The sequence below is a fragment of the Rhizobium sp. O111 genome, assembly GCF_055616315.1.
In genome coordinates this window covers 335297-445830 of the sequence record NZ_JBSHXL010000001.1, presented here as the reverse complement: position 1 = coordinate 445830, position 110534 = coordinate 335297, and the positions used below count along the sequence as shown (strand labels likewise).

General features: G+C 62.6%; 110 protein-coding genes, 2 tRNA genes and 1 pseudogene (2 of these 113 running past the window's edge). 53 read left to right on the top strand and 60 right to left on the bottom strand.

The genetic code is table 11. The annotated features are described in order from the left end of the window. From lpxK to ACVTFQ_RS02190, 6 genes are all read right to left on the bottom strand, one after another. Positions 1–973 carry the 5' portion of a tetraacyldisaccharide 4'-kinase gene (gene lpxK / locus ACVTFQ_RS02215; RefSeq protein WP_111561817.1) on the bottom strand. 68 nt of this gene lie to the left of the window's left edge, so only the first 973 of its 1041 coding nucleotides appear in the window; its start codon is at positions 971–973; its stop codon lies beyond the left edge, outside the window. Between the two features lie 106 nt (positions 974–1079). Continuing rightward, a complete protein-coding gene (locus ACVTFQ_RS02210; RefSeq protein ID WP_111561816.1) occupies positions 1080–1793 on the bottom strand; it encodes an HAD family hydrolase in 714 nt (237 codons plus the stop codon). Between the two features lie 120 nt (positions 1794–1913). Next, the gene (gene waaA / locus ACVTFQ_RS02205) at positions 1914–3233 is read right to left on the bottom strand and encodes a lipid IV(A) 3-deoxy-D-manno-octulosonic acid transferase (RefSeq protein ID WP_047508127.1); all 1320 of its coding nucleotides are present in this window, start codon (positions 3231–3233) and stop codon (positions 1914–1916) included. Between the two features lie 157 nt (positions 3234–3390). Next, a complete protein-coding gene (locus ACVTFQ_RS02200; RefSeq protein WP_026283020.1) occupies positions 3391–3636 on the bottom strand; it encodes a DUF4170 domain-containing protein in 246 nt (81 codons plus the stop codon). Positions 3637–3704: 68 nt separating this feature from the next. After that, the gene (locus ACVTFQ_RS02195) at positions 3705–4499 is read right to left on the bottom strand and encodes a 3'(2'),5'-bisphosphate nucleotidase CysQ (RefSeq protein ID WP_111561815.1); all 795 of its coding nucleotides are present in this window, start codon (positions 4497–4499) and stop codon (positions 3705–3707) included. 138 nt (positions 4500–4637) lie between these two features. Continuing rightward, positions 4638–5984 (bottom strand): TldD/PmbA family protein, encoded by a 1347-nt coding sequence (locus tag ACVTFQ_RS02190; protein WP_111561814.1) that lies wholly within the window; start codon positions 5982–5984, stop codon positions 4638–4640. Between the two features lie 118 nt (positions 5985–6102). Between ACVTFQ_RS02190 and ACVTFQ_RS02185 the strand changes: the two genes are divergently transcribed. After that, the gene (locus ACVTFQ_RS02185) at positions 6103–7911 is read left to right on the top strand and encodes a monovalent cation:proton antiporter-2 (CPA2) family protein (RefSeq protein ID WP_112435970.1); all 1809 of its coding nucleotides are present in this window, start codon (positions 6103–6105) and stop codon (positions 7909–7911) included. 33 nt (positions 7912–7944) lie between these two features. Further along, a complete protein-coding gene (locus ACVTFQ_RS02180; RefSeq protein ID WP_111561812.1) occupies positions 7945–8250 on the top strand; it encodes a hypothetical protein in 306 nt (101 codons plus the stop codon). A gap of 39 nt (positions 8251–8289) precedes the next feature. On the opposite strand, the gene ACVTFQ_RS02175 is transcribed toward ACVTFQ_RS02180, so the two are convergent. Genes ACVTFQ_RS02175 through ACVTFQ_RS02165 form a run of 3 tightly spaced genes read right to left on the bottom strand, consistent with a single transcriptional unit; the run spans position 8290 to position 11763 of the window. After that, complete coding sequence (locus ACVTFQ_RS02175; RefSeq protein WP_111561811.1) at positions 8290–9189, bottom strand: patatin-like phospholipase family protein; 900 nt, start codon at positions 9187–9189, stop codon at positions 8290–8292. A 23-nt stretch (positions 9190–9212) separates the two neighbouring features. Next, positions 9213–9773, bottom strand: a complete 561-nt coding sequence (gene rsmD / locus ACVTFQ_RS02170; RefSeq protein WP_470423663.1) for a 16S rRNA (guanine(966)-N(2))-methyltransferase RsmD — start codon at positions 9771–9773, stop codon at positions 9213–9215. Then, complete coding sequence (locus ACVTFQ_RS02165) at positions 9754–11763, bottom strand: pseudouridine synthase (RefSeq protein WP_112435971.1); 2010 nt, start codon at positions 11761–11763, stop codon at positions 9754–9756. Before ACVTFQ_RS02165 ends, rsmD begins: the two co-directional genes overlap by 20 nt. Before the next feature lie 89 nt (positions 11764–11852). Here ACVTFQ_RS02165 and ACVTFQ_RS02160 point away from each other — a divergent pair, with 89 nt between their 5' ends. The 3 genes from ACVTFQ_RS02160 (at position 11853) to ACVTFQ_RS02150 (ending at position 13194) form a co-directional block, all read left to right on the top strand. Continuing rightward, the gene (locus ACVTFQ_RS02160) at positions 11853–12284 is read left to right on the top strand and encodes a nucleoside deaminase (protein ID WP_112435972.1); all 432 of its coding nucleotides are present in this window, start codon (positions 11853–11855) and stop codon (positions 12282–12284) included. 87 nt (positions 12285–12371) lie between these two features. Continuing rightward, positions 12372–12692, top strand: coding sequence for a nucleotidyltransferase domain-containing protein (locus ACVTFQ_RS02155; protein ID WP_111561809.1), 321 nt, complete (start codon positions 12372–12374; stop codon positions 12690–12692). Next, the gene (locus tag ACVTFQ_RS02150; RefSeq protein WP_313759990.1) at positions 12679–13194 is read left to right on the top strand and encodes a ribonuclease toxin HepT-like protein; all 516 of its coding nucleotides are present in this window, start codon (positions 12679–12681) and stop codon (positions 13192–13194) included. Before ACVTFQ_RS02155 ends, ACVTFQ_RS02150 begins: the two co-directional genes overlap by 14 nt. Positions 13195–13248: 54 nt before the next feature. On the opposite strand, the gene ACVTFQ_RS02145 is transcribed toward ACVTFQ_RS02150, so the two are convergent. Both ACVTFQ_RS02145 and ileS read right to left on the bottom strand, forming a co-directional pair. Then, a complete protein-coding gene (locus tag ACVTFQ_RS02145) occupies positions 13249–13878 on the bottom strand; it encodes a hypothetical protein (RefSeq protein ID WP_111561808.1) in 630 nt (209 codons plus the stop codon). Positions 13879–14015: 137 nt separating this feature from the next. Then, positions 14016–16916, bottom strand: a complete 2901-nt coding sequence (ileS, locus tag ACVTFQ_RS02140) for an isoleucine--tRNA ligase (RefSeq protein ID WP_112435973.1) — start codon at positions 16914–16916, stop codon at positions 14016–14018. A 342-nt stretch (positions 16917–17258) separates the two neighbouring features. Between ileS and ACVTFQ_RS02135 the strand changes: the two genes are divergently transcribed. Further along, on the top strand, positions 17259–17543 hold the full coding sequence (locus ACVTFQ_RS02135) for a type II toxin-antitoxin system Phd/YefM family antitoxin (protein ID WP_111561806.1): 285 nt from the start codon (positions 17259–17261) through the stop codon (positions 17541–17543). Further along, the gene (locus ACVTFQ_RS02130) at positions 17540–17998 is read left to right on the top strand and encodes a type II toxin-antitoxin system VapC family toxin (protein WP_111561805.1); all 459 of its coding nucleotides are present in this window, start codon (positions 17540–17542) and stop codon (positions 17996–17998) included. The genes ACVTFQ_RS02135 and ACVTFQ_RS02130 overlap by 4 nt, the downstream gene beginning before the upstream one ends. Positions 17999–18041: 43 nt before the next feature. Here ACVTFQ_RS02130 and mctP read toward each other — a convergent pair whose 3' ends face one another. Both mctP and ACVTFQ_RS02120 read right to left on the bottom strand, forming a co-directional pair. Continuing rightward, entirely contained in the window at positions 18042–19517 is a 1476-nt protein-coding gene (gene mctP, locus ACVTFQ_RS02125; RefSeq protein WP_037186719.1) for a monocarboxylate uptake permease MctP, read from the bottom strand. Further along, positions 19507–19704: a DUF3311 domain-containing protein gene (locus tag ACVTFQ_RS02120; RefSeq protein ID WP_037186723.1), complete on the bottom strand. Its 198-nt coding sequence runs from the start codon at positions 19702–19704 to the stop codon at positions 19507–19509. Before ACVTFQ_RS02120 ends, mctP begins: the two co-directional genes overlap by 11 nt. 307 nt (positions 19705–20011) lie before the next feature. Here ACVTFQ_RS02120 and ACVTFQ_RS02115 point away from each other — a divergent pair, with 307 nt between their 5' ends. From ACVTFQ_RS02115 to ACVTFQ_RS02105, 3 genes are all read left to right on the top strand, one after another. Further along, positions 20012–21019, top strand: a complete 1008-nt coding sequence (locus ACVTFQ_RS02115; RefSeq protein ID WP_111561804.1) for a helix-turn-helix domain-containing protein — start codon at positions 20012–20014, stop codon at positions 21017–21019. Between the two features lie 170 nt (positions 21020–21189). Further along, on the top strand, positions 21190–21834 hold the full coding sequence (locus tag ACVTFQ_RS02110; protein ID WP_162718076.1) for a LysE/ArgO family amino acid transporter: 645 nt from the start codon (positions 21190–21192) through the stop codon (positions 21832–21834). Between the two features lie 6 nt (positions 21835–21840). Then, on the top strand, positions 21841–22743 hold the full coding sequence (locus ACVTFQ_RS02105; RefSeq protein ID WP_111561802.1) for a DMT family transporter: 903 nt from the start codon (positions 21841–21843) through the stop codon (positions 22741–22743). Positions 22744–22746: 3 nt separating this feature from the next. Here the strand turns inward: ACVTFQ_RS02105 and ACVTFQ_RS02100 are convergent, their stop codons facing one another. The 3 genes from ACVTFQ_RS02100 to chrA form a co-directional block, all read right to left on the bottom strand. Next, a complete protein-coding gene (locus ACVTFQ_RS02100) occupies positions 22747–23733 on the bottom strand; it encodes a bifunctional riboflavin kinase/FAD synthetase (protein ID WP_111561801.1) in 987 nt (328 codons plus the stop codon). A gap of 58 nt (positions 23734–23791) precedes the next feature. Then, positions 23792–24640, bottom strand: a complete 849-nt coding sequence (locus ACVTFQ_RS02095) for a TIGR01459 family HAD-type hydrolase (RefSeq protein WP_111561800.1) — start codon at positions 24638–24640, stop codon at positions 23792–23794. 118 nt (positions 24641–24758) lie between these two features. After that, positions 24759–26186, bottom strand: a complete 1428-nt coding sequence (chrA, locus tag ACVTFQ_RS02090) for a chromate efflux transporter (RefSeq protein ID WP_111561799.1) — start codon at positions 26184–26186, stop codon at positions 24759–24761. 434 nt (positions 26187–26620) lie between these two features. Between chrA and groES the strand changes: the two genes are divergently transcribed. From groES to ACVTFQ_RS02075, 3 genes are all read left to right on the top strand, one after another. Continuing rightward, positions 26621–26917 carry a co-chaperone GroES gene (gene groES, locus ACVTFQ_RS02085; protein ID WP_018898571.1) on the top strand — a complete coding sequence of 99 codons (297 nt, stop codon included), beginning with the start codon at positions 26621–26623 and terminating at the stop codon, positions 26915–26917. Positions 26918–26975: 58 nt separating this feature from the next. Beyond that, the gene (gene groL / locus ACVTFQ_RS02080; protein ID WP_018898570.1) at positions 26976–28616 is read left to right on the top strand and encodes a chaperonin GroEL; all 1641 of its coding nucleotides are present in this window, start codon (positions 26976–26978) and stop codon (positions 28614–28616) included. 677 nt (positions 28617–29293) lie between these two features. Further along, on the top strand, positions 29294–29740 hold the full coding sequence (locus ACVTFQ_RS02075; protein ID WP_181459216.1) for a hypothetical protein: 447 nt from the start codon (positions 29294–29296) through the stop codon (positions 29738–29740). 80 nt (positions 29741–29820) lie between these two features. Here ACVTFQ_RS02075 and ACVTFQ_RS02070 read toward each other — a convergent pair whose 3' ends face one another. Beyond that, on the bottom strand, positions 29821–30531 hold the full coding sequence (locus ACVTFQ_RS02070) for a glutathione binding-like protein (RefSeq protein WP_111561796.1): 711 nt from the start codon (positions 30529–30531) through the stop codon (positions 29821–29823). Positions 30532–30752: 221 nt separating this feature from the next. Here ACVTFQ_RS02070 and ACVTFQ_RS02065 point away from each other — a divergent pair, with 221 nt between their 5' ends. Next, a complete protein-coding gene (locus ACVTFQ_RS02065; RefSeq protein WP_111561795.1) occupies positions 30753–31199 on the top strand; it encodes a DoxX family protein in 447 nt (148 codons plus the stop codon). An 87-nt stretch (positions 31200–31286) separates the two neighbouring features. Here ACVTFQ_RS02065 and hisG read toward each other — a convergent pair whose 3' ends face one another. The 3 genes from hisG to hisS all read right to left on the bottom strand — a co-directional run bounded on the left by hisG (position 31287) and on the right by hisS (position 34801). Next, positions 31287–31982 (bottom strand): ATP phosphoribosyltransferase, encoded by a 696-nt coding sequence (gene hisG, locus ACVTFQ_RS02060; RefSeq protein ID WP_111561794.1) that lies wholly within the window; start codon positions 31980–31982, stop codon positions 31287–31289. Further along, positions 31982–33100 carry an ATP phosphoribosyltransferase regulatory subunit gene (locus tag ACVTFQ_RS02055; protein WP_111561942.1) on the bottom strand — a complete coding sequence of 373 codons (1119 nt, stop codon included), beginning with the start codon at positions 33098–33100 and terminating at the stop codon, positions 31982–31984. Before ACVTFQ_RS02055 ends, hisG begins: the two co-directional genes overlap by 1 nt. Before the next feature lie 180 nt (positions 33101–33280). Further along, a complete protein-coding gene (hisS, locus tag ACVTFQ_RS02050) occupies positions 33281–34801 on the bottom strand; it encodes a histidine--tRNA ligase (RefSeq protein WP_111561793.1) in 1521 nt (506 codons plus the stop codon). A gap of 137 nt (positions 34802–34938) precedes the next feature. Here hisS and ACVTFQ_RS02045 point away from each other — a divergent pair, with 137 nt between their 5' ends. The 5 genes from ACVTFQ_RS02045 to copM all read left to right on the top strand — a co-directional run bounded on the left by ACVTFQ_RS02045 (position 34939) and on the right by copM (position 37185). Continuing rightward, entirely contained in the window at positions 34939–35694 is a 756-nt protein-coding gene (locus ACVTFQ_RS02045) for a hypothetical protein (protein ID WP_111561792.1), read from the top strand. A gap of 65 nt (positions 35695–35759) precedes the next feature. After that, positions 35760–36038: a BrnT family toxin gene (locus ACVTFQ_RS02040; RefSeq protein WP_111561791.1), complete on the top strand. Its 279-nt coding sequence runs from the start codon at positions 35760–35762 to the stop codon at positions 36036–36038. Next, complete coding sequence (locus ACVTFQ_RS02035) at positions 36001–36315, top strand: BrnA antitoxin family protein (protein ID WP_111561790.1); 315 nt, start codon at positions 36001–36003, stop codon at positions 36313–36315. The genes ACVTFQ_RS02040 and ACVTFQ_RS02035 overlap by 38 nt, the downstream gene beginning before the upstream one ends. Before the next feature lie 139 nt (positions 36316–36454). Continuing rightward, positions 36455–36733, top strand: coding sequence for a hypothetical protein (locus ACVTFQ_RS02030; protein ID WP_313759988.1), 279 nt, complete (start codon positions 36455–36457; stop codon positions 36731–36733). Between the two features lie 74 nt (positions 36734–36807). Beyond that, entirely contained in the window at positions 36808–37185 is a 378-nt protein-coding gene (gene copM, locus ACVTFQ_RS02025) for a CopM family metallochaperone (protein ID WP_111561788.1), read from the top strand. A 62-nt stretch (positions 37186–37247) separates the two neighbouring features. Here copM and ACVTFQ_RS02020 read toward each other — a convergent pair whose 3' ends face one another. Further along, positions 37248–38297, bottom strand: a complete 1050-nt coding sequence (locus ACVTFQ_RS02020; protein ID WP_111561787.1) for an aldo/keto reductase — start codon at positions 38295–38297, stop codon at positions 37248–37250. A gap of 321 nt (positions 38298–38618) precedes the next feature. Between ACVTFQ_RS02020 and ACVTFQ_RS02015 the strand changes: the two genes are divergently transcribed. From ACVTFQ_RS02015 to ACVTFQ_RS02000, 4 genes are all read left to right on the top strand, one after another. Beyond that, the gene (locus tag ACVTFQ_RS02015) at positions 38619–39962 is read left to right on the top strand and encodes a pilus assembly protein TadG-related protein (RefSeq protein ID WP_111561786.1); all 1344 of its coding nucleotides are present in this window, start codon (positions 38619–38621) and stop codon (positions 39960–39962) included. Between the two features lie 5 nt (positions 39963–39967). After that, a complete protein-coding gene (locus ACVTFQ_RS02010) occupies positions 39968–40492 on the top strand; it encodes a TadE/TadG family type IV pilus assembly protein (protein ID WP_162718077.1) in 525 nt (174 codons plus the stop codon). After that, complete coding sequence (locus tag ACVTFQ_RS02005) at positions 40492–41019, top strand: TadE/TadG family type IV pilus assembly protein (RefSeq protein ID WP_111561784.1); 528 nt, start codon at positions 40492–40494, stop codon at positions 41017–41019. The genes ACVTFQ_RS02010 and ACVTFQ_RS02005 overlap by 1 nt, the downstream gene beginning before the upstream one ends. Positions 41020–41084: 65 nt before the next feature. Next, entirely contained in the window at positions 41085–41789 is a 705-nt protein-coding gene (locus ACVTFQ_RS02000; RefSeq protein WP_111561783.1) for an HAD family hydrolase, read from the top strand. Between the two features lie 12 nt (positions 41790–41801). Here the strand turns inward: ACVTFQ_RS02000 and ACVTFQ_RS01995 are convergent, their stop codons facing one another. Further along, positions 41802–42302, bottom strand: a complete 501-nt coding sequence (locus ACVTFQ_RS01995; protein WP_181459215.1) for a hypothetical protein — start codon at positions 42300–42302, stop codon at positions 41802–41804. Beyond that, a complete protein-coding gene (locus ACVTFQ_RS01990; RefSeq protein ID WP_018898551.1) occupies positions 42299–42928 on the bottom strand; it encodes a DNA-3-methyladenine glycosylase I in 630 nt (209 codons plus the stop codon). Before ACVTFQ_RS01990 ends, ACVTFQ_RS01995 begins: the two co-directional genes overlap by 4 nt. A gap of 212 nt (positions 42929–43140) precedes the next feature. Between ACVTFQ_RS01990 and ACVTFQ_RS01985 the strand changes: the two genes are divergently transcribed. Together ACVTFQ_RS01985 and ACVTFQ_RS01980 are read left to right on the top strand one after the other, a co-directional pair. Next, the gene (locus ACVTFQ_RS01985; RefSeq protein ID WP_111561782.1) at positions 43141–43884 is read left to right on the top strand and encodes a L,D-transpeptidase; all 744 of its coding nucleotides are present in this window, start codon (positions 43141–43143) and stop codon (positions 43882–43884) included. A gap of 123 nt (positions 43885–44007) precedes the next feature. Next, complete coding sequence (locus tag ACVTFQ_RS01980; protein WP_112435974.1) at positions 44008–44679, top strand: L,D-transpeptidase; 672 nt, start codon at positions 44008–44010, stop codon at positions 44677–44679. A 103-nt stretch (positions 44680–44782) separates the two neighbouring features. Here the strand turns inward: ACVTFQ_RS01980 and ACVTFQ_RS01975 are convergent, their stop codons facing one another. The 4 genes from ACVTFQ_RS01975 to ACVTFQ_RS01960 form a co-directional block, all read right to left on the bottom strand. Continuing rightward, on the bottom strand, positions 44783–45220 hold the full coding sequence (locus tag ACVTFQ_RS01975; protein WP_111561780.1) for a hypothetical protein: 438 nt from the start codon (positions 45218–45220) through the stop codon (positions 44783–44785). A gap of 56 nt (positions 45221–45276) precedes the next feature. Beyond that, on the bottom strand, positions 45277–46590 hold the full coding sequence (gene glcF / locus ACVTFQ_RS01970; protein WP_111561779.1) for a glycolate oxidase subunit GlcF: 1314 nt from the start codon (positions 46588–46590) through the stop codon (positions 45277–45279). A 216-nt stretch (positions 46591–46806) separates the two neighbouring features. Further along, positions 46807–48006 (bottom strand): FAD-binding protein, encoded by a 1200-nt coding sequence (locus ACVTFQ_RS01965; protein WP_111561778.1) that lies wholly within the window; start codon positions 48004–48006, stop codon positions 46807–46809. Continuing rightward, on the bottom strand, positions 48003–49442 hold the full coding sequence (locus tag ACVTFQ_RS01960) for an FAD-binding oxidoreductase (protein WP_111561777.1): 1440 nt from the start codon (positions 49440–49442) through the stop codon (positions 48003–48005). The genes ACVTFQ_RS01965 and ACVTFQ_RS01960 overlap by 4 nt, the downstream gene beginning before the upstream one ends. Before the next feature lie 134 nt (positions 49443–49576). Between ACVTFQ_RS01960 and ACVTFQ_RS01955 the strand changes: the two genes are divergently transcribed. Next, positions 49577–50473 carry a LysR family transcriptional regulator gene (locus ACVTFQ_RS01955; protein WP_112435975.1) on the top strand — a complete coding sequence of 299 codons (897 nt, stop codon included), beginning with the start codon at positions 49577–49579 and terminating at the stop codon, positions 50471–50473. Positions 50474–50476: 3 nt separating this feature from the next. Here ACVTFQ_RS01955 and ACVTFQ_RS01950 read toward each other — a convergent pair whose 3' ends face one another. Continuing rightward, a complete protein-coding gene (locus ACVTFQ_RS01950) occupies positions 50477–51328 on the bottom strand; it encodes a LysR family transcriptional regulator (protein WP_111561775.1) in 852 nt (283 codons plus the stop codon). Between the two features lie 101 nt (positions 51329–51429). On the opposite strand from ACVTFQ_RS01950, the gene ACVTFQ_RS01945 reads away from it, so the two are divergent. Both ACVTFQ_RS01945 and ACVTFQ_RS01940 read left to right on the top strand, forming a co-directional pair. Further along, positions 51430–52428 carry a zinc-dependent alcohol dehydrogenase family protein gene (locus ACVTFQ_RS01945; RefSeq protein WP_111561774.1) on the top strand — a complete coding sequence of 333 codons (999 nt, stop codon included), beginning with the start codon at positions 51430–51432 and terminating at the stop codon, positions 52426–52428. Positions 52429–52520: 92 nt separating this feature from the next. Then, positions 52521–53432 carry an agmatinase gene (locus ACVTFQ_RS01940; protein ID WP_111561773.1) on the top strand — a complete coding sequence of 304 codons (912 nt, stop codon included), beginning with the start codon at positions 52521–52523 and terminating at the stop codon, positions 53430–53432. Positions 53433–53445: 13 nt separating this feature from the next. On the opposite strand, the gene ACVTFQ_RS01935 is transcribed toward ACVTFQ_RS01940, so the two are convergent. Then, positions 53446–54603 (bottom strand): adenosylhomocysteinase, encoded by a 1158-nt coding sequence (locus ACVTFQ_RS01935; protein WP_111561772.1) that lies wholly within the window; start codon positions 54601–54603, stop codon positions 53446–53448. Positions 54604–55052: 449 nt separating this feature from the next. Between ACVTFQ_RS01935 and ACVTFQ_RS01930 the strand changes: the two genes are divergently transcribed. From ACVTFQ_RS01930 to ACVTFQ_RS01910, 5 genes are all read left to right on the top strand, one after another. Beyond that, positions 55053–55565, top strand: coding sequence for an NUDIX hydrolase (locus ACVTFQ_RS01930; protein ID WP_111561771.1), 513 nt, complete (start codon positions 55053–55055; stop codon positions 55563–55565). Between the two features lie 64 nt (positions 55566–55629). Continuing rightward, a complete protein-coding gene (locus tag ACVTFQ_RS01925; RefSeq protein ID WP_111561770.1) occupies positions 55630–57129 on the top strand; it encodes an inorganic phosphate transporter in 1500 nt (499 codons plus the stop codon). A 13-nt stretch (positions 57130–57142) separates the two neighbouring features. Continuing rightward, the gene (locus ACVTFQ_RS01920) at positions 57143–57883 is read left to right on the top strand and encodes a 16S rRNA (uracil(1498)-N(3))-methyltransferase (protein WP_111561769.1); all 741 of its coding nucleotides are present in this window, start codon (positions 57143–57145) and stop codon (positions 57881–57883) included. A gap of 146 nt (positions 57884–58029) precedes the next feature. Further along, the gene (locus ACVTFQ_RS01915) at positions 58030–59403 is read left to right on the top strand and encodes a glutamate--cysteine ligase (RefSeq protein WP_111561768.1); all 1374 of its coding nucleotides are present in this window, start codon (positions 58030–58032) and stop codon (positions 59401–59403) included. Between the two features lie 99 nt (positions 59404–59502). After that, positions 59503–60378: a DUF937 domain-containing protein gene (locus tag ACVTFQ_RS01910; protein WP_111561767.1), complete on the top strand. Its 876-nt coding sequence runs from the start codon at positions 59503–59505 to the stop codon at positions 60376–60378. A gap of 97 nt (positions 60379–60475) precedes the next feature. On the opposite strand, the gene ACVTFQ_RS01905 is transcribed toward ACVTFQ_RS01910, so the two are convergent. Beyond that, complete coding sequence (locus ACVTFQ_RS01905) at positions 60476–60775, bottom strand: DUF1127 domain-containing protein (RefSeq protein WP_111561766.1); 300 nt, start codon at positions 60773–60775, stop codon at positions 60476–60478. Positions 60776–60978: 203 nt separating this feature from the next. Here ACVTFQ_RS01905 and ACVTFQ_RS01900 point away from each other — a divergent pair, with 203 nt between their 5' ends. Next, the gene (locus ACVTFQ_RS01900; protein WP_018898533.1) at positions 60979–61935 is read left to right on the top strand and encodes a LysR substrate-binding domain-containing protein; all 957 of its coding nucleotides are present in this window, start codon (positions 60979–60981) and stop codon (positions 61933–61935) included. 26 nt (positions 61936–61961) lie between these two features. Here the strand turns inward: ACVTFQ_RS01900 and ACVTFQ_RS01895 are convergent, their stop codons facing one another. From ACVTFQ_RS01895 to ACVTFQ_RS01875, 5 genes are all read right to left on the bottom strand, one after another. Then, on the bottom strand, positions 61962–62606 hold the full coding sequence (locus tag ACVTFQ_RS01895) for a TetR/AcrR family transcriptional regulator (protein WP_047508486.1): 645 nt from the start codon (positions 62604–62606) through the stop codon (positions 61962–61964). 288 nt (positions 62607–62894) lie between these two features. After that, positions 62895–63317, bottom strand: coding sequence for an MAPEG family protein (locus ACVTFQ_RS01890; RefSeq protein ID WP_111561940.1), 423 nt, complete (start codon positions 63315–63317; stop codon positions 62895–62897). A gap of 97 nt (positions 63318–63414) precedes the next feature. Beyond that, positions 63415–63972 carry a hypothetical protein gene (locus tag ACVTFQ_RS01885; protein WP_111561765.1) on the bottom strand — a complete coding sequence of 186 codons (558 nt, stop codon included), beginning with the start codon at positions 63970–63972 and terminating at the stop codon, positions 63415–63417. Continuing rightward, on the bottom strand, positions 63972–65456 hold the full coding sequence (gene guaB / locus ACVTFQ_RS01880; RefSeq protein WP_111561764.1) for an IMP dehydrogenase: 1485 nt from the start codon (positions 65454–65456) through the stop codon (positions 63972–63974). Before guaB ends, ACVTFQ_RS01885 begins: the two co-directional genes overlap by 1 nt. Before the next feature lie 453 nt (positions 65457–65909). Then, entirely contained in the window at positions 65910–66902 is a 993-nt protein-coding gene (locus ACVTFQ_RS01875; protein WP_111561939.1) for an MBL fold metallo-hydrolase, read from the bottom strand. Between the two features lie 254 nt (positions 66903–67156). On the opposite strand from ACVTFQ_RS01875, the gene ACVTFQ_RS01870 reads away from it, so the two are divergent. Beyond that, the gene (locus ACVTFQ_RS01870) at positions 67157–68581 is read left to right on the top strand and encodes a DHA2 family efflux MFS transporter permease subunit (RefSeq protein ID WP_111561763.1); all 1425 of its coding nucleotides are present in this window, start codon (positions 67157–67159) and stop codon (positions 68579–68581) included. Positions 68582–68594: 13 nt separating this feature from the next. On the opposite strand, the gene ACVTFQ_RS01865 is transcribed toward ACVTFQ_RS01870, so the two are convergent. The 3 genes from ACVTFQ_RS01865 to ACVTFQ_RS01855 form a co-directional block, all read right to left on the bottom strand. Next, on the bottom strand, positions 68595–68990 hold the full coding sequence (locus tag ACVTFQ_RS01865; RefSeq protein ID WP_111561762.1) for a VOC family protein: 396 nt from the start codon (positions 68988–68990) through the stop codon (positions 68595–68597). A gap of 81 nt (positions 68991–69071) precedes the next feature. Further along, positions 69072–69791, bottom strand: coding sequence for an RlmE family RNA methyltransferase (locus tag ACVTFQ_RS01860; protein WP_047508489.1), 720 nt, complete (start codon positions 69789–69791; stop codon positions 69072–69074). Positions 69792–69814: 23 nt separating this feature from the next. After that, complete coding sequence (locus tag ACVTFQ_RS01855; protein WP_112435977.1) at positions 69815–71377, bottom strand: Ppx/GppA phosphatase family protein; 1563 nt, start codon at positions 71375–71377, stop codon at positions 69815–69817. Positions 71378–71636: 259 nt separating this feature from the next. Here ACVTFQ_RS01855 and ACVTFQ_RS01850 point away from each other — a divergent pair. Both ACVTFQ_RS01850 and ACVTFQ_RS01845 read left to right on the top strand, forming a co-directional pair. Further along, a tRNA-Gln gene (locus ACVTFQ_RS01850) sits at positions 71637–71710 on the top strand. 350 nt (positions 71711–72060) lie between these two features. Beyond that, positions 72061–73305: a DUF5677 domain-containing protein gene (locus ACVTFQ_RS01845; protein WP_111561760.1), complete on the top strand. Its 1245-nt coding sequence runs from the start codon at positions 72061–72063 to the stop codon at positions 73303–73305. A gap of 136 nt (positions 73306–73441) precedes the next feature. Here ACVTFQ_RS01845 and ACVTFQ_RS01840 read toward each other — a convergent pair whose 3' ends face one another. From ACVTFQ_RS01840 to ACVTFQ_RS01825, 4 genes are all read right to left on the bottom strand, one after another. After that, positions 73442–74176: a class I SAM-dependent methyltransferase gene (locus ACVTFQ_RS01840; RefSeq protein ID WP_162718078.1), complete on the bottom strand. Its 735-nt coding sequence runs from the start codon at positions 74174–74176 to the stop codon at positions 73442–73444. 78 nt (positions 74177–74254) lie between these two features. After that, positions 74255–74920: an NTP transferase domain-containing protein gene (locus ACVTFQ_RS01835; protein ID WP_111561758.1), complete on the bottom strand. Its 666-nt coding sequence runs from the start codon at positions 74918–74920 to the stop codon at positions 74255–74257. After that, entirely contained in the window at positions 74896–75567 is a 672-nt protein-coding gene (locus ACVTFQ_RS01830) for an HAD-IB family phosphatase (RefSeq protein ID WP_111561757.1), read from the bottom strand. The genes ACVTFQ_RS01835 and ACVTFQ_RS01830 overlap by 25 nt, the downstream gene beginning before the upstream one ends. A 2-nt stretch (positions 75568–75569) precedes the next feature. Beyond that, a complete protein-coding gene (locus tag ACVTFQ_RS01825) occupies positions 75570–77090 on the bottom strand; it encodes a CDP-glycerol glycerophosphotransferase family protein (RefSeq protein ID WP_111561756.1) in 1521 nt (506 codons plus the stop codon). 418 nt (positions 77091–77508) lie between these two features. Between ACVTFQ_RS01825 and ACVTFQ_RS01820 the strand changes: the two genes are divergently transcribed. From ACVTFQ_RS01820 to pepT, 9 genes and pseudogenes are all read left to right on the top strand, one after another. Further along, positions 77509–77598, top strand: coding sequence for a K(+)-transporting ATPase subunit F (locus tag ACVTFQ_RS01820; protein WP_111561755.1), 90 nt, complete (start codon positions 77509–77511; stop codon positions 77596–77598). Positions 77599–77633: 35 nt separating this feature from the next. Then, on the top strand, positions 77634–79337 hold the full coding sequence (gene kdpA, locus ACVTFQ_RS01815) for a potassium-transporting ATPase subunit KdpA (RefSeq protein ID WP_111561754.1): 1704 nt from the start codon (positions 77634–77636) through the stop codon (positions 79335–79337). A 4-nt stretch (positions 79338–79341) separates the two neighbouring features. Further along, positions 79342–79515 carry a hypothetical protein gene (locus ACVTFQ_RS01810; RefSeq protein WP_162718075.1) on the top strand — a complete coding sequence of 58 codons (174 nt, stop codon included), beginning with the start codon at positions 79342–79344 and terminating at the stop codon, positions 79513–79515. A gap of 48 nt (positions 79516–79563) precedes the next feature. After that, entirely contained in the window at positions 79564–81651 is a 2088-nt protein-coding gene (gene kdpB, locus ACVTFQ_RS01805) for a potassium-transporting ATPase subunit KdpB (RefSeq protein WP_111561753.1), read from the top strand. 12 nt (positions 81652–81663) lie between these two features. After that, a complete protein-coding gene (kdpC, locus tag ACVTFQ_RS01800) occupies positions 81664–82233 on the top strand; it encodes a potassium-transporting ATPase subunit KdpC (RefSeq protein ID WP_111561752.1) in 570 nt (189 codons plus the stop codon). 12 nt (positions 82234–82245) lie between these two features. Beyond that, positions 82246–82351 (top strand): annotated as a pseudogene (locus tag ACVTFQ_RS01795) (endonuclease domain-containing protein); the annotation flags it as partial. Between the two features lie 80 nt (positions 82352–82431). After that, positions 82432–85152 (top strand): sensor histidine kinase, encoded by a 2721-nt coding sequence (locus ACVTFQ_RS01790; protein WP_112950036.1) that lies wholly within the window; start codon positions 82432–82434, stop codon positions 85150–85152. After that, positions 85149–85877 carry a response regulator transcription factor gene (locus ACVTFQ_RS01785; RefSeq protein ID WP_111561750.1) on the top strand — a complete coding sequence of 243 codons (729 nt, stop codon included), beginning with the start codon at positions 85149–85151 and terminating at the stop codon, positions 85875–85877. The genes ACVTFQ_RS01790 and ACVTFQ_RS01785 overlap by 4 nt, the downstream gene beginning before the upstream one ends. A 44-nt stretch (positions 85878–85921) precedes the next feature. Continuing rightward, a complete protein-coding gene (gene pepT / locus ACVTFQ_RS01780) occupies positions 85922–87154 on the top strand; it encodes a peptidase T (RefSeq protein ID WP_470423662.1) in 1233 nt (410 codons plus the stop codon). Between the two features lie 60 nt (positions 87155–87214). Here the strand turns inward: pepT and ACVTFQ_RS01775 are convergent, their stop codons facing one another. Further along, positions 87215–88837 (bottom strand): ABC-F family ATP-binding cassette domain-containing protein, encoded by a 1623-nt coding sequence (locus ACVTFQ_RS01775; RefSeq protein WP_018898513.1) that lies wholly within the window; start codon positions 88835–88837, stop codon positions 87215–87217. Between the two features lie 217 nt (positions 88838–89054). On the opposite strand from ACVTFQ_RS01775, the gene ACVTFQ_RS01770 reads away from it, so the two are divergent. Then, entirely contained in the window at positions 89055–91124 is a 2070-nt protein-coding gene (locus ACVTFQ_RS01770) for an ATP-dependent helicase (protein ID WP_111561749.1), read from the top strand. Between the two features lie 431 nt (positions 91125–91555). On the opposite strand, the gene ACVTFQ_RS01765 is transcribed toward ACVTFQ_RS01770, so the two are convergent. From ACVTFQ_RS01765 to ACVTFQ_RS01755, 3 genes are all read right to left on the bottom strand, one after another. After that, positions 91556–92344, bottom strand: coding sequence for an anti-sigma factor family protein (locus ACVTFQ_RS01765; protein ID WP_111561746.1), 789 nt, complete (start codon positions 92342–92344; stop codon positions 91556–91558). After that, entirely contained in the window at positions 92341–92946 is a 606-nt protein-coding gene (locus ACVTFQ_RS01760) for an RNA polymerase sigma factor (protein ID WP_111561745.1), read from the bottom strand. Before ACVTFQ_RS01760 ends, ACVTFQ_RS01765 begins: the two co-directional genes overlap by 4 nt. A gap of 143 nt (positions 92947–93089) precedes the next feature. After that, positions 93090–93635 (bottom strand): tetratricopeptide repeat protein, encoded by a 546-nt coding sequence (locus ACVTFQ_RS01755; protein ID WP_047508277.1) that lies wholly within the window; start codon positions 93633–93635, stop codon positions 93090–93092. Positions 93636–93827: 192 nt separating this feature from the next. On the opposite strand from ACVTFQ_RS01755, the gene ACVTFQ_RS01750 reads away from it, so the two are divergent. The 3 genes from ACVTFQ_RS01750 (at position 93828) to ACVTFQ_RS01740 (ending at position 96704) form a co-directional block, all read left to right on the top strand. Continuing rightward, positions 93828–94877: a type III polyketide synthase gene (locus tag ACVTFQ_RS01750; RefSeq protein WP_111561744.1), complete on the top strand. Its 1050-nt coding sequence runs from the start codon at positions 93828–93830 to the stop codon at positions 94875–94877. Positions 94878–94879: 2 nt separating this feature from the next. Beyond that, entirely contained in the window at positions 94880–95380 is a 501-nt protein-coding gene (locus tag ACVTFQ_RS01745) for an isoprenylcysteine carboxyl methyltransferase family protein (protein ID WP_112435979.1), read from the top strand. 76 nt (positions 95381–95456) lie between these two features. Then, positions 95457–96704: an NAD(P)/FAD-dependent oxidoreductase gene (locus ACVTFQ_RS01740; RefSeq protein WP_111561742.1), complete on the top strand. Its 1248-nt coding sequence runs from the start codon at positions 95457–95459 to the stop codon at positions 96702–96704. A 9-nt stretch (positions 96705–96713) separates the two neighbouring features. Here the strand turns inward: ACVTFQ_RS01740 and ACVTFQ_RS01735 are convergent, their stop codons facing one another. The 8 genes from ACVTFQ_RS01735 to ACVTFQ_RS01700 form a co-directional block, all read right to left on the bottom strand. After that, on the bottom strand, positions 96714–97247 hold the full coding sequence (locus ACVTFQ_RS01735; RefSeq protein ID WP_111561741.1) for a gluconokinase: 534 nt from the start codon (positions 97245–97247) through the stop codon (positions 96714–96716). A 52-nt stretch (positions 97248–97299) separates the two neighbouring features. Beyond that, complete coding sequence (locus ACVTFQ_RS01730) at positions 97300–98136, bottom strand: dipeptide ABC transporter ATP-binding protein (RefSeq protein WP_018898504.1); 837 nt, start codon at positions 98134–98136, stop codon at positions 97300–97302. Next, a complete protein-coding gene (locus tag ACVTFQ_RS01725; RefSeq protein WP_081931800.1) occupies positions 98133–98981 on the bottom strand; it encodes an ABC transporter ATP-binding protein in 849 nt (282 codons plus the stop codon). The genes ACVTFQ_RS01730 and ACVTFQ_RS01725 overlap by 4 nt, the downstream gene beginning before the upstream one ends. Before the next feature lies 1 nt (position 98982). Then, entirely contained in the window at positions 98983–99870 is an 888-nt protein-coding gene (locus ACVTFQ_RS01720) for an ABC transporter permease subunit (RefSeq protein ID WP_018898502.1), read from the bottom strand. A 9-nt stretch (positions 99871–99879) separates the two neighbouring features. Beyond that, positions 99880–100884, bottom strand: coding sequence for an ABC transporter permease subunit (locus ACVTFQ_RS01715; protein WP_018898501.1), 1005 nt, complete (start codon positions 100882–100884; stop codon positions 99880–99882). A gap of 89 nt (positions 100885–100973) precedes the next feature. Beyond that, on the bottom strand, positions 100974–102569 hold the full coding sequence (locus tag ACVTFQ_RS01710; protein ID WP_047508290.1) for an ABC transporter substrate-binding protein: 1596 nt from the start codon (positions 102567–102569) through the stop codon (positions 100974–100976). 338 nt (positions 102570–102907) lie between these two features. Beyond that, the gene (gene rirA, locus ACVTFQ_RS01705) at positions 102908–103387 is read right to left on the bottom strand and encodes an iron-responsive transcriptional regulator RirA (protein ID WP_047508293.1); all 480 of its coding nucleotides are present in this window, start codon (positions 103385–103387) and stop codon (positions 102908–102910) included. A 180-nt stretch (positions 103388–103567) separates the two neighbouring features. After that, the gene (locus tag ACVTFQ_RS01700) at positions 103568–105064 is read right to left on the bottom strand and encodes a CoA-acylating methylmalonate-semialdehyde dehydrogenase (RefSeq protein ID WP_111561740.1); all 1497 of its coding nucleotides are present in this window, start codon (positions 105062–105064) and stop codon (positions 103568–103570) included. A gap of 121 nt (positions 105065–105185) precedes the next feature. Here ACVTFQ_RS01700 and ACVTFQ_RS01695 point away from each other — a divergent pair, with 121 nt between their 5' ends. Continuing rightward, positions 105186–106067, top strand: a complete 882-nt coding sequence (locus ACVTFQ_RS01695) for a LysR family transcriptional regulator (RefSeq protein ID WP_111561739.1) — start codon at positions 105186–105188, stop codon at positions 106065–106067. A 15-nt stretch (positions 106068–106082) separates the two neighbouring features. On the opposite strand, the gene ACVTFQ_RS01690 is transcribed toward ACVTFQ_RS01695, so the two are convergent. The 4 genes from ACVTFQ_RS01690 to ACVTFQ_RS01675 all read right to left on the bottom strand — a co-directional run bounded on the left by ACVTFQ_RS01690 (position 106083) and on the right by ACVTFQ_RS01675 (position 107719). Continuing rightward, positions 106083–106241 carry a hypothetical protein gene (locus tag ACVTFQ_RS01690; protein WP_018898496.1) on the bottom strand — a complete coding sequence of 53 codons (159 nt, stop codon included), beginning with the start codon at positions 106239–106241 and terminating at the stop codon, positions 106083–106085. Positions 106242–106278: 37 nt separating this feature from the next. Continuing rightward, entirely contained in the window at positions 106279–106704 is a 426-nt protein-coding gene (locus ACVTFQ_RS01685) for a DUF4174 domain-containing protein (protein ID WP_112435980.1), read from the bottom strand. A gap of 84 nt (positions 106705–106788) precedes the next feature. Continuing rightward, on the bottom strand, positions 106789–107250 hold the full coding sequence (locus ACVTFQ_RS01680; RefSeq protein WP_111561737.1) for a hypothetical protein: 462 nt from the start codon (positions 107248–107250) through the stop codon (positions 106789–106791). Between the two features lie 223 nt (positions 107251–107473). Next, positions 107474–107719, bottom strand: a complete 246-nt coding sequence (locus tag ACVTFQ_RS01675) for a helix-turn-helix domain-containing protein (protein WP_047508304.1) — start codon at positions 107717–107719, stop codon at positions 107474–107476. A 369-nt stretch (positions 107720–108088) separates the two neighbouring features. On the opposite strand from ACVTFQ_RS01675, the gene ACVTFQ_RS01670 reads away from it, so the two are divergent. Beyond that, positions 108089–108970, top strand: coding sequence for a universal stress protein (locus ACVTFQ_RS01670; protein WP_470423661.1), 882 nt, complete (start codon positions 108089–108091; stop codon positions 108968–108970). A gap of 56 nt (positions 108971–109026) precedes the next feature. Here the strand turns inward: ACVTFQ_RS01670 and ACVTFQ_RS01665 are convergent. Together ACVTFQ_RS01665 and ACVTFQ_RS01660 are read right to left on the bottom strand one after the other, a co-directional pair. Beyond that, positions 109027–109103 (bottom strand) — tRNA-His (locus ACVTFQ_RS01665). A gap of 127 nt (positions 109104–109230) precedes the next feature. Next, positions 109231–109674 (bottom strand): phasin, encoded by a 444-nt coding sequence (locus ACVTFQ_RS01660; protein WP_018898489.1) that lies wholly within the window; start codon positions 109672–109674, stop codon positions 109231–109233. A gap of 213 nt (positions 109675–109887) precedes the next feature. On the opposite strand from ACVTFQ_RS01660, the gene ACVTFQ_RS01655 reads away from it, so the two are divergent. Beyond that, a protein-coding gene (locus ACVTFQ_RS01655; RefSeq protein ID WP_111561735.1) for a sensor histidine kinase crosses the window boundary here: on the top strand, positions 109888–110534 show its 5' portion. The gene runs 3370 nt beyond the window's last position; the window shows 647 of its 4017 coding nt (coding positions 1–647); the start codon lies at positions 109888–109890; its stop codon lies off the right edge, out of view.

The following is a 110534-nucleotide window of genomic DNA, read 5'->3' as shown; positions in this document are numbered from 1 at the left end:
CCGGCGCCAGATGGTCCTCGAAAGTCATTTCCACCTCGATGACCCGGCACTTCGCCGCGAGCGTCTCGGCCTTCCCATGGTGGCCCATCAACCGCACGAAGTCCTTGGAGGTGGTAACGATCTGGAGGTCGTCGCGGGCGGCGGTTTCGAGGATGTCGTCGATTTCGTCGTCGGTCAGGTGCTCGTGATCGCCGAACGAGCGGCGGGCGATGGTTTCGGCGCCGATGCCATCCACCGTGCGGAAGAATTTCGAGGGATCGGCGATGCCGGCGAAGGCCAGAACCTTCCGGCCCTTCAGGTCGGCGCCGTCGGAGACGGTGACGGAGGCGGTGAAATAGGGTTTGGCGGCGCGGGCGGCAATGCGCACGATCTGGTCGGCGGCAGCCCCTGCGCCCACCTTCAGAAGTGCCGTCGCGTAGCGCAGCTGCAGCTTGATCGGCGCGCGCACCGGGCCGCCCGGTACGATATGGCCGTTGCCGAGACCGCGCGTGGCGTCGATGACGAGCAGCGCGTAGTCGATGGCAAGGCGGGCGCTCTGGAAGCCGTCATCCATGATGATCAGGTCAGCACCTTCCTTGACGAGGCGCCTGGCGCCCTCGACACGGCGGCGGGAGATGACGGTGAGCGCCTCGCGGGCGAGAAGCAGCGGTTCGTCGCCGACGGCAACGGCGCGGTGGTGGCCGGCATCGACCACGGTCGTCACATCAAGCGAGCCGCCATATCCCCGGCTGAGGAAGCCAGGGGTCAGGCCCTTGGCCTTGGCGGCACGGGCAATCGCGATCGCGGTCGGTGTCTTGCCGGCGCCGCCGACGGTGAAATTGCCGACGCAGATGACGGGCACAGGCACGGAAGCGCGCTTGGCGTTGACCATGCGGTAGCCGGAGATACGGCCATAAAGAAAGGAGATCGGATAAAGCGTCCAGGCGCGCCAATCGGCTTTCGTCCACCAGAACGGTGGCGCTTCGGATACCATCTTTGCCGTCCTGCCTTTCGCGCCACCGGCCCGCTCAACGCGGACGTCACCCCTAACCGGGCGAAAAGAGAAGGCAATTTTCAAGAAAAAGCAAGCCTTTGGTCGATCAGGCGAACTGCAGGTCGGGCAGCAGCTCTTCGAGTTCGGTGATATCGTTGAGGCAGTGATCGCTGGCGGCGGCGAGCGATTCCCGCGATCCGGTGCCGGTCAAAACCGCGACCGTCAGCCCCACCTTGGCGTTGCGGCCCATGTGCAGATCGTGGTTGTTGTCGCCGACGACGGCGACTTCAGATGGGTCGAGACCGGTGGCCGCGCAGAAGCCGAGCACCATGCCGGGCTCCGGCTTGGTGCCGTGGCCGCTGTCGTAACCGGCGACGTAATCGATGTAATCGGCAAAGCCGAAGCGCTTGGCCGTCTGGCGGATCGAGCGCTCATTGTCGCTGGAGGCGACGCCGAGCTTGAAGCCGCGCGCATGCAGGCGGGCGAAGAAAGAAGCGAGATCGGTGACCGGCACGGAGAAATCGGCGGCGTGGGAAAAGAGCTCGTCGAGCCTGACCGTCAGCTCTTCGACCGGGATTGTCGAGCCGGCGGCCGCGAGGCCTTCCGAGATCTGGCGCGTATTGCCGGCGGCGAGCAGGCTGTCGGGAACGATGTGGCCGGTCACGGGGTCCATGCCGCAGGCAAGCAGCAGGCGGTCGGCAAGTGCGGCGTCGCCCCTGGCGGCGATTAGCGCCAACTCGCGGTTCACGGGCAGCCAGCTCTCGTCATAATCGAGAAGCGTGCCGTCCTTGTCGAACAGGATACCCTTGATCGCCTGCATAAACTTATCCGCCTCTTTAAAGCGCCTCGCGATCTTTCAGATTCGCTCGTTGCGCTTTAGCTGTTTGTTTTACCGCATGTCGTTATCGCAAAACCGCTTCGCACTTTTGCGCGACATGCTTTAGCGTTGCGCCGCCGTCTTCGGCAGCAGTCTGGCCTTCACCGTCAGCGGGTTGATGTAGGGCTCGAGACCCTTCATCGTCGCCGTCAGCGCACCGCGCATTTCTTGCACGGCGGCGGCGCCTGCCTCGATCATATTGCGGCGTGCCGGGTCGTTGGTCAGCAAATAATGCACGCCCTTGGCCAGCATCTCCGTGTCGCGCACCATGCGGGCACTGCCACGGCGGGCAAGCCGCTGATAGGCCTCGCGGAAATTCTGGACGTTACTGCCCGAAAGCACCGCGCAGCCGAGCATGGCCGGCTCCAGCGGATTCTGCCCGCCCTCGCCAAACAGCGAGCGGCCGACGAAGGCGACCTCGGTCATGCGCAGATAAAGCCCCATCTCGCCGATCGTATCGCCGAGGAAAACATCGATATCGGGTGTCAGCGCATCGTCGCGGGTGCGGCGGGCGACCTTGAGCCCCTGCTTGACCAGCTCGGCCTCGATCGCATCGGCGCGCTCGGGATGGCGGGGCACGATGATGGTCAGTTGGCCGTTGCGCTCCTTCAGCGTGCGGTGAACGATGCCGGCGGCCTTCTCCTCGCCATCAAAGGTGGAGATCGCCGCCCATGTCTTGCGGTCGCCGACCTGCTGCTGGTAGCGGGCGAAGGTGGCGGGATCATAGGACGGCGCGTCGGTATCGACCTTGAGATTGCCGGACATCAGCACCTGGCGGGCGCCCAGATCGCGGAAACGCTCGGCATCGACATCGGATTGGGCGATCACAAGCGCCAGGTTCTCGAACAGCGCCTCGGCCAGCGCCTGCCGGCGGGTCCAGCGGGCGAAGGAGCGGTCTGACATACGGGCGTTGACGAGGATCTGCGGGATGCGGCGGCGGCCGAGCTCCATGACGGTCGCCGGCCAGATCTCGGATTCGGCGATCAGCGCGCAATCGGGCTGCCAGTAATTGAGGAAGCGGCTCACGGCGGGCTTCAGGTCGAGCGGCACATATTGGTGGATGACTTCGGTGCCGACACGCTCGGCGGCGAGCTTGGCCGAGGTCACGGTACCCGTCGTCAGGATGACGTGGACGTCGCGGCGGCGGATCTCGCGGATAAGGGGAATGACGGCGTTCATCTCGCCGACGCTTGCGGCGTGGAACCAGACCAGCGGGCCGGCCGGGCGATCGGCGCTCGCGTAACCGGAGCGCTCAAGCCGCCGGGCCCTGTCTTCCTTGCCCTTGGCAGCGCGATAGGTCAGGTAGCCGCCGACGAAGGGCGTGATCAACGTCCCAACCGCCTGATAAGCGCCCAGCGCCAAACGCGCCATGCGGCCGCTCATATAACACGTCTCCGATCAACGATGATCGACATCAACCCATTCCCAAATATCATTGCGGCCGAAATGACCGATCAGTTTGTTCAGAATGCGTCAACAACCGCCCCTGTACCTGGATATGACAGGCGGCTGGGTAAAACAGGGCCGCAAGGGCCGAAAATTATTTGCCGGACTTGTCTTCGGGATCAAGCAAGCGGTGCATATGGACAATGAAATAGCGCATGTGGGCATTATCAACGGTCGACTGCGCCTTGGACTTCCAGGCCGTCAATGCAGATGCGTAATCAGGGAAGATGCCGACGATATCGAGGCCAGAGAGGTCGCGGAACTGCACGTCATCGAGACTTTCCAGTTCGCCGCCAAACACGAGGTGCAACAGTTGCTTCTTTTCACCCGACTTGGTCATTTCAGTTACTTCCTTCATCTGCTCCTCCGCCGTTTCATCTGAGGGATTTTGACGGAAACGTCAACCGCTCAGCGCGCGGCGATAGGGGATAGAAATTCATTCAACAGCGGCTCAGACCCGGCGCAAAGTTCGCCGTGTCTCACATCCGCGCGGTTATAGGTCAGCGCCGTTCCATCGAGATTGACGAGACGGCCGCCTGCCCTTTCCAGAATGAGATCGGCGGCAGCCAGATCCCAGTCGTGGGAATTGCGCTTCACGAAGGTGCCGTCGATCGCCGCATCGGCCACCATGGCGACGCGATAGGCAAGCGAAGGCACATGCTTGACGCGCTCGATCTTGCCGCGCAACGGCTCTTTGAAGCCGTTCAGCACGTCCTCGGCAATAGCGAAGCGAACGGGTGGCTTCGGCTCCGATACGCGGATCGGCAGGCCGTTCTTCAAGGCGATGCCACCGGCGACCGCTTCATAGAGTTCATCGAGTGCCGGCGCATTGAGGACGCCTGCCACCGGCCTGCCCTTGTGGACCACGGCGACGCTGACGCACCAGAGCTTCTGGCCGGCGAGAAAGCCGCGCGTGCCATCGATCGGATCGATGATGAAGAGCGTGTCGCGCGACAGGCGATCGGCGCTGTCCTCGGTCTCCTCAGACAGCCAGCCGTAATCCGGCCGGGCGGCGCGCAGCATCGTTTCGAGGATTTCATTGGCCGCGAAATCGGCGGCGCTGACCGGCGAGCGGCCCTCGTTCTTCCACCAGACCTCCGGCGACTGGTTGAAATGGCTGAGCGCCACGGCACCCGCCCGCTTTGCAGCGTCGGCGATCAGGTCCAGATCGCTCTGCCAGCGGGCATTGTCCACGTCGCTCATCCCAAGTTCCAATCCGTCAGCGGCTAGAGCATGTCGCGCAAAAGTGTGAAGCGGTTTTGCGATGAAGACATGCGGTAAAAGAAAGACCTAAAGCGCAACGAGCGAATCTGAAAGATCGCGACGCGCTTTAGCCCGCGATCACCGTCCAGCCAGCGTCATTCCCTCGATCGCGATGGTCGGGGCGGCTACCCCGTACTTGCGGTCGATATCGTTGGCAGGCGTTACTCGCATGAACATCTCCTTGAGGTTCGATGCAATGGTCACTTCCGAAACCGCGAAGGTCAATTCACCGTTCTCGATCCAGAAACCGGTGGCGCCACGGCTGTATTCGCCGGTGATCATGTTGACGCCCTGGCCGATCAGCTCGGTGACGTAGAAGCCGTTGCCGACGCCGCGGATCAGGTCCTCGGGCGAGATGTCGCCGGGCTCGAGCGCGAGGTTGGTCGAGGCTGGCGTAACGGCATTGCCGCCGCGCACGCCACGGCCGTTGGTTTCCATGCCGATCTCGCGGGCAGTCGATGTCGAGAGGAACCAGTGCTTCAGGACTCCGTCCTCGATCATCACCATGCGCTCGCCGGAGACGCCTTCGCCATCGAAGGGGCGCGAGGCGGGGCCGCGCACGATCATCGGATCGTCGGTGATCGAGAGGCCGGACTTCAGCACCTGCTCGCCCATCTTGTCGCGCAGGAAGCTGGTCTTGCGGGCAACAGATGCGCCGTTGATGGCGCCGGCGATGTGGCCGACGAAACCGCGCGCGATACGCGGATCGAAGATGACGGTGACATTCTTGCCGGTATCGACCTGACGCGGCTTCAGGCGCTTGACGGCGCGCTCGCCGGCGCGGCGGCCGATCTCGGCCGGATCGTCGAGCTCGGAGAAATAGATGCGGCTGTCGAAATCGTAGTCGCGCTCCATGCCGGTGCCCTCGCCGGCGATGACGCTGACGGAGCGGCCGAAGCGCGAGCCCATGTAGCTGCCCTCAAAGCCGTGCGAGGTGACGAGCACCATGCCGCCGCGACCGGCCGAAGCGCCGGCGCCCGAGGAATTGGTGACGCCATTGACCGCAAGGCCGGCCGCTTCCGTCGCAAGCGCTGCCTCGCGCAGCTGGTCGGCGGAGACCTCGGTGCTGTCGAGCAGCTGCAGGTCGGGATAGGACTTGGCGAGCCGGCTCTCATCGGCCAGGCACGCGAAGGGATCTTCCGGCGAGACCTTGGCCATGGCGACCGCGCGCTCGGCGAGCACCGACATGTCGAAGCCCGGATTGGCCGAGACGCTGGCGACACGCTTGCCGACGAAGACGCGCAGCGAGAAATCATCGCTCTCGGAGGATTCGGTTTCCTCCACCTTGCCGAGCCGCACGCTGACGGATTGCGAGCGGGAGCGGACGACCACCGCATCGGCGGCATCGGCACCCGCCTTTCTGGCGAGGTCGATCAGCTGGCTGGCGCGGGAGAGAAGCGTCGAGGAATCAATTTCAGAGGACATGGTTTGGCCTTTCCTTCGCGTTCCATTTATTGTGCGCTACGGAAAGCATCAAGGCCGACGGTGCCGATTCTTTTTCGCGCTGCTTGCGCAACCACGACCATTGAAAGAAGCTTAGCGGATGTCCGAGCCCAACGCCCTCTTCACCGAAACGATCCTGCTGCTCGGCGGCGCCGTCGTTTCGGCCCCGATCTTCAAGCGACTGGGGCTTGGAACGGTGCTCGGCTATCTCGCCGCCGGCGTGGTGATCGGCCCGATCTTTCACGGGCTGACAGATGGCGAGCAGATCCTGAATGTCGCCGAACTCGGCGTCGTGTTCCTGCTTTTCATCATCGGCCTGGAGCTGAAGCCGAGCCGTCTATGGCAGATGCGGCGCGACATCTTCGGGCTGGGAACGGCGCAGGTGATCCTCACCGGGCTGGTGCTGACGGCGCTCGCCGATCTCTCCGGCCTGCTCGACTGGCGCGGCAGCATCATCGCCGGCTTCGGCCTGGCGCTGTCGTCCACGGCCTTTGCCATGCAGATCCTCGAGGATGACGGCGATGTCAGCACGCGTTATGGCCAGCGCTCCTTCTCGATGCTGTTGTTCCAGGACCTCGCCATCGTGCCGCTTTTGGCGCTGATCAATATTCTCGACACGGGCAAGGGCCACGGCACGCCCATCGTCGATTTCGGGATCGCGATTGGCGCTGTCGGCGCGATGATCGTGATGGGCCGCTATCTGTTGACGCCGCTGTTCCAGATCATTGCCAGCACCGGCGCGCGCGAGGCGATGATCGCGGCAGCACTGTTCGTCGTCATGGGATCGGCGGCGCTGATGCAGATGGCCGGGCTATCGATGGCAATGGGGGCGTTCCTGGCGGGCGTGATGCTGGCGGAATCCTCTTATCGACATGAACTCGAAGCGGATATCGAGCCCTTCCGCGGCGTGCTTCTCGCCATTTTCTTCATCGCCGTCGGCCTGTCGTTGCAGCTCGACGTGCTCTGGGACAACGCGCTGGTCATTCTCGTCACCGTGCCTGTCGTCATGGCGGCGAAGGCGCTGATCATCTACGGGCTCTGCCGGCTGACGGGCTCCGATCACAATGACGCGATCCGCATCGCCTTCCTGCTGCCGCAGGGTGGAGAGTTCGGCTTCGTGCTGTTTTCGACGGCGGGCGCTTCGTCGCTGATGCCATCGAGCACCGCCTCTCTTCTCATTGCCATCGTGACGCTCTCCATGGCGCTGACGCCGATCGGCACCAAGCTTGCCAAAAGGCTCGAGAGCGGCGAGACGAAGGAGACGCTGGAAGAGGATTTCGAGGGTGCGGGGGCCGACGTGCTGATGATCGGCTTCTCGCGTTTCGGCCAGATCGCGGCACAGATCCTGCTTGCCGGCGGGCGCGCGGTGACCGTCATCGACACCTCGGCCGATCGCATCCGCCAGGCCTCCTCCTTCGGCTTTCGCATCTATTTCGGCGACGGCATGCGCAAGGACGTGTTGCGGGCGTCCGGCATCGACCATGCCAAGATCGTCGTCGTCTGCACGCAGAAGCGGGAAGTGACCGACAAAATCGTCGAACTGGTGCAGGCCGACTACCCCGAGGCCAAGCTCTTCGTGCGCTCCTACGACCGTGTCCACTCGATCGCGCTGCGCAACCTCAATGTCGACTACGAACTGCGCGAAACGCTGGAATCAGGCTTGCTGTTCGGCCGCCGGACGCTGGAAGCGCTCGGCATCAGCGAGGCCGCAGCCTACGAGATCGGCGAAGACATCCGCCGCCGCGACGAACAGCGGCTGGTGCTGCAGGTCACTGAGGGACTGCAGGCCGGCCGCGACATGCTCTACTCGCAGCCGGTCAAGCCGGAACCGCTGGTGAAGCCGAAGCGGACGATGGATTTCTCGCAGGACCCGCTGGCGGGCACGGGGGATGCGGTGGCGGATGCTTAAATCATAGCGGCGTTTGGGTAATAGGAGCGTCAAGTGGGATCAACTAGCGACAAGCGAATCGATTGGAACAGCGCACGTCAGCAGCCCTTTGCCGATGTGGATACACCCGACGATTGGCCCAAAGATGTGAAGCCGATGAGCTGGCAAGGCATGAATTTGCTCGGGGCAGACGGCAAAGGCGGCCTTTATTGGGACGGCAAGAAGCTAAGGAGTGAGGTAAAGCTCGGCTGGTTCGCTAGTCTAATCGGCGCTTTGATTGCTCTTTCAACCTTCTTTGCCGCGGCAGCAACAATATCGATGTCGGTGTTGGACTTGCTACGTTACTTGGACGGCAAGTGATCAGAGCATCCGACCCGATCACCATATGTATGGCCATCATCATCCCCGCCCATGTGCCTCAATCGCGCCAGCGAGCGCATATTTCAGCTCGTCCTTGACGCCTTGGGACATGGCCAGCACTTCGCGGGCCTTCAAAAAATCCATGACGCCGGTGCGGCCGACGGCCGGGCGCAGGAAGATGTGAGGGGGCTGGATGCGGAGTTTGAGGGTGATCGCTGTCTGCATCATCAGCTGGCCGGAGCCGAAGATGCTCTCCATGCGGTTCGGGATATGCGTGCCGTCGCCTTCCGGCGCGCCGACGACATCGATGCCGATGACGATATCGGCGCGATCCATCAGGCACTCATAAGGGACGGGATTGCTGATGCCGCCGTCGATCATCACCCTTCCGTGCAGCCGGACAGGCATGAAGACGGCGGGGATGGCGGAAGAGGCTGCGAGCGCCGGAAAGAGCTGGCCTTCGCTCACCAGCACTTCCTGCTGGCCGTAGTAATCGGTGGCGGTCACCGTCATCGGGATCGGCAGATCCTCGAAGCGATCGGGGAGATCGGCGGGCAGGAAGGCTTTCAGGATGCGTTCGAGGTTGAACTGGCCGATGCGCACGCCGTTCGCCACCGCGTCGCGCACCGTCTGCGGGCGCAGGCCCCAGAGGCGGCTCACAACGGCGGTCTTGTTGCCGACGGTCATCAGAGCGTGTTCGCGGATCGCCTCGCCGGTCATGCCGGCCGCCATGCCCGCGCCCATGATGGCGCCGATCGAGGAGCCCGATATCGCCACCGGGCGGATGCCGAGCTCGTCGAGCGTTTCGATGACGTGGATGTGAGCAAGCCCGCGGGCGCCGCCGCCGCCGAACGCAATCGCGATACGCGGCGACGCGCCGGACTCGACATCTTCGAGAGCAGGGAACGCGGAACTGGTCTTTTCGGCCTGCTGTGTCACGCTTTGCCCCCGATAGCCGCTACCTATTCAGGCTGGTAGCGGTAGAAATGCACCCTGGTATCGCCGAAAATCCGGCTTTCCAGGAACAGATAGGAAGGATCGACCGAAACGGCAACGTCGGCGCGCTCCTCGAGCACGGCAATCGCGCCCGGAAACAGCCAACCACCCTTGGCGGCAGCGGCCATTGCCTTCTCGCCGAGGCCCTTGCCATAGGGCGGGTCGGCGAAGAGGAACTGGAACGGCTCGAGGTTGCCCACGCTCCCAAGATCGGTCGCGTCGCGCCTCAGGATGCGGGTCTTGCCGTGCAGGCCGAGCGCATCGATGTTTTCCCAGAGCAGGCTCCTGCCCTCGACGCTGTTTTCAACGAAGAGCGCATGGCGGCAGCCGCGCGAGACGGCTTCCAGACCGACGGCGCCGGTGCCGGCAAAGAGATCGAGTATCCGGGTGCCATCGACGCATTCCGGATAGGCATGGCTCAGAATATTGAACAGGCTCTCACGCGTCCGGTCGGCAGTCGGCCGGATGTCGTTGGATTTAGGCACGGCGAGCGACCGTCCGCGAAACTCACCGCCGACGATCCGCACCGCGTCCTATTCCCTTGCCCTTAGGTCCACCACGAGACGGCCCGCCCGAGGGCTTGCCACCGCCACCGGGACGATCGCCCGAAGGCTTGCCCGAAAAACTCTTCGCACCCGGCTTGGAGCCGCCGGGCTTGCCGCCAAAGCTCTTGCCGCGCGGCCCGTCACCACGCGGCTTGTCGCCGAAGGGACGGTCGCCTCTCGGGCGCTCGCCCTGGGGACGATCACCCTGCGGACGATCACCACGAGGCCGGTCGCCATACGAACGTTCGCCGGCCGGACGCTCGGAGCGAGCCTCGCCGGAGAAACGGTTGGCGCGGGGACGCTCGTCACCCTCTTCGCGCGGACGACGCGGCTTGTCGCCGAACGGCCGGTCACCACGGGGAGGACGATCGCCGAAAGGCCGATCGCCACGTGGCCTGTCACCACGTGCCGGACGGTCGCCATCCTCGCGCGGCTTGCGTTCGCCACGCGGCTTGTCGCCAAAGGGACGGTCGCCACGGGGTGGGCGATCACCATAAGGCCGGTCGCCGCGTGCCGTGCGGTCGCCGCCGGAGCGGTCACCGCGATCACCAAACGAGCGGTCGCCACGGGGACGGTCACCGAAGCCACGATCACCACGGTCGCCGCCGCGCTTGCGGTCGTCGTCGCGGCTCACATCGCTGGAGCGGATCCATTCGCCCTCTTCGTCGCGGGCGCGGTTGATCTGCACGCGCGGACCTTCGTCGTAGCTTGTGGGCTGCGGCTTGGAACGGCCGGGCTTCTCGCCACGACGAAGCGCCGTCTGGGCGTTCTTCTCGGCCTTGGCGGCTGCCTTTTCGCCGAGCGGACGGGCGCCGGGCGCCATCCAGACATTGGCGTTGCGGCGGCTGCCGAGCGCGGGACGCTTCGGGCCCTCGTCCTTACGGTCGCCGCCACGGCTTGGGCCACGACCGCCATCGCGATCGCGATCACCGCCACGGCGGTCGTCGCGTTTATCGTCGCGCTTGGTGTCGAGGCGGCTCAGCGCGCGTTCGCGCTTGTCTTCCGGCTTCCACGAGCGTTCACGGCGCTCGGGCTTGGCGTCGGCTTCTTCTTCCTCGGTCACGGCGGGCGCGTTGTAGATCGGCGCGTCGAAATTGGCCTTGGCGTCCTCGATCAGGCGCGGGCCGAGCTGGTCGCGCAGGGTGCGGCCGCGCACTTCGATCACCGCACGCTCGGGGATATCACCGAGCTGGAACGGGCCGTAGGAGATGCGGATCAGGCGGTTGACGTCGAGACCGAGCGCGCCGAGCACGTTCTTGATTTCGCGGTTTTTGCCTTCGCGCAGGCCCATGGTGAGCCAAACGTTGGAGCCCTGCACCTTGTCGAGCGTCGCTTCGATGGCGCCGTAGAGCACGCCGTCGACGGCGATGCCGTCCTTCAGCTTGTCGAGCGCTTCCTGGTCGATCTCGCCGTGGGCGCGCACGCGGTAGCGGCGCAGCCAGCCTGTCGTCGGCAGTTCCAGCGCGCGGGCAAGGCCGCCGTCGTTGGTAAGCAGCAGCAGACCTTCGGTGTTGATATCGAGGCGGCCGATCGACATGACGCGCGGCAGATCGTCCGGCAGGTTGTCGAATACGGTCGGGCGGCCTTCCGGATCGGCATTGGTGGTCACCAGGCCGGCGGGCTTGTGGTAGAGCCACAGACGCGTACGCTCGATGCCGCGGATCGGCATGCCGTCGACTTCGATCTTGTCGGTCAGCGTGACGTTAACGACGGGCGTGTCCAGCGGCTTGCCGTTCAGCGTGACGCGGCCATCAAGGATCATGCGCTCGATGTCGCGACGCGAGGCAACGCCGGCGCGCGCCATCACCTTGGAGATGCGTTCCGCCTTGCTGTCGCTCGTCACGTCGGACACGGCATCCGCCTTGTCAGCCGATTTTGCGAACTTCCTTGCGGGCTTCTCGCCCGATTTCGCGCCGGTATCGCGCGGGGATGGCTTGCCACCCGGCCGTTTTGGCTTGTCTTTGAATGTCATTTGTTGTTTGCCTGCCTTTTGGGGCCTTCTATCAGTTCGCGCCCCTGCGGTTAAGTGGAAATTGTCGGATCGTGAAGACAAATCAATTTATGGAGCTGGCGCTTGAGGAGGCGCGTGCCGCGGGCGCGCGCGTCGAGGTGCCGATCGGCGCGGTCGTCGTCCTCGACGGCGTGGTGATCGCCCGCTCCGGCAACCGCACCCGCGAGCTCAACGACATCACCGCGCATGCCGAAGTGGCGGCCATCCGCATGGCCTGCGAGGCGCTCGGCCAGGAGCGACTGACGGGTGCTGATCTCTACGTGACGCTGGAACCCTGCACCATGTGCGCGGCGGCGATCTCCTTCGCCCGCATCCGCCGGCTCTACTATGGGGCGGAAGACCCGAAGGGTGGCGGGGTGGACAGCGGGGTGCGGTTTTACGCACAGCCGACATGTCATCATGCGCCGGAGGTGTATTCCGGGATGAGCGAAGTGCAGGCGGCGGAGATCTTGCGGGGATTCTTTCGGGGGAAGCGGGATTAGGGGGCTTCCGGCCAATCATCCACCGCGTTGCGCCACTTTTCGCCGATCTTCCAATGCTATACAGTTGAAAGAAATCGGAGTTTCTGAATGGTCGGAATGACGGCACTGATGGCAAGGAGACGCGACAGGCGGCACAGTGCGGCATCGGCAGCCGTTTCGCAGGTGTTGCACGACGCATCCAGCAAGGGCATCGACATCACGCTCGTCGGATCCCTTGCGCGGGGAGATTTCCGCTCACATTCGGATGTCGACCTGCTCGTTCGCGGCCCCATGGACCGAAAGCGCCGCGTTCTCGTCGAACGGCTCGTGGCTGACGGGATGCGGGCGTCAGAAATTCCGTATGACCTCGTCTTCGAGGCCGATCTTCCCCACGATCGCCTTCAGGAGTTTCTCGATGGCATCGTTTAGCCTGCCGGCATTTGCACGGCTTACGCCCAAGATTCATCGCGCCGAGCGCGAGCTCGCCCAGATGAAAGCATTCTATGCGAAGCATGCGGCTGAGACGGCTGCAAATGACTGGGGCGCCATGTCGGCCGTCTCCGCCGGCATCCACAATGTGTACAACGGAATAGAGGACGTTCTTCTCAGCCTCGCCCGTGACATCGACGATGATGTCCCGACAGGGCCTTCTGCGCACCAGGATGTACTCGACCAGATGGCATCGGAAGTTTCGGGAACGCGACCGGCGCTTATCGATCAAGATCTCTATGAGGCCCTGACGGAGCTCAAGGGCTTTCGACACCTCGTACGCCATCGGTACGGGTTCGATCTAAAGCCAGATAAGGTCGTTGAAAATCTGGAGCTTTTGCGGCGAGTCTTTCCGACATTCATCGCCGCAGTCACCACGTTGGAAGCGGCTATGAGAGATGGCGTCGAACAGGACGGCACACCGCATACGCCTAAAACCTAGTTCAGGCACGGATGGCGGCAACTTTTCACTTTCGCTACCGCCCGGCCCGAAACCTTACTGCAGCAGGTTCCACCACTGCTTGCCGGAGCCGGCGACGGCGGCGTCCTTTTTCTTCTTCTTCATCTTCTTCAGCTCAGGCTCGCCGAGATCGTCGAGCTTGGTGGGGTCGTCGACCTGGCGGTATTCGGTCGGCGGGTCGGAGATGTAGCGGCGCTGGTCGATATAGGCGCCCTTCTGGATGGCGCGGGCTTCGCGGAAGGCCTTGGCCTGGGCTTCCGTCGTGCGACGGCCGCCTTCGACTTCGTTGTTGGCGAGCGGCGACTGGTAGCCGGACTTGTCGCTGTTCTCGTCGGCTTCCTTGACGAGGCGGGCGCGGGTTTCCTCAGGCGATTCGACCCACTGCGGATTGTCCTTGCTGGCGATCGATTCCTGCGGCGCGACGAGGTTTTCCTTGTCGCCGGCTTTGGGAACCACGAGACCCGGACGCGGATTGTACTTCACGCCCTTGTTCTTGGGCTCGGTGCCGGTCAGCGAGGTGGATTGGCCAAGGTCATCGGTCAGCTGCTCGAATGCCGTCTTGTCCGTGCCGTAGCGGGGGCCGCTCGTGCAGCTCGACATCATCGCACTGCCTGCCATCGCAACAGTCAGGCATGCGCCCAAACGGAACCAACGCTTCGATAACATGAAAACCCTTCCAGCCATGCCGGTGCAGTCAATGCTCAACCGGACATCCTCCCCGTGACGGAAAAATCCGGCCAATTTCAGGCAGCTTTTACCGGATGAACCGCGATAGCGCAATTCATCCGGCAACTTTCTTGCGTTTATGCCGCAAGTTCGCGCAATGCGGCAGCATCGCGGGCGGAAACGTCGGGATACTCGGGATCGGAGCCGACATCCGTCGTGATCCGCCACGAGCGGGCGCACTTCTCACCTTCCGCAAGCTTCGGCTCGACGCTGACGCCGGCCACTTCAGCAAGGCGGAAGGCATCCGACGGGCCCTCATTGCCCGCGATGACGATACCCGAGGTGATGCAGATTTCCTCGAAGTCCTGGCCGTCAAGCGCCTTCAGGAGCTCGGCATCGGCGATATGGACGACCGGAGCCGCTTCCAGCGAGGAGCCGATGCGCTTGTCCTTGCGCTCGATCTCGAGCGCGCCGGTGACCACCGTGCGGACCGCGCGGATCTTCTTCCACTTCTCGGCCAGCGCCTCGTTCTTCCAGTTGCCTGGAATTTCGGGGAACTGCTCGAGGTGGACGGAGACGGCACCGGGGTTGCGCGACAGCCATGCTTCTTCCGTCGTAAACGGCAGCATCGGGGCCAGCCAGGTCACCATGCAATCGAAGATGTTGCGGATGACATGCAGCGAGGCGCGGCGGCGCAGGCTCGACGGTGCATCGCAATAGAGCGCATCCTTACGGACGTCGAAGTAGAAGGCCGAGAGCTCGACATTGGCGAAGTCGATCAGAGCGCGGGCGATCTTCTTGAAGTCGAAGGCGTCGTAATTCTCGCGCACCAGCTGGTCGAGCTCGGCCAGACGATGGAGCATCAGCTGCTCCAGCTCCGGCATTTCGGAGACTTCGAAGGTCTCGCCCTTGTCGTGCGCCAGCGTGCCGAGCATCCAGCGGATGGTGTTGCGCAGCTTTCTGTAGGCGTCGACATTGGTCTGGATGATCGTCTTGCCGACACGCAGGTCGTCGGCATAGTCTGATGTCATGACCCAGAGGCGCAGGATGTCGGCGCCGGCATCCTTCATGATCTCCTGCGGCGAGGTGACGTTGCCCTTCGACTTCGACATCTTCTCGCCCTTCTCGTCCATGGTGAAGCCATGGGTGAGAACGGCGTTGTAGGGCGCACGGCCACGGGTGGCTGCCGATTCCAGAAGCGACGAGTGGAACCAGCCGCGATGCTGGTCGGAGCCTTCGAGATAGAGATCGGCCGGCCACTTGAGATCCGGGCGGTCTTCCAGCGTAAACGTGTGGGTCGAGCCACTGTCGAACCAGACGTCGAGGATGTCCATGACCTGGGTCCACTTGGCGTGGTCGTGACCGTTGCCGAGGAAGCGATCCTTGGCGCCTTCGGCGAACCAGGCATCGGCACCCTCGACGTCGAAGGCTTCGAGGATGCGATTGTTGACCTCTTCGTCCTGCAGGACGTTGCCGTCGTCATCGGCGAAGACGCAGATCGGAACGCCCCAGGCGCGCTGGCGCGAGAGAACCCAATCAGGACGCTGCTCGATCATGGCGCGCAGGCGGTTCTGGCCGGCGGCGGGTACGAAGCGGGTGTCGTCGATGGCGTTCAGCGCACGGGTGCGCAGCGTCGTGCCGTCCTTGAGGTCCTTGTCCATGTAGACGAACCACTGCGGCGTGTTGCGGAAGATGATCGGCTTCTTGGAGCGCCAGGAATGCGGATAGGAATGCTTCAGGCGGCCACGGGCAAACAGCGCGTTGCGCTCGATCAACGTCTTGATGACGCGCTCGTTGGCATCGCCCTTCTTGCCGTTGTCGTCCATGACGCGTGCGCCCTCGAAGCCGGGGGCGTCAGCGGTATAGGTGCCGCTGTCGTCGACCGGGAACGGAATGCGGGTGTCGATACCCTTGGCTTCCAACTCCTTGGCGGAGGACATCCAGGCCTCGAAGTCCTCGCGGCCATGCGACGGGGCGGTGTGGACGAAGCCGGTACCGGCGTCATCGGTGACGTGGTCGCCGGCAAGCAGCGGTACGTCGAATTCATAGCCGCCGCCGAGGCCCTTGAGCGGGTGGGCGGTCGTGATGGCTGCGAGTTGCTCCGCCGAAACACCCTGCAGCCGGTTGAAGGTGAGCTTGGCCTTCTTGGCGGACTCCTCGGCCAGTGCGTCGGCGAAGATTAGCTTCTCGCCGGGCTGCGGGCCGAAGTCGTTTTCAGCGGCCACAACCTCATAGAGGCCGTAGGCGACCTTCGGCGAATAGGCGATGGCGCGGTTGCCGGGGATAGTCCACGGCGTTGTCGTCCAGATAACGACATGGGCATCGGCCAGCTCGCCGGCGCCACCCACGACCGGGAACTTCACCCAGATCATATCACTCTCGACGTCGTGGTATTCGACCTCTGCTTCTGCCAGCGCCGTGCGCTCGACCACCGACCACATGATCGGCTTCGAGCCGCGGTAGAGCTGGCCGCTCATAGCGATCTTCAACAGTTCGCCGGCGATGCGGCTTTCGGCGTGGAAGTTCATCGTCAGATACGGGTTGTCGAAATCACCCTCGATGCCGAGGCGCTTGAACTCGTCGCCCTGGATCTTGATCCACTTTTCGGCATAGGCGCGGCATTCCTTGCGGAACTCGATCATCGCGTCGGCCTGCTTGAGATCAGGCTTGGCCTTGCCCTTGGCGCGGTAATTCTCTTCCTCGATCTTCCACTCGATCGGAAGGCCGTGGCAATCCCAGCCGGGAACGTAGTTGGCGTCGAAGCCGCGCATCTGGAACGAGCGGTTGATGACGTCCTTGAGGATCTTGTTCAGCGCGTGGCCAATATGGATGTTGCCGTTGGCATAGGGAGGGCCGTCGTGGAGGACGAATTTTTCGCGGCCGGCGGCGGATGCGCGCAGCTTCTTGTAGAGGCCCATCTCCTGCCAGCGGGCGACCGTTTCCGGCTCCTTCTGCGGCAGGCCGGCGCGCATCGGGAAATCGGTTTCGGGGAGATAGAGGGTCTTGGAGTAATCGATCTTTTCGGCTGTATCGGTCATGTCTGGCAATCGTCTCTTCTAGCGATCGTGCTTTACGCCTCGCAAACGGGCGCAACGGACTTGGAAATATCGTGGCGGCGGAAGCGCTCTGAGGTCGAGCGCCGAAAACCCGGACCTTCCGGCCGCTTAGCGCGCGCGGAAGGCCGGGCCGATAATTCGTATCGTGATCGCCAGCCGGAACTTGTTCATCGCGCCGGTTCATAGGCGCTTTTAGCGGGAAAAGGAAGAGGAGAATTGGCCGATGGCGCGTGCACCCGGTTCCGGCACCGCCGATTTGCCGATTGGCAATTTTCGTCCGAATGCGCTATGATCTGACCATCTGACTAGATCAGGAGTTCAACCATGTGTGCACAACAGACGCGAAAGCCTAGACCGGGCGGGCCGCGCTGGAAGCTGGAGGATGCCAAGGCGCGGTTCAGCGAGGTCGTGCGGATGGCGCATAGCCAAGGGCCACAGCGCGTGACCGTTCGCGGCCGAGACAGCGTCGTGGTTATCAGCGCCGAGGAACTCGACCGCCTGATGCAGGCGGCACCGAGGAAGCCGCTGGTGGAATTTCTGGAGGGACTGGCGCTTGACGGGCTTACGCTTGAGCGCGAGCGCGACGAAGGACGCGATGTGACGCTGTGATCGGCTGGCTGCTCGACACCAACGTCATCGCCGCGCTGATCAATCGCAACGGCGCGCCGTCGGTCAAGACCTGGGCTGCCGGGCAGGACGAAGGGCGCATGTTCCTGAGCATCCTGACGCTGGCCGAATACGACAAGGGGATCGAGAACCTCCCGCCCGACGACGCTAACCGCTACGTCTATGCGGCAGCGCGCAATGCGCTCGAACAACGATTCTCCGGCCGAATTCTCTCGCTGACCGACAATTGCGTCAGGCGCTGGGGCGCGATCTCGGGACGGGTTAAGCTGGCCACCAACCATGCGCCTCCCGTCATCGACACGATGCTGGCGGCGACAGCCATCGAGCACAACCTCTATCTTGTGACACGCAACGTCAAGGACACCCGCTCTTCGGGCGCCGCAGTATTCGATCCCTGGTCGGATGAGCCCGCGCAATTTCCGCTGAGCGGAAAATGAGGAAGGCCGCGGCGTCACCCGCAGCCCTCCCCTCTCATCACTCTCAAGCCCGAGCCACAGCCTTGCCCGGCGCCACGGCATTCACCACCACCGCGACGATGATGTTCACCGCCAGCGCCAGCAGCCCGATATAGATCGTGAACGAGGTCTCGCCCATCGTCACCGGCTGCAGAGGTTTCAACCCGTTGATCCAGACCAGCAGCGTGCCGCCGAAGAAGCCGACGAACCAGCCGGCAAGCAGGCCCGGAGCGCGGAACCAGTTGGTGTAGAGGCCGAAGACCAGGGCCGGGAGCGTCTGCAGGATCCAGATGCCGCCGAGGAGCTGCAGGTCGAGGGCGAACTGGGTGGGCAGAAAGATGATGACCAGCAGGGCGCCGACCTTGACGACCAGCGAGGTCATCTTTGCGACCTTCGCTTCGCCCGCATCCGTCACCTGGGGGTTTACATAGGCTTTCCAGAAGTTGCGGGTGAAGAGATTGGCTGCGCCGATCGACATCACCGCCGCCGGCACCAGTGCGCCGATGGCGATCGCCGCGAAGGCGAAGCCGGCGAACCAGCTGGGGAAGAGCGTCTGGAACAGCGCAGGCACGACATCGTTAGCGCTGTCGAGCTTAAGGCCGGCGGCGTGGCCCATGTAGCCAAGCAGCGCCAGCAGGCCGAGCAGCAGCGTGTAGGCCGGCAGCAGGACCGCGTTCTTGCGGATGGTGTTGCCGCTGTTGGAGGCGAAGATGCCGGTCAGCGTGTGCGGATACATGAAGGCCGCAAGCGCCGAGCCGAGCGCCAGCGTCGCATAAGCGACATACTGGTTGGACCCGAGCAGCAGGCTGCCGGAGCCCTTGGCCTGGAAGGCCGCGTCGGCGGAAGCGAAGACATTGGCGTAGCCGCCGAGCTTTGACGGGATCAGCGCCACGGCCGCGATCACCACGATATAGATCATGATGTCCTTGACGAAGGCGATCAGCGCCGGCGCCCTGAGGCCTGCCGAATAGGTGTAGAGCGCCAGCACGATGAAAGCGATGGCGAGCGGTACCTCGCCATGCAGGCCAAGCGCCTTCAGCGCCGCCGTCATGCCGACGAGCTGAAGGGCGATATACGGCATGGTGGCGATGACGCCTGTTGCCGCGACCGCAAGCTCCAGCCCGCGCGAGCCATACTGGCCGTGAACGACGTCGCCGGCCGTCACATAGCCGAAGTCCCGCGCCCGCTTCCAGAGCACCGGCATCACCATGAAGACGAAGGGGTAGACGACGATCGTATAGGGCAGCGCGAAGAAGCCGTAGGCGCCGACGGTATAGACGAGCGCCGGAACGGCGATGACGGTGTAGGCGGTGTAGAAATCGCCGCCAACCAGAAACCAGGTAATCCAGGTGCCGAAGGAGCGGCCGCCGAGGCCCCATTCGTCGATATGCGCCATGGTTTCGGGCCGGCGCCAGCGCGAGGCGACGAAGCCCATGACGGTGACAAGGACAAAGAAGAAAATAAAGACGCTGAGCGCCGTGACGTTGAGATCAGTCGTCATTGCGCATGCTCCGGTAGGCGATCCAGGTCAGGAAGGCGGTGATCGGCACCCATGCGAGCTGGTACCAGTAGAAGAAGGGGAAGCCGAAAAGAACCGGATCGTGGAAATTGTAGAAGGGGACCCAGAGTAGCCCGATATAGGGAATGATGAGCAGCCAGCAGGCCGCCGTTCCAAATCTTTTGTCCATGGGGAGAGTGCCTTTCGCGGATCGGGCGCGGCTTATCCGCGTCTTATCAAATAGATGACATATGCCAGCCGCGCGGCGCGACAAGCATCCCCGCCGCGAAAAAGACACAGTTGGTGAGCGACCGATAGCGAGTTAGGCGCGGAGGTTCCCTCGCCGCGCCGCTTTCTCGCGTGCCTTCACATTCAATTCAAATATTGCTAATATACTATAAGTTGATTTCAATCTGACGTTACATGGTTCCAGGCGGTGGCTCGTGGCGAAATCGCCGCGCGCGAAGGGCTGTCTGTTTTCAGCGAGAGGGGCGCGGATGAAACATGTGATCGATAGCGACCGTGTCGCGCAGGGCCGTCGGTCGGTCTACCTGCACGAGGTTGTCGAAGCCTCGCCCCTGCCGTTGATCGATCTCTCGCGATCGCGTTTCGACGACGATGATTTTCATGTGCGCTTCAGCGGCCGCCTGCTCGGAGATGCCTATCTCACGCATTTCGAGGCGAGCTCCGTGGTGCTGGCGCGCAGCGAGAAGGAGATATCCGAGCGCTCCAGCGAGATGTTGCTGCTGGCGATGCTGAACAATGGCAGCTACGAGCAGAGCTTCGGCTATCATGACGCATTTCCGCGCACCGGGCCCGGAGACATGCTGCTCCTCGACCTCGACGGGCCGCAGACCGTTTCCTTCGCCAAGCAGTCGGTCACGACCTGCGCCTATATTCCGCGCGGCCATTTCAAGCCGTTTCTCGATGACGCCAGGCTGCTCAATCCGGTGCTGCTGCGCCCCGAAAACGAGCTCTACGGCCTGCTTGTGGCCTGTTTCTCCGCGTGCTGCGCGATGCAGAGCCCGCAGCCCGCCGCGAGCACGGCGGCGCTCAGCACCCTGACGCGACTGGCGATGATCGCGCAGGGGCTGCATCCGCTTGGGCATGGCGAGCTTCAAGGCTCCGTCCGCGATGCGCGGCGGCAGCGGGCGCAGCAATTCATCGCACGTCATTGCGACAATCCCCGCCTGACCCCGCAGGCGATCGCCGATCATCTCGGCGTATCGCTCCGCTCGCTCAACATGGCTTTCGAACGGAGCGGCGTCGGCGTGGCGGGATCGATCCTGGCCGCGCGGCTGGATTGGGCGAAGGGCATGCTCATCAATTGCCCGCAGCGGTCCGTTCTCGACGTGGCGCTTGCCTGCGGCTTCAACAATCTGAGCAGCTTCTATCGCAGCTTCGCGCAATCCTTTGGCGCGGCGCCTGGGGAATTTCGCCGGATTGCGCAGATCGAGAATGACGATTTCGCGGATCGCCACGACGCAAGGGTGGCAAACCTGTAGAACGCGGCCGGGCGAGCAAACCGGCCACGATCGGCGCTATCCCGCAATGCCACATAGCAGACAGGGTGTTTGAGGGGCAGCACTTGCGGTCGGCGGCGGCGGCCGGCGACCGCAAGTGCTGGATGCCCGATTGCGCCCTTGCTTCGATCTCCTTTTTCGAGGGCATGTCCATGGACGTTTTTCCATATCATGCGGCAGGCTCGGGATTTCTGCTCGGCGCCAGCCTGATCTTTTCGATCGGTCCGCAAAACCTCGCCTTGATCAATGCCGGGCTCGCGCGCGACAACATGCTGCTCGTCGCCAGCATCGGCTATCTCTCCGAAATCCTGCTTGTCGGCATGGGGCTGATGGGCTTTCAGGCCTCGCCCGGCACCTATCCCGGCATTTCGGCGGCGCTGCACCTGCTCGGTATCCTGTTCCTCGTCTGTTACGGCGTCTGCGCCATCCGTCGCAGCCTGCAGCGCACACCGGTGATGGATGACGGCCTCGCTGCAAGCTGCCGCACGCGCTGGAACGCGGCAGTCTCCATGCTCGCGGTGACCTGGCTCAACCCGCTCGTCTATGTCGAGATCGTGCTGCTCGTCGGCCTTGTCGCCTCTGCCTTCGAAACCCGTATCCGCCTCTGGTTCGGCGCAGGCTTCCTGCTCGCCTCGGCGGTGCGCTTCTACGGCTGGAGCCTGACCGGGCGGATGCTGCGATCCTGGCTCGGGCATCCGGCGCGGCGGCGGCAGTTCGCGATGATCTCGGGCTGCCTGCTGCTCGGCTCGGCGGCGATGCTGGCAGCACGGGCGGCGCATCGCCTGGTCGTGGTGTGAACCGCCATGTCGAAGCGGAGCGCCTATGTCTCACTGATCCTCGCCGCTGCCTTCTGGGGCTTCGGCAATATCGCGCAAAAGACGGTGCTCACGCATATGGGCCCGCTGTCGGCCACCATGCTGCGCTGCCTGATCGCGGCGCTAGTGATGCTGCCGCTGGCGGTCGTCGAGCGTAACGGGGGGCGCAGCACGGGATGGACGCGAAGCATCCTTCGTGTTGCGCTCACTTTCACCGTGGCGATCGCGATCCAGCAGACGGCTTATGTCAACGCCACGGTCGTCAATGCAAGCTTCCTGGTCAACACAGCAACCGTGCTCACGCCCGTCGCGGCATGGGTCTATTTCGGCGAGACGACGCGACGGCTGGGTATCTTCGCCGCCTGCCTGACGCTTGCCGGCATCGGGCTGATGGCCGATGGGATCGGCGGCTTCGCGGCGCTGAACACGGGCGATGTCGCCTGCCTGGTCTCCGCCGTCTTTTATGCTTTCTGGATGGTGCTGCTCGGGCGCCACGCCCGGCGTCATGGCGGACCGTTCACCTCGGCCTTCGTGCAATTCGCGATCGCCGCGCTGCTCTTGATGCCGGTGGCGCCGCTGCTGGAGCCGCTGACGGGCGAGATGATGTGGCGGGCGGCACCGGAACTGGCGATGCTCGGCATTCTCTCCACCGCGGCCGCGTTTGGGCTGCAGACCTACGCACAGCGCCATGTGCCGGCATCGAAGGCGGCGGTGCTGGTCTCCGGCGAGAGCATATTCGGCGCGATCGGCGCCTGCCTTGTCTTGCTGGAGCGGCCGCCTGTGATGGCCTGCGTCGGGGCGGCGCTGATCTTTCTCTCGATCGTCATCGTGACGATCGAGCCGGAGGATCCGGTGGCGGCATTGCTTCAACGCAATGCGGAAGAGGAATGAGCTTCAGCCGAGACCGCAGAGCTTGCGGTCGAGCTCGCTGATCGGCTGCATGCCTGATAGCACCGCCCTCGCCTCTTCCTTGTCGCGGTTCATCTGCTCGACCAGCGGTTCGAGGCCGTCGAACTTCAGCTCCGGGCGCAGGTAGGAGAAGAAGGAGACGGAACAGATCTGGCCATAGAGGTCGCCGGAGAAATCGAAGACGAAGGTCTCGAGCAACGGAGCACCGTTGTCGGTGACCGTCGGGCGGCGGCCGTAGCTCGCCACCGCATCATGCATCGACCCATCCTCGAAGCGGAAGCGGACGGCGTAGATGCCGGGCTTCAGTTCGACCTCGGCTGGAAGGCGCATGTTGGCCGTCGGGAAGCCGAGCTGGCGGCCGAGCTTTTCGCCGCCGATCACCTCGGATTCGACCGTGTAGTGATAACCGAGCAGGCCGGCGACCTCGCTGACCTCGCCTTCCTTCAACAGCGCGCGGATACGGCTGGAAGAGACCACGTCGGCGTTCTCATCGCGGAAGGTGTCGATCAGGGTGACACCGAAGCCGTATTTATTGCCGGCGTCCATGAGGAAGGCCGGACCACCCTCGCGGCCGCGACCGAAATGGAAATCGACGCCGGTCACCACCTCGGATGCGCCCAGCCAATCCTTGAGGATCGAGTGGATGAAATCATCCGCCGAGCGCTGCGAGAATTCGCGGTCGAACGGATATTCGATGACGGCGCCGAAGCCCATGGCTTCCAGAATGCGGGCGCGCAGCGGCGCGGGCGTGATGCGGAAAACCGGCTCCTGCGGGCGGAACACGGTGCGCGGATGCGGCTCGAAGGTCAGCACCAGCGCGGGAACGCCACGATCCCGCGCGATCTCCAGCGCCCTTTCGAGAACCGACTGATGGCCGCGATGAACGCCGTCGAAATTGCCAATGGCGATCACGCCGCCGCTAAGGTGATCCGGCAAGGGTTCTCGGGTTTCGTTGCGGTGGAAGACGGTCATCGGGCAGACTCTACTGATGCTTCGGGCTTAGGCAAGGCGGCTTCAGGCGCGAGGAGGCTCAGGCGAGGCGCGGCATCCACCACTTCGGCGTTGCCTTCTCGCGTTCGAGATAGGCGGTGAGGATCGCCTCGTCGGTCTCGCCGTTCAGCGTGTATTCGGCCGCGTGAATGCCGCCGCTGATATAGAGAAGATCGAGGCCGTAATCGAGGGCGCCGCGCACATCCGTCGGCATGCCGTCGCCGATCGCCAGGATGCGGTCCATCTTGAGATCGCCGCGCATTTCGCGGGCAACCGAGAGCACGGCGTCATAGATCGGCTTGTGCGGCTTGCCGGCGATGCGGGTCTTGCCGCCGAGCTGATCGAAATAGGCGGCCATGGCGCCGGCGCAGGGGATCATCTTGTGGCCACGCTCGACGATCAGGTCGGGATTGGCGCAGATCATCGGCACGTCGCGGGCCTGGAAGGCCTTGAGCATGTCGGTGTAATCCTCGGGCGTCTCGGTCTCGTCGTCGAAGAAACCGGTGCAGACGACGCAATCGGCCTCCTCTGCGGAAACGCGGGTGACGCCGATGCCTTCGATGATGGCGATGTCGCGATCCGGGCCGAGCAGGAAGACCTTCTTCGGGCCTTCGGCGATCAGGCCGCGGGTGACGTCGCCCGAGGTGACGATGCGATCATAGGCCTCGTCCTGGATGCCGATGTTGCGGAGTTGATCGACGACGAGCGGCGCGATGCGCGGCGAATTGGTGATGAGGACGACCGTGAGACCGGCTTCGCGTGCGGCCTGAAGGGCGGCAGCTGCCTTCGGAAAGGGCGAAACGCCATTGTGCAAAACGCCCCACACATCGCAGAACACCGCATCATAGCGGCTGGTGATCTCTGCGAAATTCTCGATGCGCTGCGCCATTTCAAAGTCCCGGTTTTCATTCGATGAGGGCTGACATCGCAAAGCCCCGCCGCGATGGCAAGAAATTTTGCAATGCAGAACGATGAAATTCTTGAGACCCTATGCGTTCCGACGGCCCTCAGAGCAGCAGTTCGGCACCCTTGATGGCGAGACCGGCGGCGGCGCAAAGCCCCAGCACTTTGACCATCCCCATCTTCACGTAGAACAAGAGGACGGACGCGATCACGAAGATCGCAAGCGCCGCGATATCGATCGTGGCCCATTGCGGCCAGGCGAGGCTGACGATGGGAAGGCCCGCGCCGCGCGACAGAAGTGCTACCCGGCCGACCTCTGCGAAGAGCACATGCAGGCCGAACCAGAGCGACAGATTTAGGATGACGCCGACGACGGCAGCGGTGATAGCCGACAGAGCGGCGGACAGGCCAGCATTGTCGCGCAGCTTCTCGACGAAGGGTGCGCCGGCGAAGATCCAGACGAAGCTCGGGACGAAGGTCGCCCAGGCGACCAGCGTGGCGCCGAGCGCGCCGCCCATCAGCGGTGCCATGAAAAGCGGATTGCGGTAGCCGGCGAGGAAGCCGACGAAACAGAGGACGAGAACCAGCGGGCCGGGCGTGGTTTCGGCCAGCGCCAAGCCATCCAGCATCTCGCCCGGCTGCAGCCAGGCATAATGGCCGACGGCGACCTGCGCGACATAGGTGAGCACGGCATAGGCGCCGCCGAAGGTGATGACCGCCATCTTGGAGAAGAAGATGAAGAGCGCGCCGAAGACATTGGTCTCGCCGCTCAGCGCTTCGGCGATGAGATCGGAGGGGGCATGCAGATTTCGGACGAGGAGCAACGGTGCCTGCCAGATGAGGATCCAGAAGACGAGGACCAGCAGCGGCCGGGCGATGGCGTGGGTCGTAAACGTGGGCAGGCGGCGGGGCGATTGCGTGTTGAGTTGGACTTGGGCTTCTTGCGTCGGCGCGTGGCGGCGGGAATAGCGGTGCAGCGCGAAACCGGTGAGGCCGGCGAGGATGACGACGATGGGGAATGGCGCGTTCAGCATGAACAGCGCCAGGAAGGATGCGGCGGCGATGTAATAATGGGCGCGGGTTTTCAGCGCACGGCGGGCAAGGCGCAGCAGCGCCTCGACGACGACCGCAAGCACGGCGGCCTTGAGGCCGAAGAACAGGGCTGGAAGCCAGGTCGTTTCCTGGAAGACGGCGTAGAGGGCAGATAGGCCGAGCATGACCACGAAGCCCGGCAAGATGAAGAGCAGGCCGGCCAGGATGCCGCCGCGCACGCCATGCATCAGCCAGCCGATATAGGTGGCGAGTTGCTGCGCCTCGGGCCCCGGCAGCAGCATGCAGTAGTTCAACGCATGCAGGAAGCGATCCTCGGAGATCCAACGCTTTTCGTCGACGATGGTCCGGTGCATCAGGGCGATCTGGCCGGCGGGGCCGCCGAAGCTCAGACAGCCGATCCTGGCCCAGACGCGGACGGCCTCGCCAAACGGCACCGATGCCACGCTGTCATCCGCCATCACCGCTCCGTCCACGCTCATATATATCCACCCCTTTGCCGACCTCTGCCGGCTGTCCCCTGTCGCTCGATATCACCCGCATCGGGGCTGGACAATCCCGGCCCGGCGGCGTGGCCGAGACGGCGCTTCCTGGTGGCCTTTCGCAAATTCCGGACACGGGTTTATGACAATGCCGGACCATGTTGTCGGCGCTTGGGAGACAGGTGCTGTCCCTGCCCTTTCCGGCATTAACCATCGAAGCGTTTTCCCGTGCTCGACAGGCGCGCGGCAGGTTCACAACTTTGCCATCAAACGGCTATAGACACGGGGCGTCGGAAAATTACGACAGCTTCCCTTGACTCCCCACATGGCCGCTCCTAAATGCAGGTCGCTAGCACTCACCATAGGAGAGTGCTAACACCCATCCGTGTGGGCCATACCGGCCTGCGAGTGTCATTTGATCGAGGGATTAGACAATGGCAAGCACCAACTTCCGCCCCCTTCACGATCGCGTCGTTGTTCGCCGCGTTGAGTCCGAAGAAAAGACCAAGGGCGGCATCATCATTCCTGACACCGCCAAGGAAAAGCCGCAGGAAGGCGAAATCGTCGCCGTCGGCACCGGCGCTCGTGACGAGTCCGGCAAGGTCGTCGCTCTCGACGTCAAGGCTGGCGACCGCGTTCTGTTCGGCAAGTGGTCCGGCACCGAAGTCAAGATCAACGGCGAAGACCTTCTGATCATGAAGGAAGCCGACATCATGGGCATCATCGGCTAATCAGCCGGTTTCCCACTTCATCCTAATTCGCTGACACCCCTTTTCAGGAGTTCTCAAAATGGCAGCTAAAGAAGTAAAGTTCGGCCGCTCTGCGCGCGAAAAGATGCTGCGCGGCGTCGACATCCTCGCTGACGCAGTGCAGGTAACCCTCGGCCCGAAGGGTCGTAACGTCGTTATCGACAAGTCCTTCGGCGCTCCGCGCATCACCAAGGACGGTGTATCGGTCGCCAAGGAAATCGAACTCGAAGACAAGTTCGAAAACATGGGCGCCCAGATGGTCCGCGAAGTTGCTTCGAAGACCAACGACATCGCCGGCGACGGCACCACGACGGCTACCGTTCTGGCCCGCGCTATCGTTCGCGAAGGCGCCAAGGCAGTTGCTGCCGGCATGAACCCGATGGACCTGAAGCGCGGTATCGACCTCGCTGTTGCAGAAGTCGTCAAGGACCTGCAGGCAAAGGCAAAGAAGATCTCCACCTCGGCTGAAGTTGCCCAGGTCGGCACGATCTCCGCAAACGGCGACAAGCAGGTCGGTGACGACATTGCTGAAGCCATGCAGAAGGTCGGCAACGAAGGTGTCATCACCGTCGAAGAAGCCAAGACCGCTGAAACCGAACTCGAAGTCGTCGAAGGCATGCAGTTCGACCGCGGCTACCTGTCGCCTTACTTCGTCACCAACCCGGAAAAGATGGTCGCCGACCTCGACGACGCTTACATTCTCCTCCACGAGAAGAAGCTCTCGAACCTGCAGGCGATGCTCCCGGTTCTCGAAGCCGTCGTTCAGACCGGCAAGCCGCTCCTCATCATCGCTGAAGACGTCGAAGGCGAAGCTCTTGCTACGCTCGTCGTCAACAAGCTGCGTGGCGGCCTGAAGATCGCTGCCGTCAAGGCTCCTGGCTTCGGCGACCGCCGCAAGGCCATGCTGGAAGACATCGCTATCCTCACGGGCGGCACCGTCATCTCCGAAGACCTCGGCATCAAGCTCGAATCCGTAACGCTCGACATGCTCGGCCGTTCGAAGAAGGTTTCGATCTCCAAGGAAAACACGACGATCGTCGACGGCGCTGGCGCCAAGTCCGACATCGAAGGCCGCGTTGCTCAGATCAAGGCTCAGATCGAAGAAACCTCTTCCGATTATGACCGCGAAAAGCTGCAGGAACGTCTTGCCAAGCTCGCTGGCGGCGTTGCCGTCATCCGCGTTGGCGGCTCCACGGAAATCGAAGTCAAGGAACGCAAGGACCGCATCGACGACGCTCTGAACGCAACGCGCGCTGCTGTTCAGGAAGGTATCGTACCTGGTGGTGGCGTTGCTCTCCTCCGTTCGGCTTCCAAGATCACCGCAAAGGGTGCAAACGACGATCAGGAAGCTGGCGTCAACATCATCCGTCGCGCTCTGCAGTCCCTGGTTCGCCAGATCTCCGAGAACGCTGGTGACGAAGCTTCGATCGTTGTTGGCAAGATCCTCGAGAAGAACGAAGACAACTACGGCTACAACGCCCAGACGTCTGAATATGGCGACATGATCGCCATGGGCATCGTCGACCCGGTCAAGGTTGTTCGTACGGCTCTGCAGAACGCAGCTTCGGTTGCTTCGCTGCTGATCACCACCGAAGCCATGATCGCCGAGCTGCCGAAGAAGGACGCTCCTGCCGGCATGCCTGGCGGCATGGGCGGAATGGGCGGCATGGACATGATGTAAGACCGAAAGGTTTTACATCTGAGCCATCAGGTTCAGGTTACGGAAGGGCGGCCCTCGGGTCGCCCTTTTCATTTTGTGATTCGCGCTCACATTCTCTCCAACATTTTTCAACCTTGTGATGAAACGTATAATCAGACAAATGGCGAGCCGTTGAACTTGGCGAGGCTTTCGTGAAGCTTGCCCGACGGGCGATTTTTACCGAGGAGTCAAATTCCCGTAACAATCGAGTTTTCGATCCAATGGTTGTCGTCAGCAGCTTGAAAAGCCCGCAAGTCCATCAATTCTGCATTATTTAGCAGTGTTTTCATCAACCTTTCCGCTATTTCTGATCGTTAACCGTTGAGCGTCAGCGTACGCCAGCGTGTGAAAAGCCATTGCCGTTTCTGCAAAAAAACTTATAGATTCGCGCTGTGTTCGACGTTTCGTTCAGGCGCTCTTGCCGCCGCATCGCCGACACCGCCCAGAATTGCATTGACGCATGGACAGAGTTACTTATCCTGAATTAAATTAGAAGTTGCATATTTTGGAAAGGCTGGGCAGAGTGGGCTCACTTTACGGAGCGACCGCTCGGAACGCTATTTTCCAGCCACCGAGCATGATGCCCGGCGTCGACTGAATCTGTGATGTTTGCCGGGTGTGCAGCATGGGAGAACGCTGCGCCCAAACTGGGGAACAATGTGTTTAAGATAACAAAAACCACCGCAGCGGCACCGCTCTTGCGCGGATCGCTGGAACTCAACGACAACAATCCCGACATGCTCGCTCAGCTCTCGATATCGGAAAGCTGGGTCGGCGACTTTTCAAGCGGCGTGATCCGCCTTCAGGAACGCAGCGCCCGGCTTCATGGCCTGAGCGTACCCGAATGCGGTTTGCTCAGCCTGATGCGCTGTTATGATCCCAAGGACCGCGGCCGCATCGTCCAGATTTTCGAACAGGCCGCGGCACTATCCTCGTCCTTCTGTTTTTCGACCACGATCATCCTGCCCAACGGCTACCGCCAGCCGCTGTTCTGCATGGGTGAATCGAACGGCTACGAAGAGGAAGGCAATGGCAGCATGATCGGCATGTTCATCTTCCCGCGCATCGAAGCCGACACGAACAAGGCCGCCATTCGCCGCCAGTAAAATCTACCTGCTTTCACGGAAAAGCCGGCCCAGTGGGCCGGCTTTTGACGTTATGGACACATGTGACCGCTGTAGGCGGCTCAGGCCGGGCGCGCCGGGATGTTCAGGCCCTTTTCGCTCGCCGGGCGCGCGATGCAGCGCTTCAGCCAGTCCATGACCGCCGGGAACTTGTCGTATTCCAGGAGCTCTCGACCGCCATAAAAGACATCGGCACCGCGCACCCATGGGAAAGTGGTGATGTCCGCGATGGTGTAGGTGTCGCCCATGATCCACTGGCGGCTCTGCAGGCGCTCTTCCAGTACGCCGAGCAGGCGCTTGGATTCATCTCGGTAGCGCTCCACCGGATAGGAGTTGTTGGCGACCTTGTCGGCGGCGAACTTGTGGAAGTGGCCGAGCTGACCGAACATCGGCCCGATGCCGCCCATCTGGAAGAACACCCACTGGAGCGTCTCATAGCGACCGGCTGCGTCCTGGGGCATGAGCTTGCCGGTCTTTTCGGCGAGATAGACAAGGATCGCTCCGGATTCGAACAGGCCGATCGGCTTTCCGTTGGGGCCATTGGGATCGATGATCGCCGGAATACGGCCATTCGGATTGAGCGACATGAACTCCGGAGATTTCTGGTCGTTGGTGCCGAAGGAGATCAGATGCGGCTCATAAGGCAGAGCGAGCTCCTCGAGCGCGATCGACACCTTCACGCCGTTCGGCGTCGGCAGCGAATAGAGCTGGATGATATCGGGATTGCTTGCCGGCCAGCGTTTCGTGATCGGGAATGCGGAAAGATCTGCCATCTGAATTCTCCATGCGGGATAAGGCGGCCGACCATAGAAGAGCCCCGAGGGACATGGCAAGCGGTGATCGTGCGCGATCAGTCGTTCACTATTACTGAACAAACTGTCCGCTCCCGTCTATCTTTCCATGACGGCCAAAAAAGAGGAGAAACGGTGCATACGAGATCGACAACCGTGCCGGGGGCACACCGGTCTCAGCTCATTCAACCGGAGACAGTTCCATGTCGAATACCCAGAACATTGTCATTCTCGTCGCCCGCATCCTCCTCTCCTTCATCTTCATCTACTCGGGCTTCGGCAAGCTGACCGACCCGGCTGGTACCGCCGGCATGATCACCGGCGCCGGCCTGCCTGCCGCGACCGCTCTTGCCTACCTCGCCGGCCTGTTCGAACTCGTCACCGGTCTTGCCGTTCTCGTCGGCTTCCAGACGAAGATCGTTGGCTGGGCGCTGGCCGCATTCTGCGTCTTCACCGGTCTCGTCTTCCACTCCGGCACCGTTGCCGTCCCCGGCTGGCCGGATGCCGCTCTCGGCTGGATCAACGCTCTCAACGGCATCATGCTGATGAAGAACTTCACGCTGGCTGGCGCCTACATCCTGCTCGCCACCTTCGGCCCGGGCCTCTACTCGATCGACGCCCGCCGTGGCGCCCTGCCGGTCGCTGCGTAATCGGCACCGCATTCTCCCAAGCATAAAAAAGCCCGCCGCCAGTTCATCTGGTGGCGGGCTTTTTCGTGATTGATACGACGATAGATATCAGAGCGCGGCGCGGACGGCTTCGATCAGGCGCGCAACGGAAGGCTCGTCGGCGTGGCTCTGCTTGCGGGCGCGCACGAGGCAAGCCTCGGATCGCAGAATGACGCCATCCGACAGGATCTTCAGGTGATTGGCGCGCAACGTTGAGCCCGTCGAGGTGATATCGACGATGATATCGGCCGAGCCCGATGCCGGCGCGCCCTCGGTGGCGCCCAGGCTCTCGACTATGCGATAGAGCTGGATGCCGTGCTGGCGCGAGAAGAACTGCTGCGTCAGCCGCCAGTATTTGGTGGCGATCGTCAGGCGGCGACCGTGGCGAGCGCGGAAATCGGTGGCGACATCGCCGAGATCAGCCATGCTGTCGACATCGAGCCAGATCTCCGGCACGGCGACGATGACATCCGCGTGGCCGAAGCCGAGGCGGGCGCAGAATTCGACGCGCTTGTCGGCTTCCGCAAGCCCCTCGCGGATCAGGTCTTCGCCGGTGACGCCGAAGTCGACGGTGCCGTTGCCGAGCTCCTTGGAGATCTCGGAGGCCGAGAGGAAGGCGACCTCGACATCATCCCAGCCTTCGACGCGGCCGCGATAGGAGCGGTCGTTGCCGACTGCCGTGATCTTCATGCCGGCCTTCTCGAAGATGGCCGAGGCGTCGTCCTTCATCCGGCCCTTGGAGGGCAGCGCGATGGTGATGGTCATCAGGCGGCCCTTTCCGTTTCGATGCGATCCAGCCACAGCGAGAAGCCGACGGCCGGGATGCGCTCCTTGGCGCCGAGCAGGGTCATCAGCTTGTCGAAGCGACCACCACCGGCGAGAACGGCATCCGAGCCCTCGACGCCGATCTCGAAAACGAGGCCGGTGTAATAGTCCAGCGGGCGGCCGAAGGCGGCGCGATAATCGATGAGCGAGAGATCGACGCCGGCATTGGCAAGTGCCGCGACGCGACCATCGAAGCGCGACAGCGCGTTGCCGAGCTTGAGGCCGGCGGCATCGGCGAAGCCGGAGAGTGCCGCCGAGGCATTGATCAGCGGCACGTTGAGCGACAGGAACTCCTTCAGCACCAGGAAGGCTGCGTCATCGAGCCGGGTTTCCGACAGGATGAGCTTTTCCTTCAGCCGGCGGGCGATATCCTGCGGCGAGCGGCTGGCATTGGTGGAATAGCCTGTCGCCTGCATGGTAGCGTCGATATGGGCGACCAGCGCCTCTTCATCATCGGCGCCGAGAAGGCGGGCGATATCGTCGCTCAATCCGGTGACGAATTGCGGGCTGACAAGGCTGGCAAGCAGCGCTTCGAGATGGGTGGTGTCGCCAAAGGCATGGATCAGCCGCTTCTGCCAGCCGAGCGGCAGGCCGAGCGCCTGGACGACGGCTTCGAACACGGCCTGATCGCCGAGCGTGACGGCCAGTTTCTTGCCCGGCAGCAGCCGCGACAGCACGCCGGCCGCATCACCGATGGCACGGGCGTCGGCGCTCGGGATGTTGATATCGCCGAGATCTTCGATGCCCGCCTGATAAAACTCATTGCCGCCTTCGCGACGCTGGCGGAACACCTCGCCGAGATAGGCATAGCGCTTCGGCGTGCCCATGGCGCTTTCGATATGGCGCAGGCAGACGGGAATGGTGAATTCCGGACGCAGGCAAAGGCTGGCGCCGGTTTCGCTCTCAGTCATGAAGATGCGGCGGCGGAGATCCTCGCCGGCGATATCGAGAAACGGCTCGGCCGGCTGGATGACCGGGGTATCGACGCGCTCGGTGCGGCGGGCGGCGAATTCGGCGAGCAGGTCTTCGGAGAAGGCTGGGAGGTTGATCAGGGGCATAGGGTTAGTGTCTCCGGGGCTACCCCCCTCTGTCCTGCCGGACATCTCCCCCACAAGGGGGGAGATCGGCCAGGTTCATCCGCTCGCTCCACATTCACTGTTTGGCGCAAGCCGCGCAACACATCGATCTCCCTCCTTGTGGGGGAGATGTCCGGCAGGACAGAGGGGGGTATTCCCCGCTCAAACATCAGAGGCTCGCTTGCGATCTTCCGCCTGCGCCGCCAGTATTTCCTTCACCTTGGCGACCAGATCGGTCTCCTTGACCGTTTCCTGCGCGACACGGGCTTCGCGCCACGAGGCGTTGTCCTCGATCTCGCCGGAGAGCCGCTTGCCCTCGATCAGGTCCTTGATCTGCACGACGCCCTCGGCACGCTCATCACCGCCCTGGATGATGGCGACGGGGCAGCCGCGGCGGTCGGCGTATTTCAGCTGGTTGCCGAACTTCTTCCAGTTGCCCTGATACATTTCCGCGCGGATGCCGGCCGCACGCAGTTCCTGGGTGATGCGCTGGTAGCGCCCCATGGCCTCGACATCGCCATCCATGACGGTGACGAGGACGGGCTCTATGACTTCGCTCTGGCCGAGCTTGCCGAGGTTCTTCAGCGCCGTCATCAGGCGCGAGACGCCGATGGAGAAGCCGGTTGCCGGAACCGGCTGGCCCATGAAGCGCGAGACCAGACCATCATAACGACCGCCGCCGCCGACGGAGCCGAAGACGACCTTTTCGCCCTTCTCGTTGGTGACATCAAACAGAAGCTCGGCTTCGTAGACCGGGCCGGTGTAGTATTCGAGGCCGCGGACGACGGAGGGGTCGATCTTGATGCGGTCTGACTGATAGCCGGCGCCGGTGACGAGACCGCCGATAAGGTTCAGTTCCTCGACACCTTCAGCACCCTTCGAGGTGCCGGCGACGAGTTCGGCAAGCTGGGCGGCGCTTTCGGCGTAGTCCTTGATGCCGACGAAGAAGAGAACCTTGTCGATCTGGCCCTGATCGAGGCCCGCGCCCTTGGTAAAATCGCCGGACTCATCCTTGCGGCCTGGGCCGAGCAGGAGAGCAACACCCTCGGGGCCGAACTTGTCGAGCTTGTCGATGGCGCGCAGCACGTTGAGGCGCTGGGCGGCCTTGTCATCGCCGCCGAGGCCGATCGCTTCGAGAACGCCGTCGAGAACCTTGCGGTTGTTGACGCGGATGACATAGTCGCCGCGCTTGATGCCGAGGGCTTCCAGCGTGTCCGACATCATCATGCACATCTCGGCATCGGCCTGAACGCCGGGCGCGCCGACGGTATCGGCGTCGAACTGCATGAACTGGCGGAAACGGCCTGGGCCGGGCTTCTCGTTGCGGAAGACATAGCCGGCGCGATAGGTGCGGTAGGGCAGCTGGATTTCGTTGAAGTTTTCCGCGACATGGCGGGCGAGCGGCGCCGTCAGGTCATAGCGCAGCGACATCCACTGCTCGTCGTCATCCTGCAGCGAGAAGACGCCTTCGTTCGGCCGGTCGGCATCCGGCAGGAACTTGCCGAGCGCATCGGTGTATTCGAAGAGCGGCGTTTCGACAGGATCGAAACCATAATGCTCGTAGACTTCGCGGATCTTCGCGGTCATCTCGTTGACAGCGCGAATATCGGCCGCCGAACGATCGACGAAGCCGCGGGGAAGTCTGGCCTTGAGCTTTTGTGGTTTCTTCTGCTTGTCGTTCATTTCCAACGTCTTCCGCTCAGTGTGACAGTGGCGGTTTCCTAGCGGAAAGGGCCGGATGCGGCAAGGGCGAAGGCCCTTGATCCGGAAGACAGAATCGATTGAACGAGAGAGAATGGACCGAATGGCGGAGCTATACGATGATCGCTGAAGCACTTCTCTACGCCGCGACCGCCTGGCGGACACAAAAGGCGCACCGCAAATACGTCCGCTACTCCGTCAATCTGTGGTCGCGCGCCAATCGTTGCAGCCGGCAGTGGTCGGAGCATGAGGAGAATACGAGGCGGGCGATCCTTGCGGCGATGGCAGGTTGCAAGCAGCGGCGGACGGCCGTGGTGCTGGGGTCCGGCTTGCTGCGCGATGTGCCGATACGGGAGCTGGCGGCCAATTTCGATACCGTCGTTCTGATCGATCTCGTGCATGTCGCGACCGTCAGGATGAAGATGCGCCGCAAGGCTTATCGCAATGTCCGGCTGATCGAGCGCGATCTCTCGGGCTATGACGCGATTGCGGCCGGTGAACAGCCGGAGCCGCTGGGGTTCCTGCGCAATGTACCCTATCTCGACCTCGTGGTTTCGGCCAATCTGCTCTCGCAGATCGGGCGCGGGGTGCAGCGGCGGTTCGAGGCCGAGCGGGAGCGGATGCCTGAGGATACGGTGGAGCAGCTGATTGCGGCGCATCTTTCTGGCCTCTCGCGCATGCCGTTCAGGAGTTGTCTTGTCACAGACGTCTCCTATGCGGTGATCGATCGCAACGGAGAGACCCACGAGGAGAGCGACCTAATGCACGGGGTCGCGGTGCCAGAGGCGCGGGCGGCGTGGGCTTGGCCAGTGGTGCCGATTGGAGAGGAAAGCCAGGATTACCAGGTTATCCATCAGGTGATTGCGGCTTGGTGAATTGCAAGATATCGTGATGCAATCAAAGATTTATTGTATCACTTTTATTTTGCGATATCGTATCGATGAAGATCGTTTGGGATGAGCCGAAACGTGTGCGCAATGCTGCAAAGCATGGGCTGGATTTTCGCGACCTGGATGAGGATTTCTTCGCGGCGGCGTTGATCCTCGACGCCAGGAGCCCGCGTCTGAAGGCCGTGGGTGTCCTGATCGAGGATGTGATCGCCGTCGTTTTCGCTGTTCTCGGGCGCGAGGGAATTTCCGTCATCTCGATGCGCCGGGCAAGCCGCCAGGAAAGGAGGCTCTATGAACAATTCCAGTCGAAAGATCCTCGGCCTCACTGACGAGGAAGAGGCCGCGATCCAGCGCGGCATTGCCGAAGACCCCGACAACCCCGAATGGACCGAAGAGGACTTCAAGAAGGCGCGCCCCTTCGCCGAGGTCTTCCCCGAGCTTGCCGAGAGCATCCGGCGCTCGCGCGGGCGGCCCGCGGTGGAGAGCCCGAAGCGGCAGATATCGCTGCGGCTTGATCCTGATGTTATCGATGCCTTCAAGGCGACCGGCAAGGGGTGGCAGGGGCGGATCAATGATGCGTTACGCAAGGCCGCCAAGCTCGATTAGTGCAAGGCTTCGTCTTGGCAGCGGTGGCGCGCTTGCCTATGTTTGACCGATGCGGTTTTTCTCTATCGCGACGATGATGCTGGCGTGGCTAACCTACGGAACGATGTTCGCGTGGGCGGGGTGTCCAATGTGCGCGTCGATGAGCCAGCCCGCCGCCGGCTCAATGACCATGCAGCATCATCATATGGCAGGCATGGAGATGGGCGAGATCGTGAAGGTTTCGGCGCCGGAGAAGAACCCCTGTGCTGCCGGCGGCATGGCGCATATGCCGCTCTGTTCCGCCTGTCTGGTCGTGCCCGTCGACGTGATCGTTCATGCCGATGGCAAGCAGGCGTTTTCCTATCCCTCGCCCGCGATCGCGCTTGCCTTCCCCGGCGCGCGGCCGGCACCGCAGGCGCCCCCTCCCCGACTGAACTGACAATCCAGATCATGAGAAACGCGGCGTGATACGCCGCATCGGACTTTCATTGCCAGACTGAGGAAGGATATCCCATGTCTCTTAAACTACTCGCTCTCACGACCGGTCTCGTCGCCGGCCTCTCGTTCAGCGCTCTTCCCGCAGGCGCGGAAGACAAGCCGATGGATATGGACATGAGCATGCCGATGGGCGACCACAGCCCGTCAAGCCATGCCTTTTCCGAGGCCAACAACAAGATGCACAAGGACATGATGATCGAATACAGCGGCGACGCCGATATCGACTTCGTGCGCGGAATGATCGCCCATCACCAGGGGGCGATCGACATGGCCAAGGTGGAGTTGCAATACGGGAAGGATCCCGAGATGCGCAAGCTGGCGGAAGGCGTGATCAAGGCGCAGGAGGCCGAGATCACCGAGATGCAGACGTGGCTGAAGGCGCACGCTAAGTAAGGCCGCCTCTGCAGTTCATGCTGGACGCCGGATTGCCCGGCGTCCATTCTTTCAACCGGTACTCAAGCCTTCGGTTCGAAAGGCGCGGGGCGGCGGCCGGTGCCCTGGCGGGAGAGCATCCAGCCGGGATATTCGGGCGCCAGTTCGCTCACCTCGTCCAGCCTCTTCAGGTCGTCAGCATCGAGTTTCAGTCCAACGGCTGCGAGGTTCTGATCGAGCTGTTCGATGCGCTTGGCGCCGATGATGACAGTCGTCACGAAAGGCTTGGCGAGCACATAGGCGAGCGCCACGGTGGCGACGCTGGCGCCGTGCTTTTCGGCGATCTCGCGCATGACGGCAACGCAGGCCCAGGCGCGGTCCTTGTCGACAGGCGGGAAGTCGAAGGCAGCGCGGCGGCCTTCGCCGTTGCCGGGCGCGCCGGGGCCGTATTTGCCCGATAGCAAGCCGCCGGCCAGCGGCGACCAGACCATCAAGCCAACCTTCTCCTCGTTCATCATCGGCACGATATCGCGCTCAAGATCGCGGCCGGCGATGGAGTAATAGGCCTGCACGGTCTCAAAACGGGCGAAGCCACGACGCTCGGAAATCCCGAGCGCCTTGGCGATACGCCATGCCTGCCAGTTGGAAACGCCGACATAGCGGACAAGGCCGCGCGAGACGAGATCGTCCATCGCCCTGAGCGTCTCGTCGATCGGGGTGACGCTGTCGGTCCCGTGGATCTGGTAGAGATCGATATGATCGGTCTGCAGGCGCTCAAGGCTCTTTTCGACGGAATCCATGATGTGGCCACGCGAGGCGCCGCGATCGTTCGGCTTGTCGCCCATCGCGCCATAGACCTTGGTGGCGATGACAACGTCCTTGCGGGCGACCCCGAGGTTCTTCAGCGACTGGCCGAGCAGCTTTTCAGACTCGCCGAAGGAATAGACGTCGGCGGTATCGATGAAATTGACGCCTGCCGAAAGCGACCGCTCGACGATCGCGTCGGCCGCCTTCTGGTCGACATCGGCAATGGCGCCCCAGGGGCTTTTGTCGTCGGCGGCGCCGAAGGTCATGGTGCCCAGGCAGATTTCGGAGACGAACAGGCCGGTATTTCCAAGCTGGTTGTAACGCATGGTCAAACGTTTCCTTGTGAGGTCCCCCGGCGGAGGGATTGATCTCGGTGCTATGATTTTTGGGCGGCGCAGCGCTGGCGTGGCCGCGCCTGCTGCAGGCATGAACCCATCAGACATAAGTTGCGCGCGCTCGGTTTCAACGGTTCATGCGATACGCAGGGGTTGCGGCAACATAGGTCGCTCGCAACTCATCGGCGCACAACCGTGATTGTACCCAGCAATTCTCGCTCTTAGTGATTGTATTTACTGCGTTTTCCGAACGGATTCATAAAATTCTAATTGATATCCACCTAAACAATCCTCGCAGATGCGGGGACAATCATGACATCCTTGGTTCAGCTTGTGGGTTCACTGCTGCGCAACAAACGCGGCAATGTGGCGATGATCGTCGCGCTGCTTTTCGTGCCAATGGTCTTGGCCGGTGGCGCCGGGGTCGATCTCGCGCGCTATGAAGCCGTGCGCGTGGAAATGCAGGATGGGCTCGATCGCGGCGTGCTCGCGGCGGCGTCGCTGTCGCAGAAGCAGAAGACCGCCGATGTTCTCAAAAGCTACATGAACAATCTCGCCTACGGCGCCGACGTGGCCATCGACTTTTCCGAGGCGACGGCGATGAACTCGCGCAAGATCTCGGCCAACGCCTCCTACACGATCAACACCGCCTTCATGCATCTGGCCGGCGTCAAGACGTTGACGATCAAGACGGCGTCGAGCGCCGAAGAAGCCAAGCAGAATATCGAGCTGTCGCTGATGCTCGACATGTCGGGTTCGATGGTCGGCAGCAAGATCAAGAACCTGAAGATCGCCTCGCAGCAGTTCATCGACCAGATCCTGACCGACGACACCAAGGACTATACGACGATCAGCGTCGTGCCCTATGCGGGCCACGTCAACGTGGGTTCCGCGGTCTTCGACAAGCTCGGAGGCTCCCGCCTCACCGGCCAGTCGCAGCCGACCAAGGATCCGAATTACAAGGGATCATGCTTCGAGCTCGACAATGCGGGCTTTGGCAGCGATGCCATCCCGAGCTTCAAGGCTCGGTCGAACCTGCCGATCTTCACGAACTGGAACTACAACACGACAGACAAGGAAAAGAGGTGGTGGTGGTGCCCCGGTGAGGAAGACGCGATCACCTATTTCTCCAACGACGCGACCTATCTCAAAGCCCGGCTGAACGCGCTGCAGCTCTATGACGGCACCGGCACGCAGAACGCCATGCAGTGGGGTTACATGCTGCTCAACCCAGCCTCATCGAGCATCGTGCAGGCGGCAATCGCCAGCGGGCAGATGTCCTCGAAGTTCTCCAACCGACCCTCGAGCTTCAGCGACGCCGATACGATGAAGGTGCTCGTCTTGATGACGGATGGCGTGATCACCGCGCAATTCCGCCCGAACGACTACAAGCGCTCTCCGGATCTCAGCCCGAGCAACTACACGATGTCAGGCAACACGGCGACCTACTTGAGCAATATCTGCTCGACCGCCAAGGGCAAGGGCATCACCATTTTCACCATCGGCTTCGAGCTCGGCAGCGACACCACGGCGATCAACGCCATGAAGAACTGCGCGACGAGTTCCGCCCACTTCTACCAGGCCTCCGGCTCGGGCATCGGCGACGCATTCAAGTCGATCTCGACATCGATCCGCAAACTGAGACTGACGCAGTAATGAGAATGGGCTTTTTCAGTAGCGCGCGCCGGCTTTTCGGCAACAGCAATGGCGCGGCGGCGATCGAGTTCGCCATCCTGGCGCCGATCGTCTTTGCCGTCATCTTCTCGATCTTCGAGGCTGGCTTCATCATGACGCAGTCGATCATGCTCGACCGTGCCGTCAGCCGCAGTTCGCGCGCGCTGCAGATCAACGGCGCCAAGATGAGCTATGCCGATTTCAAGGCTTCGGTGTGCAAGGAAGCGGTGATCCTCAGCGATTGCGTCAAGTCGATCCGCATCGAGTTCACGCCGGTCACCAAGGCTTCGGATTTCCCAACGACGGGCACGCCCTGCGTCGACCGCTCCGTCGCCATCGATCCTGTCACGACCTACAATTCCGGCCAGCCGTCGCAGATCATCTTCACCCGCGCCTGCTATGTCGTCGATCCCCTCGTGCCGGGGCTCGGCTTCGGCCTGAGTTTCCCCAAGGACAACACCGGCGCCATCCAGCTGACCTCCAGCTTTGCCTTCGTCAACGAGCCGACCTGATGTTGAAGCACGCCTTTTCCCGCCTGATCCGCGAGCGCTCCGGCGCATCCGCTATCGAGTTCGCCTTTCTCGCGCCGATCCTGCTGTTCTTCTTTCTGGCGAGCATCACGGTGTTCGACATGTACCGGACCTACCAGAACATCGTGCAGGCCAATGGTATCGTCGCCGACGTGATCTCGCGCCAGACCTCGATCGACAATACCTTCGTGTCCAATCTCTACAGCGTCTTCACGCATCTGCAGCAGAACAGCACGGCCCCGATCGCGCTTCGGATCTCCAGCATCAAGAAGACCGCCGGGGTCTACAAGCTGGACTGGACGAAGGAGAGCGGCACGGCTGGCCTGTTGAAGGCTCAGGTTCTGAGCACCTCGACGCTGCCGCAGCTGACGGACGGAGATTCGGTGATCTATGTCGAGGGTGCGGCGAGCTACACGGCAATGACCAGCATCATGGGCTTCGGCAGCATGACGTTCGCCGAGACTGCCTTTTCACGCCCGCGCTTCATCGGCGCCATAGTCTATCAGTGACGCAATCCCTTGCGGCGAAGGCGCGAGGCTCCTAATTGTTTTTGAACGAACAAGGGAGTGCGCCCATGACGACCCGCACGCTGACCACGATTGGCTTCGATGCCGACGACACGCTGTGGCAGAACGAGCAATTCTACCGGCTGACGGAAACCCACTTCACCGAACTGCTCTCGGACTATGCCGAGGGTACGGTGGTTTCGGACCGGCTGCTGGCCGCCGAGAAGCGCAATCTCCAGCATTATGGCTTTGGTATCAAAGGCTTCACGCTGTCGATGATCGAGACCGCAATCGAGATCACGGAAGGCAATGTGCCGGCTTCCGTCATCGCGCAAATCCTCGATACCGGGCGGGACCTGCTGTCGCATCCAGTCGAGACGCTGCCCGAAGTGCGCGAGACGCTGGCCGCCCTTTCCGACCATTACCTGCTCGTGCTGATCACCAAGGGTGACCTGTTCGACCAGGAGCGCAAGCTGGCGCAATCGGGTCTTGGGGATTTCTTCCATGCCGTCGAGATCGTTTCCGATAAGACGGCGGTTACCTATCGCCGCATCTTTTCCAAGATCGGCGGCGGGCCGGAGCGGGCGATGATGGTGGGGAACTCGCTGAAATCGGACATCGTTCCGGCGATCGCCGCCGGCAGCTACGGCGTGTTTGTGCCGCACGAACTGACCTGGGTGCTCGAGCATGTCGAGGAGCCGACGGAAGCGCCGCGCTTTCGCAAGATCGAACGGCTCGGCGAACTGCGCGGCGTGATCGACAGCCTCGGTTAAACGAAGCTCTGCCTACTTGCGCGAGGGAAAAAGCGGCGACGGCTTGCTGTCGTCAGCAGGGGCTGGCGTGGGTGTCGCCGGCGCGGCTGAGGCCGCCTGCGGTTCCACGAGAATGCTGTAGGGTGCGCCGAGGCCGCGTCTTGGAGAGGCCTTGGAATAATAGGGGCGAAGCAGCCAGGTGGCGTCCTGCTTGACCGTGGTCTGGAAAGTCTGCCCGTCCTCGTCGGTGCCGAAGATCGCCTCGTCATCGGGGGCTGCGAGATCGAAGATCGCGAGAAAGGCGAACTGGCTCTTCGTCGAGAAATCAATCTTCACATGCTGGCCGGCCTTGACGGGCAAGGTATAGACCTTGCCGTTGCCGAATTTCGTCCAGCCCTTTAGCTCCATCGTCGCCGCCGGAAACTGCAGCTTTTCCAGCCTTTCGCCGCGCTGCAGCTCGGGTGTCTGCGCCATAGCGGCGGGCGCGATCGCGATTACGGCGATCGCCATTGCCATCAGTTTCAGTTTCTTCATGGACGTACCAATGCGTCGCGCATCGCCTCTACTTCGGGACGGCAGTAGCAGCCTTCGAGATGATCGTTGACGAGACCCATTGCCTGCATGAATGCGTAAACTGTGGTCGGGCCGACAAAGGTCCAGCCGCGCTTCTTCAAATTCTTGGATATGGCGACCGAGGTGGGCGTGGTCGGATTTGCCATGATCGTGGCGCGGTCGACCACCTTGGGGCGTTCGTTATGACCGGGCTCGTAGCTCCAGAAATAATGCGCCAGCGAGCCGAACTCGTCGCGCAGCTCGATCGCGCGCTTGGCGTTGTTGATCGTCGAGACAATCTTGCCGCGATGGCGGATGATGCCGGCATCGGCCACGCAACGCTCGACATCCTCATCTGTGAACAGCGCCACCTTCTCGAAATCGAAGCCGGCGAAGGCCGCGCGGAAATTCTCGCGCTTGCGCAGGATAGTGAGCCAGGAGAGGCCGGACTGGAAGCCTTCGAGGCAGATCTTCTCGAACAGGCGGATGTCGTTCACGACCGGCCTGCCCCATTCCTCGTCGTGATAGCGCAGATAATCCGGCAGGTTGCCGTGCCAATGACAGCGGCTCTTGCCGTCCTCACCGATTGTAATGCCTGTCTCGCTCATCACGTTCCATTCGTTTCAGCGGCTGCGAATCCGGCTTTACCATTTGCAAACCCTGTTTCCAAACCGAACGATAACCCTGACGAAAAGTTTATGGGCCAGTTCGGCTTTTAGTGAACGCGGGTTTACCATTCGCTGGCGAGCGCGGTGGCAGCATGATCGGCAGGTGGCGGATGCCGCCCGTCCATTTTCGGCCATTGTAGAGAGTTCGTCCGATGATGAAATCCGTTTTGCTCGCCGCAGCCCTGCTCGGCGTCTTTTCCACGGCCGCCCTTGGCGACGACCGTTACGTTTCCCGTCCGCCTGTCGTGCTGAGCCCTGATCTCGCGGCACCGTGGATCATGCAGCTCAGCGGCGGCAATGTTCGCCCCGTCGTTTACCAGCGCCCCGTCATCGTGCAGCAGCAGCGCGGACTGTTTGCTCCGCGCGCCGTTCGTCGCGCGCCGGCAGCACAGCAGGTCTCGGCGATCAATCCTGGCGTTCCGGTGATCCGTGGCCAGATCGAACCGCAGTTCCTGCCGCAGATGGTCGACTACCAGACCAAGGAAGCGCCGGGCACCATCGTCATCGATACCAACAACCGCTTCCTCTATCTGGTCATGGCAAACGGCAAGGCGCGGCGTTACGGCGTCGGCGTCGGCAAGCCGGGCTTCGAGTGGGCCGGCGTGCACAAGGTGACCCGCAAGTCCGAGTGGCCGGACTGGACACCGCCGTCGGAAATGATCAGCCGCGAGGCGGCGAAGGGCCATTATCTGCCGGCACGCATGGATGGCGGACCGGAAAATCCGCTCGGCGCGCGCGCCATGTATCTCGGCTCGACCCTTTATCGCATCCACGGCACCAACGCCCCGTGGACGATCGGAAGCGCCGTTTCCTCGGGCTGCATTCGCCTGCGCAACGAGGACGTCGTCGACCTCTACGAGCGTGTCAAAGTGGGCACACGGGTCATCGTGATCTGAATTTTCTTATGGCGGCGAGGACACACCTTGCCGCCTACCCCAGCATTTTCAGGGTTTCCAGCTTGAAATCCCGGTCGATTCCGTTAGCTTTGCCGGCGATCGTGCCTTGAGAGGGAAATCGAAATGAAGAAAGTGTTTCTGCTCGTGGCGGCCGTTGCCGTTGCGATGTCGGGTATGGTGGCCGTTGCCAGCGCCGAGCCCGTAATGACGGCGACGGATGCCGTTCGTGGCGTCAAGCACAGCCAGCAGGTCAAGCCGCAATACAAGAAGCGCGTCGTCCGCCTCATCACCAATGAAGCGCCGGGCACCGTGATCGTCGATACGGTCAACAAGTATCTGTATCTCGTCGAAGGCCGCAACAAGGCCACGCGCTACGGCATCGGTGTCGGCCGCGAAGGCTTCGGCTGGTCGGGCGTAGTGAAGATCGGCCGCAAGGCTGAATGGCCGACCTGGACGCCGCCGGCTGAAATGCGCGCCCGCGAGGCCCGCGCCGGCCACAACCTGCCGGCCGTACAGCCGGGTGGCCCGGACAATCCGCTCGGCGCCCGCGCCATGTATCTCTACCAGGGCGGCCGCGACACGATCTTCCGCATCCACGGCACCAACCAGCCCTGGACGATCGGCCTCAACCTGTCTTCCGGCTGCATCCGCATGGTCAATGACGACGTCGCCGATCTCTACGACCGCGTTCCCGTCGGCACCAAGGTCATCGTCGTCGGCCCCGGCAACAAGCAGGGCAACGTCGCCTTCGACGACCGCGGCATCGACGTTCTGAGAACGATCTTCGGCGGCTAAGGCCGCACGCGTTACCATTAAAGATTAGGACAGGTGGCCGGCTTGCTGGCCACCTTTTTCTTTTGTGGTGCGGGAGAATAGGCCCGGTGTCACCCGGCCAATACTATTTGGCCCCGCAGCTAACCTTGCCGTTGAAGGCGATCGGCTTGTCGCCGCCGTAAACCGTCATGTCATAGACGCCCTGAAACGCCGTTGCGCCGTTCGGCTGCTCAGCGGAGACGGTGAGATTGACGCTCTGTCCGCCGGCGGCCTTTCCACCATCGTATAGAATTTCGAGACGCAGTTCGCCATTGTGCGACCAGCGATTGCTCAGGCTATCGGAATCGATCGAGACGCGGCCGAGCGGCTGCGGGGCTGTTTCGTTCTTGATGATCAAGGCGCCCCTGAAGTGGTTGAGTTCATGACCGGGCTCGGCCTTGAAGCCGCTTTCGACGGTGAAGCGGACGTTCTTGTCATCGGCGGAACAGAAGAACCGACTGTCGGCCTGTGCGACCTGGGTGGCGCCGAGGAGAGCGACGAACGTCAGGATGATACGATGCATGCTTGAGCTCCAGATGCCGCCGGACGATCCGGCCGGCTCAAGCTAGCCCCAAACCCTTAAATTTTTCTGGCCGCTAATTTGACGGGCATCTCGCCGCCATAGGCCCAGTCGAGCAGCTCGACGGTGTGCAGGATGGGGATCGCGGTCGCCGACGCGATCTGGGTGATGCAGCCGATATTGCCAGTGGCGATGATATCGGGCTTCGTCGCCTCGATATTCTTCACCTTGCGAGCCTTCAGCGCGTCGGAAATATCCGGCTGCATGATGTTGTAGGTGCCGGCCGAGCCGCAACAGAGGTGGCCTTCGGCCGGATCGCGCACCGTAAAGCCCGCAGCTTTCAACAGCTGCTTCGGCGCCAGCGTGATCTTCTGGCCGTGCTGCATCGAGCAGGCGGAGTGATAGGCGACCGTCAGCCCTCTCGGCATATGCGAGGGGAGATCGAGCGTCGCCAGGTACTCGGTCACATCGCGGGCGAGCGCCGATACGCGGGCGGCCTTTTCGGCGTAGGCTGGATCGAGCCGCAGCATGTGGCCGTAATCCTTGATCGTCGTGCCGCAGCCGGACGCGGTGATGATGATGGCATCGAGCCCGCCCTCTTCGATCTCACGGGTCCAGACATCGACATTGGCGCGGGCGCTTGCCAGCGCCTGTTCCTCGCGACCCATGTGATGGACCAGCGAGCCGCAGCAGACCTCTCCCTTGGGCACGACCACATCGACGCCGAGACGGGTGAGGAGCCGGATGGTTGCCGCGTTGATGGCGGGGTCGAGCACCTGTTGGGCGCAGCCGGTGAGGATCGCCACACGGCCTCGCCTATCGCCCGCTTCGGCTGCGTGTGTTGCCGGCATCGCCAGATCCGAGGGTGCGGGCAGGCTGCGCGGCGCGAGCGCCAGCATGGCGGCGAAGGGTTTCAGGGCCTGATGGCGACGAAACAGGCCTTCGAGCGGCCTGCCGATGCGGGCCAGCCGAAGCGCCAGGCGGAAGCGGCCGGGATAGGGCAGAACGGCGGCGAGAATGCCGCGCGTCAGCCGGTTCATGAAGGGGCGCTTGTAGGTCTTTTCGATATGGGCGCGGGCGTGATCGACAAGATGCATGTAATCGACGCCCGAGGGACAGGTCGTCACGCAGGCAAGGCAGGAGAGACAGCGATCGATATGGGTCACCACCTCCGTGTCGGCCGGGCGGTCGTTTTCCAGCATGTCCTTGATGAGATAGATGCGGCCGCGCGGGCTGTCGAGCTCGTTGCCCAAAGTCACATAGGTGGGACAGGTGGCGGTGCAGAAGCCGCAATGGACGCATTTTCGCAGGATCTGCTCGGAGGCTGCGACATGGGGATCGGCAAGCTGGGCGGGGGTGAAGTTGGTTTGCATGTCAGGCTCGTCCGCACTTCTCGCTGGGTTGGCGGGTGAGGTACCCCCCTCTGCCCTGCCGGGCATCTCCCCCACAAGGGGGGAGATTGGCTGGGCGTACCCGCTCGCTCCACCTTCGCTGTCTGGGCGAACGGTCGCAACGAGTCGATCTCCCCCCTTGTGGGGGAGATGTCCGGCAGGACAGAGGGGGGTGCGCGGCACGGTACAGCATCAAAATCACCCCATCTTCCCCGGACTGAAAATCCCCGCCGGATCGAACTTCTCCTTTACCCGCGCCGACAACAGCGCCACGGCATCGACCTGCGGCTCGAACGCCGGTGTCGCCGCGCGCATCGAAGCCGGCGCGCGCATCAGCGTGGCGTGGCCGCCGCCGAGCGCCGCCATGAAACGTCGCAGCAGATCGGCTTCGGCATCGGCTTCCATGCGCATCCAGATGAGGCCGCCCTGCCAGTCGTAGAAGGCGTCGACGCCGGTCTCCAGCCGGAGCGCCGCGACCAGCTGATGGCCGACCGACGGCGCCACAGAGACGCGCCAGACGGGGCGCGGGCCACCATCGGCGTAGGGTTTCACATCGCGGATCTCGCGCCAGAGGGCGGCGCTGTCATCCTCACCGAGGCGTGCGGTCGGGCCGAAGGCGGCCATTGCCGAAGCCAGCTTCTCGGCTCTCGTCGTAACGGAGGCCGGCAGGCCCTCGATGCGCAGCACGGTCGCCTCGCCCTCGGGCAGGCGGTTGCCGAGGAAGGTCCAGGCGACGGTCATCGGCAGGTGGGCGGCGCCTGAGACCTCGACCGGCATGGCCATTGCCGCGGCCATGGCATTGGCGGCCTCGGCGTCGTTGAGGCCTGATATGACGATCGTCGCTTCCGACTTGGGCCTCGGCGGCACGCGGAAGGTGACTTCGGTGATGAGGCCGAGCGTGCCGTGCGAACCGGCCATCAGCTTGACGAGGTCAAGGCCGGTGACGTTCTTCATCACCCGCCCGCCGGCCTTGATCGCCTCGCCGCGCCCGTTGACGAAGCGGACGCCGAGCAGGCTGTCGCGGGCGGCGCCTGATATCAGGCGGCGCGGGCCGGAGACGTTGGCGGCGAACACGCCGCCGATGGTCGGCTCGCCCGATGTGCCCATGAGGGGGCGGTGATCCATCGGCTCGAAGGCCATCGTCTGGCCGCTCTTAGCCAATGCCGCCTCGATTTCGGCTAGCGGCGTTCCGGCGCGGGCGGTGAGCACCATCTCGCCGGGGTTATAGGCGACGATGCCTGACAGTGCGGTCGAGCGCAGGCGGTGTTCGGCCGTCACAGCATTGCCGAAGCCGGAGCGGGTGTTGCCGCCTGCGATGCCAAGCGGCGTGCCGGCTTGCGCATGGGCACGGATGATCTCGGCGGCCTCTTCCTCCGTAGTTGGGCATAGATCGATCATGCGGGTTGGCGCCCTTCGAGCGGGAAGACCTTCGATGGATTGAGCAGCCAGCCGGGATCGAAGGCGGCGCGGACGGCCATCTGCTGGGCGAGATCGGCATCGGAATATTGATGGCGCATCAGATCGCGCTTCTCGATGCCGACGCCATGTTCTCCGGTGAGGCAGCCGCCGGCATCGACGCAGAGCTTCAAGATCTCCATGCCGGCCGCCTCGGCGCGGGCGGCGTCATCGGGATCGTTGGCGTTGAAGAGGATCAGCGGGTGCATGTTGCCGTCACCGGCGTGGAAGACATTGGCGACGCGCAGTCCATGGCACTCGATGATCTCGGAGGTCTTCTTCAGCACATAGGAGAGCTGGCTGAGCGGCACGGTGCCATCCATGCAGATATAATCGGCAATGCGGCCGGTGGCGCCGAAGGCGGATTTGCGGCCTTTCCAGATCAATGCGGCTTCGGTGGCCGACTGGCATTCGCGCACGGTGCTGACGCCGTGGCGGCGGGCGATGTCGACGATATCCTTCAGCATGTCGTCCATTTCGGCTTCCGAGCCCTCGACCTCGACGATCAAAAGCGCGCCGACATCAAGGGGATAGCCGGCCTTGGCGAAGGCCTCGCAGATCTCGATGGCGGGCTTGTCCATGAACTCGACGGCGACGGGGATGATGCCGGATGCGATGATATCAGCGACGCAGGAGCCCGCCTCCTCCGAGGTCGCAAAGCCGAAAAGCACCGGGCGCGCGCCTTCCGGCTTGGCGATCAGGCGCACCGTGGCTTCCGTCACGATGCCGAGCTGGCCCTCGTGGCCGCAGACGAGGCCTAAGAGATCGTAGCCACCGGCATCCAGCCCCTTGCCGCCGAGATCGATGACCGTGCCATCGACCAGCACCATTTTCACACCCAGCAGGTTGTTGGTGGTGACGCCGTATTTCAGACAGTGGGCGCCGCCGGAATTCATGCCGATATTGCCGCCGATGGTGCAGGCAAGCTGCGAACTCGGATCGGGCGCGTAGAAGAAGCCATCGGCGGAGACGGCTTCGGAAATGTTGAGATTTGTGACGCCGGCCTCGACCACCGCGGCGCGATTGAAAAGGTCGATCTCGATGATGCGGTTCATCTTCGAGACGCAGACGACGACTGCATCCTCCTGCGGAATGGTGCCGCCCGACAGCGAGGTGCCGGCGCCGCGCGGGACGACGGGGATGCCGTAGCGGTGGCAATACTTCATCACCGCCGCGACTTCGGCCGTGCTGCGCGGAAGCGCGACCGCAAGCGGCATGCGGCGGTAGGAAACGAAGGCGTCGGTCTCGAAAGGCATGAGTTCGCGCGGTTCGGAGACCAGGCATTCCGGCGGCAGGAGATCGGCGAGATCGGCAACGATCTGCCGGCGGCGCGCCATGACATCGGCGCGCGGGGCGAGAAACGAAATGGCGTCGGACATGCCTTTCCTCCCTTCGCCACATCAGGCGAAACCGGCTGTATCCTCCATACTGCCAAGGCTTCGAGCTTAACACTTTCCCCAATTCGGCGCAAATGCTAAGCACTTATGACAAAATAAGAAATTATCGGGGCGACATGACCAATCTGGGAGATCTCGAAATCTTCGCCAAGGTGGCGGCGACGGGCAGCATGTCGCTTGCCGGGCGGGCGCTCGGCTTCTCGCCAGCGGTGGTTTCCAAGCGCATCAAGCGGCTGGAAGACCGGCTGGGCACGCGGCTTTTGCAGCGCACGACACGGCAGATCTCGCTCACCGAAGCCGGACAGGGTTTTTATGACCGGGTGCTCGGCATTCTGGCCGGGCTCGAGGAGGCGGAGTTCTACATTTCCGGGCGCTCGGCGCAGATGCATGGGACGCTGAAGGTCTCGGCGCCGACCTCGTTTGGTCGCATGCACATCGCACCGCATCTGAAGCGCTTCATGGACGCCCATCCCGATCTCGCCATCAACCTCGTGCTGTCAGACGAATTCAGCGACATCGTCGGCGGCGGGTTCGATCTGGCGATCCGCATCGCGGAGCTCACCGATTCCAGCCTCGTCGCCCGCCGGCTGGCGCCGGTGCGCCGGGTGCTCTGCGCCTCGCCCGATTATCTCAAGGCGAATGGCACGCCCGGGAACATCGACGATCTCAAGCGGCACCGCTGCCTGCCGGCCCACAATAACGACGTCTGGCGGCTCGAGGGACCCGAGGGCGCGCTGTCGATCCGGCCGGAGGGGATGCTTGTCACCAATTCCAGCGAGGTGATCCGCGAGGCCGTGATTGTCGGCCTCGGCATCGCGCTGCGCTCGACCTGGGATATCGGCGCGGAGCTGAAATCCGGCCAGCTGGTGCAGGTGCTGCCGGCCTATGAGGGGTCGCGCAACGTGACGCTATCGGCCGTCTACCCGAGCCGCCAGTTCCTGCCGGCCAAGGTGCGGCTGTTCATCGATTATCTCGCGGAGCTCTATGGGCCGGTGCCCTATTGGGAACGGTAAGGATCAGTTGGCCAGCCGCTCGATGACGTGATCGAGCAGCGCGCGCAGCCGCGCCATCCGCTTCATGTCGCGGTGATAGCCCACCCAGGTGTCGCGCCCCGGCGGCGGTTCGCCGAGATCGACCCGCTCGATCGCGGCCAGGCTGTCGCCAAGCGGGCGCGGCAGGACGGCGAGGCCGGCGCCGTTGGCGCAGAGCGTTGCCTGGACATCGCGGTTGTTGCTGCGAAGCGCGATCGACGCCTTCGGCAGCAGGCGCTGAAGCCACAAGACATCGGGCATGCCGCCGAAAGCCTCGTCCATGGTGACCAGGCGCGCGCCCTCCCCGCTTCCTGCGACCGGATGCGGCAGGCCGCGCCTGATATAGAGGCCGTATTCGATGCGCAGCAACCGGCGGGAGATCACCTCCGGCTCCGTGAAGGGCGCGATGCGGAAGACGAGGTCGGCCTCGCGTCGGGAGAGGCTGAGCAGGCGGCTATCGGTCAGGAGTTCGACCACGACCTTGGGATAGGCGAGCGAAAACTCGGCAATGACGGGCGCCAGCAGATGAGTGCCGAACCAATCCGATGACGAGAGGCGCAGGAAGCCGGTGAGGTCGCTGGCGGTGCCGGCGAGTTCACGCTGCAGGGTAAGCGCCTCCTCCTCGATCCGCTCGGCATGGGCGAAGACCGCCACGCCTTCGTCGGTCAGCACGAAGCCGTCCGTGGTGCGCTGGAAGAGCGTCTGGCCGAGCGCTGCCTCAAGGGCGCGCAGACGCCGGCCCATGGTTGGTTGCGTCAGCCCGAGGCTGCGCGCCGCCGCACCCAAGGTGCCAAGCCTGGCAATGGCCAGGAACAGCCTGAGATCGCTCCACTCCATACGCACCCAAACATTTCTGCATGATCTTCATACGTTATCTATGATTTCCATTCGATCTTCAACGGCGCATCCTCCTTTCACCAACACGAAAGGAGTGTTCCATGTCTTCGAAATCCACCATGAAAGCGCTTCTGGTCGATGCACCGCAGGGCGCATTTCGCCAGACGGAAATTGCCCGGCCTGAGGCCGCCAAGGGCGAGGTGCTGGTGCGCATCCAGGCCAGCGGCGTCAATCCGCTCGACACCAAGATCCGCGCCGGCAACGCCGCCCATGCTCGCCATCCCCTGCCCGCCATACTCGGCATCGACATGGCTGGTATCGTCGAAGCGGTCGGCCCTGATGTGACCGGTTTCCGTCGCGGCGACGCGGTCTACGGCATGACCGGCGGTGTCGGCGGCATTCAGGGATCGCTGGCCGAGTTCGCGGCTGTCGACGCCGATCTCGTCGCGCTCAAGCCGAGCAATCTGTCGATGCGGGAAGCGGCAGCGCTACCGCTGGCGGCCATCACCGCGTGGGAAGGGCTTGTGGACCGGGCGAAGGTCGCGAGCGGGCAGCGCGTGCTTGTCATCGGCGGCGCCGGCGGGGTCGGGCATATCGCGGTGCAGATCGCCACGTCCGTCGGCGCCGATGTCTACGCGATCGATGGCGCGGCGAAGGCGGACTATCTCCGCAGCCTCGGCGCCACGCCGATCGACCGCGCCGTCGGCACGATCGAGGATCACGTCGCGACCTATACCGCGGGGCGTGGCTTCGATGTCGTCTACGATACGGTCGGCGGCGCCGGGCTCGACATGGCGTTCAAGGCGGCCGGCCGGTTCGGCCATGTCGTGAGCGCGCTCGGATGGGGTACGCATGCGCTGGCGCCGCTCTCCTTCAAGGCGGCGAGTTACTCCGGCGTCTTCACGCTGCTGCCGCTACTGACAGGCGAAGGCCGCGCGCATCATGGCGAGATCCTGCGCGAAGTGACTCGGCTCGCCGAAGCGGGCAAGCTGTTGCCGCGCATGGACAGCCGGCGGTTTTCGCTTGCCGATGTCGCCGAGGCGCACAGGTTGATCGAAAGCCGCGAGGCCGAGGGCAAGCTGGTGGTCGAGATCGATTGAGGCTCGATTACGGCGCTCAACATTCTCATGGACGTTGAGCGCCGCCGGTGTTTGAGTGCATGCGCCCACCGAACAATGATCCGGATCCCGCAATGACCGCTTCGCCTGCCTTTCTTGGTCTCAATTCTCATATTCCCGACGGCGCCACGCCTCGCATGGTGATCTTCGGCGCCGCTCACGGCAGCACCTATCGCGGCAAGGACAGCAGCGGCTACGCCACCGCGGCCAATGCCATCCGCGCCGCGAGCCAGGAAGACGCACCACTTGTCGAGCATTGGGATTTTGATCTCGGCGGACCGCTTTTTGACGGCAAGCCGGCATGCTGCTTCGATGCCGGTGATTTGCCGACCGAGATGCACGACAACGAGCGGAATCGGGCACTGATCGAGGCAAAGACACGGGAAATACTGGCGATGTCAGCCGTGCCGATTCTGCTAGGCGGCGACGATTCCGTCCCTATTCCTTTCCTCGCCGGCTTCGCGGATCACGGGCCGGTCTGGATTGTCCAGATCGATGCGCACATCGACTGGCGCGATGAGCTCCATGGCGAGCGTCACGGCTATTCCAACCCGATGCGCCGGGCGAGCGAGATGGCACATATCGCCGGGATGGTGCAGGTGGGCATGCGCGGCGTCGGAAGCGCTCGCCGCACGGAAATCGAGGCGGCTGAGGCCTATGGCAGCCGCTTCGTCACCGCTCGCGAGGTTCACGCGCACGGCGTCGACGCCGCCCTCCGGCATGTTCCCGAAGGCGCGCGGGTGGTGATCACACTGGACTGCGATGGCCTCGACCCCAGCATCATGCCCGGCGTCGCTGCCCGATCGCCCGGTGGCCTGACATACACACAGGTCATCGATCTGATTGCCGGCGTCGGCAGACGAGGCCGGATCGTCGGATTCGATCTCGTCGAACTCTATCCGCCCGCCGATATCGACGGTATTTCCGCGCTGACGGCAGCGCGGGTGGTCACCAACGTCATCGGGACAATCGCCCGCCAAGTCTGACGAGCTTTCGCGCCTACCGCGCCAGATCGAGATAGGCGTTTGCCACCATCGCGTCGATATCCGCAGGGACCGGTACGATGCAGGCTTCGGGGCCGACGCCGCGCTTGGCGACGCGCTCAAGGCAGCGGACCTGCAGGGTGAAGCCGAGGTCCATGGATTCCACCGAGTTCCCAAGCGGGCGCGGGCCGGCGAGGTTCGCCATATGACCGCCGCCCAGGATGTGGATGGCGCGACCGTCCTTCATATGCAGGGTCTCGATGCCATCGGCCGGATAGCGATCGGTCGCGACGACGTCCTCGTGGACGCGGAAGGCAGCGACGTCGATCTCGTTGGGGAAGTGGCCGCCGTTCATCAAGATCGCGCCGTTCTTGATCAGCGGCAGGTCCTTCAAGGTGATGATATCGGGATGGCCGGTGACGGTGACGAGCACGTCGGCGGAGCGGATGGCGTCATCGCGCAGCGGGGTGACGAAACCATCCAGATGCGCTTCGAGCGTGGTCACCGGGTCGATATCGACGACGCTGACCTGCGAGAAGGCATTGCGGAAGCAGGCGGCCGTGCCCTTGCCGCAGGCGCCATAGCCGAACACCGTGACGCGCTTGCCGTTGGTGGAGCGGTTGGTGAAGCGCATGTAGCTCTCGAACAGGCTCTGGCCGACGGCATGCTTGTTTTCGGCGAACTGCTTGATCGGGCTGTCGTTGATGACGAGGATCGGCATGTTGAGCTTGTCGCGCAGCGGCAGCAGGCGGGTGCGGCCGGAAGTGGTCTCCTCGGTGCCACCCAGGAGATTGGCGTAGGGGCTTTCGGCGGCGATGGCGAAGAGATCGCCGCCATTGTCGAGCAGCAGATCCGGCTTTTCGGCGACCACGGCAACAAGGCTCTGATGATGCGCGGCGGGATCGGTGGTCTGGGTGGCGAAGACAGTGATGCCCTGGCTGCGCAGATACTCCACCGTTGCCGGCTGGGTGCTGTTCAGGTTGCCGGTGCAGACCAGACGCGCGCCGCCGGCGTTGAGCGTCATCAGAAGGGCCACCGTTTTCGGTTCGAGATGGATGCCGGTGCCGATCGTCAGGCCCTCGAAAGGACGCGTGTCGCGGAACTCCGCCGCCGTTGCCTGCAGCAGCCGGCAGCTGCCTCCGATCCAATCGATGCGCGTTGCTTCCGATACCATGAACCATCCTCCTGTTTTCGACGCATTGATAAGCCGAATGGCGGGTGGCGACCAAGGATATTTTTTTCGGGGAGAGCGACGCAAACACGACGACTCACCTGCGGCAGATCACCTGCCTCAGCAGGCTTTGAGGGTCAAAACTACCCCTTCAGGATGTTAGCCGGGCAATCTTTTCTGTGGAGAACCGACGCAGAATTGCCAATGTTTGGGGCTATCGGCATGCGGCATCACGTCCCGATTGATTATGACGAAAGTCGATATCATATTGAATGGCACTCGACGTGACGGAAATAGAGCATTCGATGGCGGTTTTTTGAAACCGAAACCAAAACGAAAGGCTCTATTGATAGATATAAAGCCTGAACCGAAAGCAAAACACACACATGGATCGCGCAAGCTTTCCATGAGACACTAATATACGCACCCAACCGATAAAGGTGACCCGACCGTTGAGCCTACTTGCCCGCCTCGCCTCCGATGTCCAGCTGATGTTCCGGCGCCCTCCGCGCCAGCAATATGCTGCGCTCTGCTACCGGACGAAGGGCAAGACCGGCGCGTTTGAGGTGCTGCTTCTGACCAGCCGCGATACCGGCCGCTGGGTGATCCCCAAGGGATGGCCGATGGACGGCAAGACCTCCTATGAGGTCGCCGCTCGCGAGGCTTACGAGGAAGCAGGCGTGCGCGGGACAGTCGAGAGCCAGACGATCGGCTGCTACCACTATCCCAAGGTGCTGAAGAACGGGCTGAAGGTGACCTGCAAGGTTCAGGTCTACGTGCTCGAGGTCTCGACGATCGCCAAGAGCTTCAAGGAAAAGGGCGAGCGGCGTTACGAGTGGGTTTCCTGCGAAGAGGCCGCCAAGCGCGTCAACGAGCCGGAACTGCGCGATCTCTTCCTGCTCTTCAAGCGGCGCATGACCGAGCAACTCGAGCCGCTGGCGCTGAAGCAAATTCCGGCTGAATGATTCCTGCCATCTTGCGCTGCTAGAATTAGCGGCGCAAAAGCGGGCCTCAATCACAAGGAACAGCATGCCCGAACGTCCCACCGTCCTCACCAAACGCACGCTCGACAAGGATCTCGACAAGCTCACGCAGGTCGAGGATGCGTCGAAATACGTCTCGCGCAAGCTGGTGGCGCCGGGGATCGGCTTCGTCTTTCTCGGCCTCGCCATGCTGTTTGCGGCGATCTACGTTTTCGGCCGCCCCGATGCGGGGCTGGTGATCGCGGCCGCAGCCCTTGCGGCCTACATGGCCATGAACATCGGTGCGAACGACGTGACCAACAACGTCGGCGCTGCCGTCGGCGCCCGCGCCATGACCATGGGCCAGGCGCTTGTCATCGCCGCTATCTTCGAGATCCTCGGCGCGACGATAGCAGGTGGCGCGGTGGTGAAGACGATCTCTTCGAGCATCGTCGACGCCTCGCAGATCCCGCCCGCCACGCTCTCCTGGATCATGATGGCGGCGCTGATGGCGGCGGCGCTCTGGATCAACCTCGCGACATGGCTGCACGCGCCCGTTTCGACCACGCACTCGATCGTCGGCGCGGTGATTGGCGCGGGCGTGGGCGCGCTCGGCCCGGGGCCGGTGAACTGGCGGGTTCTGGCCGAGATCACTTCCAGCTGGATGACCTCGCCGCTGATCGCCGGCGTGATTGCCGCCGGCATGCTCTATCTCGTCAAGACGCTGATCATCTACCGCGAGGACAAGATCAGCTCGGCCAAGCGCTGGGTGCCGGTGCTCATCGCCATCATGGTGGGCGGTTTCACGGCCTACATGATCCTGCAGCTTGAACGCATGAACGCGTTCTCGACGTCGACGATCATCCTGCTCGGCATTGCCGCGGGCGTCGTCGGCTGGCTGGTGGCGCGGCCGTTGGTCAATATGCGGGCGCAGGGGCTGGAGAACCGAAACAGCTCGCTGCGGGTGCTGTTCCAGATGCCGCTGATCGGTGCGGCGGCACTTCTCTCCTTTGCGCACGGCGCCAACGACGTGTCCAACGCCGTCGGCCCGCTATCGGCGATCGTGCGCGTGTCCTTTGGACAGCCTCTCATCCGCGGCTCAGAACCGCCGCTCTGGGTGATGCTGATCGGGGCGCTCGGCATTTCGGTCGGTCTGCTGCTGTTCGGGCCGCGCCTGATCCGCCTCGTCGGCGAGCAGATCACCAAGCTCAACCCGATGCGCGCCTATTGCGTGGCGATGGCAACGGCCTTCACCGTCATCGTCGCCTCCTGGCTCGGGCTGCCGGTCAGTACGACGCATATCGCTGTTGGTGCGGTGTTCGGTGTCGGCTTCTTTCGCGAATGGTACACCCGCAACTCCAAGCGCCGGATCGAATATATGCGCCGCAAGGCCGAGGTCTGGATGCTGGAGGAGCCCGACGATCCCAACACCCACGAGGTGCGCCGGCGCCGGCTGGTGCGGCGCTCGCACTTCATGACGATCATCGCCGCCTGGGTCATCACCGTGCCGGCATCCGCCGTGCTTGCGGCCGCGCTCTATTGGGCTATGGTCGCGCTCTTCGTTTAGCCAGGACATTTCGATGCGCGCCAATTTCAGAATGCAACGGCTGTTTGTCGCCGCACCCCTCTCCAAAGGCGTGGCCGCCGAGGCGACGCCGGACCAGTACAATTATCTGGCCAACGTGCTGAGGATGGGCGACGGCGCGGAGATTCTCGTCTTCAACGGCCGCGACGGCGAGTGGAAGGCAAGGCTTTCGCTGCCGACCCGCAAGCGCATTATGATCGTGCCCGAGGAGCAGACACGGCCGCAGCCGGAGCCTTCCGACCTGCATTATCTGTTCGCGCCGCTGAAGGTCGGGCGGCTGGATTATCTCGTGCAGAAGGCCGTGGAGATGGGCGCCGGCATGCTGCAGCCCGTGATGACGCAGCACGTGCAGGGCAAGATCAACAAGCTCGACAAGCTCCGCGCCAATGTCATCGAGGCGGCCGAGCAATGCGGCATTCTCGGTATCCCAGAGGTCGCCGAACCGGTGCGGCTTTTCGACATGCTCGACGGATGGCCGAGCGATCGGCGGATCATCTATTGCGACGAGGGCGATGCCGGGCAGAACCCGCTGCCGATCCTCTCCGCGGTAAAAGAGCGCAAGCTGGCGCTGCTCGTCGGGCCCGAGGGCGGCTTTTCCGAGGACGAGCGCGCGCGGCTGCGCAGCCTCGATTTCGTGACCGCCATCCCGCTCGGACCGAGAATATTGCGCGCCGATACCGCAGCCGTTGCCGCCATGGCAGTGATACAGGCGGCACTCGGCGACTGGAACCAATAGCCGCGTGGGCAACGGGCCACAGTTGCTGGTATTTTTTTGATGGCTGGTTGAAACAATTTCACTTGCAACATACGTGCCAGCGGTCCTAATCACCCTTCCTACTGTCCGGATACTTTCCGGGCGTTTCCCGAATACAGGTTACTTGAATGGCTCGCGATACCACCGACCAGACCCCGCTCTCTTCGGTTCAGGAGCTGACCGATTATCTTGCGGCGGGAAACAAGCCGGAAGAGAAGTTCCGCATCGGCACCGAACACGAGAAGTTCGCCTTCTTCCGCGCCGATAACAGCCCGGTTCCCTATTTCGGCGAAAACAGCATTTCCGGCCTGCTGAAGGGTCTCGAAGCCAAGAGCGGCTGGGAGCCGATCCTCGACGGCGAGAACATCATCGGCCTTTCCGAACCCTCGGGCATGGGCGCCATCTCGATCGAGCCGGGAGGGCAGTTCGAACTCTCGGGCGCGCCGCTCGAAAACATCCACCAGACCTGCAAGGAATCCAACGCGCACCTGGCGGTGCTGCGCGAGATCGCCGAGCCGATGGGCATTCGCTTCCTGGGCATCGGCGGCAGCCCGAAGTGGACGCTTGCTGAGACCCCCGTCATGCCGAAGTCGCGCTACGGCATCATGAGCCGCTACATGCCGAAGGTCGGCACGCAGGGCCTCGACATGATGTACCGGACCTGCACGATCCAGGTGAACCTCGACTTCTCATCCGAGGCCGACATGCGCAAGAAGATGCGCGTATCGATGAAGCTGCAGTCGCTGGCAACGGCGCTGTTTGCCTCCTCCCCCTTCACCGAAGGCAAGCTGAACGGGCTGCAGTCCTGGCGCGGCGATATCTGGCGCGACACCGACAACAACCGCTCCGGCCTGCTCGACTTCACCTTCCGCGACGATTTCGGCTTCAACGACTATGTTGAATGGGCGCTCGACGTGCCGATGTACTTCATCGTCCGCGATGGCCGCTACAAGGACTGTACCCACATCACCTTCCGCCAGTTCATGAACGGCGCGCTGAAGGGCGAGGTTGCCGCCTGGGAGCCGACGATGGGCGACTGGACCAACCATCTCTCGACGCTCTTCCCCGACGTGCGCCTGAAGCGTTTCCTCGAAATGCGCGGCGCCGATGGCGGCCCGTGGCGCCGCATCTGCGCGCTGCCGGCCTTCTGGGTTGGGCTGCTCTACGACGCAACCGCACTCGAGGCGGCCGACCAGCTGACCAAGGACTGGGGCTTCGACGAGGTCAACACGCTGCGCAACGCGGTGCCGGCCGAGGGGCTGAAGGCCGCATTCCGTGGCCACACGCTTTACGATACGGCACGCGACGTGCTTGCCATTTCCAAGGCTGGCCTCAAGGCGCGCGGCAAGCTCAACAGCGAAGGCCAGGACGAGGCGATCTTCCTGTCGCCGCTCGATGAGGTGATGGCCAAGAAGGCAACGTTGGCGGAAGACCTGCTGGCACTCTACAACGGCCGCTGGAACGGTTCGGTCGAGCCCGTGTTCGAAGAGTATCAATACTAAAGGCAGCCACTAAGCCCTTCTGCAAAAAGCGGTTTGCGCATTCCTTTTTCCGGCTATAGTGACGCGATCATGCGTCGCGAACCGGGAAAGGGCTTTTCCATGCTGCCACTCTTCGACATGATGATGCAGGCGCAGAACGGCGCGGCGATGGACGCGATCTCCAAGCAGTTCAACCTGGCGCAGGAACAGGCGACGCAGGCGATGGCCGCCTTGATGCCGGCCTTCTCGGCAGGACTGAAGCGGAGCAGCAGCAACCCCTACGATTTCATGGGCCTGATGCAGGCGGTGTCGTCAGGCAACTATGCCAAGTATTTCGAGGACATGAGCAAGGCGTTCACGCCGCAGGGGATCTCCGACGGCAACGACATCCTGGCGCAGCTCTTCGGCTCCAAGGAGGTGTCGCGGGCAGTTGCGGCGCAGGCAGCGCAGATGACCGGGATCGGCCAGGAAATCTACAAGCAGATGCTGCCGATCATGGCCGGCACGCTGATGGGCGGGCTGTTCAAGCAATCGATGGGGCAGATGAACGCGCCGGTAAACCCCTTCGTCAACACGGCAATGGGCGAGAGCATCCAGCAGTGGCTGCAAGCCACCGGCTTCGCGCCGAAGCAGGCGCCGACGCCGCAGCCGAGCATCTTCGACAATCCATTCACGCAGGCGATGCAACTGATGTTCAGCGTGCCGAAGCCGGAGCCTGAAAAGGCGGCACCGGCCAATCCCTTCCTCGACAATCCCTTCACCAAGGCATTCCAGGAAATGATGGGCAGCTTCGCCCAGCCCGCGCCGCAGAAACCCGCGGAAGCGCCGAAGGCCAGCGAGAAGACGGACAAGGCGCCCGAGGCCTCCAGCTACATGGACATGCTGAACACCATGTTCGACAGCGGGCTCGAAGTGCAAAAGGGCTACCAGAAGAGCATGGAAGCGATCTTCGAGAGCTATATGCCGAAGACGCCGCCCTCCTCTCCAAAGCCCTGACAGCAGGCATAAAAAAACCCGGAGACGACTGGGAGGTCGGCACCGGGCAAGAGGCAGGGTTATTGGCTATCACCCTGCGGGGAAAACTGGTTTCGGCTTAATCCTGGCGGAGCCGGTGAAGCGAATTGCGGCCGCGGTTGCGCGCGGACCGCGTCAGCTGATCCGACGGATCCTCGAAGAAGGTCGAGGCCAGGAAAGCAGCGTCGAGATCGGCCCGGGAAAGGCCGATATCCTTCAGCTGGTTGTCGTCGAGCTCGTGCAGCGCGTTGATCTCCATACGATTGCGGAACACGCGCAGTACGGATGCCAGCGTTGCGAAACCGGCGACGAGACGCTGCGAATAGGTCTTGGTCGCGGGGTTGCAGTCGAGTTCTAATATCCGGTCTGTCGTGCGCATGGGATGATCCTTTCATGGGCGCGCAACAACCCGCCCTTTCCGCGCGATCGGGCACGGAGAGGCAAGTTGGTTTTCGAGCGGACAGGCCGATTTGCCTGTCCATCACTTTGATTGATTTGCAGCCACAAGATGCCAAACGGCTATTGATCAGTCCAACGAATGTTTCTAATGATTATCATCAGAGATGTTTATAGGTGAGAACCATGGCCGCGCCTCTTGATATTGACCAGCTGCAGACCTTCATCGCGATCATCGATTCCGGCAGCTTCACCAAGGCCGCCGACCGGGTCTACAAGACGCAATCCGCCGTTTCGATGCAGATGCGCCGCCTTGAGGAGCGGATCGGCAAGCAGCTGTTCATCAAGGACGGCCGCGGCAACCGGCTGACCGTCGAGGGCGAGAAGCTGCTCAACTATGCCCGCCGCATCATCCGCCTCAACAATGAGGCTATCGCCGCCTTCGACGACAACCGGCTTGAGGGCACGCTCAGGATCGGCACGCCCGACGACTACGCCGAGCGCTACATGCCCGAGATCATCGGCCGCTTCGCCAAGACGCATCCGAATGTCGAGCTCTATATCGTCTGCGAGCCATCGGTCGATCTCGCCGAGCGCATGCACCGGGGCGAACTCGACATTGCGCTGGTGACACATAATCCGCGCGTGCGCATGTCCGACGTGGTCCGGACCGAGCCGCTCTGCTGGGTCGGCTCGGCCAACCATCCGATCCGCGACGATGCGCCGGTGCCGCTCGCCGTCGGTCGCCGCGACTGCCCGTGGAGACAGACCGCCATAGCCGCGCTCGACGCGGGCGGGCGCGAACATCAGATCCTGTTCACCAGCTGGTCGTGCACCGTCATTGCGGCGGCGGTTCTCTCCGGGCTTGCCGTTTCGACCATGCCGGAATCGGCGTTGCGCACGGGCATGAAGGTTCTGACCCAGGCGGACGGCTTCCCTGCGCTGCCCCCGGTGCAGATCGGCATCATGAAGCGGCCGGGCGTCTCGATCTCGCTGATGAATGCGATCACCGCGCACATCACCGCCTGCCTCGACAACATCACGCCTGCCGTGGTGGAGGACAATCTCGACGCGGAGGTGAAAGGCACTTACGTACGCGCCCAGCCGCGCCTGAAGGTCGCGAACACGGTGACCAGCTGGTAATTGGCATCAGCTGGTAATCCGCATCATCAGCCGACCAGCTCCGCGGGCATGGCTGTAAAGAAGGATGTGCGCACGAGGCATTTGCATTCTTGCAGGATGCGTGCGGCAAAGAAGGGATCGCTTGTGACAGCGAGCCTGACCGACGAGCCAATCAGGTGGCTGAACAGATAGGTGCGCGCCTCGGTATCGACATCGCTGAGTTCGGGCGCGATGCGCTGGGCGGTTTCGCGAAAGATCCGGGCAATGCGGCTGTTGTGCTCCACATTGAGCTGCGAGAGATCCTGATCGGTCTCGGTGCCGAGCCAGATGCCGAGGCTTGCGGCATCGTTGCGGTAGTCCTCATAGTGCCAGTCGATTGTGGCTTCGAGCACATCGAGCGCTTCGGGCACCGATTGCACCGACGCAAAGGCGTCCGCAACCCTTGCGCGGATGGCCAGCGAGTGGCGGTCGAACAGCGCTTTGACGATCGCCGCCTTCTCGGGGAAATACTGGTAGACCGAGCCGATCGGCACGTTGGCGGCGACCGCGAGTTCGGTCATGCGCATGGCGCCGACACCCTTGGCTGCAATCAGCTCCGAGGCGGCGGACAAGATCAGGTCCAGCCTCTGAATACTGCGTTCCTGTTTCGGCTTCCTGCGGAGGCCAATGCGATCGAAGCTCCCGACGTTCATGTCGTTCCCCATCCCTCTTATTCGCAGACCGGACATTGCCCAAAACCGGCCCTTTCGGCCGATATGACATGCAGGCCTTCATGAGGCGTAAACGAGAAAGCTTGTATTCTAACGATCGGCAAAAGCTCAACCAAACCCGGGTGATAAGCCCTGATTTGGTCGGTTCCCGAGGGTAAATTTACGCCATTTTCGGGCTGAACACCGGCCGCGACACGCTTTTAACGGTGTCGCTTATAGAAAACCGCCCGTGCCACTGATTCGTGGAGAGAGACTATGATTCCCGACCGCTCAGCCGTTCGGGAACATTATCCAGACGGCAAGCCAGACCCACATGACGCCGAGCACCAGATAGCCGGCGGCAAAGAGCGGGCTGCGGTAGCGCAGGTTGTTGCTGGTGACGTGGACGAAGGCGTGGACATAGCGCAAGGCGACGAAGATCCAGGCGAGCACAAGCGCGATCAGGTTATCCGCTTCGGTCATGTAGAGAAGGATGCAGCAGGCGTAGAACAGCACCGGCAGCTCATACTGATTGGCTAGGCTGTTCTTGACGATCAGGCTTTCGGTCGGCTCGCCGCGGTTTTCGCGATAGTCGGATACATGCACCTTGCCTGACTTCAGCATCTTCTGGCGGCGATAGCCGAGGAGCATGTAGAGCAGGTAGACCAGCGCCGCATGGGCGATGATGGGCCAGAACATCTCATAGCCTGTCATTCCGGTCATATGCTCGTCTCCTTAGCCAGTTTTCTTTTGGTGCCAGAGCTTTAGAGCAAACGAACCGGGGTTACCAGTGTCGGTTGGGCCAGTGACGTCAGCGATCCGTCGGCGGCACGATGCGGTAGACGAGGAAGCGCAGGATGACGATGACGCAGACGGTCAGGCTCGCGAACTTCAGGCTCGACGCCCATGGCAGCAATGCCGCGGCGAAGCTCCACTCGGCGCCGCCGGCGAAGAGGTTGTCGGTCAGGATGTTCTCGGCATAGTCGGAGAAGCCGTAGATGAAGGGCAGCGCATAGATCGCGGCGATCATCAAGGGATGCATCGGACGATTGAAGTAGCGACCTGCGGGGCGCAGCTTGGCGAGAACAATGAACAGGAACGCCGTCAGCACGAATGGCAGGATGAGATCAGGCCCGCGATGCATGGCGACAAGCAAGTCGCGCGCTTCCGGCTTTCGCTCGAGCAAGCCGCGCATGGCGTCGATATCGCTCGCATCGTAGCGACCCAGCCGCGCTTCGAGCATCGCGGCGTGGGTCATATCCTGAAACGGCAGGACGTAGCCCAGGAGCATCCAGATGAAGACACCCAGGGAAATGGCCGCGAGCAGCGCGACGACCGAGGTCGGAATACGGCTGCTCGCGTCGTTCATCAGGCGCCGGAACCCGGGTAGTTCGGGCTTTCGCGGGTGATGGTGACGTCGTGCGGATGGCTTTCGCGCAGGCCGGCGCCGGAGATGCGCACGAAGGTGGCGCGTTCCTGGAAGTCCTTGAGGTCCTTGCCGCCGACATAGCCCATGGCAGCCTTCAGGCCGCCGGCGAGCTGATGCAGGACGCCGGAGACCGGGCCCTTGTAGGGCACCTGACCTTCGATGCCCTCGGGAACGAGCTTCAGGGTGTCGCGCACTTCCGCCTGGAAGTAGCGGTCCGCCGAACCGCGGGCCATGGCGCCAACGGAGCCCATGCCGCGATAGGCTTTGAAGGAACGGCCCTGGTAGAGGTAGACTTCGCCCGGGCTTTCGTCGGTGCCGGCAAGCAGCGAGCCGATCATGACGGCGGATGCGCCGGATGCGATTGCCTTGGCGACGTCGCCGGAGAACTTGATGCCGCCATCGGCGATGACGGGGACGTCCTGGGCGCGGGCCGCTTCGACCGCCGACATGATGGCGGCGAGCTGCGGAACGCCGACGCCGGCGACGATGCGGGTGGTGCAGATCGAACCCGGGCCGATACCGACCTTGACCGCATCCGCGCCTGCATCGATCAGCGCCTTGGTGCCATCAGACGTGGCGACATTGCCGGCCATGATGCGCACGGAGTTGGAGAGCTTCTTGACGCGCGCGACGGCGTTCAGAACGCCCTGCGAGTGGCCGTGGGCGGTATCGACGACGAGCAGGTCGACGCCGGCCTCGATCAGGCGCTCGGCGCGCTCGAAGCCATCGTCACCAACGCCGACTGCGGCTGCGGCGCGAAGGCGGCCCTGCGCATCCTTGGAAGCATTCGGGTTGAGCTGCGACTTCTCAATGTCCTTGACGGTGATGAGACCGACGCAACGGCCTTCGCCATCGATCACCAGCAGCTTTTCGATGCGGTGGGCGTGCAACAGGCGCTTGGCCTCCTGCTGGTCGACGGTTTCCTTGACCGTGACGAGGCCCTCGCGGGTCATCAGCTCGTAGATTTTCTGGGCGGGATCGGAGGCGAAGCGGACGTCGCGGTTGGTGAGGATGCCGACGAGGCGGCCGGACTTTTCAACGACCGGGATGCCGGAGATGCTGTGGATCTTCATCAGCGCCAGCGCATCGGCAAGCGTCGCATCCGGGCCGATGGTGACAGGGTTGACGACCATGCCGCTTTCGAACTTCTTGACCTGGCGGACCTGCTCGGCCTGCTCGATCGGGGTCAGGTTCTTGTGAATGACGCCGAGGCCGCCGGCCTGCGCCATGGCGATCGCCAGGCGGCTTTCGGTGACGGTGTCCATGGCGGACGAGATAATGGGTATGTTGAGTTCGAAATCGGTGGCAATGCGCGTCGCGACGCTGGTCTGGCCCGGAAGGACGTCGGAGTGACCAGGCTGCAGCAGCACGTCATCGAAGGTGAGTGCGTCTAAACCGGTCGGCGTTTCAATGATGCGAGCCATGGCCAATTCCTTATAAAAGAAAAATGCACCCTCACCCGGAACGTCTTATCCGCACCGGCGATGTGTAAGGTTGCTTTGGAAGTTGGCGAGGGCTGGTACCACGTCTATGGCGTTAAGGGAATAGTAAAAAATGTGGCCGGCCGTGGGTGGCGTGAGCGACGCGAGAGAGCAACCGGCATGTGCTCTCTTGCGCCGAAAGCACGTCGGCTAAGGTTTCGCGCCGCCCTCACCGCATCCTCATCGCTATGCCCGTCACAGGGATGCGGCACGCTCAAGTCCTTGAGAGCAATGGACTCTTCTCGCCGCGCCGACCCGCGTCGGCTGGATTCCTGTGACGGGCACAGGAATGAGGGTGAAGAGAGGCTGGCGCGCTTTCCCGCGGAGAAGCGCACCCCAAAAACACGACAAGCCCGACGCGGTGGCCGGGCTTGGTATGGCTGCCATGCAGCAGGATCAGAGGTCGAACTGGTAGGTCTTGGGAACGAAGCGGTAGCCGCTTTCGTAAACTTCCGCATAGCCGACGGCCGGGAACGGCATGTGGTAACCGAGGAAAGGCACCTTGTCGGCAGCGATCATGTCGAACACCTTCTTGCGGGTGGCGGCTGCCTGGGCCTTGTCCATATCGAAGCGGACTTCCCAGGTCGGGTTCTGCAGCGACAGGATGTAGTGGTTGGCGGTATCGCCGGTGGCGATCAGGCGCTTTCCGTCCGACTCGATGTTGAAGATCATGTGGCCGGGCGTGTGGCCCGGGGCCATCATCGCGGTGATGCCGGAGGCGATCGTGTCGCCCTCGCCGATGAAGGTCATCTTCTCGGCCAGCGGCACGACATTGGCGAGAACAGCCTTCTGGTTACCCTCGGCCGGCGTTCCCTCGCGGGCCTTGTCGGTCCAGAAGTCGTATTCGGTCTTGCCGGCGATGTAACGCGCCTTGGCGAAGGCCGGCTTGCCGCCTTCCATGAGGCCGCCGATGTGATCGCCATGCAGATGGGTGAGCGCGACGATGGTGATGTCGTCGGTCGAGTAGCCGGCGGCCTTGAGGCCGGCTGCGAGCTGGCCGTTGCCCTTGGCGCGGCCGCTTTCGCCGAAGCCGGTATCGACAAGGATCACGTCGGAGCCGGTATCGACCACGAAGGGCGCGAAGGTGTTGACGAACTTGTCCGTCGGCAGGAAGTTCTTGGCGAGTAGGGCCTGGACGGTTTCCGGCGTCTGGTTGGTGCCGAAGGTTTCATTCGGCTTTTCGCCAACCACGCCACCGTCCTTGACGACGGTGAACTTGAAGGAGCCGAGCTTGAACTGATTGAACTGGGGCTGCGTTGTCGCATCCATCTTGGTGTTGTCTCCGGTTGCGGCCATCACGGCCGTCTCTTTCAAAATCATGGGCGCGGCCAGCAGGCCAACGCCTGCCGCTACAAACGCGCGCCTGTTCATCCCCATCGAAATCGCCATGTTCCATCCTTTGCAATAACGCACGGCGCATTGGCGCACCGCCCCCATCGTCATGACGGACCACCCTTTATCGCAATCCGCCGAAACGAACATATGTCAATTCCGCGCGTTGAAATCCCTGAACCATCCGTGTCACGCAGACGTGATGCATTCGCATTTCCTAAGATGAATGTGCACTTGGCAGATGCCGGTGCGAGGACTAAAGAGCAGTGGCTTTCCGAGCCGCCTTTGCTAGACCCCCAAGGCTTTCGCGCATGAACCGCATCGTTCCCCTGATCCTTGCCGTCGCGCTCTTCATGGAGCAGATGGATTCCACCGTCATATCGACCGCGCTGCCGGCGATCGCCAACGACCTTCACGTCGGGCCGATCACGCTGAAGCTGGCGCTGACATCCTATATGGTGTCGCTCGCCGTCTTCATTCCGATCAGCGGCTGGATGGCGGACCGGTTCGGCGCCAAGCGGATTTTCCGCCTCGCCATCTGCGTCTTCGTCGTCGGCTCGATCTTCTGCGCGATTTCGTCCGGCCTGATCGAATTCGTCGTCGCCCGCTTCCTGCAGGGCATGGGCGGGGCGATGATGACGCCGGTCGGGCGCCTGGTGCTGTTGCGCACCACCAAGCGCAGCGATCTCGTCTCCGCGATGGCGCTGCTCACCATCCCGGCGCTGGTCGGGCCGCTCGCGGGACCGCCACTCGGCGGCTTCATCACCACCTATTTCACCTGGCACTGGATCTTCCTGATCAACGTGCCTGTTGGTATCATCGGCGTGTGGCTGGCGACGATCTTCCTGCCCGAGGTCGAGGCGACGGCGCCGCCGAAACTCGATATCACCGGCTTCGTGCTCACCTCATTTGCCGCCGCCGGCGTGGTCTTCGGCCTCTCGGTCGTCAGCCTGCCGGCACTGCCGCCGATCATCGGCATCGCCGCGACCGCGATCGGCGTCGTCTGCGGCGCGCTTTATGTGCGCCACGCGAGACGGCACCCGGCACCGATCCTCAATCTGCAGCTCTTCAAGAACCCGACCTTCCGCGCATCAACGACAGGGGGAACGCTGTTTCGCATCTGCATCGGCGCCATGCCTTTCCTGACGCCGCTGATGCTGCAGCTCGGCTTCGGGCTGACGCCATTCCAATCCGGCCTCATCACGTTTGCCGGCGCGATCGGCGCGATCACCACGAAGTTCATGGCCAAGCGGGTGTTCGCGGCCGTGGGCTTCCGCTCGACGCTGCTGACGGCAGCAGGCGTGACCACACTGGTGACTGTTACCACCGGCTTCTTCACCCCGACGACACCGCATCTCGTCATCATTCTCGTTCTTCTGATCGGCGGCTTCTCGCGCTCCTTCTTCTTTACCGGCGTCAACGCGCTTGCCTATGCCGATATCGACGACGCGCAGGCGAGCCAGGCGACCTCGATGAGCTCGGTCATGCAGCAGATCAGCCTGGCGCTCGGCGTGGCCGTGGCCGCGGCGATCCTGGAGACCTCGATCTTCATTCGCGGCGAAGCGCTGCAGGTGGTGGATTTCCACATTGCCTTCTACGTGATCGCGCTGATGACCGTGGTCGCGACCATCCCCTTCATCCGCATGGACAAGCATGCCGGCGCGCTGGTCTCCGGCCATCGCGTCAAGCCGCTCGCGCCAAGCGTGCTGGAGGCGGAACAGCAGGCGGTGAAATAAGCGTCCGCGACGTTTATTCGGCGGCCGGCTCGGGCGCCTCGCAGACGGCGCTCAGCTTGTTGCCATCCAGATCGCGCACATAGGCGGCGTAGAAATTGGCGTGGAATGGGCGCAGGCCCGGCTCGCCCTCGCTGACGCCGCCGGCTGATATCGCGGCGCGATAGAAGGCATCGACATCCGCCCGGGTCTCGGCCGCGAGCGCAATCATGGTGCCGTTGCCATTCGAGGCGCGGCGGCGGTTGAAAGGGGTGACGATCCACAGCCGGCAGCGGATATCGCCATCGGCGGCGTAGCCGATCTCTTCTTCCGAGTAGCGCTGGCGGCGATAGCCGAGAACGGGGAGCACGACATCATAGAAATGCCGGGCTTGGTCGATGTCGTTGGTTCCGAGCGTGACGTAAAGCAGCATTGATATCCGCGGTCATTCCGGTCTTGGGCCAATCATGCCCTGTCTTGGGAGTGTCATACTCCACCCGGAATGGTCCCGAAATCAAGCTTCCGTTTCGTCGGCCTCAGCTTTGCGTCCCTTGAAGCCCTTGGCGAGCAGGAACATCTCGACGGATTCGGCGCGCGATGACGCCGGCTTGACGTGGACGACCTGCTTGAAATTCTGCTTCAGCAGATTGAGCAGGTCCTTTTCCGTGCCGCCCTGGAAAGTCTTGGCCAGGAAGTGACCACCCTCGCCCAGAACCTCGATGGCGAAATGCGCGGCGACTTCGCACAGATGCATGGTGCGCAGGTGGTCCGTTCTGTGGTGGCCCGTGGTCGGCGCCGCCATGTCGGAGATGACGAGATCGGGCGTGCCGCCGACCGCTTCCATCAGCTGGTCGGGCGCCGTCGGATCGAGGAAGTCGAGCTGCAGGATCTTGACGCCGGGGAGCTGCGCCATCTCCAGGAAGTCGATGGCCGCGACGCGGATGTCCTCATCCGTCGAGCCGGTGACCTTGGCGGCGATCTGCGACCAGCTGCCCGGTGCGGCACCAAGATCGATGATGCGGCGCGCGCCCTTCAGGATGCCGTGCTTCTCATCGATCTCCAAAAGCTTGAAGGCCGCGCGGGCGCGGTAGCCCTCGAGCTGGGCGCGCTGCACATAGGGATCGTTGATATGGCGCTGTAGCCACTGGCGCGAGGACGCCTTCATCTTCTTGTTCTTGACGCGCTGGCCGAGCTTGCGGCCGGTGCGGTTGCCCGCAATGGTTGGCTTGGTCATAGCTGATCCCCTATTTGCCGCGCTTACTTGCCGCGTTGGCCGCGGCGGTGACGATGGCGCCGCCAGACGCCGTCATCCGCCATCATGTCTGTGAGAAGGCCTTCCCTCAAGCCACGATCGGCAACGCGCATGCGCGGGCTCGGCCAACGGCGGCGAATGGCCTCGAGAATGGCGCATCCGGCGAGCACCAGATCGGCGCGATCGGGCCCGATGCAGGGATTGGCAGCGCGGCTGGCGAAATCCCAGGAGAGGAGCTTGGCCTGCATGGCCGAGACCTCATCATCGGACAGCCAGATGCCATCGACCTTGCGCCTGTCGTAGCGCGGCAGATCGAGATGGACGCCGGCAAGCGTGGTGACCGTGCCGGAGGTGCCGATCAGGTGGAAGTCGCCGAGATCGCCATCGATGACGGGGCAATCGAAGCCGGAGAGCATGCCCTCGACCTCCAGCACCATGCCTTCGAAGACATCGGGCGTGACATCGCGGCCGCCATGGCGCTCGGACAAGGTCACGACGCCGACGGGCAGCGAGGTCCAGTGGGTGATATGATTGGCGAGCCGGCTGAAGCGGCTGTCGCCGATGCGGATGACCGCGATCTCGGACGAGCCGCCGCCGATATCGAAGAGCACCACGGAACGCGTCTCGCGCCCGACCAGCGAGGAGCAGCCGGAGACGGCAAGCCGCGCCTCTGTTTCGCGATCGATGATCTCAAGCTCGAGCCCGGTTTCGGCGACGACGCGCTGAAGGAACTCCTCGCCGTTGCTTGCCTGGCGGCAGGCTTCGGTGGCGATCAGCCGCATGCGGCGGATCTCGCGGTTCTTCAGCTTGCCGGCGCAGACGCGCAGCGCATCGACGGCGCGATCCATGGCGTCGTCGGACAGACGCCCGCTCGCAGCCAGCCCCTCGCCGAGGCGAACGATGCGCGAGAAGGCGTCGACGACGCGGAACTGGCCCGGACGGGTCGGCTGGGCGATCAAGAGACGGCAATTATTGGTGCCGAGGTCGAGGGCTGCGTAGAGCTCATCCGGCCAGGGATGGGCGGAAGCCGGCCGTTCGCCGCGCTCCTGATGATGACGCTGGACGCGATTGTCGTTTTCGCCGCGCGCTTCCTGCGCGGGACCGCGGCCGACATTGGGCTGATTCGCGGGCGCCTGCGCGGGCTGATGGCCTGATGGTTTTGTCTGCGCCAGCGGCCGGCCCTGCAGGCCACGCTTGCCGCGATGCTTGCGGCGGCCGCGCTTTCCCGAAGCCGCGTCGCCATCATGCGCACCCACGCGATTGGCGGATGCGACCTGATCACCCTGTTGCTGCTGTCTTGGAGCACCCTCGCCCGAGGCACCGGAACCGCGACGGCGGCGCTTGCGCTTGCGGGCCGATGTCTCGGCCGCAATGTCCGTTGGACGTGCATCCATTGGGCGCGCTGCCTCGCCGGCAATGCCGGAGGGGGCATGCGAAGCGGCCTGAGCTGCATTGCGGGATTGCCCGCCACGCTTGCCCTTGCGGCGCCTGGATTTCTTGCCATCCTTGCGCGCTGCCGCCGACGCCCCGTCAGATTGCGACTTAAAGCCGCCTTCGGGGTCTTCCACGTTGTTTTTCCACCGCGCCGCGCAAGTCCTGAAGGATGAACTCCTGGAGGTATGCTGCTGGCGCTCGTTCGATTTTGCGTTGGCGCGAAGATACCAGCGCTCGGCCAAAACGACAAATTCTTTTTCCCAACCCTCAAGAATCCGCCTTTTCCAACACTCCACAACGCCGTTCAATTTTTTTTCAAAGAGCTATTTGCATTCCGCGATGATTTGGTTATAAGCGCCGCACAGCAGCCAAGCACGCTTCGGCAGCGACTGCTGGGGAATAGTTCAATGGTAGAACGACGGACTCTGACTCCGTTAATCTTGGTTCGAGTCCAGGTTCCCCAGCCAAATTTTCTTTTCTCAATAAAGTCAATTACTTGAATGACGTTACACCCTTCAAAGGGTAGCCCGTACGTATCTCATGGCGGGGCGTATAAGCCGCAAGGATTGAAACCTAACGACATGTGAGATTAGAGAACGCTGTGTGGCTTAACCAAGCTACAGCTACTGCGGTGAAGTCTCCGCACTCGATGCCCCGTTGCGCGCCCGTAGAGAAGTCCTAGCATGCCGGTCAGCCTACCGCCCCCGCCAATAGGAAATCAGGGTATACGTCAAAACGCCTTGCTTTCCTCTTTGCCGTATTCACTGCGTTGAGAATATCATCTCCGAACGGTGATTTCTGATACGGATAAATTGGCATGAACAAGCGCCTTAAAGCTCAGATCGCAGAATTGGCACAAGACGTACCTAGGCGCTTAGTTCGAAGGATGATCAGAAGAAAGCTAGAGGAGCACGAAATTGAAAATGAAGAGCTTCTGGAGGCGCTGACCGATCATATGCTGCACCGTAGCGACGAGAAGTTTACTTGGCAGGAGGAATTCGGAGATGAGCGTGACGTTAACATTGCCTTCGATAGCCAAGACTTTGACGCGCTGGCCGTTGAAATGGATGATGTCATCAAGATTATACTGCCGAAAGCTCTTACCGAGGCCATCAGCACCACATCAACCAATTTGGTGAAGCGACTCGAGAAGCAGTGGCCAGAGGTAAAGCTGGCAGAACGCCACGAGAGCAACGGCTTTAAAGACCGTCTGGATTTAAGATGGGCGCCAGCTCTTGATCCACTTCGAATGATGCTCCTGTCGTCGAAGGAAATTGGCGAGGCTTTTGCCCAGAAATTGGGGCGGTCAAAGGCAAAAAAAGGGCTAGTCAAACGTCAAGTGCTTATGATGCTGCATGTGCGCGCATGCCAAACGACGTTAGAAATCATAACTCTACTCGAAAGCGGCTTGGCAGATGGGGCTTACGCGCGTTGGCGGACCTTATACGAGATTTCTGTGGTCTGCTTTTTGGTCGCTCGCTTCGGCGACGAACTTGCTGAGCGCTATCTTGCTCATGAGATAGTGAGCCAGCGGGAGGCACTTATCAATGAACTTCGGCATGAAGGTCGGCCATATGAGCCGGAAGAAATGGGCCGCCAGTTTGTGAGGTTCGAAGCAGATTACAACGCTGTGATTGACGCATACGGTTCCCCCTTCAAGACAGCCTATGGATGGGCTGCTCATAGCCTTGGCCTCAAATCGCCTCGCTTCGCGGACCTTGAAGAAGCCGTAGACTGGGCGTCTCTCCCATCTGATTACAAATGGTCCAGCTATAAAGTGCATGCTGGTATTGCAGGTACAGCGTGGACACTCGGAACACTTGGAGATAGGCGCTTCCTGTTAGCTGGAGCTGCGAACGCAGGGCTCGAGGTCCCTGCTGTTAACACGGCTTACTCATTGCTCCATGTCACGTCCGTCCTCCTCGACAATGTCAGCGACATCGAAATATCGATCAAAGCGCAAGCCCTCGTTCTGCTAAGGGACAAGGTTCTATCCAACAGCATTAAAGTCGCGAGGAGGCTTAGGCGAGACCACATTGAAATGTATGGGTCGATTAATTGATTGGAGCAGCCAGCTCACAGCGCACCCACCGAGGGTCCATAGCCGCCGTCAACGGTTAGAGTTTATCGTCCTATTCTAACGCAGTCACGAGATCGGTACTCAGTGGCGCAAACCTGGCACTTTTGCCTACCGCCCCTCACCCCCGCCGCAACGTAAAATACCGCTGCGCCGTCTCCGCCCGGTTGCGCAGCGCCGGCGGGAACGCATATTCGCCGCAAACCTCGAACACGAACCCCGCCTTCACAAGCGTGTCGGTCATCACTTCCGTCAGTTCCGCCGTCGTGCGGTAGATGGCGTTGTAGACTTCGTCGAGTTCTTCGGAGAAATGCTCCTTCAGCGTCAAGCGGACGTCGAGTTCGGACAGCGATTCGCGGACGTAGATCGTGGCGTTCGGGGCTGCGAGCTTGGCGATCATCGCGAAGGTGTCGTGGACGGCTTCGTCGTTAAGATAGATGAAGAGGCCGGTGATCAGGAAGAAGTCGAAGGGCGGTTGCAGCTTGAAGTCTTCGACGGCGATCCTGGGGACTTCGACGACCTGGAACTGGACGTTTTCATCGTCGCCGATCTCGGCCTTGGCGCGGGCGATCAGTTCTTCGGAGAAATCGAAGCCGAGATACTGGTTGCCGTTGTTGTTGTAGAAGCTGGCGAGGCGGCCGGCGCCGCAGCCGAGTTCGAGGATCTTCGAGGGGCGTTCGAGGCGCGGCAGGAGATGCGTCTTCTCGTGGATGTCGCGGTCAACCGCGATCGTCGAGCCCTCGGATTGCAGCATCACGGCGTTGACGGCATTGCCTTCCTTCCTGGCGCGACCATTGAAGAAATCGCGGACCTTCAAGGCATCGATGCTTTCCTGGTCCTTGTATATGCGGCTCATGCTCGGTTCCGTTTCGTGACTGTTCGCTTGAAGCGTGTCGGTGTCGCAAAGCCGCTGCGCACTTTTGCGCGACATGCTTCAGCCGACCAGCGCCTGCAGATTGAAGTAGTGGAGATTGTCCCGCGCCAGCGCCAGGTCCTGCTCGCTATCGATCTCGTAGGCGATCACTTCATGGGTGCGGATCGGCAGGAACTGCCTCAGATGCTCATAGACCGCCGTATTGCCGATATCGGCGAAATAATCGACCGGCAGCCAGGCGATGTTGGCCCATTCGTATTCGGTCGGGTCGTCGCGGCGGAAGCTTACGGCAAGGCCGTCCTCGCGCGTCAGGAACACGGCGTCGCGGGTCTTGGTCTTGGTGATGCCGAGCTGCGCCACGCCGGGTTCGCAGGAGGCGAGGAAGGCTGCGAAGCTTTCCGGCTCGACCAGCATGTCGCCATCCATGAACAGGCAATCGCCCTTGATATAGCGGCCGCCGAGCTCGTAGCTGTGCAGCGTCGTCGTGCTGCGGAAGCCGGGGTTGCGCACGACGAGCACATCCGGGCGGATGGCGCGGATCGCCGCGATGACGGCCTTTTCCTCGAAGCCGACGATGACGCGGACATCCTCGACATCCTTCAGCAGCGACAGCAGATGCTTGATGATCTTGACGCCTTCGATCTCGACCAGGCACTTCGGCTTGCCATGACCCAAGCGCGAGCCGAGGCCGGCCGCCGCGATTACAGCGTGTTTAACAGACGGCATAGCGACTTCCCATCGAGAGCGACATAGTTGGACACGGAGACCAGTGCATCGGGCGCGCCATGCAGGCCGGTGAAGGCGATGCCGATATCGGCGACGTCGAAGAGCGGCACGTCGTTGAAGCCGTCGCCGATGGCGACGAGGCGGTCGAACTCGTCCTTCAGCTCAAGGCCGGCGACGTTCTTGCGCATGACCGTGTCGAGGCCGGTGATCCAGCCGTCCTCGGTCGTGGCTGTCGAGGTGTAGAAGCGGCAGCCGAGGCGCTCGACCAGCGGCGCGATCCAGAGATCGAGATTGCCCGTGACGACGAAGCAGCGATCGCGGTTTTCGCGGATGAACTGCTCGATATCGGGATCGAACTCGACCTCGGAGACGATCGACTGGATGCGATCGAGGCCGGCGCTGCGCAGGATGGCGAAGCGCAGGCGGAAAGAATCCTCGAAGGGGATCATGCCCGACATGGTGAGCTCGGTCAGGAGCCGCATTTCGGCTTCGAGGCCAAGCTCGGAGGCGATCATCGGCAGCAGTTCGGCGCGGGTGATCGTGCCATCGAGATCGAAGGCGAAGCCGGTGCCACGCTTGTGGCCGGGAACGGCACCCGTGTCGTTGGCGGCGGGCAGTGTCAATGCATGCTGTTGCGCGCGGTACATGCTCAGGACCTCGACGTCTGTATATCGGCTGCGATGGAATCAAGAATGATGCTGGAGGCCGGCTCGGTGCGCGGGAGCAGCACCTTCAGAAGCTCCTCGCGCTCCTTCACCAGCTTCCAGGCCTTGCCGTCCCTGTAATCGAGCGCCACCTGACGCAGCTGATTGAAGGTTTCGACGCGGTGGGCGGCGCGTTCGGCAAGCCGGCCCAGCGCGTTGAAGGCGGCGTGGACGCCGGAATCGATGAAGATCAGCGGCTTCTCGAAGAGATGATATTCGGTGAGGAAGGAAACGCCGTCGGTGATCATCAGATCCGACGCATCGAACAGCTCGCCATAGGTGCCTTCACGAATGGCGCAGTTCGGCAGTGCCGACCAGGCATCGAGATAGCGCTGATAGGAATTATCGTGGAAGAGACCGCTCTGCTCGGCGCCGAAGGCAAGTGCGGGATGCGGCTTCAGCACGAACTGGATATCCTTGGCGGAGCGCGCCCAATCCAGCATCTGCTTGTAGATTTTATGGAAGACACCAAAGCCGAAGCCATTGACGGCCAGCGAATGGTGCGGCGCCCAGACGACGCGGAAGCTGCGCCCGTTCGGCTCGGCGATCGGCCATTCGCCTTTGCCCTTGGCCTCCATCAGCTTGTTGAGCTTGGGGTAGCCCGTCAGCACGAACTTGTCCGGATCGGAATGCGCGAAGGAGCGGTAATAGGACTGCGTCATCTCCGTCTCGCAGAAAACCTTCCAGGCGAGGCGGTGATACTGCTGGTCGTAATTGTCGCTATAGGCCTCGTCGTCTTCGCTTTTGGCATCCGGGTTGGCGAGCACGCCCATGCCATAAGGCACGACGCAGATCCGGGCAAAGGTGATCTCCATCGTTCTCAGGCCATGCGGAACCGGAGAATCCCACTGCTGCTGGCGGAAGACCACGTCTGGCATCAGATTTCGCACGATATCCAGCCCGTCGAAGGAGTGCATGTCGAGGCGGATGTGCGGGACGCCCAGCGCATTCAGCCCAGCATGCACCTCATCCTCGCCCGAGAACTCCGCCACGCCGAGCTGGCTGTTGTCGATCGAGACGACCATGGGGTGATAGCGATCGTCCTCGGTCATGGCCCAGTAGACATCGGCCAGCGCATCCCACATCGGGATCGACTGGACAATGAAGACGCAACGGATCTTCGGTGTCGCGGGGCCAAGGCGGCGCAGCGTCAGATGGCTGACCTGCTTCAAGACGTGCATGCCGACGCCGAGGCTGCCGAGGCGTGCGTCGAACTTGGTTAGCACTTCCTTGGTGAGCGGCACCTTGTCGTGATTGTTCAACTCGATCGCCGTCTTGACGATCTCGTTCATCTGCTGCGGCAGGGCCGTGAGCTGGGAATGGAATGTCTGCAGCAGCTTGGCTATTTCGAACTGGACCGAGCCCTGCGTATCGATGCGCTGGGTCAACTCTTCGACTTGCGCCTTCAACGATGCCAATTCGGCAAGGGTCTCGGCCGAAGAATTGCTTGGCTCGGTCTTGGGCATTCAGATCGCCTTCGTACTTTCAAGAACGGCATTCAGCCGAACGCAGGTCTGCTTCTTTATCCGCCAACCCTAGGGCGGCAAGCTTTCGCCAAACTGGCCTGAATGCCGGCTTTTCCACCTCCAACGGCCTTCGATCGGACCAGCGCATTTATAAGATTTTTATATTGGCGGCTTTTCCCGCGTCTCGAACCTTAATGCGCTTCGGCCGCATATTGATGGCCGGGTGATCGCAAGATCTTGCCCGAGACACCAGGGACAAGCGCATGGCCCACCGGCCGGCGCCGCGTCTCCATTTCGAAACAATTCAAGGAGTGATGGTCGATGATCGACATCGTTCTGCTCGGCATCACGATCTTATTCTTCGTGCTGTGCCTCGCCTACACCAAAGTTTGCGACAGCCTCTAGCGGGAGAAACACAGTGATATTCGACTATGTCCTCAGCGGTGCCGTGACCGTGTTCCTCACCGTCTACCTCACCTATGCCCTCATCCGCCCTGAGCGATTCTGATCTCTCATAGCGCCGGGTATTGAAAGTTAATCAAGATGACCCTCAACGGATGGCTTCAGATCCTGCTTTACTGCGGGATCGTTCTCGCGCTCGTCAAACCGCTCGGCGGCTACATGACGCGTGTCTTTTCGGGCGAGCGCACGCTTCTCTCACCCGTCCTCGTTCCCATCGAACGGGGACTTTACGCATTGTCGGGCACCAGCGAGCGCGAAGAGCAGCACTGGACGACCTATGCAGTCTCGATGCTCGCCTTCAATCTCTTGGGCGCGCTGGTGCTCTATGCGCTGCTGCGCCTGCAGGCGGTACTGCCTTATAACCCGGCCGGCATGGCCGCAGTCGGGCCTGAGCTCTCCTTCAACACCGCCGTCAGCTTTGTCAGCAACACCAACTGGCAGAACTACGGCGGCGAAAGCACGATGTCCTATCTGACGCAGATGGCAGGACTGACCGTGCAGAACTTCGTCTCGGCGGCGACGGGCATTGCCATCGCGCTTGCCTTCATCCGGGCGTTTTCGCGTGCATCCGGCAAGGCGGTCGGTAATTTCTGGGTCGATATGGTGAGAGCGACCTTCTACATCCTCCTGCCGATCTGCATCGTCATGACCCTTGTCTTCGTCGCACTCGGTGTGCCGCAGACGCTTGGCGCCTATGTCGAGGCCACCACGCTCGAAGGCGCCAAGCAGACGATCGCGGTCGGCCCCGTTGCCTCGCAGCTGGCGATCAAAATGCTGGGCACCAATGGCGGCGGCTTCTTCAACGCCAATTCCGCGCATCCGTTCGAAAACCCGGATGCGATCTCCAACCTGATCCAGATGGTGGCGATCTTCGCGATCGGTGCCTCGCTCACCAACGTCTTCGGCCGCATGGTCGGCAACCAGAAGCAGGGCTGGGCGATCCTCGCTAGCATGTTCGTACTTTTCCTCATCGGCGTCGGCGTCACCTACTGGGCAGAAGCGGCCGGCAATCCGCTGATGCATGCCTTCGGCCTTGAAGGCGGCAACATGGAAGGCAAGGAAGTGCGCTTCGGCATCACGCTCTCCTCGCTCTTCGCCGTCATTACCACGGCAGCGTCGTGCGGCGCGGTCAATGCCATGCACGGCTCGTTCACGGCGCTCGGCGGCCTGATCCCGCTCATCAACATGCAGCTTGGCGAAGTGATCGTCGGCGGTGTCGGCGCGGGCTTCTACGGCATCCTGCTCTTCGTCATCATCGCCATCTTCGTGGCCGGCCTGATGGTCGGGCGCACGCCGGAATATCTCGGCAAGAAGATCGAGGCGAAGGAGATGAAGATGGCGGTGCTTGCCATCCTCTGCCTGCCGTTGACGATGCTGGTGTTCACGGCGATCGCAAGCGTGCTGCCTTCGGCCGTCGCCTTGGTCGGCACGGCTGGACCGCACGGCTTCTCGGAAATCCTCTACGCCTATTCGTCCGCCGCCGCCAACAACGGCTCGGCCTTCGGCGGGCTGACGGGGAACACGCCCTGGTACAACGTGACGCTCGGCATCGCGATGCTGGCCGGCCGTTTCCTGGTCATCATCCCGGCTCTCGCAATCGCCGGTTCGCTGGCGGCCAAGAAGACGGTTCCGGCCTCGAACGGCACCTTCCCCACGGACGGTCCGCTGTTCGTCGGACTTCTGACGGGCACCATCGTCATCGTCGGCGGCCTGACCTTCTTCCCGGCGCTGGCGCTCGGTCCCGTCATCGAGCACCTGATGATGATCTCGGGCCAGACGTTCTGAGGGCATGACCATGCTGATCCGCCACTTCAGGCGCCACAAGCTCCCTGCCCGTTCCGGTCTTCCGGGGCGGGCGGTGGGGCACAGGCCAGGCCGGTCGCTCAAGGCGTCGGACACCATCTTGATCATGCTGGCGGCGCTGCTCGTGGCGGCCGCCCTCTACAAACTGATTTTCGGCTGACCGGCTAACCGGTCGCCCCATCCCCGTCTCAAACGCTGGAGTTCTCTTATGAGCCAGGCAAAATCCGTGAGCATCCTCGATGCCCGCATTCTCATTCCGGCCTTCGGCGCGGCTTTCAAGAAGCTGAACCCGAAAGCGCTTGCCAAGAACCCGGTGATGTTCGTCGTCGCCACGGTTTCTGTTCTGACCACCGTGCTATTCATCCGCGATCTCGTGACCGGCGGCAGCAATCTCGGCTTCTCGTTCCAGATCAACCTGTGGCTCTGGTTCACGGTGCTGTTTGCCAATTTCGCCGAAGCGGTCGCGGAAGGCCGCGGCAAGGCGCAGGCCGATTCTCTGCGTAAGGCGCGCACCGAAACCCAGGCCAAGTTGCTGACCGCCAACAATGGCAGCGGCTATCGCATGGTGCCGGGTACCAGCCTGAAGGTGGGCGATCTCGTGCTGGTCGAGGCGGGAGATATCATCCCCTCCGACGGCGAAGTGATCGAAGGCGTGGCCTCGGTCAACGAGGCGGCGATCACCGGTGAGTCCGCGCCCGTCATCCGTGAATCGGGTGGCGACCGCTCGGCTGTCACGGGCGGCACGCAGGTGCTGTCTGACTGGATCCGCGTGCGTATCACGGCTGCGGCCGGCTCGACCTTCATCGACCGGATGATCGCGCTCGTCGAAGGCGCCGAGCGGCAGAAGACGCCGAACGAGATCGCGCTCAACATCCTGCTTGCCGGCATGACGCTGATCTTCGTGCTCGCCACCGCGACGATTCCGAGCTTTGCGGCCTATGCCGGCGGCTCGATCCCGATCATCGTGCTCGTCGCACTGTTCGTGACGCTCATTCCGACGACGATCGGCGCGCTTCTCTCGGCTATCGGCATTGCCGGCATGGACCGCCTCGTGCGCTTCAACGTGCTTGCCATGTCGGGCCGCGCGGTGGAGGCAGCCGGCGACGTCGACATTCTGCTCCTCGACAAGACCGGCACCATCACGCTCGGCAATCGCCAGGCGACCGCGTTCCGCCCGGTGCGCGGGGTCAGCGAGCAGGAACTGGCCGATGCGGCACAGCTCGCCTCGCTTGCCGACGAGACGCCCGAGGGTCGCTCGATCGTGGTGCTCGCGAAGGAGAAATACGCGATCCGCGGCCGCGACATGACGAGCCTGAAGGCCACCTTCGTGCCCTTCACAGCGCAGACCCGCATGAGCGGCGTCGATGTCGAGGGATCGTCGATCCGCAAGGGTGCCGTCGATGCAGTGCTCTCCTATGTCGACGGTGGCTCCGCCATCGCTTCGGGCAATACGGCGATCGCGCTACGCTCGAATTCCGACACGGTGCGCGAGTTGCAGGCCATTGCCGACGAGATCGCCAAGGCGGGCGGCACGCCGCTTGCCGTTGCCCGCGACGGACGCCTGCTCGGCGTCATCCAGCTGAAGGATATCGTCAAGGGCGGCATCCGCGAGCGTTTCGCGGAACTGCGTCGCATGGGTATCCGTACCGTGATGGTGACCGGCGACAATCCCATGACGGCGGCGGCAATCGCAGCCGAAGCCGGCGTCGACGATTTTCTGGCGCAGGCGACCCCTGAGAACAAGCTGGCGCTGATTCGCGAGGAGCAGGCCAAGGGTAAGCTGGTCGCCATGTGCGGCGACGGCACCAACGATGCGCCGGCGCTGGCGCAATCGGATGTCGGCGTCGCCATGAACACCGGCACCGTGGCCGCCCGCGAAGCCGGCAACATGGTCGATCTCGACAGCGACCCGACGAAGCTCATCGAGATCGTCGAGATCGGCAAGCAGCTCCTGATGACGCGCGGCGCGCTGACCACTTTCTCGATTGCCAACGACGTGGCCAAATATTTTGCGATCATCCCGGCGATGTTCCTGACCTTCTATCCGCAGCTGACGGCGCTCAACGTCATGGGCCTGTCGACGCCGCAGAGCGCCATTCTCTCGGCGATCATCTTCAATGCGTTGATCATCATCGCGCTGATCCCGCTGTCGCTGCGCGGCGTGCGTTACCGGCCGATCGGCGCCGGCGCGCTGCTGTCCCGCAACCTGTTGATCTACGGCCTGGGCGGCATCGTCGTTCCGTTCGTCGCCATCAAGGCGATCGACATGGCGATCACCGCCATCGGCCTCGTCTAAGGAGTTATGTCCATGCTCAAGCAACTTCGTCCCGCGATCGTGATGATCGTCGCCACTACCGCCATCACCGGCCTCGTCTATCCGCTCGCCATGACGGGCGCGGCACAAGCGCTGTTTCCCGCCCAGGCGAATGGCAGCCTGATCGAGAAGGACGGCAAGGTCATCGGCTCGTCGCTGATCGGCCAGGCCTTCACCGGCGAGCAGTATTTCCACGGTCGCCCGTCGGCCGCCGGCGACGGCTACAATGCGGCAAGCTCCAGCGGCTCCAACCTCGGCCCGACCAGCAGCAAGCTGATCGACCGGGTGAAGGCCGACTACGAGGCCGCCAAGGCAGCCAACCCGAACGCGCCCGTACCGGCCGATCTGGTCACTGCGTCGGGCAGCGGTCTCGATCCGCACATCTCGCCGGATGCCGCCTACTTCCAGGTGCCGCGTGTGGCCAAGGCGCGCGGTCTGGACGAGGCCAAGGTGAAGGCACTGGTGGATGGCGCCGTGGAGGGTCGGGAGCTTGGCTTTCTCGGGGAGCCTGTGGTCAATGTTCTCAAGTTGAACCAGAGGCTTGATGCTTCTATGAGTGAGTGAAACGTCTCGGGAGTGGCCCCCTCATCCGACCCTTCGGGCCACCTTCTCCCCGTGGGGGAGAAGGGAACGAGCCGCAACGTCGCGCCCCCTCCTCTCCCCTCGGGGAGAGGGTGGCCGAGCGTAGCGGAGGCCGGGTGCAACAAGTTGCACCTGGGATGAGGGGCCAGTCCGCCGACCGCCAGGAAAGAACAACACCGCATGCCAGACGACAACCGCGAACAGGCCGGACGGCCCTCGCCCGAGGCGCTTCTTGAAAAAGCGCGGGCGGAGACGCGTGGGCGGTTGAAGATCTTTCTGGGGGCAGCGCCCGGCGTCGGGAAGACTTATGAGATGCTGGCCTCCGGGCGCGCGAAGATCGCCGATGGGGTCGATGTGGTGGTTGGTGTCGTCGAGACGCATGGCCGCAAGGAGACGCAGGCGATGCTTGCGGGCTTCGAGATCGTGCCGCGCGTGGCGGTCGACTACCGGGGCCGGCGGCTGGAGGAGATGGATATCGACGCCATCATCGCCCGCAAGCCTGACCTCGTGCTGGTCGATGAACTCGCCCACAGCAATGCCGAGGGCAGCCGGCATCCGAAGCGCTATCTCGACGTCAAGGAGCTGCTCGATCGCGGCATCGACGTCTATTCGACGCTGAATATCCAGCATGTCGAGAGCCTGAACGACGTGGTCTCGCAGATCACTCGCATCAGGGTGCGCGAGACGGTGCCGGACAAGGTGATCGACATGGCCGACGATGTCGAGATCATCGATCTCACGCCCGACGACCTGATCAAGCGTCTTCATGACGGCAAGGTCTACATGGCCAATACCGCCGAGCGGGCGCTGACCAACTATTTCACGCCGGGCAACCTGACGGCGCTGCGCGAACTGGCGCTGCGGCGCACGGCGCAGCGGGTGGACGACCAGCTTTTGAACCACATGCAGGCGCATGCGATATCGGGCCCGTGGGCGGCAAGCGAGCGCGTGCTGGTGTCGGTCGATCACCATCCGGCCTCGGCGTCGCTGGTGCGCTACGCCGCGCGCATGGCCTCGCGGCTGAGGGCGCCGTGGGCCGCCGTCTATGTCGAGACCAACCGCTCGATCAATCTCAGCGAGGCCGAACGCGACACGCTGGCCGCCAATCTCAGGCTGGCCGAACAGCTCGGCGGCGAGGCGATCACCGTTCCCGGGCGCGAGACCTCGGAAGAGCTGATCCGCTACGCCGCCTCCAACAACGTCACCCACATCGTGATCGGCGCGCCGAAGCAGCCGACATGGCGGGAGTGGTTCTCACCATCTGCCGCCGACCGTCTGATCCGCAAGGCTGGCGATATCAGCGTTCACGTCATTTCGGGCGACGAGCAGAAGACTGGCGCGCAACGCGGCGTCAAGGCGGCGGCGGCGCGACCAGCCTTCGATCTCAGAGCCTATCTGCTGGCAATCGTCTATGTGGCGATCGCGCTTGTCGCCGGCATCGTGCTTGACCAGGTGCTCGACGTGCGCAATCTGGCGCTGGTGTTCCTGATGGCGGTGCTGACCTCGGCGGTGCTGCACGGGCTACGGCCGGCGCTGTTTTCCTGCCTGCTCGGCGCCTTCGCCTTCAACTTCTTCTTCCTGCCGCCGCGCTACACGCTGACGATCAGCGATCCTGAGAGCGTGCTGGCGCTGTTTTTCTTCCTCGGCGTGGCGATCGTCGCGAGCAACCTGACGGCAACCGTGCAGCGGCAGGCCTCGGCAGCGCGGCAGCGGGCGCGCACAACCGAGGATCTCTATCTCTTCTCGAAGAAGCTGGCGGGTACCGGCACGCTTGACGACGTGCTCTGGGCGACGGCCTTCCAGCTGGCCTCGATGCTGCGGGTGTGGGTCGTGCTGCTTTTGCCCGAGAACGGGACGATCGCCGTCAGGGCCGGCTATCCGCCTGATGATACGCTTGACGATGCCGACATCGCAGCCGCGCGCTGGGCGTGGGAGCACAACCACGCCGCCGGGCGCGGCGCCGATACCCTGCCGGGCGCCAAGCGGCTCTATGTGCCGCTGCGCACCGGACGCGCCGCCGTCGGCGTGATCGGGCTCGACAGCGACCGCCGCGACGGGCCGCTTCTGACGCCGGAGCAGCAGAGATTGCTCGACGCTCTGGCCGATCAGGCGGCACTGGCGATCGAGCGCATCCAGTTGGTGGCCGACGTCGACCAGGCGAAGCTCGCCGCCGAGGCCGACCGACTGCGCTCGGCGCTGCTGACCTCGATTTCGCACGACCTGAAGACGCCGCTTGCCGCCGTGCTCGGCGCCTCCACCACGCTGCGCGATTATTTCGCCTCGATGAGCGAGGAGGACCGCAAGGACCTGCTTTCGACCGTGGTGGACGAATCCGAGCGGCTGAACCGCTTCATCGCCAACCTGCTCGATATGACCCGGATCGAATCCGGGGCGATGGAGCCGAATTCGGCGCTGCACGATGTCGGCGATATCGTTGGCAGCGCGTTGCGCCGCGCGGCCAAGATCCTGTCGCATCACGGCGTGCATGTGACCATTCCGGCGGACCTGCCGACTGTGCGGGTCGATCCCGTCCTCTTCGAACAGGTGCTGTTCAATCTCATCGACAATGCCGCAAAATACGCGCCTGAGGGTTCGACCGTCGAGATCAAGGGCTGGACCGGGACAGGCGATGTGATGGTGCAGGTCGCCGACAGCGGGCCGGGCATTCCTGATAATGATCTCGACCGCGTGTTCGACACTTTCTACCGGGTGCGCAAGGGCGACCAGGTGCGGGCCGGCACCGGGCTTGGCCTGTCCATCTGCCGCGGTTTCGTCGAGGCGATGGGCGGCACCATCACTGCCGCAAACCGGCCCGACCGATCGGGCGCGGTCTTCACCATCAGGCTGCCTCGCCCTCAAGAGATCACGAATGACATCACGAAGCTGGAAGATATGAAATGACCGGTTCGCCCGTGAAGATCCTCGTCGTCGACGACGAGCCCCCTATCCGCAAGCTTTTGCGCGTCGGCCTGACGGCGCAGGGATATGAGGTGCATGAGGCGCCGGATGCGGCGACCGCGCGCGCGCTTGCAGGCGAGGTCGGCCCCGATCTCATCGTGCTCGACCTCGGCCTTCCCGACACACCGGGCCACGCTCTGCTCGGCGAATGGCGCGAACAGGGGCTGACCACCCCCGTCGTGATCCTCTCCAGCCGCACCGATGAAGGCGGGATCGTCAAGGCGCTGGAGACGGGCGCGGACGATTATGTGACCAAGCCATTCGGCATGAACGAACTCGGCGCCCGCATCCGCGTGGCGCTGCGCCACCGGCTGCAGCAGCAGGGCGAAAAGGCGGTGTTTCGCACCGGCGGGCTGTCGATCGACCTCGTCAAGCGGATCGTCAAGGTCGACGAGCGCGAGATCAAGCTGTCGCCGAAGGAGTACGACATCCTGCGCGTGCTGGCGCAATATTCCGGCAAAGTGCTGACCCATCAATTCATGCTGAAGCAGATCTGGGGACCGGCGGCGGATGTGCAGTATCTGCGCGTCTATGTGCGCCAGCTGAGACAGAAGATCGAGGCCACGCCAGACCAGCCGCAATACATCACCACGGAAACCGGCGTCGGCTACCGGCTGCGCGAGGCCGACCTGCCTGCAACCGAAAGTGCTTCACCGGAGGGCCGATGAGGGATAGAGCAGTGATCGGTTGAAAAAGACGAATGGACCGCATCATGACCGATACCGTTACCGACCGCTTCCTGCGCTATGTCGTCATCGACACGCAATCCGACCCGCAATCGCCGAGCCAGCCCTCCACCGAGAAGCAGAAGAACCTCGGGCGCGTGCTGGTCGAGGAATTGCTGGCGATCGGCCTTTCGGACGCGCATCTGGACGAGCACGGCTATATCTATGCGACCATTCCCGCCAATACGGACAAGCAGGTGCCCGTCATCTGCTTCTGCTCGCATATGGACACGGCGCCCGATTTCAGCGGCACCAACGTCAAGCCGCAGATCCTGCGCGGCTACGAGGGCGGCGATATCCGGCTGACGGGCGATCCGCAGCAGGTGATCCGCGTGAGCGAGCATCCGGAGCTGAAGAACCAGATCGGCAACGACATCATCACAACCGACGGGACGACGCTGCTTGGCGCCGACGACAAGGCGGGGATCGCCGAGATCATGACGGCGGCGCAGTTCCTTGTCGCCAATCCCGATATCAAGCACGGCACGATCAAGATCCTGTTCACGCCGGACGAAGAGATCGGCCGCGGCGTCGACAAGGTGGACCTGAAGAAGCTCGGCGCCGATTTCGCCTACACGATGGATGGCTCGACGGCGGGGCATATCGAAGACGAGACGTTTTCGGCGGACGGCGTCGAGATCACCATCCAGGGCGTTGCGATCCATCCGGGCTTTGCCAAGGGCAAGATGGAAAACGCCATCAAAATAGCCGGCGCGATCATCGACCGGCTGCCGAGGGATATCGGCCCCGAGACGACAGCGGGCCGGCAGGGCTTCATCCATCCGACCGGCGTGACCGGCGCGATGGAGAAGGCCGAGATCGGGCTGATCATCCGCGATTTCGACAATGCGGGACTGACGACCAAGGAAGAGATGCTGGAAGCGATCGTAAAGGACGTGATGTCGGGCTATCCGGGCTCGACCTACACGTTCGAGGTCAAGCAGCAGTATCGCAACATGAAGGAAGTGGTCGATCGCCACCCCGATATCGTCGAGAACGCCATCGAGGGAATCCGTCGCGCCGGGATGGAGCCGAAGCGCGGCAGCATTCGCGGCGGCACCGACGGCTCGCGCCTCTCCTTCATGGGCCTGCCCTGCCCCAACATCTTCGCCGGCGGCCATGCGTTTCATTCGCCGCTCGAATGGGTAAGCCGTCAGGATATGGAGCGGGCGGCCAAGACGATCGTCGAGATTGCCAGAGTTTGGGAGGAGCGGGCGTAAGCGCCAGCGCACCAATCTCGCATCAACGAAAAATGCCGGACGTCACCGCCCGGCATTTTTTTATCCCCGCAGACCCGGCGCTTCCTGACCGGTGCGCTCGACGTACTCTGTATAGCCGCCGCCATACTGGTGGATGCCGTCGGGCGTCAGTTCCAGCACGCGGTTCGACAGCGCCGCCAGGAAGTGGCGGTCGTGGCTGACGAAGAGCATGGTGCCCTCGTATTGCGACAGGGCCTTGATCAGCATTTCCTTGGTGTCGAGATCCAGGTGGTTGGTCGGCTCGTCGAGGACGAGCAGGTTTGGCGGGTCGAACAGCATCTTGGCCATGACCAGACGCGCCTTTTCACCACCGGAGAGAACCCGGCACTTCTTTTCGACGTCGTCGCCGGAAAAACCGAAGCAGCCGGCGAGCGCGCGCAGCGGTGCCTGCCCGGCAAGCGGAAAACTATCTTCCAGCCATTCGAGAACCGTGCGTTCACCATCGAGCAGGTCCATGGCGTGCTGGGCGAAATAGCCGAGCTTGACGCTGGCGCCGAGCGCAACCGTGCCCTGATCCGGCTCGGTCGAGCCCGTGACCAGCTTCAGCAGCGTCGACTTTCCGGCGCCGTTGATGCCCATGATGCACCAGCGCTCCTTGCGGCGAACCATGAAGTCGAGGCCTTCATAGATCGTGCGGCTGCCGTACTTCTTGTGGACGTTCTTCAGGTTGATCACGTCTTCGCCGGAGCGCGGCGCGGGAAGGAACTCGAAGGCGACCGACTGGCGGCGCTTGGGCGGCTCTACGCGGTCGATCTTTTCCAGCTTCTTGACGCGGCTCTGCACCTGCGAGGCGTGTGAGGCGCGCGCCTTGAAGCGTTCGATGAACTTGATTTCCTTGGCAAGCATCGCCTGCTGGCGCTCGAACTGGGCCTGCTGCTGCTTCTCGTTCTGGGCGCGCTGCTGCTCGTAAAAGGCATAGTCGCCGGAATAGGAGGTGAGCTGGCCGCCATCGATCTCGATGATCTTGCCGACGATGCGGTTCATGAACTCGCGGTCGTGCGACGTCATCAAAAGCGCGCCGTCATAGTTCTTCAGGAACTCTTCCAGCCAGATCAGGCTTTCGAGATCCAGATGGTTGCTCGGTTCGTCGAGCAGCATGACATCAGGGCGCATCAACAGGATGCGGGCGAGCGCCACGCGCATCTTCCAGCCGCCTGAGAGGCCGCCGACATCGCCGTCCATCATTTCCTGGGTGAAGCTCAGGCCATCGAGCACTTCGCGGGCGCGGCCCTCGAGCGCGTAGCCATCCAGCTCCTCGTAGCGCGCCTGGACCTCGCCGTAGCGCTCGATGATGCGATCCATCTCGTCGAGCTTGTCGGGATCGACCATCTCGGCTTCGAGTTCGCGCAGCTCGGCGGCAACGACGCTGACGGGGCCGGCGCCTTCCATGACCTCGGCCACGGCGCTGCGGCCCGACATTTCGCCGACATCCTGGTTGAAGTAGCCGATCGTGACGCCCTTTTCGCCGGCGACATTGCCCTCATCGGGCTGCTCCTCGCCGGTGATCATGCGGAAGAGCGTCGTCTTGCCGGCGCCATTCGGGCCGACGAGGCCGATCTTCTCGCCCTTGTTGAGCGCCGCCGAGGCCTCGATGAAGAGGATGCGGTGGCTGTTCTGCTTGCTGATATTTTCGATGCGGATCATGGGAAGTGTGGTCCAAAACAGGTTTTCGGCGCCCTTATGCCACGCAACACCTGAGATGTCGCCCGTTTTCCGCAGTGCACCAAATGTTCAGGTTCGACCGTTTCCCTGTGGTGACAGCCGCGCGGGACTTCCAAACATCAGACGGCACTGATACGTTCCATATTTGTTCCCGAGTCGCGCTTTTGCCGCGACGCGTATGCTAGAGGCTGAAGAATAGATGCAGGCGGCGGCCTATCTCGAGAAACTGAACGAGCGGCAGCGTCTTGCCGTGGAGCATGGGGTCGGTCAGGGACCGGATACGACGGGCGGTCCGCTTCTGATCATCGCCGGCGCCGGATCGGGCAAGACCAACACGCTGGCGCACCGGGTGGCGCATCTGATCGTCAACGGCGCCGATCCGCGGCGCATCCTCTTGATGACCTTCTCGCGCAGAGCGGCGTCCGAGATGGCGCGACGCGTCGAGCGCATCTGCCGCCAGGTGCTCGGCGCCAAATCCGCCGTCATGACCGACGCGCTGACCTGGGCCGGCACCTTTCATGGGATCGGCGCGCGACTGCTCAGGATCTATGCCGAACAGATCGGCCTCAATGTCGATTTCACCATTCACGACCGGGAAGACAGCGCCGACCTGATGAACCTCATCCGGCACGAGCTTGGCTTCTCGAAGACCGAAAGCCGGTTTCCGACCAAGGGCACGTGTCTCGCGATCTATTCGCGCACGGTCAATTCCGAGACGCCGTTGAGCGAAGTCCTGAAGACCTGGTATCCGTGGGTGGCGACCTGGGAAGAGCAGCTGCGCGAGCTGTTTGCCTGCTATGTCGAGGCAAAGCAGGCGCAGAACGTGCTCGATTACGACGACCTATTGCTCTACTGGGCGCAGATGGTGAGCGATCCGGAACTGGCAGCCGATATCGGTGGGCGTTTCGACCATGTGATGGTCGACGAGTACCAGGACACCAACCGGCTGCAGTCTTCCGTGCTGATGGCATTGAAGCCCGGCGGGCGGGGCTTAACCGTGGTCGGCGACGACGCGCAATCCATTTACTCCTTCCGGGCGGCGACGATCCGCAACATTCTCGACTTCCCGAAAACCTTCGAGCCACCGGCCGATATCATCACGCTCGACCGCAACTATCGTTCGACGACGACGATCCTTGCCGCCGCCAATGGTGTCATCGAACTGGCGCGCGAGCGCTTCACCAAGAATCTCTGGACCGACCGGCAATCCGAAGAGCGGCCGAAGCTGCTCACCGTCAAGGACGAGAACGAGCAGGCGAACTACATCGTCGAACAGGTGCTGGCGAACCGCGAAGTGGGGATGACGCTGAAGCAGCAGGCAGTGCTGTTTCGCACCTCCTCGCACAGCGGCCCGCTCGAAGTGGAGCTGACACGGCGCAACATCCCCTTCGTCAAGTTCGGCGGGCTGAAGTTCCTGGATTCGGCACATGTGAAGGACATGCTGGCGATCCTGCGCTTCGCGCAGAACCCGCGCGACCGGGTCTCCGGCTTCCGCCTGTTGAAGATGCTGCCGGGGATCGGGCCGCAGACGGCGGGCAAGATCCTCGACACGATCGCCGCCGACCCCGAACCGCTGATGGCGCTCGCCGAAATCCCGCCGCCGGCCAAGACCGGTGAGAGCTGGCCGGCGCTGGTGCAGCTGCTGGAAGGATTGCGCAAGGCGAACGGGCCGTGGCCGGCCGAGATCGCGCAGGCGCGCGAATGGTACGAGCCGCATCTCGACCGCATCCACGAGGACGCCGACACCCGCAAGGCCGATCTGCTGCAGCTCGAGCAGATCGCGTCGGGCTATGCCAATCGCGAGCGTTTCCTCACCGAGCTGACGCTCGATCCGCCCGACGCCACCAGCGACCAGGCCGGCGTGCCGCTGCTCGACGAGGATTATCTGATCCTCTCCACCATCCATTCGGCCAAGGGGCAGGAATGGCGGGCGGTGTTCATGCTCAACGTCGTCGACGGCTGCATCCCCTCCGACCTCGCCGTCGGCACGACGCAGGAGATCGAAGAGGAGCGCCGCCTGCTCTATGTGGGCATGACGCGCGCCAAGGACAGCCTGACGCTGATCACCCCGCAACGCTTCTTCACCAGCGGCCAACACGGCCAGGGCGACCGGCATGTCTATGCGTCGCGCACGCGGTTCATTCCGGTGACGCTGCTGCAATATTTCGAGACGGCTGCATGGCCGGTTGTGGTCGCGACGCCTTCGGAACGGAGTACGCAGCAGATAAGGGTGGATGTGGCGGCGCGGATGCGGACGATGTGGCGGTAGGGTGTGTGGGGGTTGTTGAGGGTGGGCAGCTGGCGTTGTGCCTGAAGCCCCCTCATCCGGCTGCCGCCACCTTCTCCCCGCAGGGGAGAAGAGACTCGTGGTGGGCCGCCTGCGCCGACCTCCCCTTCGCCCCAACGGGGAGAAGGTGGCCCGAAGGGTCGGATGAGGGGGCTCCGGGTGCTGAGTCTGCCAGTTAAATATTTGATGTCGTTTGGATTTGGCGTTTTTCCGTGTGTTACCCCCTCTGCCCTGCCGGGCATCTCCCCCACAGGTGGGGAGATTGGCTGGGCTTACCCGCTCGCTCTTACCTCAACATTTGGCGTAAACCTCTCCGCGAGTCGATCTCCCCCCTTGTGGGGGAGATTTCCGACAGGACAGAGGGGGTGCCACACGGCACACCGCCAACGTCCGCTCATCAGAAGTAGGCCCACTCAAACCGCCAACCGCGTCCTCACATCCCCCGCCAACGCCCTCATCCGCTCCATCGACGCATGGCCGATCAGCATGAAGGCGTGGGTCTTATCCGACCAGTAGACAACGTTCATGCCCTTGCGGCTTTCGACGTCGGGCGGCTGGGGGCCGTCGTCGGAGCGGACGATGCAGAGGGCCAAGGGGCCTGTCTCGGGATCGAGGTAAGCGAGCTGGGCGAGTGGCTGGTCGTCATATTGCAGGAGCAGTGCCCGCTTGAAATCGACGCCCTGAAGCGCGATCGCTTCCGGCGAGAGGCGCAGGCCGAGCCTTGCTTCGACGGCTGACAGCTGATCTGCCTGCGACGCAAGCGAGGGGACCGGGCCGGCCAGCGTTTCGGGCGTGTAGAGTGCGATGTAATCGGCGACCGTGGCGCGCCATTCGCTGCTTTCATCGGTTGCGGCGAGCTGTCGGCTCAGGCCGATGAAGGCGCGGTCGGCGATGACGCCAGCCACGAGGCAGGCGGCGAGCGCGCCGAGGAAGCGACGGCGGCTGGGGGCCGGCGCTGCCGCGGGTGTGGCGGAGAGGCGCGCGAGGATGGCTTCGAGCTCGGCCTTCGGCGCCTGAGCGAGCAGCGGATCGAAGGCCTGCGCGAAGGGCAGACTGGCGCGCGACAGGAATTCGAGGCGGGCGGCCAGCTCGGCGTCCGTTTCCAGGAGTGCTTCCAGGCGCGCGGCCTCAGCGGGTTGCAGTTCGCCGTCAAGATAGGCGGTCAGTTCCTCGTCGGAGGGGATGGTGGTCTTGTCGGTCATCGTCCGCCCTCCTCTTTCAGATTGCCGGCCAGGGTCGCGCGGGCAGCGGCGAGCCGGCTCATGACGGTGCCGATCGGAATATCGAGCACGGCGGCCACCTCCTTGTAGGACAGGCCCTCGACATAGGCCAGGAAGACTGCGGCACGCTGCGCATCGGGCAGCGCGCCAACGAGACGAAGCACCTGAGCGGCCATGACATGCGCCTCCGTTTCGCGCGCGCCATCGACGACGAGCGCCTGCTCGGCATCGACGAAGCCCTGCCCTTCGCGGACCCGCCGCGAGCGGATTTCATTGAGCCAGATCGAATGAAGAATGGCAAACAGCCAGCGGTCGAGCCTTGTGCCCACTTGAAACTGCGTGGCCCTCTCAAGCGCGCGCACGCAGGTCTGCTGCACCAGATCGTCGGCCACGTCGCGGCGATGCGAGAGCACGAGACCATAGCGCCAGAGCCGCGACAGGTTTTCCGTCAGACCGCTCCTGATATCGGATTCGCTTGCGATTGCCGCCTCCGCCACGGGGTTTGCCGAAGACCGCACTGGGCGAGCCGGCGCGGTCTTGTTGGCGTGACTATAGGCAGGAAATGTCGTGTAGGCGACGACCATCGGCATGTTCCTCGTCACATTATCGGGTGTTCGCGCGCGCTAAAGCGTGTCGCGATCCTTCGGATTCGCTCGCCACGCTTTAAGTCTTTGTTTTGTCGCATGTCGGTGCCGCAAAACCGCTGCACACTTTTGCGCGACATGCTTTAGATCTTCGACGGATCGGTGATCGCTTCGTTGAGATCGCGATATTCCTCGCAAGACGTGCCGCACAGCGTCTTGATGGTGCCGAGCTGCTCCTTGGCAAGATCGATGCGACCCTTGATGACATAGGCTTCGCCGAGATATTCGCGGACCTTGGCATATTGCGGATCGAGCTGGACCGACTTCAGATAGTAGCCAATGCCTTCATCCGTGCGTCCGAGCTTACGCGTTGCGTAGCCGCGATAGTTCAGCGCCTCGGCGGTGTTCTGGTCCTTCAGCGTATCGAGCATGGCCAGCGCCTCATCGTAACGGCCGGCCTTGGCCAGCGAATAGGCGTATTCGGTACGGTTGTCGTCGGTGATGTTGGCGCCCGACTGCTTGACGCATTTCTGCGTCTTCTTGTCATAGACCTCACCCTTCTTGCAGGTCGGCGTGGTTGCGCCGCCGCTATCGTCGCCGCCGGCGGCGAAAACAGGCGCGGTGAACGCGAAGGCGGCGATCGCGCCGCTGATGAGGACGGATGCAATCCGGGAGGTTGCTGAGGTCATGATGTATCTCCTTCGGGACAAGACGGGTTGGTCTGGAAGACATGGTTGCGGCGAATGAACACCGCAGCCGGCGGGTTTATTCGGCGGATGTCCCGATTTTTCCGATCACCGTTTCGTGAGAGCCAGCGGCGAATAAAGCGCGGGCTGGCGTGTTTGCTCCGCGTGCGCCGGGGGACGAACAGGAGCATTTTCGTGAACGAGACCGTCAAACTACTCAGCCTCGCCACCGCGGCGCCACTGCATGTGATCACGCAGGAGGAAGCCGCGGAAACGTCGGCACGGCTGTTTTCCAGCCGGCTGAAGGACTTCGCGCATCTTGTGCCGGTCTTCGCCAACGCCGGCATCCGCACGCGACACGCCGCGCGGCCACTCTCATGGTTCACCGAGCCGCATGGCTGGGGAGACCGGATGCAGGCCTATCAGGACGAGGCACGAAGCCTGTTTCGGCGGACCGTCACGGCGGCGCTCGATCAGGCTGGCCTCAGGGGAGCCGATGTCGATTGCATCGTCACTGTCTCTTCCACCGGTATCGCGACGCCGAGCCTCGATGCGCAGCTGGCATCGGAGATCGGGTTTCGGACGGATGTCGAGCGCCTGCCGGTATTCGGCCTCGGCTGCGCGGCCGGCGTTTCGGGCTTTGCGATCGCGGCGCGGCTTGCCAAGGCGCGACCCGGCGCGACCGTGCTCTTCGTTTCGATCGAGCTCTGCACGCTTGCCTTCCGGCTCGACGAGTTGACGCGGGCAAACATCATCGCCACGGCGCTGTTCGGCGATGGCGCGGCGGCCTGCATCTTGCGGGCTGGGCCGGAGGGGCTTGCCGCTGTCGAATCCACCGGCGAGCACCTGTTTCCCGATACGCTGGGGATCATGGGCTGGAAGATCGACGATACCGGCTTCGGGATCGTGCTGGCGCAATCCTTGCCGCCCTTTGCGGAGAAGGAGTTGGGGCCGGCGATCGACGGCATTCTTGATCGCAACGGGTTGAGGCGCGCGGATATCGACCGCTTCATCTGCCATCCCGGCGGGGCACGCGTTCTGGCGGCGCTGGAGACGGCCTTGTCGATCCCGTCCTCGGCGCTCGACCATGAGCGGGCGGTGCTGGAGGAATACGGCAACATGTCGTCACCGACGGTGCTGTTCGTGCTTGAGCGGGTGCTGCGTGAGGGATTGCCCAAGCGGGCGGCGATGATTGCGATGGGGCCGGGATTTTCGGCCAGCTGCGTGACGTTGACGAGGGCCTGACCATGTGGCCATCGATCCTTATCCTCGGCTTCGTGACGCTGCAGCGGCTGGCGGAGCTTGTCATCGCCCGCCGCAACACCCGCGCGCTTATGGCGCGCGGCGCCCGCGAGATCGGCGCCGACCACTACCCTGTCATGGTGGCGCTGCATGCGAGCTGGCTGGCCGGGCTCTGGCTGCTTGCGCCGGGCCATCCGGTGCAGCGGATGTGGCTCGTGCTCTTCGTCGTGCTGCAGCTTGGTCGGCTCTGGGTTCTGGCTACGCTGAAGGGGCGATGGACGACGCGGATCATCGTGCTGCCGGGGGCGCCGCTCGTGCGCGAAGGGCCTTACCGGCTTTTCTCGCATCCGAATTACGCGGTTGTCATCGGCGAGATCGCGGTGCTGCCGCTTGTCTTCGGCATGCCGCTATTCGCCGCCATCTTCTCCATCTTGAACGGGCTGATGTTGTGGCTTCGCATCTCGGTGGAGAACCGCGCGCTGAAGGCGGCAATGTTTTTGAAATGAATGCGATTTTTCATTTGCACGCGGCTTGGCGGAGGGGCATTTTCCATGCCTAGACTATCGTGGGTTTCGTGGAAAAATGACGAAGAACGTAATCGTGCTTGGAGCCGGCATCGTCGGCGTATCGACAGCCATTCATCTGCAGCGGCGCGGACGCCAGGTGACATTGATCGATCGCAAGCCGCCGGGCAACGGCACATCCTTCGGCAATGCCGGATTGATCCAGCGTGAGGGCGTGGTCCCCTACGGCTTTCCGCAGCAGCTCGGGCTTCTCGTCCGCTACGCCTTCAACAACCGTATCGACGCGCATTATCACCTGAACGCGCTGCCTAGCCAGCTGTCGTTTCTGGCGCGCTACTGGTGGCACTCCAACACCAAGCGCCACCAGATGATCTCGAAGGCCTACGCGCCGCTGATCGCGCATTCGATCTCCGAGCACAACGACCTGATCGAGGCGGCCGGCGCCGAGCATCTGATCCGCAAGAACGGCTGGATCGAGGTGTTCCGCACCGGTGAAAAACGCGACGCGGAATTCGCCGAGGCCGAGCGGCTGCAGCGGGAATTCGGCGTCGGCTTCGACAAGCTGGATACCGGCGATCTGGCGCGGCTGGAGCCAGATCTCAATCTCGGCTTCGTCGGCGCGCTGAAGTGGCGCGATCCGTGGTCGGTCATCAATCCGCAGGCGTTGACGGCAAGCTATCTGCGCTATTTCGAAAGCATCGGCGGCCGCTTCATCACCGGGGATGCGAACTCCTTCGGAAAATTCGGCGCCGGCTGGAAGATCGCGACCGACGAAGGTCCCGTCGAAGCCGACGAAGCGGTGATGGCGCTGGGGCCATGGGCGGCGGTCGCGACGAAGCGGCTTGGCTATGCCTTCCCGCTCGGGGTCAAGCGCGGCTATCACATGCACTATTCGGCGAAAGGCAACGCGGTGCTCAACAACACCGTGGCCGATACGGAGCTCGGCTATCTGATGGCGCCGATGGAAACCGGCATCCGGCTGACGACGGGTGCTGAGTTCGCGGTGATCGACGCGCCAAAGACGCCGGTGCAGCTCGACCGCGCCGAAAAGGTGGCACGCGGCGTGTTTCCCCTCGGCGAGCGGCTCGATCCCGAACCCTGGATGGGCGCCCGCCCCTGCACGCCCGACATGATGCCCATCATCGGCAAGGCGCCGCGCCACGAGGGCCTGTGGTTCGCCTTCGGCCACGCGCATCACGGGCTGACGCTCGGGCCGGTGACCGGAAGGGCGCTGGCGGAGCAGATGACGGGCGAAAAGCCTTTCGTCGACATCTCCGCCTACTCGCCGCAGCGGTTCAATCCGTAAACGATCCGGCTAGGATATACCCAAAGCCTTGAGATCGCGGAGCGCCGTCTTCGCGATCTCGTCTATCGTTCCGTCGATGTCGACGGTGACGACACCCGGTTCGCCGGTCGGGATTTCGAGCGTTGCCAGCTGGTTTTCAAGCAGGGAGAGCGGCATGAAGTGGCCCTTGCGGGCGCCCATGCGTGCGGTCAACAGCTCCCTGGAGCCGTGCAGATAGACGAAGAACAGATTGCCATCGACGGCGGCGCGCAGGCGGTCGCGGTAGCTTTTCTTCAGTGCCGAGCAGGAAACGACGATGCCCTCGTTGCGGTCGAGCGCGGCTTTCATGGTCTGGCCGATGATATCGAGCCAGGGCATGCGATCCTCGTCGGTGAGTGGGGTGCCCTTCGACATCTTCTCGACGTTCGAGGCCGGATGCAGGGCGTCGCCTTCGGCGAATTCGACGGCAAGGGCTTTTGCTACGGCCTCGCCCACGGACGACTTGCCACAGCCGCTGACCCCCATGACGATGATGGCATGGGGGCGCGTGTTTTGTGCTGACATTCCAGAAATTCTCCTCACCTCGGCATGATCCGCCGTGTCAGGAGACCCAAGATTACGACGCGATGGCCGCATTCTTGCGGGCGAGACGTGCCCTGATGGTGTCGACATCGGCGCGCGGCGTCGCCGCGAACAATGTCTTGGTATAGCTGTGCTGCGGGTCGTTGAAAACCTGATCCCGCGATCCGTATTCGACAGCCTCGCCGTAATACATGACCATGACGTCATCGGCCATGTAGCGGACGACCGAGAGGTCGTGGCTGATGAAGACGTAGGTCAGGTTCAGCTCGTCCTGTAGGTCGGCGAGCAGGTTCAGCACCTGTGCCTGCACCGAAAGGTCGAGCGCCGAAACCGGCTCGTCCAGCACCAGAAGCCGTGGCTTCAGCATCAGCGCGCGGGCAATCGCGATACGCTGGCGCTGGCCGCCGGAGAACATGTGCGGATAGCGGTTGAAATGGACGTCCTGCAGGCCAACCTTCTTCAACATCGACATCGCCAGTTCGCGGCGTTCGGCAGCGGGCGTGTTGGTGTTGATGATCAGCGGCTCCATCAGGATATCGCCGATCTTCTTGCGCGGGTTCAGCGAACCATAGGGGTTCTGGAACACGATCTGCACCTTGCGGCGCATCTCGGGCGTCAGGTCGCCGGCTGCAATATCCACCTTCTTGCCGTCGATGAAGAGTTCGCCGTCGCTTGCCGGATCGATCATGGTGATGATGCGGGCGAGCGTGGACTTGCCGCAGCCGCTTTCACCGACGATGGCGAGCGTCTTGCCCTGTTCCACCTTGAAGTTCACGCCCTTGACGGCGTGGACGGTCTTTTCTTTCTTGAACAGGCCGCCCGGCAGAAAGTAGTTGCGGACGATGTTCTTGCCTTCGAGGACTGGCGTCATTGGGCCGCTCCCTCACTCGTCTGTTTGAAGATCTCGCCGATGGTCGGCAGGCGGTCGCCGGTGGCGTTGTCGGGCAGAGCCGCGAGCAGCGCGCGGGTGTAGTCGCTCTTCGGGGCTTCGAACAGCGACAGCACGTCGGCCTCCTCCATCTTGCGGCCCTTGTACTGCACGATCACGCGATCGGCGGTCTCGGCGACCACGCCCATGTTGTGGGTGATCATGATGAGACCCATGCCGTGTTCCGTCTGCAGGCGCATCAGGAGATCAAGGATCTGCTTCTGGATCGTGACGTCGAGCGCGGTGGTCGGCTCGTCGGCGATCAGGAGCTTCGGGTTGCAGGCGATCGCAATGGCGATCATCACGCGCTGGCACTGGCCACCCGACATCTGGTGCGGGAAGTGGCCGAGGCGTTCGGCGGGGTTCGGAATGCCGACGGCTTCGAAGAGCTCGATGGCGCGCTTGCGGCGCTCCGCCTTGCCGAGGCCAAGGTGAATGCGCAGCACTTCCTCGATCTGGAAGCCGACCGTGAAGCACGGGTTGAGGCTGGCGATCGGCTCCTGGAAGATCATCGACATGTCCTTGCCGATGATCTTGCGGCGCTCACTGCCCGACATGCCGAGCAGGTTGCGACCGTCGAAGACCAGCTTGTCGGCGGTGACCTTCGCGGTCCAAGGCAGAAGGCCCATGGCGGCAAGCATGGAGACGGACTTGCCGGAGCCGGATTCGCCGACGATGGCCAGAACTTCGCCGGCCGAGACCTTCATCGACACGCCATCGACGGCGCGGAAGGTGCCGGTCGAGGTCTGGAACTCGACGACGAGATTTTCGATTTCGAGAAGTGCCATATCAGGACCTCTTCAGTTTGGGATCGAGCGCATCGCGCAGACCGTCGCCCATCAGGTTGATGGCGAGAACGGTGATGAGGATGCACAGGCCCGGGAAAGTGACAAGCGACGGCGAGCTCTGGAAGAACTCACGGGCGTCGGCGAGCATCGTGCCCCATTCGGATGTCGGCGGCTGGGCGCCCATGCCGAGGAAGCCGAGGGCCGCCGCGTCGAGGATCGCCGCCGAGAAGGCCAGCGTTGCCTGAACGATGAGCGGTGCCAGGCAGTTCGGCAGGATCGTCTTGAACATCAAGCGAAGCGTGCCGGCGCCGGCGACGCGGGAGGCCACGACATATTCCTTCTCGCGCTCGCTGATGACGGCGGCGCGGGTCAGGCGGACGAAGTGCGGCTGGTTGACGATCGAGATCGCGATCATGGCGTTCAACAGACCGGGGCCCAGAACGGCGACCAGCACGAGGGCCAGAAGCAGCGACGGGAAGGCCAGGATGATATCCATGACGCGCATGATGATCGTATCGGTGCGGCCGCGGAAATAACCGGCGATGAGGCCGAGCAGGACGCCGGCGACAGCCGACAGCGAGGCGACGACGAGGCCGATGAACAGCGAGAAGCGCGTGCCGAAGATCAGACGCGAAAGCATGTCGCGACCGACCGCATCGGTGCCGAGCAGATAGGCGCTGTTGCCGCCTTCCGACCATGCCGGCGGCAGGCGCTGGAAGCCCGACGGCACGTTCGGATCATGCGGGGCGACGACGGATGCGAAGATCGCCAGCAGGAGAACGAAGACGAAGACGACGAGGCCGATGACCGCGCCCTTGTTGCGGGAGAAGTAGTACCAGAACTCCGAGAGACCGGAGGGCTGGGCAGACGTTGTGTTTGTCGTGCTCATGGGCCGCTCCTAGTGTCTGATGCGTGGGTTGATGAGACCGTACATGAGATCGACGATCAGATTGACGAGCATGATGATGGCCGCGATCAGGAGCAGACCGCCCTGGACCACGGTGTAATCACGCTTGAAGACCGCATCGACCATCCACTTGCCGATACCCGGCCAGGAGAAGATGGTTTCCGTCAGGATGGCGCCGCCAAGCAGAACGCCGACCTGCAGGCCGATCGAGGTGACAACAGGGATCATGGCGTTGCGCAGCGCATGCACGCCGACGACGCGCAGGGGCGCGAGGCCCTTGGAGCGGGCGGTGCGGACGTAATCCTCGCCGAGAACCTCGAGCATGGCCGAGCGGGTCTGACGGGCGATGACGGCCAGCGGGATAGTGCCGAGAACGATGGTCGGCAAGATCAGTGACTGGAAGGCCGACTTGAAGGCGCCGGCCTGACCGGACAGCAGACTGTCGATCAGCATGAAGCCGGTGACCGGCTTGAAGAAGTACATCAGCGAGATACGGCCGGAGACGGGGGTCCAGTGCAGCGTATTCGAGAAGAGAACGATGAGAAGCAGGCCCCACCAGAAGATCGGCATCGAATAGCCGACAAGGGCCACGCCCATGACCCCCTGGTCGAACCACGTCCCTCTCTTCACGGCGGCGAAGATACCGGCGGGAATGCCGAGGATGATGGCGAACAGGATGGCACAGAGCGACAGCTCCAGCGTGGCCGGAAACAGCGACATGAATTCCTGCAGGACCGGACGCTTGGTGACGATCGACGAACCGAGATCGCCCTGCACGAGATTACCGAGGTAATCGATGTACTGGACGTAGACGGGCCGGTCGAGGCCGAGGTCGTGCATGATTTCGGCATGGCGTTCCGGCGCCATGACACGCTCGCCCGACATCAGCATGACCGGATCTCCGGGCAGCAGGCGGATGAACGCGAAGGCGATGATGGAAACACCGAGGAAGGTGGGGATCAGGACCGCTAGGCGCCCGATGAAAAAACGAAACATATCATATGTCCATATTAGTCCGGCGGTCAGGTATCAAACCTGACCGCCGGCCAAGCCCGATCTTGTCGGGCATATTTGCATAGTTTTGGTTATTCGGCGATATCAACGCCGTCGAAGCGGTGAACACCGACCGGATCCTGCACGTAGCCGGAAACCTTGGCGTTCATCGGAACGAATTCCGTCGAATGGTCGATGGTTGCCCAGGGAGCTTCCTTCTTGAAGACAACCTGTGCTTCTTCGTAGAGCTTCGTGCGCTCAGCAACGTCGGAGGTCTTCTTGGCCTTCTTCACGAGGGCGTCGAATTCCTTGTTGCACCACTGCGCGCGGTTGTTGCCGCCGACGGCTTCGCAGCCGAGCAGCGTGTCGAGGAAGTTGTCCGGATCACCATTGTCACCCGTCCAGCCGAGGATGGCAGCGCCATCGCGCTTAACGTCCTTGGAGAGCTTCAGGTATTCGGCCCATTCGTGGGTGACGATCTCGACCTTGACGCCGACCTTTGCGAGGTCAGCCTGCATCAGCTCGGCGGCGCGACGTGCGTTCAGCATGTACGGACGCGAAACCGGCATTGCCCAGATCTTCATCGAGAGATCCTTGACGCCAGCGGCTTCAAGCATCTTCTTGGCTTCGTCGGGGCTGTAGGCATCGTCCTTGACGGCGTCGTTGTAGGACCACATCGTCGGCGGGATCGGGTTCTTGGCAACCTGGCCAGCGCCCTGGAACACGGCGTCGACGATCGCCTGCTTGTTGATCGCCATGTTGAGCGCCTTGCGCACTTCAGGCTTGTCGAACGGCGCCTGCTGCGTGTTGTAGGCGAGGTAGGAAACGTTCAGGCCCGGCTGTTCCAGAACCTTGAGGCTGGAATCGGCCTTCAGATCCTTGACATCAGCTGCGTTCGGGTAAGGCATGATGTGGCATTCGCCGGCCTTGAGCTTCTGAGCGCGAACCGAAGCGTCAGGGGTGATCGCGAAAACGAGATCGTCGATCTTTTCCTTGCCCTTGAAGTAGGTTTCGTTGGCCTTGTAGCGGATGACGGCATCCGGCTGGTAGGCGACGAAGGTGAACGGACCGGTGCCGAGCGGCATCTGGTTCATCTGCTCCATCTTGCCATCGGCCTGCAGCTTGTCAGCATATTCCTTGGAAACGACCGATGCGAAGTCCATCGCGAGGTCGGCGAGGAACGGTGCTTCCGGATGGTTCAGCGTGAACTTGACGGTCAGGTCATCGACCTTTTCGACCGACTTGATCAGATCCGGGAAGCCCATGCCGGCAGCGTATTCGTAGGAAACGCCGGCGACGTACTTGGCCCAGGGGCTGTCGGCCTTCAGCTGGCGGTCGAACGAGAAGACGACGTCGTCAGCGTTCAGGTCGCGGGTCGGCGTGAAGAATTCGGTGGTCTGGAACTTGACGCCCGGATGCAGCTTGAACGTATAGGTCAGGCCGTCATCGGAAACGGTCCAGCTGTCGGCAAGGCCCGGCTCGACTTCGGTCTTGCCATGCTTGAACTCAACCAGGCGGCTGTAGACGGTACGCGAAGAAGCGTCGAAGGTGGTGCCAGCCGTGTAGATTGCGGGATCGAAGCCTTCCGGCGATCCTTCCGAGCAATATACAAGCGTCTTGGACCAAGCGGTCGACGCCATGGCCGAAGCCAAAACGGTCGCTGCCAGAAGGACAGAGATCTTTTTCATGATTTCGTTTCCCAGGTTTGTTCTTTTATACGTTTGTCTGATCGCAGAGCGCTCCTCCCGATCGTGCGCCGATGGAACGACATTTGATTGTTTAAATCAACGACCGGGCCGGAAAATTTTTCCAGCTGGACAACTTTAGTAATTTTACGCCGAAAATGGGCCGCATTTAGCAATATTCACGCTGGATAACCCTTGTTTTGGTCACATTTAATGTTGCGCATATCAATGGTAGTGCAAATACCGAGCTTCGGGCCAAGCGCTTTCAATGGGAATCCAGAAACGAAACAACCGCAGCCACGATCCGTGACTGCGGTTGCGAAGAATAACGCGACGCTACCTCAGGCAGCCGGCGCGACAGCCCGTGGCTTCGGGTGATGATGATCCTCAAGGCCGAGCAGGAAGTTGATCTGCGGGCGGGCCTTGACCAGATCGTCGATCGAATACTGCGTCAGCACATCGAAGAAGGCGTTGAGTGCCTTGCGCAGCGCCGAGTTGAGGCCGCAGCTATCGACCAGCGGGCAATCGACTTCGCCATCATCCTCGAAGCACTCGGCCATGGCGAAGCTGTCTTCGGTGACGCGGACGACGTCGAAAAGGCTGATCTTGTCTGCCGGCTTGCCCAGACGCACACCACCGTTTCGGCCACGCACGGTCTCGACGAGGCCAGCCTTGTTCAGCGGCTGCAGGATCTTGAACAGAAAGAGCTCGGAAACGCCGTATGCCTTAGCAATTTCGGGAATCCGGCTGAGACTGCCTTCATTGGCAGCGCAGTACATCAACATGCGAACAGCATAGTTGGTCTGCTTGGTCAAACGCATGCCGATCTCCAGATTCGTTCTCGTTAGGCACCGTATATAATGCCTTTGATAGTTTTGAACAATTCCAAAATAGAAAAAGATGAAAAAATGAATCACGTTATAAAAGCGCGCTGCGCGCGGCCCTGAACGAAAACGGGCTCCTCGCGGAGCCCGTATCCAAAGCCTAACTTTAACAATCACTTATTTCATGACTGGCATGGAGAATTCGGCGCCGTCCTTGATGCCGGAGGGCCAGCGTGTGGTGATGGTCTTGGTTTTCGTCCAAAACTTGATCGAGTCCGTGCCGTGCTGGTTGAGGTCGCCGAAGGACGATGCCTTCCAGCCGCCGAAGGAATGATAAGCAAGCGGGGTGGGGATCGGAACGTTGATGCCGATCATGCCGATGTTGATGCGGCTGGCGAAGTCGCGGGCGGCGTCACCGTCACGGGTGAAGATCGCAACGCCGTTGCCGTATTCGTGCTTCATCGGCAGGTCGATGGCTTCCTCGTAGTTCTTGGCGCGAACGACGGAGAGAACCGGCCCGAAGATTTCCTGCTTGTAGATATCCATGTCAGGCGTGACGTGATCGAACAGCGTGCCGCCGACGAAGTAGCCGCCCTCATAACCCTGCAGCTTGAAGCCGCGGCCATCGACGACGAGCTTGCCGCCCTCTTCCACACCCTTGTCGATCAGGCTGCTGATACGGGCCTGGGCTTCCTTGGTGACAACAGGGCCGAGATCGGCCTTCTCGTCGGTGTAAGGACCGATGCGCAGCGCCTCGATCTTCGGCGTCAGCTTCTCGACCAAGCGGTTGGCGGTTTCTTCACCAACAGGGACAGCAACGGAGATCGCCATGCAGCGCTCGCCGGCGGAACCGTAGCCTGCGCCCATCAGCGCGTTGACGGCCTGGTCCATGTCGGCGTCGGGCATGATGATCATGTGGTTCTTGGCGCCGCCGAAGCACTGCGCGCGCTTGCCGTTCATGGCAGCCGTGCCATAGACATAACGGGCGATCGGGGTCGAGCCGACGAAGGAGACGGCGCCGATATCCGGGTCCGTCAGGATCGCGTCGACAGCGGTCTTGTCACCGTTGACGACGTTGAGGATGCCCGCCGGAAGGCCGGCTTCGATCATCAGTTCGGCGAGGCGCATCGGCACGGACGGATCGCGCTCGGAGGGCTTCAGGATGAAGGCGTTGCCACAGGCGATCGCGGGCGCGAACATCCACATCGGGATCATGGCCGGGAAGTTGAACGGGGTGATGCCGGCGCCGATGCCGACGGCCTGGCGCATCGAATACATGTCGATCGCCGGGCCAGCGCCCTCGGTGAACTCGCCCTTCTGCAGGTGCGGAATGCCGCAGACGAATTCGCAGACTTCGAGACCGCGGACGATGTCACCCTTGGAGTCTTCAACCGTCTTGCCGTGCTCCTTGGAGAGCATGACGGCAAGCTCGTCCATGTGCTTGTTCAGCAGCTCGACGAACTTGAAGAAGACGCGGGCGCGGCGCTGCGGGTTGGTGGCTGCCCATTTCGGCTGCGCGGCCTTGGCGTTTTCGACGGCGGCGCGCATCTCCTCGTTGCTGGCGAGCGCTACGGTCGCCTGAACTTCGCCCGTTGCCGGGTTGTACACATTGCTCGCGCGGCCGCTCGAGCCAACGACGTGTCTGCCGCCGATGAAATGACCAATCTCATGCATGGGTGTGCCTCCTCTGGGTTTCACAGTCTTTATTGGATGAGCCAGCATCGCACTTCAATTTGCACAAATCAATGAACAGGTTTAAGCAACCGTTGTGCAAAAATTAAAGCCGGAGGCCGATTTGGACTGGGATGATGTGCGAATGTTCCTGGCCGTGGCCCGCACCGGACAAATCCTTTCGGCTTCCAAGCGGCTGGGTGTCAACCACGCCACGCTGAGCCGCCGGGTGACGACGCTGGAGGAGCGGCTGAAGACCCGGCTGCTTGTTCGCCGCACCAATGGCTGCGACCTGACGGCGGAAGGCGAGATGTTTCTGCACGCAGCCGAACGCATGGAGACGGAGATGCTGAGGGCGCAGGCGAGCCTCGGCCATCTCGACAGCAGCATTGCGGGAACGGTTCGGATCGGCGCGCCTGACGGATTCGGCGTCGCGTTTCTGGCGCCACGGCTGGGCCGGCTGATCAAGCGACACCCGGAGCTCCGGATACAGCTGGTGCCGGTGCCCCGCTCCTTCTCGCTGTCGCAGCGCGAGGCGGATATCGCAATCACGCTCGAGCGGCCGGAACAGGGGCGGCTCGTCTCCTCGAAGCTGACCGATTACACGCTCGGGCTCTACGCCTCGAAAGACTACCTCGAAGCAAACGGCACGCCTGACGATATCGAGGCCCTGAAGGAGCATCCCCGGATCGGCTATGTCGAGGATCTGATCTTCACCGCGTCGCTGAATTTCTCATCGGCAGTGATGCGCAGTTGGGACGCCGGCTTCGAGATTTCGACCGCGACCGGGCAGACGGAAGCCGTTCGCTCCGGTGCCGGCATCGGCATCCTGCACGATTACATTGCCCGGCAGTATCCCGAACTGATCCGCATCCTGCCCGATGTTTCGATCGAGCGCGCCTACTGGACGACCTATCATGAGAGCGCACGCGACCTTCTGCGCGTGCGCACCGTCGTCGATTTCCTGCAGGAACTGGTGTCGGCCGACAGGCAGATGTTCCTGTAGCCACGCCGGCACGTCTTAAGCGTGCTTTGGTGGCTCGTCGTTCTCATCGGGGTTCGGATTGGGCAGTTCGTCGGGCAAGCTGTCGGGCTCCGGCTCGTGGATCGGAGGCTGCGGCGCCCAATCGGGTCCCGGCATCGGCGGTGTGCCGGGCAAGGGTTCGTTTGGCACGGACATGATCCGCTCCTTTCTCATATGGCTTGGGTGCCCCAATTTAGCTCTGGGCGGTTTCGCCTGCGCGCATCGGCATGGCATCGATGATGGTGAAAAGCTCGGCTGCCGTCATCGGCTGGTCGATCGTTAGCTTCACCGTTCCGTCCTTGCCGACAAGGACGGCCATGAATTCTCCCGGCGGCGGGGCGGCGAGATCATTCGAAAGCGCCTTGGCGTCCAAATCCTTCACGGCACCGAACAGCGGGCGAACGGTGTTTCCGACGACCTTGAGCACGACCAAGTCGCGTTCCTCTAACCCCGGCCGGTCTGCCATCAGCTGGTTTTCCTGGCGAGCGGTTCGGGCATTGTCCTTGTCGGGAAAGATCACGACGACGCGGTTCTCCCAGTGAAACTGCGCAAGGCTTGGGATGACCGCCTTGTCGAGGCCGTTCTCCGGTCGTTCGGTTGTGCCATGGGTTTCCGGCATAGACGCGCTCCTTTGATAGGAGGAGAACGTGTGCTGATGGCGGGAGTTCCATGGCCGGCCGGAAGGGCCGGGAAAGCTTGGTGATCAGCCGCGCCAGGACCGGCGCAATTGCCATATGCTGCCGAAGAGCAAGAAGAAGAGCGGCACGCTTCCATAGGACAGGTGAAATCCGGCAAGCGGCACCACCGCAAGACCGCCCTCGCCCGCCGTCACCGGAAGATGAACCCATCCGATCATGTAGACGGCGCGGGAGACGGCAACCGCCACCATGATCAATCCAGCAAGATCGATGAAGCGCATATGCTCGCGCATGGAGCGCGTGAAGACGCCGAAGAAACCGACGGCATAGGTCAAAAGCAACAGATAAGTGGCCGCGCCGAGCAGGCTGACATCATGCAGCAGGATATCGTCGGTCGTCTCCGAGAAATTGGTATCCAGAATGGGAAGCACGACGGCCAGAGCCGAAGACAACAGCAGCATGCCGCGTTCCAAGAGTTCGCCGCCATCGACCAAGCGGTCGCCGATGCGAAATGCACGTCGTTCCATGATGCCATCCCCACGATACCGTCCGGCCGCTGCTCAACATGATGTAGCGCCCGGAAGAACATTCGCCCTCAGGTTGCTAATCTATCCTATATGGGGGGAGGTAAAACTACCTCTGGCATCGGCCCGTCCCTGAGGTTCGGGCGGTACGGTTAATGAACCGCTAAGTGAGGATGCGAGGCGGCAGGACCGGCGAAAAGCCGCCGGTCCCGCAAGAACAACTGGATTATTCCAGGCCGAGCGAAGCAAGCGGCAGCTGCAGTGCAGCGGCGATGCGCTTGATCTTGGCGGAATCCGTATCTTCGCCGCTTTCGATTTCCTCGATTTCAGCGACGAGCAAACCACACGTCACGGCGAGATCGTCAACGCTATAGCCAATGGTCTCACGTGCGGTTCTCAGAACAGCGCCTGCGTTGACCGGAGGGATTGGCTGGGCGTTGGATTTATCCAGATTGCTGAGCGAAATGGACATATAAGTCTCCTTCTAAAATCACTCTGAATTAACCCCCGGCGGGAAAATGGCATTCTCGTTCACATTTTGCAACGCAATATAACGCAGGGGGCGCGGGGCATGGCGATGATATTGATTAGCAACACCTTTTATACAAGGGTGACTCACGAAAAATACCTGTCCGGCGCGCCGACCGGCCTTTGATAGGCCATATCAGGCACAGCTTGGAGAGGCGGACGACTCGCCAGAACGCTCGATTTTGTCTGCGCGGAGCATGTTGCAGAGCGTCATTCGCAGGCGTAAAATCACGCTATCGGCGCCTGCGGTGAGGTCGCCTCAATGCGACCATTGTTTGATCCCGGCAAGCGCCCGTTTGGAGCGCGTATGGCCATGTTCACGAGGGACCGCAGAGACGCTGACCGGGATATCGAGAGCTACACTCCGCTATGCCGATCGCATGGCGGCGCGGAGGTTCTGGCGCTTCTGCCCGATCCGGTGACCGCCCGGCTCTGCCTCGACCTTGCCGAGGATGCGGCGCATGCCATCCATGGCTCCATGGCCGCCGCCCATATCGGATCGGAGCCGATGACGCTCGTCTTCTCGCCTGAGGAGATCGATCTGATACAGTTGCGCGATCACGCCGAGGGCTCGTCGCGGCAGCGTTTCGAGCAGGTGGGCCGTGCATTCGCCACCTGGCGCCGGCGCCACTCGCAGCGACGCACGGTTTTTCTCGACGATTGCCGCGGCGACGTCGCCCGCTGCGTCGCCACCGAATGCGCGGCGAGCGAACTCGTGGTGACATCGAGGCACGGCAACGCCGATGCGCGCGACGCCTTTCGCAGCGTCGTGTTCAGCCAGCACAAACTGGTCCTGATGCCGCCCCCCCGCGACTACTACCAGGGCAATCTGTTCGGCCATGTGGTAATCGGCTGGAGACAACAGGGACACGCCGAAGAAACGCTGATCGCCGCCAAACGCTGGCTTGCGGCCGCCAAACGGATCACGCTGGTCTGTATCGACGACACCGACGGCAAGGCCGAGAGGAGCGCCGAGGCGATGCTTGCCCGCCTCGCGCTTCAAGGCCAGGTGGTGGCGATAGCGTCAAATGGCCGTTCGATCGGCGAAGCGATCGTGGAATTCGCCAAGACGGAGAAAGCAACCTGCCTGCTGATCGGCGCCTTCAAGCACGGATATCTTCTGGAACTGCTCTTCGGCCGGATCACCCGCTATGTGCTCTCGCACGCGACCATGCCCGTGATGATGAAGCATTGAGGCGATGTCTCGAGGGAGACGAAAGCCGGATAGTTATCTCATTATAGTGGAGGGGATGGTACGGTTGGGGGGTCTCGAACCTCCGACCTCAGGTGCCACAAACCTGCGCTCTAACCAACTGAGCTACAACCGCACAAACGTCGCTTGGCGCGACGGGGGTGACATACGGGGACTTGAAATTTAATTCAAGCCCTATCTGTCCTTAATATACAAAAAGGCTGGACGAGGGGTCCAGCCTTTTCGTTAGTCTGTCATAAAAATCAGGCAGCCTTGAAAGAGGCCATGACCTTTTCAGCGGCTTCCTTCGAAGGCTTGGCAACCTTTTCGGCTACCAGCTTGGAGGTTTCCTGCATGGCCTTGGCCTGTTCGATCGTCAGTTCCGCCTGCTTGCGCAGGAAGGAGGTCTGCAGTTCGAAGAATTCGGCGACGGACTTGACCGAGAGGAGCGCATCCATGTGGGTCAGCGAGTTCTCGGCATTGGTGCGCAGGGCGCCAATCGCCTGATGGCCGATTTCGGCAGCGCCGGCCTGGGCCGTCTGCACGGTGGATTCGAGCGTCTTGCTGGCTTCTTCGCCGGCTGCCTTCATCTTGGCATAGGCGTCGCGCGACTGCTGCGAGCCCTTTTCGGCGAAATCGCGAAACGAGTCAGCGAACTTCGCGGGGTCAAAAGAGGAGATAGAAAATACGTCTTCCATTTTCGCCATTGGTGTTTGCTCCTTTTGTCTCGGCATCGTGAAAGCCTCGTTTGTTAGGTAAGCATCATATAGCGCATCTTATTGTGCAGTGCAACATGATTGTGCGGCGCAACCGACGTTAACCTTTTCGGCCGAAAGCCATTGGTCGTGCTGGACCGGTTTGCGCCCTGTCGTTATTAATAGACCGTTAATTTGCCAGGCCCGAAGACTAAAGGTCCGCTGATGCCCGCAGTCCAATATCCGTTCATCGACATCGCCGTGCATCCGCGTGTGCGGGAGCACTTTGCCCGTGGCGAAGCACTGGTGCTTTTCTCGGCGGACCTTGCGCGTGCGCTCTGGGCGAACGGCGCGGGCGCGGAGCTTTTCGGGCATGCGGCGGTCTATGATCTCCTGGATCAGGGTGTCAATCGCGGCGATATCACCTATCGCCAGCTGGAAGTGACCGCCCGGCAGCTCTCAAGGATCGGCGACACCCGGAACTTCATGATCCGCATCGCGCAGGGTTTCCAGCGCGTGGCCGTGCAGGCCTCGGTTGAACTGATTGACGTTTCCGGCGAAGCGGCCGTGCTGGTCTCATTGCCGGTCGCAACGCGGGCGCTGTCGACTGAGCAGTCCGCCGCGCAGATGCTGAAGGGGCTCGACGATCCGGATACGCATATGGCCGTCATTGGCGGCGAAGGCGAGATCGTTGCCGCCTCCCCCGGCTTTTCATCCCTCGGCGTAACGCAGCCGACGGCCAAGGCGCTGGCGACCATGGCCGGCGCGCATCCGCACGGGCTGATCAAGCGACCAGTCGCGACGGGCAAGGGTTACCTGCCGGCCGCCGTCGGGCGAATCAGCAGCGAGCCTGGGCTTTACCTGCTGTTCGC

Excerpts from the sequence above, each read along its gene's own strand:
- ACVTFQ_RS01660 (WP_018898489.1), bottom strand. The coding sequence starts at position 109,674 with ATGGCGAAAATGGAAGACGTATTTTCTATCTCCTCTTTTGACCCCGCG.
- ACVTFQ_RS02195 (WP_111561815.1), bottom strand. The coding sequence starts at position 4,499 with ATGAGCGACGTGGACAATGCCCGCTGGCAGAGCGATCTGGACCTGATC.
- ACVTFQ_RS01835 (WP_111561758.1), bottom strand. The coding sequence starts at position 74,920 with ATGCCGTCTGTTAAACACGCTGTAATCGCGGCGGCCGGCCTCGGCTCG.
- groL (WP_018898570.1), top strand. The coding sequence starts at position 26,976 with ATGGCAGCTAAAGAAGTAAAGTTCGGCCGCTCTGCGCGCGAAAAGATG.
- ACVTFQ_RS02015 (WP_111561786.1), top strand. The coding sequence starts at position 38,619 with ATGACATCCTTGGTTCAGCTTGTGGGTTCACTGCTGCGCAACAAACGC.
- kdpB (WP_111561753.1), top strand. The coding sequence starts at position 79,564 with ATGAGCCAGGCAAAATCCGTGAGCATCCTCGATGCCCGCATTCTCATT.
- ACVTFQ_RS02110 (WP_162718076.1), top strand. The coding sequence starts at position 21,190 with ATGGACGTTTTTCCATATCATGCGGCAGGCTCGGGATTTCTGCTCGGC.
- kdpC (WP_111561752.1), top strand. The coding sequence starts at position 81,664 with ATGCTCAAGCAACTTCGTCCCGCGATCGTGATGATCGTCGCCACTACC.
- ACVTFQ_RS01775 (WP_018898513.1), bottom strand. The coding sequence starts at position 88,837 with ATGATCCGCATCGAAAATATCAGCAAGCAGAACAGCCACCGCATCCTC.
- ACVTFQ_RS02055 (WP_111561942.1), bottom strand. The coding sequence starts at position 33,100 with ATGCCCCTGATCAACCTCCCAGCCTTCTCCGAAGACCTGCTCGCCGAA.
- ACVTFQ_RS01680 (WP_111561737.1), bottom strand. The coding sequence starts at position 107,250 with ATGGAACGACGTGCATTTCGCATCGGCGACCGCTTGGTCGATGGCGGC.
- ACVTFQ_RS02120 (WP_037186723.1), bottom strand. The coding sequence starts at position 19,704 with ATGGACAAAAGATTTGGAACGGCGGCCTGCTGGCTGCTCATCATTCCC.
- ACVTFQ_RS01790 (WP_112950036.1), top strand. The coding sequence starts at position 82,432 with ATGCCAGACGACAACCGCGAACAGGCCGGACGGCCCTCGCCCGAGGCG.
- copM (WP_111561788.1), top strand. The coding sequence starts at position 36,808 with ATGTCTCTTAAACTACTCGCTCTCACGACCGGTCTCGTCGCCGGCCTC.
- waaA (WP_047508127.1), bottom strand. The coding sequence starts at position 3,233 with ATGAGCGGCCGCATGGCGCGTTTGGCGCTGGGCGCTTATCAGGCGGTT.
- ACVTFQ_RS01745 (WP_112435979.1), top strand. The coding sequence starts at position 94,880 with ATGTGGCCATCGATCCTTATCCTCGGCTTCGTGACGCTGCAGCGGCTG.
- ACVTFQ_RS02185 (WP_112435970.1), top strand. The coding sequence starts at position 6,103 with ATGTCCGAGCCCAACGCCCTCTTCACCGAAACGATCCTGCTGCTCGGC.
- pepT (WP_470423662.1), top strand. The coding sequence starts at position 85,922 with ATGACCGATACCGTTACCGACCGCTTCCTGCGCTATGTCGTCATCGAC.
- ACVTFQ_RS01940 (WP_111561773.1), top strand. The coding sequence starts at position 52,521 with ATGACCGCTTCGCCTGCCTTTCTTGGTCTCAATTCTCATATTCCCGAC.
- ACVTFQ_RS01920 (WP_111561769.1), top strand. The coding sequence starts at position 57,143 with ATGCGCGCCAATTTCAGAATGCAACGGCTGTTTGTCGCCGCACCCCTC.
- hisG (WP_111561794.1), bottom strand. The coding sequence starts at position 31,982 with ATGACCATCACCATCGCGCTGCCCTCCAAGGGCCGGATGAAGGACGAC.
- ACVTFQ_RS01785 (WP_111561750.1), top strand. The coding sequence starts at position 85,149 with ATGACCGGTTCGCCCGTGAAGATCCTCGTCGTCGACGACGAGCCCCCT.
- ACVTFQ_RS02165 (WP_112435971.1), bottom strand. The coding sequence starts at position 11,763 with ATGACATTCAAAGACAAGCCAAAACGGCCGGGTGGCAAGCCATCCCCG.
- kdpA (WP_111561754.1), top strand. The coding sequence starts at position 77,634 with ATGACCCTCAACGGATGGCTTCAGATCCTGCTTTACTGCGGGATCGTT.
- ACVTFQ_RS01980 (WP_112435974.1), top strand. The coding sequence starts at position 44,008 with ATGAAGAAAGTGTTTCTGCTCGTGGCGGCCGTTGCCGTTGCGATGTCG.
- ACVTFQ_RS02035 (WP_111561790.1), top strand. The coding sequence starts at position 36,001 with ATGAACAATTCCAGTCGAAAGATCCTCGGCCTCACTGACGAGGAAGAG.
- ACVTFQ_RS01990 (WP_018898551.1), bottom strand. The coding sequence starts at position 42,928 with ATGAGCGAGACAGGCATTACAATCGGTGAGGACGGCAAGAGCCGCTGT.
- ACVTFQ_RS02000 (WP_111561783.1), top strand. The coding sequence starts at position 41,085 with ATGACGACCCGCACGCTGACCACGATTGGCTTCGATGCCGACGACACG.
- ACVTFQ_RS01965 (WP_111561778.1), bottom strand. The coding sequence starts at position 48,006 with ATGATCGATCTATGCCCAACTACGGAGGAAGAGGCCGCCGAGATCATC.
- ACVTFQ_RS02040 (WP_111561791.1), top strand. The coding sequence starts at position 35,760 with ATGAAGATCGTTTGGGATGAGCCGAAACGTGTGCGCAATGCTGCAAAG.
- ACVTFQ_RS01910 (WP_111561767.1), top strand. The coding sequence starts at position 59,503 with ATGCTGCCACTCTTCGACATGATGATGCAGGCGCAGAACGGCGCGGCG.
- ACVTFQ_RS01685 (WP_112435980.1), bottom strand. The coding sequence starts at position 106,704 with ATGCCGGAAACCCATGGCACAACCGAACGACCGGAGAACGGCCTCGAC.
- glcF (WP_111561779.1), bottom strand. The coding sequence starts at position 46,590 with ATGCAAACCAACTTCACCCCCGCCCAGCTTGCCGATCCCCATGTCGCA.
- ACVTFQ_RS02150 (WP_313759990.1), top strand. The coding sequence starts at position 12,679 with ATGGCATCGTTTAGCCTGCCGGCATTTGCACGGCTTACGCCCAAGATT.
- ACVTFQ_RS01960 (WP_111561777.1), bottom strand. The coding sequence starts at position 49,442 with ATGTCCGACGCCATTTCGTTTCTCGCCCCGCGCGCCGATGTCATGGCG.
- ACVTFQ_RS01915 (WP_111561768.1), top strand. The coding sequence starts at position 58,030 with ATGGCTCGCGATACCACCGACCAGACCCCGCTCTCTTCGGTTCAGGAG.
- ACVTFQ_RS02155 (WP_111561809.1), top strand. The coding sequence starts at position 12,372 with ATGGTCGGAATGACGGCACTGATGGCAAGGAGACGCGACAGGCGGCAC.
- ACVTFQ_RS02135 (WP_111561806.1), top strand. The coding sequence starts at position 17,259 with ATGTGTGCACAACAGACGCGAAAGCCTAGACCGGGCGGGCCGCGCTGG.
- ACVTFQ_RS01895 (WP_047508486.1), bottom strand. The coding sequence starts at position 62,606 with ATGAACGTCGGGAGCTTCGATCGCATTGGCCTCCGCAGGAAGCCGAAA.
- ACVTFQ_RS01690 (WP_018898496.1), bottom strand. The coding sequence starts at position 106,241 with ATGTCCGTGCCAAACGAACCCTTGCCCGGCACACCGCCGATGCCGGGA.
- groES (WP_018898571.1), top strand. The coding sequence starts at position 26,621 with ATGGCAAGCACCAACTTCCGCCCCCTTCACGATCGCGTCGTTGTTCGC.
- ACVTFQ_RS01700 (WP_111561740.1), bottom strand. The coding sequence starts at position 105,064 with ATGCATGAGATTGGTCATTTCATCGGCGGCAGACACGTCGTTGGCTCG.
- ACVTFQ_RS02160 (WP_112435972.1), top strand. The coding sequence starts at position 11,853 with ATGGAGCTGGCGCTTGAGGAGGCGCGTGCCGCGGGCGCGCGCGTCGAG.
- ACVTFQ_RS01925 (WP_111561770.1), top strand. The coding sequence starts at position 55,630 with ATGCCCGAACGTCCCACCGTCCTCACCAAACGCACGCTCGACAAGGAT.
- ACVTFQ_RS01755 (WP_047508277.1), bottom strand. The coding sequence starts at position 93,635 with ATGACCTCAGCAACCTCCCGGATTGCATCCGTCCTCATCAGCGGCGCG.
- ACVTFQ_RS02020 (WP_111561787.1), bottom strand. The coding sequence starts at position 38,297 with ATGCGTTACAACCAGCTTGGAAATACCGGCCTGTTCGTCTCCGAAATC.
- ACVTFQ_RS01760 (WP_111561745.1), bottom strand. The coding sequence starts at position 92,946 with ATGGTCGTCGCCTACACGACATTTCCTGCCTATAGTCACGCCAACAAG.
- chrA (WP_111561799.1), bottom strand. The coding sequence starts at position 26,186 with ATGAGCGTGGACGGAGCGGTGATGGCGGATGACAGCGTGGCATCGGTG.
- ACVTFQ_RS01870 (WP_111561763.1), top strand. The coding sequence starts at position 67,157 with ATGAACCGCATCGTTCCCCTGATCCTTGCCGTCGCGCTCTTCATGGAG.
- ACVTFQ_RS01670 (WP_470423661.1), top strand. The coding sequence starts at position 108,089 with ATGTTCACGAGGGACCGCAGAGACGCTGACCGGGATATCGAGAGCTAC.
- ACVTFQ_RS01890 (WP_111561940.1), bottom strand. The coding sequence starts at position 63,317 with ATGACAGGCTATGAGATGTTCTGGCCCATCATCGCCCATGCGGCGCTG.
- ileS (WP_112435973.1), bottom strand. The coding sequence starts at position 16,916 with ATGACCGATACAGCCGAAAAGATCGATTACTCCAAGACCCTCTATCTC.
- hisS (WP_111561793.1), bottom strand. The coding sequence starts at position 34,801 with ATGAACGACAAGCAGAAGAAACCACAAAAGCTCAAGGCCAGACTTCCC.
- ACVTFQ_RS01935 (WP_111561772.1), bottom strand. The coding sequence starts at position 54,603 with ATGGTATCGGAAGCAACGCGCATCGATTGGATCGGAGGCAGCTGCCGG.
- ACVTFQ_RS01740 (WP_111561742.1), top strand. The coding sequence starts at position 95,457 with ATGACGAAGAACGTAATCGTGCTTGGAGCCGGCATCGTCGGCGTATCG.
- ACVTFQ_RS02190 (WP_111561814.1), bottom strand. The coding sequence starts at position 5,984 with ATGTCCTCTGAAATTGATTCCTCGACGCTTCTCTCCCGCGCCAGCCAG.
- ACVTFQ_RS01865 (WP_111561762.1), bottom strand. The coding sequence starts at position 68,990 with ATGCTGCTTTACGTCACGCTCGGAACCAACGACATCGACCAAGCCCGG.
- ACVTFQ_RS01840 (WP_162718078.1), bottom strand. The coding sequence starts at position 74,176 with ATGAGCCGCATATACAAGGACCAGGAAAGCATCGATGCCTTGAAGGTC.
- ACVTFQ_RS01860 (WP_047508489.1), bottom strand. The coding sequence starts at position 69,791 with ATGACCAAGCCAACCATTGCGGGCAACCGCACCGGCCGCAAGCTCGGC.
- ACVTFQ_RS01905 (WP_111561766.1), bottom strand. The coding sequence starts at position 60,775 with ATGCGCACGACAGACCGGATATTAGAACTCGACTGCAACCCCGCGACC.
- ACVTFQ_RS02065 (WP_111561795.1), top strand. The coding sequence starts at position 30,753 with ATGTCGAATACCCAGAACATTGTCATTCTCGTCGCCCGCATCCTCCTC.
- ACVTFQ_RS01900 (WP_018898533.1), top strand. The coding sequence starts at position 60,979 with ATGGCCGCGCCTCTTGATATTGACCAGCTGCAGACCTTCATCGCGATC.
- ACVTFQ_RS01765 (WP_111561746.1), bottom strand. The coding sequence starts at position 92,344 with ATGACCGACAAGACCACCATCCCCTCCGACGAGGAACTGACCGCCTAT.
- ACVTFQ_RS01950 (WP_111561775.1), bottom strand. The coding sequence starts at position 51,328 with ATGGAGTGGAGCGATCTCAGGCTGTTCCTGGCCATTGCCAGGCTTGGC.
- ACVTFQ_RS01730 (WP_018898504.1), bottom strand. The coding sequence starts at position 98,136 with ATGACGCCAGTCCTCGAAGGCAAGAACATCGTCCGCAACTACTTTCTG.
- ACVTFQ_RS01830 (WP_111561757.1), bottom strand. The coding sequence starts at position 75,567 with ATGTACCGCGCGCAACAGCATGCATTGACACTGCCCGCCGCCAACGAC.
- ACVTFQ_RS02010 (WP_162718077.1), top strand. The coding sequence starts at position 39,968 with ATGGGCTTTTTCAGTAGCGCGCGCCGGCTTTTCGGCAACAGCAATGGC.
- ACVTFQ_RS02210 (WP_111561816.1), bottom strand. The coding sequence starts at position 1,793 with ATGCAGGCGATCAAGGGTATCCTGTTCGACAAGGACGGCACGCTTCTC.
- ACVTFQ_RS01720 (WP_018898502.1), bottom strand. The coding sequence starts at position 99,870 with ATGAGCACGACAAACACAACGTCTGCCCAGCCCTCCGGTCTCTCGGAG.
- ACVTFQ_RS02100 (WP_111561801.1), bottom strand. The coding sequence starts at position 23,733 with ATGACCGTCTTCCACCGCAACGAAACCCGAGAACCCTTGCCGGATCAC.
- ACVTFQ_RS01985 (WP_111561782.1), top strand. The coding sequence starts at position 43,141 with ATGATGAAATCCGTTTTGCTCGCCGCAGCCCTGCTCGGCGTCTTTTCC.
- ACVTFQ_RS02070 (WP_111561796.1), bottom strand. The coding sequence starts at position 30,531 with ATGGCAGATCTTTCCGCATTCCCGATCACGAAACGCTGGCCGGCAAGC.
- ACVTFQ_RS01810 (WP_162718075.1), top strand. The coding sequence starts at position 79,342 with ATGACCATGCTGATCCGCCACTTCAGGCGCCACAAGCTCCCTGCCCGT.
- ACVTFQ_RS02045 (WP_111561792.1), top strand. The coding sequence starts at position 34,939 with ATGATCGCTGAAGCACTTCTCTACGCCGCGACCGCCTGGCGGACACAA.
- ACVTFQ_RS01770 (WP_111561749.1), top strand. The coding sequence starts at position 89,055 with ATGCAGGCGGCGGCCTATCTCGAGAAACTGAACGAGCGGCAGCGTCTT.
- ACVTFQ_RS01995 (WP_181459215.1), bottom strand. The coding sequence starts at position 42,302 with ATGAAGAAACTGAAACTGATGGCAATGGCGATCGCCGTAATCGCGATC.
- ACVTFQ_RS01955 (WP_112435975.1), top strand. The coding sequence starts at position 49,577 with ATGACCAATCTGGGAGATCTCGAAATCTTCGCCAAGGTGGCGGCGACG.
- ACVTFQ_RS01845 (WP_111561760.1), top strand. The coding sequence starts at position 72,061 with ATGAACAAGCGCCTTAAAGCTCAGATCGCAGAATTGGCACAAGACGTA.
- ACVTFQ_RS01945 (WP_111561774.1), top strand. The coding sequence starts at position 51,430 with ATGTCTTCGAAATCCACCATGAAAGCGCTTCTGGTCGATGCACCGCAG.
- ACVTFQ_RS01735 (WP_111561741.1), bottom strand. The coding sequence starts at position 97,247 with ATGTCAGCACAAAACACGCGCCCCCATGCCATCATCGTCATGGGGGTC.
- ACVTFQ_RS02145 (WP_111561808.1), bottom strand. The coding sequence starts at position 13,878 with ATGTTATCGAAGCGTTGGTTCCGTTTGGGCGCATGCCTGACTGTTGCG.
- ACVTFQ_RS01710 (WP_047508290.1), bottom strand. The coding sequence starts at position 102,569 with ATGAAAAAGATCTCTGTCCTTCTGGCAGCGACCGTTTTGGCTTCGGCC.
- ACVTFQ_RS01975 (WP_111561780.1), bottom strand. The coding sequence starts at position 45,220 with ATGCATCGTATCATCCTGACGTTCGTCGCTCTCCTCGGCGCCACCCAG.
- ACVTFQ_RS02005 (WP_111561784.1), top strand. The coding sequence starts at position 40,492 with ATGTTGAAGCACGCCTTTTCCCGCCTGATCCGCGAGCGCTCCGGCGCA.
- ACVTFQ_RS02030 (WP_313759988.1), top strand. The coding sequence starts at position 36,455 with ATGAGCCAGCCCGCCGCCGGCTCAATGACCATGCAGCATCATCATATG.
- ACVTFQ_RS01825 (WP_111561756.1), bottom strand. The coding sequence starts at position 77,090 with ATGCCCAAGACCGAGCCAAGCAATTCTTCGGCCGAGACCCTTGCCGAA.
- ACVTFQ_RS01875 (WP_111561939.1), bottom strand. The coding sequence starts at position 66,902 with ATGGCGATTTCGATGGGGATGAACAGGCGCGCGTTTGTAGCGGCAGGC.
- ACVTFQ_RS02105 (WP_111561802.1), top strand. The coding sequence starts at position 21,841 with ATGTCGAAGCGGAGCGCCTATGTCTCACTGATCCTCGCCGCTGCCTTC.
- mctP (WP_037186719.1), bottom strand. The coding sequence starts at position 19,517 with ATGACGACTGATCTCAACGTCACGGCGCTCAGCGTCTTTATTTTCTTC.
- ACVTFQ_RS02095 (WP_111561800.1), bottom strand. The coding sequence starts at position 24,640 with ATGGCGCAGCGCATCGAGAATTTCGCAGAGATCACCAGCCGCTATGAT.
- ACVTFQ_RS01725 (WP_081931800.1), bottom strand. The coding sequence starts at position 98,981 with ATGGCACTTCTCGAAATCGAAAATCTCGTCGTCGAGTTCCAGACCTCG.
- ACVTFQ_RS01885 (WP_111561765.1), bottom strand. The coding sequence starts at position 63,972 with ATGAACGACGCGAGCAGCCGTATTCCGACCTCGGTCGTCGCGCTGCTC.
- guaB (WP_111561764.1), bottom strand. The coding sequence starts at position 65,456 with ATGGCTCGCATCATTGAAACGCCGACCGGTTTAGACGCACTCACCTTC.
- ACVTFQ_RS01715 (WP_018898501.1), bottom strand. The coding sequence starts at position 100,884 with ATGTTTCGTTTTTTCATCGGGCGCCTAGCGGTCCTGATCCCCACCTTC.
- ACVTFQ_RS02200 (WP_026283020.1), bottom strand. The coding sequence starts at position 3,636 with ATGACCAAGTCGGGTGAAAAGAAGCAACTGTTGCACCTCGTGTTTGGC.
- rirA (WP_047508293.1), bottom strand. The coding sequence starts at position 103,387 with ATGCGTTTGACCAAGCAGACCAACTATGCTGTTCGCATGTTGATGTAC.
- ACVTFQ_RS01675 (WP_047508304.1), bottom strand. The coding sequence starts at position 107,719 with ATGTCCATTTCGCTCAGCAATCTGGATAAATCCAACGCCCAGCCAATC.
- ACVTFQ_RS02115 (WP_111561804.1), top strand. The coding sequence starts at position 20,012 with ATGAAACATGTGATCGATAGCGACCGTGTCGCGCAGGGCCGTCGGTCG.